The organism is Nisaea sp., assembly GCF_039990255.1.
In the GTDB taxonomy this organism is placed as follows: Bacteria; Pseudomonadota; Alphaproteobacteria; order Thalassobaculales; family Thalassobaculaceae; genus Nisaea.
The window spans coordinates 1,590,524-1,703,501 of record NZ_JBDXGG010000018.1 but is presented as its reverse complement, the minus strand read 5'-3'; the positions used below and the strand labels follow the sequence as shown (position 1 = coordinate 1,703,501).

Genomic DNA, 112,978 nt, shown 5'->3' with positions numbered 1-112,978 from the left:
AATATCCGAACGATCGCTGGGGGATAGGCTATTTCAAATACCGGCTTAGCGGGGTCCTGGCCGATGCCATCGCCGCGTCTCCGATCAATTATTTGATCGGTCCGGAACAGGGTGTGGAAGTCTTCTACAATCACGAATTCCTCCCCTGGCTGAATGTGACCGCCGACATCCAGCTCCTAGACGGATTTCCGATATCGAGCAGCAATTCCGTCTATGCCGGACTGAGAACAAAGATCAGCTTTTGACGAAGAGGACCGGCGTGTCTTTAAAACGCGTGCAGATTGAAGGCATCTGACACTGGACGAATGCCTCGGTCCCGTTTTTCAAGATATGAATAAGGCGCCCCGGCACGGACCAGCCGTGCCGGAGACGCCGTAACGTCAGAGCGCTGCGCCGACGTCGATGCGGTTTCCGTCCGGGTCCTCGAAGACGAAGGCCCGCAGACCGTAATCCTTGTCCTGCAGTCCCTTGATGATGCGCGTGCCTGCCTTCTGGCAGAGCGCGTGAAGCGCATCCACATCCTCGACCATCATGTGGGCGATATTGAAGGGCGCCGGTTTGTAGTTTGGCTGCAGGGTGAGGTGCAGTTCAGCCGCTCCCTGCTTCAGGATCATGAAGCCGACGGGCGTGCCGTTTTCGAACACCTTCTTGAAACCGAGCGTGTCGGCATAGAAACTTCGGGCTCTCTCCATGTCTTTCACGGGGAGAGTGGCGGCGATACGGCCGAACCGTATGCCGGACGTGGCATGGTCATCCATCATGGGACCTCAGTTTGGGAATTGCCGGCCATGGTGCGGACGGTGCCGGACCATGCCATTACTCCTGTCTGAAATTACCGGGACGGTGCCCGCCTGTGTTTTCAGGATGTCGACTGAAGAACGCTTTCGCAAGGTCTTCGTCAGGCACTTTCAAGGGGCATGCTCAGCACGAACTCTTCGGTGCCATCCTCCAGCACGTGAAAGCCGTGCTGCGGCCGGTCGAGGGCGAAACAATCCTCTTCGCTCAGCCCGAGATAGATCCCGCGCATGATCTTGTTCACCACGCCATGGGCGATGACGATGTGCGGCACATCGGCCGCGCGCAGTTCATCCAGAACCGGGATCAGCCGTTCGCGCACCATCTCCGTGCTTTCCCCGCCGGGATGCTGGTAGTGCCAGGGATTGGCTTGCCGGGCGACGGCATGCTCTGGGAAATCCCGGTCCAGAGCCGTCCAGCCGTGATAGCCGTCATGCTCGCCAAGGGTGATTTCCATCAGCCGTTCGTCGAACTGCACAGCCTCGTAAGGCAAGTCGGCCGTATCGCAGATTATGGCGGCGGTCTGCCTGGTGCGGCCGAGCGGGCTGGCGATGACGGGCAGGGCAGTCGCCCCGAGCAGCGCACCGAGCTTACGGCCATGGGCTTCGGCCTGCCGCACACCAGTCAGAGTGAGAGGGGAATCAAGTTGCCCTTGCAACCGTCCCTGCCGGTTCCACACCGTCTCCCCATGCCGGATCAGGTAGATCCTGCCCATCATCGCCCTCATGTTCTGTGTTCAATCTCGGCGGTTAACCGAGGCTAACCCGTGCCATCGGTTTTATGGGGTTGTGGGCATGGGGCAAAGAGCTAAAGTTTTCGCTGCCGTGTCCGGGAATGCGTTTTGGGACGGCCTGCTTTTCACTAACTGGATACGTCCCATGCTGATGCCCTCCGCGCCCGACTTCGGTCCGATGAACCCTCTCGTCGAAAATCTGGAGGAAACCGGCATCGTCGAGGTTGCCCAGCATGGCTGGGACCGGCAGGGCCTGATCCCGCTCTGGTTCGGCGAGGGTGACCTGCCGACACCTGCTTTCATCACCGACGCCGCCGCCGATGCAATGCGACGGGGTGAGACCTTCTACACCGACCAGCGCGGCATTCTCGATCTTCGCAAGGAGATCGCCGCCTATATGAACCGGACCTTCGACATCGCGCTCGACACCGACCGTGTCAGCCTGACAACCGGCGGCATGTCCTCTCTGGCCTTTGCCATGCAGATGATCCTGGAGCCGGGTGACGAGGTGCTGGTGATCGGCCCGATCTGGCCGAACATCTACTCTACGGTGGAGATCAATGGAGGCGTCAGCACCCATGTCTCGCTCGGCCTGCGTGACGATGACTGGCATCTCGACATGGATGAGCTGTTCGCGGCCGTCACCGACAAGACCAAGGCAATTTTCGTCAACTCGCCGGGCAACCCGACGGGCTGGATGATCGAGCAGGAGCAACAGCAGCAGATTCTCGATTTCGCCCGGGAGCGCGGCATCTGGATCATCGCCGACGAGGTTTATCACCAGCTTGTCTTCGATCGGGACGTGGCGCCGTCTTTCCTGCAGATCGCCGAAGATGACGACAGGCTCTTCGTCATCAACAGCTTCTCCAAGTCCTGGATGATGACCGGCTGGCGGCTTGGTTGGCTTACCCATCCGGCATCCCTCGGTCCGACCGTCGCCAAGCTGGTGCAGATCGTCACCTCCGGTGTACCGCAATTCCTGCATCGCGGCGCCATCGTGGCGATGCGCGACGGCGATCACGTGATCAAGGACCTGCGAGAGCGCAGCCTGAAGGGCCGGGACATCGTGTTCGACCGTCTCGACGCCTGGCCCCGGATAAGCTCCGCCCGGCCGAAAGCGGCCTTCTACGCCTTCTTCACGGTCGAGGGCATGACCGACTCGGTCGCCGCCTGCAAGGAGATCATCGACAAGTGCAATGTCGGTCTCGCACCAGGCAGCGCCTTCGGGCCGTCGGGCGAAGGCTATCTGCGGCTTTGCTATGCCTCCGCGCCGGAACGGCTGACGGCGGCGATGGATGCGCTGGAGGGCATGCTGGGTGGACCGAAAGCGTAAGGCTTTGCGCCCGATTCTCTCTCGGCTATAGTCTCTGTCGTTGGCATCAAGCCGAGGGCATCGCATATGGCACTGACACCGAGTGGACCAAGAAATGGCGGCGTAGGCGCTCCTAACGGGCGTGTCCGGCGCCCTGTGGTCCGCCGACCGGCTGCCGCGACTCCGGCCCGCGTTGCTCAGCAGCAGCCGCTACAGATTCCGAGCAGTGCGCCGACCCCGGGCTTCCGCCTGCGCACCGCGACCACGGATGCCGATATAGAGCGCCAGATCAAACGGCTGATGGCGCTTCTCGCGAATGACAATATTGATCCGGATGCCCCTGCTGGTTCTTACATCAATTTCCTGATCTGACGCGGTTTCCGGGACGGGAAGAGCGTATGCTCCGGATTGCCACGGCTCAGTCCCCGATCACGTCCGATCCGAAAAAGAATGTCGCCGGAATTTGTAGCCTGATTCTGGAAGCGGCGGCTTCCGGCGCCGATTGCATTCATTTTCCCGAAGCCGCTCTGTCCGGCTATGTGAAATCCGAGATCAAAAGCTGGTCCGATGTCGATTGGGAAGAATTGGAAGCTTCTCTGGATGAGGTTCGGGCATGCTGTGCCGAGACCGGTGTCTGGGCATTTGTCGGTTGCAATCATCGCCATCCGGAACTGAGGCGCCCTCTGAACAGCCTTCACATCATTGACGGTCAGGGCAGGGCCATCGCGCGGTACGACAAGCGGTACTGTTCCAATTCGGAAATCACGGACTGGTACGCGGCGGGAAACCAGCCTGTCACTGTCGATATCAAGGGAACCCGGTTGGGGTTTCTGATATGTATCGAGGTCCAGTTCCCCGAATTTTTCATGGAGTATGAGAGGCTTGGTGTGGATTGCGTCTGCCTTTCGTCCGGTCCTGGCTTGGAGATGTTCCGGATTCAGTGTCAGGGGCATGCGGCCGGTAATTGCTACTGGCTGAGTTATTCCGTTCCCGAAAACGGCAGGGCAGGAGAACCGTCCTGTTTCATTGGTCCTTATGGAAAGATTATTGCCCAGTGCGAGCATAACGCTGCCGGTCTGGTGATTAACGAGATCGATCCGTCGGATGCGAAATGGGACATTCCGGTGAACAAGGCGAGACCCTGGCGGCGCACGGCGCGCGTGGGCGAAATTTATCGTGAACAGAACACAAGTTGAAGGACTGATGGCGCCACATCTGGTCCCTGCCTTCAAGAGGTCCGGCTAGAGTCCTGAACGACTGGGGAGACCGGACTGCCAGTAACCCAGACTGCCAATAGCCAAGATTGCCAATAGCCAAGATTGGCCAGTATCATGGAGCTTCGGCTTGATGGGAGTAGGTCCTGATGCAGGCATTATGGGTGCGGATCTGGGAAACCATGTCTTTCTGACAAAGCCGCAAGAATCTTGTCCTTGTCGGAGATTAAGGCCCGCCCTTCATATGTTCCAGTCTGGTGCGGGGAGGTCGCACCATCTTTAAGGACGAGTAAGGGCAGCGACTGGTTCGTCTCCCCAACCAGTTCCACTAACGGGAGCCGGGGGTGAGGCCATGCAACCCTCTCGACATCAAGGTGCTTGGCCAGTTCAGGGAAAGAGGCCAATACCCCTTCCATGAGAGCACAATGCCAACAATAGAACGTCTGTCCGGGATAGGCCGGGTCTTGAAACCCAGAACGTACTAAAAACAATGTGTCGCGCTGCATTTCTTTGTCCATTCCAGCAATGGTTATCCTCGTTCACCTCATTCCGGCGGTGCACGTAGTTTGTTTCTTCAAATGCACCGCACCTTATCAGTGAATGAAGGTTTCGTGGCTCAAATGTCATTGCAATGCGGGATGCTTGCTTGAGGTTTTTTACAATTCTCTTCTCAGCAATAATCACACTTAAGATTACTGAAAATCTTGAGTTGGATCACGATTACGAATGGTGAGTTTTAATCGCGAATACAGATTGAAGAATTGAGGACACGTTGTCCTGTTGCGGCCCTCAAGGGGCTCGGTTAACTTCCACACCATGTTCAAGAAAATCCTGATCGCCAACCGTGGCGAAATCGCCTGTCGTGTGATGCGGACCGCAAAACGCATGGGCATCCAGACCGTCGCCGTCTATTCCGATGCCGATGCGGACGCCCTGCATGTCCGGACGGCCGACGAGGCGGTGCATATCGGCCCAGCAGCCTCTGCTGAATCGTACCTCGTGATTGACAAGATCATGGATGCGATCCGGCAGACCGGCGCCGAGGCGGTGCATCCTGGTTACGGTTTCCTTTCCGAGAACGCGGCTTTCGCGGAAGCACTCGAAAAGGAAGGCGTTGCCTTTATCGGCCCGGGCATAAAGGCCATCGGGGCCATGGGCGACAAGATCGAGTCGAAGAAGCTGGCGCATGCGGCGAACGTGAGCACGGTGCCGGGCTATCTCGGCATCCTTGCCGACGACACCGAAGCGGCCAAGGTCGCCCGTGAGATCGGCTATCCGGTGATGATCAAGGCTTCCGCCGGCGGTGGCGGCAAGGGCATGCGGGTTGCTTATAACGACGACGAGGTGGTGAGCGGTTTCCGCTCCGCCGTGAACGAGGCCCGCTCCAGCTTTGGTGACGAGCGTGTCTTCATCGAGAAGTTCGTCGAAGAACCGCGCCATATCGAGATCCAGGTGATCGCGGACAAGCACGGCAATGTTGTGCATCTGGGGGAGCGGGAATGCTCCATTCAGCGCCGCCATCAGAAGGTCATCGAAGAGGCGCCGAGCCCGTTCCTGGACGAGAAAACCCGGGCCGCTATGGGCGCCGAGGCCGTGGCTTTGGCACAAGCGGTGGATTATTCCTCCGCCGGGACTGTTGAGTTCATCGTTGATGCGGACCGGAATTTCTATTTCCTGGAGATGAATACCCGGCTCCAGGTGGAGCATCCGGTGACGGAACTGGTCACCGGCCTTGATCTGGTCGAGATCATGATCCGTTCGGCGGCGGGCGAGAAACTGCCCTTCACCCAGGACGACATCAAAATGACTGGCTGGGCCGTTGAGTCGCGGATCTATGCCGAGGACCCCTATCGCGGCTTCCTGCCCTCCACGGGCCGTCTGGTGCGCTATCAGCCACCGGTTGAGAGCGACACGGTGCGCGTCGATACCGGCGTCTATGAAGGTGCCGAGATTTCCATGTTCTACGATCCGATGGTGGCCAAGCTCTGCACCTACGGGGACACACGGATTGAGGCGGTGGACCGGATGGGTGAGGCGCTCGACCGGTTCCTGGTGCGCGGCATAGGACACAATGTCGATTTTCTCTCCGCCGTGATGGCGCATGAAAGGTTCCGCGAGGGACGGCTGTCGACCGGCTTTATCGCCGAGGAGTATCCGGATGGCTTCCACGGCGCGCCGGTGAGCGAAGAGATTGAGAACGCTATGCGTGCTGTCGCCGTGGCAGCGGAATCCGCCTATACGGAGCGTAACCGGATGATCTCCGGCCAGACCCCGGTCAGTGACCGCAATCTGCCTCAGGGTGCATGGATGGTCCGTCACGACGATGCGGCGGAAGGTGCGGACGCGCATGCGGTCGATGGCGGGTTCGACGTGACCATCGTCGGTATGACCTACGCGGTACACGGTGCGCTAAGGGCCGGAGAGCCGGTGTTCGGTGGTACGGTCAATGGCAAGCCGTTCCCGGTGCAGATGGAACGCAAGGGAATCGACTACATCACCTCCATCGCAGGCGCGCAGCGCCGTTATACGGTGATCAGCCGCAAGGCCTCGGAACTGCTGGACCGGATGCCGAAGAAAGAGGCGGCCGATCTCAGCAAGTTCCTGCTGTCGCCGATGCCGGGCCTGCTGGTCTCGCTTGCTGTGGGCGAGGGAGACGCGGTCAAGGCGGGCCAGGAATTGGCCGTGGTCGAGGCGATGAAGATGGAGAACGTACTGCGGGCCGAGAAGGACGGCACGGTGGCGAAAATCCACGCAGCCGCCGGGGGGAGTCTCACAGTCGATCAACAGATCATCGAGTTCGAATAAACGCATGCCTGCCGGACGGGTTTTGCAGGGTTTTTCCCTTGCAACTGCTCCGGAAACCCACTAATACACCGCCCCTGAGATAGCACCGTCGGTGCAATCGGTACCGACGAACTGAGGATAAGTGACATGGCAGTTCCCAAGAGGAAAACGACCCCGTCAAAGCGCGGCATGCGTCGTGCCCATGATCGGGTAAAGTCTGATGCGTACGTGGAAAGCGCGGATACCGGTGAGCTGCACCGCCCGCACCACATCGATCTGAAGACCGGCATGTATCGCGGCCGCCAGGTCCTGAAGGTCAAAGACGCCTTCTAGGATCGGCACGCATATGTGACGTGAAAAGGCCCCTTTTGGGGCCTTTTTCCATTTGGGGTATTTTACGGTGATCCTGCCGGTCCCAACCGGTTGCGGGACGTCTCGGTGACACCGTGGCCGGAGCTCATTTTCGAATTATAATAAAATTCTTTGTCCATATTTTTATTAAGTGCACGTATTAAGTGTTTATTGTTGCGCTTTATAGGGATGAGAATGTGTGTACTAATTTTTTGGTCGGGGATACCACGCCCGGATTCGTGAACGGTCGCTCTATGGAGTTCGCAAGCGATCTCAAGTCACGCCTGTATTTTCAGGCTGCGGGGCATCATTTCAGCGCGCAGGGTTTTGGGGACTATCAGTTCGAGTGGCAGGGGCAACACAATGTCGTTGGCATGAACACGCATGGGCTTCCGGTGCTAACGGACGGGATGAACGACAAGGGGCTTGCGACAGGTGACCTCTGGCTGCCGGGAAGCAAATATCAGAAGATCACGGACAAGAAAAAGGGCCTGTCGATAGACCGATTTGCGGCGTGGTTGCTCAGCAGTTTTGCAACGGTGGAAGAGGTTCGCAAAGCTATGAAGGACGGCGTGGTCGAGGTCGGCGCTCCCGTCTTTGTCCAGAATGTCCTGCCACTGCATTTTCCGGTTCATGACGCATCCGGCGATAGTATTGTGATCGAGTTCACCGGTGGAGACGCGCTGGTCTATGACAATCCTGTAGGGACGCTCACCAACCAGCCACCGTTTCCTTGGCAACTTGAGAATATCCGAAATTACGTCAACCTGACGCCCTGGAATATTGAGCCGATGAACATCAATGGCATGGAGTTTTCTCCGACCGGTCATGGGGCAGGTCTCCTAGGGTTGCCAAGCGATCCGACTCCGCCAAGCCGTTTCGTCAAGGCAGCACTCTCTGCACATTTCGCCGAGCCTTTCACGACGATGGATGAAGGCGTTACTCTTGCCTTCCATATTTTGAACTCGGTCGATATCCCGAAAGGTATGAACCGTTTTCATGATGCGAATACGGGCAAGACATGCTCAGACTACACGCAGTGGGTCGTTGTTAAGGATCTGGAGCGCAAGGGCTATTACGTGCGCGACTACGTATCGCCTCAGGTTTACTCGGTGGATCTTACTAAGATCGATTGGCAGGCGATGGACGGTAAGCAGATCGACATACCGACAGTGCCGATCAGTATAGATCTGGATGCAGGTCTGGACGGCGGACTTGTTGAGAATGCCTTCGAAGCGGAATCGCTGCGCGTTCTGGCACCGTCCGGCGATCCGGGTTGATCCACTTCGCGGTGAACAAGTTGGCCCTGGGTCGCCGAAAATTTTGTACTGGTGAACCCGGGGCCTTTTTCTGTTTTGGCGCCCGGGCTATCGTTCTCGCGATAATCAGGAAAAATTGGGGAGACAGAGGTGGCGGGACATGCGGCGGCGCTAAGGGCGCGTCTTGCGGAAGGTCGAATCCTGACGATTCCCGGCTGCTATGACGCAATGAGCGCGAAACTCGTTGAGCAGGCGGGATTCGATGCGGCCTATGTCAGTGGCTACGCGGTCAGCGCGACGCAGATCGGTTTGCCAGACGCGGGTTTACTCTCCTACAAAGAGATTCTGGATCAGGCCCGGGACATCGCTGGCACCGTCTCCATCCCGTTGATCGGCGATGCGGATACCGGATTCGGCAATCCGGTCAATGTCCGGCGCACGGTGAAGGGCTTCGCCGATTCCGGCATCGCCTGCATCATGCTGGAAGATCAGGTCTTTCCGAAGCGCTGCGGCTTCGCCAAGGGCGTTGAGGTGGTGCCTCGCACTGAGGCGCTGACGCGGCTGCAGGCGGCCCTCGACATGCGGGACGAGATTCGCGCGGAAGGCGGCGACGTGCTGATCCTCGCCCGGACGGACAGCCGGGTCGCCGAAGGGCTGGATGAAGCACTTTGGCGTTGCGAGGCCTTCGCCGACCGGGGCGCCGATATCGTCTATTTCGAGGGACCGCAGAGCCGAGGCGAGATGGAGGCTCTTTGTAGCCGCGTAAAGGTGCCTAAACTGCTCGCCCAGCTGGAGCGCGAAGGTCGCCCGCTGCTTAGCCCCAATGAGGCGGAGGCGATCGGCTATGAGTGCCTGCTGTTCGGTGTCACCCTGCTGAATGTCTCGATCCGCGCCATGCGCGATGCGCTCGCCCTTATGGCCCGGGGTAATCATCCGGGCCCGGACCGCCTGCTCAGCTTCGACGAGCTATACGAGACAGTGGGGTTCGACTGTTATTACGAGGAGGAAGAGCGCTATCGGAGCGAGTGAATGCTGAAACTCGTCATTCTGCCTGGAGGGCGGGAGCCTAACCGATCATAGAACTTTGAGTGCATTCAGCTCTGCATCCGCAAAGCCCAGTCTGCGGGCGGCGTCGAGAATGTCCGTCCAGGCGGCTTCCGAGAGCGGCAGGCCTTCAGCTTGCCGTTCCGCCATCACGCGGCGCTCGTTCTCGCCGGGTACCAGAACATCGTCGTGACCATCTGCCGTACGGGCGCTTTTCACGAAGGCGATGTAGGATTTGATCTCCTCCGCCATGCTGTCTCGGCCGTTGAACTTCTCGGTGTCGATATAGATGGATAGCATACCGTTGCAGAACTTCCGCCGTTCCGGCTCGTCAGGGCCTCCGGCACAACCTGAACCGGTGAGGGCGCCGGCCATCATTTCCATCATGAAGTTCAGACCAGAACCCTTGTGCGCGCCGAAAGCGGTAAGCGCGCCTGGGCCGTCATAGGGCATCGGTGCCTTGCCTTCGGTGACGTCGCCGTAAAGCGGACGGGGATCGCTCGTCAGGGACCCGTCCGCGTCGATCAGGGAACCTTCGGGCAGTGGTTTGCCGCCCCTGAGGGCAACCAGGGCTTTACCTTCAGCCACGGTGGATGTAGCGAAATCATGTATCACCGGTTCCTGCCCCGCAACGGGGATACCGATGCAGAAGGGCGAGGTGCCCATGCGACGCTCCCGCGCACCGAACGGGGCAACGAGGAGTGAGCCACGGACATTGACCATGTGCAGCGATGCCACACCGGCTGCCGCTGCCCGCTCGGCCCAATCGCCGATCCGGCCGAGATGGCCCGAATTGCGCAGCGCGGTCAGGGCGAGGCCATGCTGTTTCACTTTTTTCAGGCCGAGATCTACGGCCTGCTCACCAATTGACTGGCCGAAACCATAATTGCCGTCGAGGATCGCCATGACGTCGTTTTCCATGACAATCTCGACCGTCTGGCCAATCTTCTGCCGCCCGCTCTCGACCCATTCCAGATAGCGCGGCACCCGGATCACGCCGTGGCTGTCATGCCCCCGGAGATTGGCTCCGGTCAGCCGCTCCGCTATGCAGGCGGCCTCCGTTACGGAGCAGCCGGCACGCTCGAACATCGAGCGCACCAGCCGGATCATGACATCCGGGGCGACCCGGATCTCATTTTGCACGCCCATCAGGCACGCATGTCGCTCACGGCCGCGCTGACCGCAGAGGAGAGAAGCCGCACGTCGTTGGACAGTGTTACCAGGTCGAAACCCTTGGCCAGCATGTTCTTGGCGTAGCTGTTCTCGAGGCAATGGATGCCAGCCTTAATGTTGGCTGCCTTGGCGGCGGCGAGGATCTTGTCGATGGCTGCCACCATTTCCGGTTCTGTACGATCCAGCCCGGGTTTGTGTCCGTGCGAAATGGATAGGTCACTCGGGCCGATATAGAGACCTGTCAGACCCGGCGTCGCAGCGATCTCTGCCACGTTCGCCAATGCTTCTTCGGTTTCAATCATCGCCAGGGTGACGATCGTCTTGTTGGACTGGTTGTGATAGTCACTGCCATAAACGATCCCCGCGCGTGTCGGGCCGGAGGAACGATATCCGTCAGGCACGTAATTGCAGGCGCCAACGAATGCTTCCGCATCAGCACGGTTGTTCACCATCGGGCAAATGATGCCGAGGGCGCCAGCATCCAGCAGTTTCATGATGATGCCGGGCTCCAGCCACGGTGGGCGTGCCATAGGAGTTGCATCCGACGCGCTTATGGCCTGCAGCATTGTGAGCGCAGCCTGGTAATCGACCAGCCCGTGCTGCAGATCGATGGTGATGGAGTCGAAATCCTGCATCGACGTGATTTCGGCAGTGAAGGTGTTCGGAATAGAGAGCCAAGCATTGATCGCGCCGCGGCCGTCCTTCAGGCAGTCCTTCAATCGTGTTTTCATGGCCAGCCCTCCCTAGAGCACTTCTTTATTGATGACGGTATCCGGATTCGGCTTGCCGTCCAGCACGTTGAGAATATTTTCCGCCGTCTGGCTCGCCATGCGCAGGATCGACTGTTCGGTCACGCCGGCGCAGTGTGGGCTGACGATGATGTTGTCGAGCTGGAACAGTGGATGTTCCGGCTTTGGCGGCTCGCTGGCGAAGACGTCAATGCCGGCACTCGCGATGGCTCCGGAGGTGAGCGCGTCGTACAAAGCATCCTCGTCGACGAGACCGCCACGCGCAGTATTGACGAGGACCGCAGTCGGTTTCATGGCCTTAAGCTGCGCTTTGCCAATCATGTTCAGCGTGTCAGCGCTTTTCGGACAGTGCAGGGTGACAAAATCTGCGGCCGGCAGGGCCGCATCGAAGTTTTTCACCGGAGTGCAACCCGCCGCTTCGATAACGGCATCCTCGACATAAGGATCGTAGACGGAGACGTTCATGTCGAAGGCAAGTGCCCGTTTCGCGGTCCGGCTGCCAATCCGGCCGAAACCGGCGATCAGCAGAGACTTTTCAGCGATATCCTTTGCCCCCATCCCGAGCTTGATCCAGAAATCGCCGGTCCGGGTCGCATGGTCGAAGGCTACACTTTGCTTGGCCAGCGCCAGGATCATGAACATGGCATGTTCGGCAACTGAAACAGCATTGGATGTCGCGGCGACGCAAAGCGGAATGCCGCGTTCGGTGAGGCAGGCGACGTCGACGGAGTCATAGCCGACGCCATGACGGGAGACGACCTTCAGGTTCGGTGCTGCTTCAATAACTTTTCGCGGAATTTTCGTTGTCCTGACAGCGATCGCATCGGCGGCTCCGACGTGGGCAAGCAGCACTTCTTCGCTAGGCAGTTCAAGGACGGTGGTTTCGATATCGTCGCGGGCATCGAATTGGGACTGGCCGACATCGTGAATAGTATCGACCACAAGCACATGAAACTTGTTTTTCATTGTCACTCTCTTTTGGCTTCGGGCTAGAGGGTCAGTGGATTTCGGCGGAGCCGGCCATTGCGGCCTTCAGCTTGTTGATATCGAAATCCGGTGACTTGGCGGCATCGAGAATGACCTTCTCTTTCCGCTCCAGCAGGGCGATGGCATCCGGCAGCTTCTTGACGGCCTCGGCCGGCACCACCACGGCACCATGGCGATCTGCGTGAATGATATCGTCGTGATTGACCGCCATGCCGCCGACATTTACTGGCACGCCGAAATCTACCGGATGCACCCAGCCATGGCTCGGGCCGACTTTGCCGCCGAGGATCTGGAAGCCGGGCGCTGAGGCGTCGACATCGCGGAAAGATCCGTTGGTGACGCAGCCGAGACAGCCGAGACCCTTGTGGACATTGGTGTTCACTTCTCCCCAGAAAGCGCCGAAACCAGGCTCCGGGTCGAGATCCTGTAACACCACGATGCGGGGGAGCTCGCCGTCCGCGACATAGGTGTAATAGGCCGCGCGGATAGCTTTGGCATCGCCTTGAGGCGGCGTGACGGCGCGCATCGTGGCGGTGCGGGCATAGCCGCAGATCGGGGGCAGGGATGGATCAAGCGCGACCAGCGGCATGGTGGTGAAGCCAATGGTCCGGCGCTCTGGTGTGACGACCTCGAGGCCGTTGCAAATTGTGGGGGTATCCCACTCCGTCAGCTTGCGCAGATCGGATAAGGTAATTTCGGACATGTCCTCCCGTCCTATATAAGTTGTTTTTGATTAGGTATTTTCTTGCAGCTTAACGATGGCTCACGGGACAGTGTAGCGCCCTTTTGGAAACTATCGCTTCAAAGCGGGGACCGTATCGGATGAACGAACGCAAGCGCATTGGGCTGATTGCCCATGATGCCCGCAAGCCGGCGCTCAGAGCGTTTGTGCATGCTCACAGAGAACGGTTCGCCGGAAACGATCTCTATGCCACCGGGACGACAGGGAAGGTTATCGCCGAGGATACCGGGCTCAAGGTTCAGTGTCTGAAAAGCGGTCCGCTCGGCGGCGACCAGCAGATGGGGGCGCTGATCGCCGAAGGCGGGCTCGATATTCTGCTCTTCTTCACCGACCCGATGACATCCATGCCGCACGATGTGGATGTGAAGGCACTTCTTCGGCTTTGCACGCTCTACAACGTCGTTCTTGCCTGCAATCAGGCGAGCGCCGACTTCGTGCTCGGCAGCTCACTGTTCGACACTGCTTATGAAGCGGTTGAACCTGATAATGAAGGCTATCTGAACCGTGTTCTTCCCTGATGGGGATGGCTGTGCCTTTTCGGCACAATTTTGGCTGTTAGCCGCTTTTTGTGTGTCTGCGCTGCATCAGTTTCTTCTGGTCGATCGTCCGAAAAATCTAAGGCGAATTATGGAACTGTTAACCAGAACAGAATAGTAGACCTTTTTATTGATACTGTGATTTATCCGGGATTGATGGGAGTTTTTGCATCAGTTGGGCGTTGGCTGTGAATACTCGCGCGCAGCCAGAAATTTCGGGTTTGAGAGTTTCAGTTTTTCTTCGGCTATACCGGTCAGCAGCGCATGCACTGGACCGGTGAGGGAGGTGTCATAGAGGCCGTCTCGCAGTTCTCGGGCAAGGTCGCGCGACAGGGTGTCGAGCTTGGCTTCGGAGCCGTGTCCTGCCCTGTCAACATTGTCCTCGCCATAGAGCCCGGCGAAACCGTCGAGGATGCGCTGGGTGGCGTCGGGATTGGCATCCGCGTCGAACTCACGGATCGCCGTTGCAAGCGCGCTGGCGATCATGAGGCCGAGATATTTCCTGTCCCCGTCGAGTGCTGGCAAAACCTCTTCTTGGAAAGCGGCGAGGGCTGTTTCGATCAGGTTTTTCCTGCCGGGGGCTTCAAACATTGGCGCGGGTCCTTTCGATTTCAGCGATCTGTTGCAGAACGTCGAGCTCCATCTCGGCAGCTTTCCGACCGGTAAGTGCGAGTTCAATCGACCGTTCGGCTCCGGAATTGTGCCGCTCACCCTGAAGCAGAGCGATAGCGCCCCAGCGCACAGTGGCAAGGACTTCCCAATAGGGTACCAGAGACCAGTCCAGTTCCGAGCCAGCCTCTTCCTCATACCCTGCATAAAGGTCGTTGCGACTGCCGATGCCGCCTGCCTCGCGCTCGTCCGCGCCGAAGCGCCAGCAGCGTGCGCAAAACCAGCCAATATCTTCGAGTGGATCGCTCCATCCGGCGAATTCCCAATCCAGCACGCCTGTCAGCTTGCCGTCGGAAACCATGTAGTTCCCAGTGCGGAAATCTCGGTGGCAGAGCACGGCACGACTTGGCGCCGGTCGTTTCAGTTCCAGCCAGCGCAGGCCCCATTCCAAAGCTGGATAGGCTTTAGGTAGAGTATCGAGGAAGCCGTAAAGCTCGGAAATCCGCTGTGCCGCCGGATCACTCGGCACAGAGCCGAGGAAATCCAGATCCGAGCGGGGCGGTTGTATGCGGTGCAGTCGTGCCATCTCCCTGCCGATTTGCCCGGCAAGGCCGGTAGGGGACGACCCTAGGGCGGCATTGCGCGTGAGCGTGCGGGGATTGGCCGTACCGTCCGCCTTTTGCATGACATAGAAGGGTTTTCCGGTGATTGAGCCTGTCGGCTCAAGGGCGAGTGGCTCGGGGACAGTCATTCCGGCTTCGAATCCGACGGATAGCAGGCGGAACTCTTCCACCCGTCCATGGCTTTCATCCACCCCGGAAGCCGCGTCCGTGCGGAGCACGGCTTGTTCCAGCCCGTTGAGCCGTCCGCCTCGGACAACAAGATCCAGCAGCCAGTTCTCCTGTATGGCACCGCCGGAGAGTAGTTTGGCGCCGGTAATGTCTATTTCTTCAGCGCCCGTTTCAGATAGCAGCCATTCAGCCACGACGGCGCGCGTTTCTCCATCCATACCCAAGAATTACCCCAATTTGATGCGGCGTTCTGGCCCATTCTTACGGGAGATTAAGCAGAGCGTGGCTCCGCTTTGCAATGTCTGAATACGCCGAATGGCGCCGTACTGGCTGTTCCCGTGCGGGCACGGGTGAGATCGGCGGAAGAGGCTATGCGTAAGCAGCTGCGTCCGCTTATGCTGCCGACTCTTTCAACGCTATTGGAGCGAACAGGTTATGGATATCAAGCGCTATCGCACGGGCGAGCGGATGAGTCAGGTCGTGGTCCACGGCAACACGGTCTATACGGCGGGGCAAGTCGCCCAGAATGCGCCGGGCGCCAGCGTCGCCGATCAGACCAAGGATATCCTGGCGAACCTGGATGCCCTATTGGCCGAGGCAGGTACTGACAAGTCGAAGTTGTTGACCGCTACGATCTGGTTGAACTCGATGGACGATTTCGCCGAGATGAATGCAGTGTGGGACGGCTGGGTGGTTGCCGGTTCGACCCCGTGCCGGGCCTGTGTCGAGTCGCCGAAGCTTGCCAGCCCGAAATACACCGTCGAGATCATGGCGATCGCGGCGCTCTGATTTAGCTCGAGGCGCCGGCGTTTCTGGCCCAGTCCAGTTGCGCCGGCGTCTCAATGGTTCCCGGGCGTGCATTGCGGACCGCATCAACAGCGTCGTCCGGTGTTGAGCCGCAGGCCATAAGCAGGCGCGCGGCGATCATGCCACTGCGGCCGAAACCGGCCCGGCAATGGATCAGGATGCGACCGCCGGTTTTAAGGCGTTCCGCCAGAATGGTCTCAAGAGCGGACCAAGCCTTAGTGTCGGCGTCCGATGGAATATCGAAATCCTTGATCGGAAAATGCGTCCAGCTCAACGCATGTTGAAGGAATATATCCTGCATATGCGGCACGCCATGTTCGGAGAGTTCCTCCGCTGTTGCCAGCGAGAGGACGGCATCGATCCCCGACTTGACTATCCCGCCAACAGCTTCCTCATCCTTCGGCACAGGGCCGAGAAAGAGGGTTCCAGACGTTCCCGGAACCGGGATTTCTGTCGCACCATAATGTTCCATGGTGGGATGCTATCCGGTGAAATATGAAAAAGAGATAAACACGATATTCAATCGAACAATTCCCTGCTGACCGGCGACATCAAGGTTCTCGAGTTCGCTGTCTATGTGTTTAAGCGGTGTCATAGGTTTTGCGACAAATCTGTGTTCGGGGCGCAATTTACGAAGCGATATAGACGCCACCATTCACATGAATGGTCTCTGCCGTCAGGAAGGCGGCGCCGTCGCTACACAGGAAAGCAGCGACTTCGGCGACTTCTTTCGGCGTTCCCAGCCTTCCGAGTGGTGTCATATTCAGCATCTCGCCGCCGCGTTCCTGCATAAGTCCGCGCACCATCGGTGTGTCGATCAGGCCCGGTGAGATGGCATTGCAGCGAATATTTCGGCTGGCCACTTCCTGAGCGAGGGAGCGGGTGAGCGCGAGGACAGCGCCCTTCGCGGCGGAATACGGCGCATGGCCGAAGCTGCCCCGATGCCCCGCCATCGAAGCGATATTCACCACCGCGCCGCCATCCGGCATATGGGGCAGGCCGGCGCGCACGGTATGGAAAACGCCGTCGAGATTTACGGCGATGCCGCGCCGCCAGACCTCATCCGCCATACCGTCCACGGTGCCGTCCTCGTAGAGCCCGGCGCCAGTCACTACATAGTCGATCTTTTCGAACCGGTCCCGGCAGGCTTCGGCGGCGGCGGTGACCGCCTCCGGGTCGGACACATCCAGCGGATGGATCGCGAGGGAGGTGTTGTCACCGAGTTCGCCGGCGAGCACAGCGAGGCTGTCCGGATGCAGATCGGTCAGGAACAGATTGGCGCCGGAGGCTGCGAACAGCTTGGCAATGGCCGCTGGTATGCCGCCGCCAGCCCCGGTCAGGAACAGCGTTCGTCCGGTGAAATCGTAAGAAACTGTTTTAGCGGGCATAGCAGCCTGCCTCATGCCGTTTCCGGGTCGTCGAGCGCAATGATCGCGGTGCGCAGGCTATCGGGGATCGGCGCTTTCTCGCCTGTCTCGTTCACCACCATGACGAAGAGCTGGGTCGAGCTGTTGCAGCACCCGTCGGCGTCCCAGGTGGCATAGGTCATCACCAGGCTGGTGTTGCGCATGGAGACCACGCGGCCGGTCATGCAGATCGGCGTGTGATAGGCGATGCCGCGCAGGTAATCCGTCTCCAGATGTTTCATAACCGGGCCGGGGACGTCCATCGCGTGCCGGGGATGACCCAGCGCCTCGAAATAGAGGTTCCGCAGGCTCTCGTACCAGGTCAGGTAGGCGGTGTGGTTCACATGGGCGAAAGCATCGCAATCACGCCACTCGACCAGTTTTGGGATTGCGAAATGCCAGTCGTCGGAAATGTGAAACCGCTTTTTCAGATCGTCGGTGACGGCATAGCGTGCGAGATCGATATATTGCTCAAGCTCTGAGTGCATTCCGATTAGCGCTCCATAAAGGCGACGCGGATGCCGAGGAAGATCAGCAGCCCGCCGAACACCCGGTTGACAATCTTCTGGCTGCGCTCAAGCACATTTCTGACGATATTGGTATCGAGTGTGAGAACGAAGAACAACCAGAACAGGGCGCTGACCGACATCATGATCAGAACCAGCAGCAGGGTGGTCGCGGTCGAGGTCTGTGGCGTGATCACCATGGTGAAGACACCGAGATAGAAGAGTGTGCCCTTCGGATTGAGGATGTTGTTAAGGAAGCCCTGCAGGAACCAGCTCCTGCCGGCGTTCTTCTGCAGCCCGGCGTCCTCCGTTGAGAGAGCCATGTTCCTGGTGCGGAAGCTCATAACGCCAATATAGATCAGGTAGGCGGCACCGGCATATTTCAGAATGCTAAAGGCGAGGATGCTTTCGGAGATCAGCCAGCCGATCCCGATGGCGCAATAGGTGATGTGGACCATGTTCCCGGCCAGAACACCGAGTGAGGATTGCAGCCCGCCGATGCGTCCGCCGATGACGGTATTGCGCATCACGATCACCATGTCCGGTCCGGGACTGATCATGACGAGCAGTGTGATGCCGAGAATGACGAGGATTTGGTCGATCATGGCGTGCGCCTCCCACGTTGAAGAAAGAGCCTAACTGCGCCGGTGCGGCATGATCCAGCAGCTAATTCAGAAATTGTGTGAAGCCTAACCAGCCGCTTGCGAGGTCTACATCAGGGCGCTGGCATTCTCAGCAGCAATGGTGATGCCGATGACGATAGCGATCAGCCCGATGACGCCCTGGATAGCGAAATTACCGACCTTCAGGCTTTTGCTCGTCCAGTGCAGCGGCACGGCGATGATGGCGGAGAGAATGCCCATGCCGATCATGCTGCCGATGCCGAACAGAATGACATAGAGAATGGCATTGGATGGCGTGTCGAGGCCGACGGCCGTCATCATCAGGATCGAGCCCGAGCCAGCCAGGCCATGCACCATGCCGATGGAGATCGTGCTGAGCGGAAGGCCGCGCCGGTGGGCATGTTCGGCCGGACCGTGTTCCGTTTTCTCGCTTTCGGCAGTGACGAAATGGACGTGCGCCTTGCCGTCGGAGTGCCGATGGACGCGCCAGGCACCGCCTTCACGCCAAAGGCGCAGCAGGACACGGCCGCCGAGGATTACAAGCAAGATGCCGACGCCGAACTCGAAGATCGTGCTCCATTCTTCGCTGACGCTAAGGCCGAAGCCGATCATCAGCCCGGTGACTGCGCCGAGAATCAGCGAATGACCCAGCCCCCATGCAAGGCCATGGTTCACTGCACGGCGCACCGAAGTGCGCGAGGTGACCATGCTGGAAACGGCGGCGACATGGTCAGCTTCGAAGGCGTGCTGCATTCCGATCAGGAAGCCAAGCAGCAGAATTCCGGTCATACGATCCTCTTAACTCTAGTCATTTCGTCTCGCCATATGGGCAAGGCAAAGGCGCGGAGAAAATTAACGCTGATATTCAAATGGTCAGAAGATGCGGCAGCCATATTCCAGCGCGCCGTCGAGCAGGCTTTCGAAAAGGTGCGCTCCATAGGAGCGGTGCACATAGATATCAAATACCGGCTCGGCGCTACGGCAATCGATAAGGGCCGGTGCGTGAAAGACTCCGGTCATCCGGCTTGTATCGGTCAAAAATTCTGACGGGTGAATATCGATAGAACAGCCTTTTGCCAACAGCGTTCGGGCGTCGCGTCCGGACAATCGAAAGATTGCGCGCGCGTGGCTGAGGTCGGTGATCGCAACGCTATCTGGTATCGCTGAACGAAGACACGCGGCGAGATCGCGGTGTTCAGGCTCAATGACCAGCCACTTCCCGGTGCCGGTGCCAAGGAGGCGGGGCTGCCCGTTTCCGGCGCTCTGGTTCGGTGTGAGGGATGGAGCGGTGCCGGTGGCCGCATCCAGTGCTTCAGCCAACGCTGGAATTGCATCGACACGAGCTTCGACCTGCACCACGGAAAACGGGGTGTGCTCGGTCAGGTGAATACCCGGACCGTCAAAGCGATTGGTCCCGTGGTCGCCTGGTTCGAAAATTCCGGCGAGGGCCGAGCGGCGGGCGAGAATCAAATCGTCAGCCATGGAGCCTTGCTCCTTCCACGTCATAGACATTCGGACTTGTCACCTTCACCTGGACCGCTTCGCCCTTGAGCGGGAAGACCGCCCAGACAGTATCTCCGATCCTGTTTGGACCATCTTTCAACAGGCCGAGCGAAATCGGATGTCCGACATTCGGGCTGATCGGGGCAGTGGAGGAAACATGACCGAGCTTCGGCACCGGTGGCGGCGTTTTCGGGTCCTCCACCAGGATCGATCCGGCGCGGATCTTCGTCTTGCCGTCGACCGGCGTCAGTCCGACCAGCGTTGGGCGGTTGGGATCTTCCAAGCCTTCACGGGTCGACAAGGCATCGCCGATAAAGCGTTTCTTGGAACTCATCATCTTGCCGAAGCCAAGATCTGCGGCTGAGACGCGGCCGTCGATCTCGGCGACAGTTACATGGCCTTTTTCGATGCGCAGGATGTTCAGTGCTTCAAGACCATAGGGAACCAGTCCGTGAGACTCGCCAACAGCAAGGCACCGTTCCCACGCGGCTTCGCCGTACCCTGCTGGCACGGCAATCTCGTAGGCCAGTTCGCCCGAGAAGCTGATGCGGAAGATCCGGGCCGGGAAAGCGCCGAGTTTCGCCTCGCGTACGCCCATGAAGGGGAAGCCCTCGTGGGAGAGATCAACTTGCGGGAACAGATCCTGCAGAATGGAGCGGCTGTTCGGTCCGGCGATGGCCATGGCAGCCCATTCGTCGGAGACGGACGCAACCTTCACGTCGAGGTCTGGCCAATGGACCTGAAGATGCAGCTCCAGATGCTCCATCACCGGTCCGGCCTCTGCCGTGGTCGTCGTCATGTAATAGTGGTTCTCGCCGATCCGCGAGGTGGTGCCGTCATCGAGGGCGACGCCGTCCTCGCGCAGCATGACACCGTACCGCGCCTTGCCGACGGCCAGGGTCTTCCAGCCGTTGATATAGACCCGGTTCAGCAGTTCCGCTGCATCCGGACCCTGAATATCGATCTTGCCGAGGGTCGAGACATCCGAGATTCCGGCGGCGTTCCGCACTGCCAACGTTTCCCGCTCAATGGCCTTGAACATCGCTTCGCGGGAGTCGGGTTCATCCTTGCCGAGATAGTATTGCGGGCGCATCCAGAGTCCGGATTCCACCATCTGAGCGCCGTGCGCGAGATGCCATTCATGCATCGGTGTGCGCCGGACAGGGTTTTGACGCTGGCCGATTTCGCGACCCGCAAAAGCGCCGATGGCGACGGGCGTGTAAGGAGGCCGGAAGGTTGTGGTGCCAACTTCGGAAACATCAAGGCCGCGGGCTTCGGCAAGTACGCCATGGCCGTTGATGTTCGAGGTCTTGCCCTGATCGGTGCCCATGCCGAGCGTGGTGTAGCGCTTCAGATGCTCGACCGAGACATAGCCTTCGCTCTGGGCCAGTTTTACATCATCCGCCGTGACATCGTCCTGCAGGTCGACAAAGCGCCGTCCCTTGCGGCCCGGCAATGCCGGAACCTGCCAGAGTATCTTGAGAGGGCCGATTGCCTGCTCGTCGGTTGACGGGATATCCGCCGCAGCTCCCGCAGTAAAACCGAGTGCCTCGGCGGTCTCTTGACCTGCCGCATACCCGTCGGCAAGACAGTCCCCGATGCTGAACCGGCCGCGCGCGGCCCCGATGGACCGGTCGTTCATACGGGATGTGCCGGGCACGAAAGCGGCGATGGCCGGATCGTAGAGCGGCTTGCCGCTCTGATGGCTGTAGAGATGGACGTTCGGACTCCAGCCGCCGCCGGTCGCCAGCAGATCGCATGGAATGTAGCGGGTTTCCGGGGTGGCGCCGGATTGCAGGGTGCCTAGATCGGCTATATCCACACCGACAAGGCCGAGATAGCCATGGGTGCGGACCACAACAGCGCCGCTGACGACATCAATCCCCGAAGCGATAACGGCTTCTTTCAGCGGGCCTTGTCCGCCGGTGCGTGGGTCGATCACGCCGCGCACTTCGACGCCAGAATCTGCAAGGTCGAGGGCGGTGCGATATCCATCGTCATTGTTCGCGAAGACCACGGCATGTTTTCCGGGCCGTACGGCGAAGCGATTTGTGTATGTGCGTACGGCACCGGCAAGCATGATTCCTGGCCGGTCATTACCGTCAAACACCAGCGGCCGTTCGGTCGATCCGGTGGCCAGCAGTACCTTTTTGGCGTGGATGAGCCATCGGCGCTGGCGCACCTGGAAGGGACCAGGCATAGGCAGATGATCGGAGACCCGTTCCAGCACGGCAATGGTATCGCCATCGTAATAGCCGAAAGCCGTCGCCCGGCGGAGGAGGGTGACGTTCTCCATCTCCTCAAGTTCAGCGAGCGTGCGCGCGGCCCAATTCATAGCGGGCTTGCCGTCGATGGTCTCCCGCTCGCTGCGAAGGCGGCCGCCTGGCTTGTCGTTCTCGTCTATCAGGAAGACACGGGCGCCGCTCCGGCCTGCGGTCAGGGCTGCGGCAAGTCCAGCCGGACCGGCACCGACCACGACGATGTCCGCATGACCATGCATCTTGTCGTAGATGTCCGGATCGCTGACATGTTTGGCCTCGCCCATGCCGGCCGCTTTGCGGATGAAATGCTCATAGAAGTGCCAGCCTGGCATTCCCATGAAAGTCTTGTAATAGAAACCGGCGAACAGGAAACGCGAGGCAAGGTCATTCACGCCCATGACGTCGAGGGCGAGGGACGGCCAGCGGTTCTGGCTTTGGGCTTCCAGTCCGGCGAACAGTTCGATCTGGGTTGCGCGTGTGTTCGGCTCCTGCCGCCCTCCTGAGCGCAGGTTCACCAGTGCATTGGGTTCTTCCGGTCCCGCTGAATAGATGCCGCGCGGGCGGTGGTATTTGAAGCTGCGGCCCACCAGCCTGACGCCGTTCGCCAGAAGGGCCGAGGCAAGCGTGTCGCCTTCGTAGCCGGTGTAGGGCGTGCCGTCGAAGCTGAAGGTAAGCGGGCGGGTGCGTTCGATCTCTCCGCCTTCGGATTTCCGGAACGGCTGCTGTTCCTTGCCGCGCATCATGGCTTGGTCTCCGCTTCGGGCAGACGGGTTTCGTCGGCAGGCCGTCCGGTGCCGAGCACCTCGTGCGTCTGGGTATTACGCAATACCTTCACCACTTCCCGGCAGCCTAGGCTGTGATGCCAGAGTTCCAGATGCGGGCCGCGCGGGTTGTCACGCGTGTAAACGTAATCCACCCAGGCCGGGTCGTTCTTCTCGGCACCGTCCGGACGTTTTTTGGTGGCGTCGCCGATATAGGTGAATTCGTCGTGGGCGCGTTTGCCGCAATAGGGGCAGTCGATAAAGAGCATGGCCGGCGCCTCCTAATGGTGCCCCGGCACGGGGCCGGTCGCTTCTTCGTCAAGAACGTAACCACGTTCAAAGCGGTCAAGCTGGAGGGCGGCATTCAGCGGGTGCGGCGCGTCCTCTGCGATCGTATGTGCGAAGACCCAGCCGGAGCCCGGCGTCGCCTTGAAGCCGCCATAGCACCAGCCGCAATTTAGATAGAGATTGTCGATCGGCGATTTACCGATGATCGGGCTGCCATCCATGGACATGTCCATGATACCGCCCCAGTGCCGGAGAAGCCGGAGGCGTGAAAGCGATGGCACCATGGCGATGCCGCCGCGCATGACATGGTCGATGGTCTCCATGTTGCCGCGCTGGGCGTAGGAATTATACATGTCTAGATCGCCGCCGAAGACCAGACCGCCTTTGTCTGATTGGCTGAGATAGAAATGCCCGGCCCCGTAGGTCACGACATGGTCGATCAGCGGCTTCAGCGGCTCGGAGACGAAGGCCTGCAACACGTGGCTTTCGATCGGTAGTTTCAAACCGAGCTTGGACGCGAGGTGGCCGGTGTTGCCAGCGACGGCCAGGCCGATCTTGCCGCATCCGATGGTGCCGCGCGATGTCTCTACTGCCTCGATCCGGTTGCCGTTGCGCTTGAAGCCCGTGACTTCGCAATTCTGGATGATGTCCACGCCGAGCCGGTCCGCGCCTCGGGCAAGGCCCCAGGCTACAGCGTCATGCCGTGCCGTGCCGCCGCGCGGCTGCAACAACCCGCCATAGATCGGAAAGCGTGCTTCGTCGGAGTAATTGAGGTACGGTACCATGCGCTTGATCTGTTTCCGGTCGAGCAATTCGGCGTCGATGCCATTCAGACGCATGGAATTGCCCCGCCGCGCGAAACGATCCATCTGCCCGTCCGAGTGGGCAAGATTTAGGACGCCGCGCTGGCTGAACATAACGTTGAAGTTCAGCTCGTGGCTCAGGTTTTCCCAGAGTTTCAGTGATTTCTCATAGAAGTGCGCATTATCGTCGAGCATATAGTTGGAGCGCACGATGGTGGTGTTGCGTCCGGTGTTGCCGCCGCCGAGCCAGCCTTTTTCCAGTACGGCAACATTCCGGATGCCATGTACCTTTGCCAGATAGAATGCAGTCGCGAGTCCGTGCCCGCCACCGCCGACAATGACCACATCGTAGCTTGGCTTTGGCTCGGGATCTCGCCAGGCACGCTGCCAGTTCTTGTGCCCGGTGAGAGCGTTCTGGATGACACTGAAGACGGAATATTCGGCCATGAATCGGATAGCCTTGCCGGATCGTTAACAAAAGACCCGATATGCCTAGCACCGGCTGTGGCAAAACGAAAAGCAAGATTGCGACCTGCTGTCGCGTAATTACGCCATGGTGGCGTTCAGCTACATCCGCTCGACCCTTTCGGCCAGTTGCTCGGTGATGCCGGCGGAGATCCGCCCGGCCTCCGCCGCCATAGCTTCGATGAAAACCACGATGGGTTGACCCAGTCGGTCGATCAGTGAGTCCTGATCGGCCGCGTCCTGATCGACAAGCGCCTGTCGCAGCAATGTCGTGAACTCCTGGTTGACGTAGTCGACTCTGGACTCACTGCTTGCAAGCCAGCGGGCCGCAGTATGTCTGACGGACTGCAGGCTGTCGTCGGTGCGGATGAAGTCTTTGACCTGACGCCCACTCGGGTCCGGGCCGAGTCGGGAGATCATTTCGATGCTTATCCAGGCAAACCACCAGCGCCATGGGTCGGCCCGCATGACCCCGTCATCGTAAACAATCTGCAGAAAATGCAAGGTGGTAACCGGCGCTTCCGGTTTCAGCCGGACGATTTGCGGGGGCAAAGCCGTGAGCGCGAAAGACTGCAGGCGCTTGTCCACCGGGGCAGCCGTCTTGCGTTCCGGGTCCGGGCGAATACCGAGCTCCCGCATACGCGTTTCCGTATCCGTGATCTCGAACCAGTGCCGCAGGGCGAGTGCCACGCCCCGTACCTGATCAGCTTCCCATTGCGCCCGATCCATATCCCGATTCTACCTTGTTCACGATCTCTGTCGGCATGAATTCGTAACCTACTTAAGGTTATTGCGTTCGCTGGTCCGCAGGTTGCCGCCAATGGCGTCTGAGAGCGTTGCCCGCCTTGCTTTGGTGCAGCCTGACAGGTACTCTTATTGAGGGATATCAAAAGCAATCTTCAAGGCTACAAGCGTATGGAAACGCAAAGCTCTTCGCTTGCAAGCAGCATAACGGCCTGGATCAACCATTTTTTCCGCGAGCGCGAGGTGATCTTGCGGTCCGATTCACGGATCCGCTACTTCTCGCTCAGTACCCGATTGCAAGTCGGCATCGTTCTTGTTTGGGTCATGGCGGCGGGCTGGGTCGGCTTCGCATCGGTCGGCGTTTACATGCAGGACGACCTGTTGCGGGGCAAAGACGTTGCCATCCAGCGCAGCCAGGATTCCTACCGTCAACTGCTTGATCAGGTCTCAGACTATCAGCTCTCTGTGGTTGCCATTACCCGGGATCTGAAAGAGACGCAGGGCCAGTTGCAGCGACTTTTCGACCAGAATGAAGGCTTGCGCAGCAACCTGACATCAACTGAATCCAGACTTCGTTACACACAGGTCGAGCGCGACCGGATCAATGCGGGGCGCAAGGCTCTGAACGATCAGTTCAGCCTGCTTGGCCGCGAGTTGCGCCGGATGACAGGCAAGAATAACGGTCTTGAAACACACATCAGCAATCTGCGGACTCATCTCGAAACGCTCGAAGCTGAGAAAAACGAGATCGCGGCTGAGCGAGAGAAACTGGACGGACGCCTCTGGCGCCTGAACAACGAACTCGCTGAATCCGTGGCGCAAAGGGATCATCTTTCCGAAACCATCTCGCATCTCCGTTCGGATCTTCGAACGGTCATGCTTGAGAGAAGCTCTGTGACGTCGGAGAACGACTCGCTGCGGAGCCGGATCTCCTCGCTTGAGGCTCGGCTTACGGATGTCGACGATGAGCACAGGCTCCGGCTCGAAGCGATCTCCGAGCGGGCGCTTAACAACATCCATGCTGTTGAAGCCGTTTTGCGGAAAACCGGGCTCGATCTGGAGCGCATCGCGCCGATGCCGGAAGGCATGATCATGGGGCAGGGTGGACCTTTCATTCCCTACCACCCGGATCTCCAGACGGAACGTTCAGAGGCCGATAGCCTTGAGACCCAACTGGAGCTTCGGCTTTCCCGGTGGGAAAAACTCCGCGATGTCTATCTGTCCGTGCCGTTGATCGTGCCAATGAAAGACTATTATTTCACTAGCGGGTTTGGCCGGCGCAAGGACCCTATAAACAAGCGCTGGGCATTGCATGCCGGTCTGGACATGTCCGGGCCGCGCAAGCAGGAGATCATGGCGGCAGCACCTGGAAAAGTGATCCGTGCGCACCGCGAGGCCTTCTATGGACGGATCGTCGAAATCGACCACGGAAATAATATCACGACCCGGTACGCGCATTTAAGTAGTATCGCAGTGAAAGTGGGCCAGGATGTTGGCCTTGGTGAGGTGATCGGGCGCATGGGTAATTCAGGCCGGAGCACGGCGCCACACTTGCATTATGAAGTTCGCTTCAAGAATAAACCGATGAATCCGCGTAACTTTTTGAGGGCGGGACGATATGTTTCAAAAAAAGGATAGTCGCGGTCAGCAACAGGCGCCGCAGAAGCAGGCTGCGCCCTCGATTTTGAGCGCGGACCTTGTGGTCAACGGCAATCTCGTGAGCGACGGCGACATGCAGGTCGACGGAACTGTCGAGGGCGATATCACCAGCAAGAAGCTAACGATTAGCTCTACGGCTATTGTTCGCGGATCGATCGAGGCCGATGCCATTGTCATCGCTGGTGCGGTCACTGGGCAGGTCAAGGCCCGCCATGTAACGCTGAACAAGACGGCACGCGTTATTGCGGATGTTGTTCAGGAGAGGCTGACTATTGAGCCCGGTGCTTTCTTCGAAGGCAATTGCCGGCACTTCCCGGGCGAAAAGCCAGTGGAGAAGAAGGCGCTGGAGCGGATCGGAGCGAAGCCGGAACTGGCGTCCCCGAGCGTCGTTGGTGGGCCGAAACCGGCAGCCGCAACCGTTGCCGACGCCAAGGATAAAGAATCCCGCGCACTCGCGTGATGATTACGTTGTGTATCGTTTAGGTCGGGCGGCGGTTTCGCCGCCCGTTCCTTGAGAGCATCAATTACGAGCGCACCAGTGCTCGTGCGAGCATTTCAGAATCACAATTTCCACCCGAACAGACCACCGCGACATTCTTGCCCTGCATGTCGATCTTGCCGCTGAGAGCAGCGGCAAGTGCAACAGCGCCTCCGGGCTCCACCACGATCTTCAGATACCGGAATGCTGCAGCCATTGCGTCGAGCGCTTCATCGTCGCTGACTGCGAGACCGCCAGCCAGTAGCAGTTTGCAGAGGCTGAAGGTGATCTCCCCCGGCGTAGGAGTCACGATTGCATCGCAGATGGAGCGTGCAGCGGGATCGTTGCTCTCATGCTTCCCGCTGGCAAGAGAACGGGCCATGTCATCAAAATTCTCCGGTTCTGCGGAATAAACCGCGACGCCCGGCGCGACATTGTGGATCGCCAGAGCGGTCCCGGATACGAGGCCTCCGCCGCCGCAACAAACGATCACCGCGTCAAGTGCTGCTCCGGCTTCCGCCGCCTGCTTCGCAATCTCGAGGCCGATTGTTCCCTGACCGGCGATCACACCAGGATCGTCGTAAGGGCGCACCAGCGTTGCGCCGGTCTCGGCAGCGATTCGCTGGCCGATTTCTTCACGGTTCTCATTATATCGATCGTAGAGAATGACTTCGGCGCCGTAATCCTTTGTGTTCTGGATTTTCATTGCCGGTGCATCCTCCGGCATGATGATGCTTGCCTTGATGCCGAGCCGGCTTGCGGCATGGGCAACGCCCTGAGCGTGGTTGCCGGATGAATAGGCGAGCACGCCACGCACGCGGTCGGCCTCCGGGATCAGCGAAAGCCGGTTGAAGGCGCCGCGGTATTTGAAGGAGCCTGTGCGCTGCAGGCATTCCGGTTTCACCAAGAGGCGACCACCGAGCTTCTCATTCAGCAGGGGCGCTTCCAACAGGGGCGTGCGCACTGCTTCGCCCTTCAGGCGATTGGCAGCGGACTCGATATCGGCGAAAAGGGGGGCTGCGAGGTGCGTCGAAGCAAGCTCGTTCATCGGTTTACTCTCTCCTGTCGTAAGGACCGGTCCGCAAGACAGCACAGATGTCCGGACCGGTTCATGCTGACGATAAGAGTGCCCGGGCGCTGGTGCAACGCTGTGATTGTCTCCGTTTCAATCAGTGGGGCGGGTGTGTCAAAGTAAGGGCGGCAGCTCATCCAGGGTCCGGATTTCCGCATCCGGTTTCCCGGGAAGCCGCTCGGGAGCCTGGGAGAACCGGTTGATCCAGGCGACCTTGAAACCGAAGGCCGAGGCGGCGGTCGCATCCCAGGCGTTCGAGCTCTGGAACGAGATGTGATCCGCATGAATACCGAGCCGGTCGACGGCAAGTTGGTAGACCGATGGGTGGGGCTTGTAGATACCGACGTCCTCGACAGACAGGATGGCGTCCATCAAATCACCGACGCCGGATTTTTCGCAAACCCTTTCCAGCATATCAGGTGAGCCGTTCGAAAGGATCGCCGTCTTCAGGCCGCGGTCCCTGAGGTTTTGTAGAACACCAAGAACTTCCGGATAGGCGTCGAGGGTAAGATAGCTGTTGAGCAGGGCGTCACGCAAACCGGCGGGGCCAAGGTTTCCGAGAACGGATTCGAGAGAGAAATCGAGTGCGTCGCTGGTCACCTGCCAGAAATCCAAATGACGGTTTTGCAGCGCTCGGAGCCATGTGTACTGAAGCTGCTTTGCGCGCCAGATCTCCGATGTCTTGTCAGCTTGTTTGTCGGGATCCGGAAACTGGCTGCGGCATTGCGCGACGGCGGAATGAACATCGAACAGGGTGCCATAGGCATCGAAGACGCAGGCCTTTATGCCTGCGAAGGACGGATTTACCGACATTGAGTTTTACTCCCTTGTGAGCGCCGAAGCCTGATGGGCATCCAGCAGAACGCCGCAAGCCGTAACGCACCACACATCGCGCGGGGAGACTTTATCCCAGGAGATCACGGGACTGTGACGCCCCAGCCTTGCTCGATAGACGACCAGTCCTTCGAGAACACGCTGGACATAGTTCCTGGTTTCTCCGAACGGGATGCGCTCGATCCAGTCGATGACGTCCACCGCGTCGGTACGCGGGTCGCCGCGCTCCCGGATCCATCTGTTCACATTGCCGGGACCCGCATTATAGGCGGCTATCGCAAGTATGTAGTTGCCACCGAAACGGTCGATCAGGCCAGAGAGATAGGTGCTGCCGAGCTTGATATTGAAATATGGATCGGTAGTCAGCCGCTTCACCGAGTAGCGTTGCTTGACGGATTTTGAGACCTGCCGGGCCGTTGCCGGCATCAATTGCATCAGACCGCGCGCACCGGCTCGGCTCTTGGCTTTTGTATCGAACCCGCTTTCCTGACGGATAATGGCGAGCATCAGTGCTGGCTCCAGCGGGCCGTGTTCGGTGGCATAGCGGGTCGGATAGCCTGTCTGAGCCATTACGATACCCTTGCGGGCGGCGGTCCGTGCGGCCCTTACCGTGATATCTAGATAGCCAAGTTCTCGGGCAAGCTGCGCTACGAGGACAGCTTGTGTTCCGTTGTCGGCGAGGCGTGAGATGTGAGCAACGAAATCACGCGCCAGGTCGTCCTGGCCGGTACGCCCAAGGGCGACGGCAACTTGTGCCATGGTCGTTTGGCGAAAAGCTGTTCTTTCTTCTGATGTTGGCTGCGGTTCCCGTGGCAGTTGGAACCCATCTGCGTCGAGGCGGGCCTGAGCAAGCTGGCCGTAAAAGGTCGCGGGGTTCTTCGCGGCTCGCCTGTACCATTGGCGTGCCGCTTTCTTATGCTCGGCCGTCTCCGCGGCCCTTCCTGCCCAGTAACCGGCCCGTGCGAGGCTGATGGACGTACTAACGCCATCATAGAGCTTCTCGAATGCTTGCAGTGCCTCAACCGGCTTGGCCGCGAAGCGGAGAGCGATCCAGCCCGCATGCCATTCTGCTTCCGCGAAGCTCAGCCCGGTTTGCTGGATGTGTGCAGCAGAGAGCAGGTACGCATCCTCTTTGCGGTCATCATCCAGCGCATACCGGATTTGCCGGGAGCGTTCACGCCACCAGAGAGCCGGAAATTGCTGGTCTGCTTGAACAGACCAGAGGAGTTCCAGGGCATCTTCCTTCCGACCCTTACGGTGACGCCAACGCAGACGCTCGTATTGTAAGCCCGGATCGGATCGCAGGCCGTCGGGAACGCGATTGATTGCGCCATCAACGCCAGGGGATTGGGTGCGCAACTGCATTCTTGCAAGGGCCAGGTTTCTCTTGTCCTTGGCTACCAGTGGGAGGACTCGGCGGGCGGAGGAAATGGAGCCGCGCCAAAGCATCCGGTCGAGGCGGATCCAATGGTCGTCCGCGCTGAGCAACGATCTGTAGCGCTTCAGGAATGCCCGGTGGTCTGAGCGCCCAAATGGCGTTTCGTGCCAGTAGGCGCGCGTTTTCTCAGTCAGATCAGTGCGATCCGCGTCGTTCTCGAGTGTTTTTAGATACTTGAGGCGGCCAGCGGCGGTCTGTGGCGTGATCGCATTGAACCAGCTTTTTTGCGCAGAGAGCGGGAGATCGTCAGGCATCAAATACTCCGCCCGAGAGATCATCTTCCAGCGGTCGGGCCAACCCGGATGCGCCTTGAGGAAACTGGCAACCTCCTCAAATCCGGCGCCGCTTGCCGGATCGCGGAGCCGCATCCATGTCAGAACCTTTTCAAGCTCGGGCCGGGCCGGTTCGCGCGGGACGTCAGCGACGGCGCGCCATTTCCCTTTCGTGGCGAGCGTGAAGGCACGTCGATAAGCGGCTGAACTATTCTTTGGGATCAAAAGGTCCCGTGGCCTGACGAGAGGGAGGGGCGGGGTTGATATCGCGGGCCGCATTTCGGGAATGGGTATAGCGGCGCGGCCTGGATTTTCAGCCATGGCCCAAAGAGAGCCTATCAGGACGCCGACACCGGTCATGACCATGCATGAGGTCGATCCAAATCGGAACAGCATTCGCAGTGTCTATTCCCCCGCCGCTACAGGTTGCGCGCGGACTTTCCGACCGGGGAGTCCAGTATGGAGTCTGCGTGCCTATAAGTATGATAGCAGGAAACCTGCCTAACGCTAAGTCACCACTAGCTATGGAAAAGTGGGGCTGTGCCTCATTTTTCGGCAGACCGGCGCAAATACCCATGTATGGAACGCAAGTTCTTGTTCCTCCGCTTAGGTAAGCGTATGGTCCCCGTCTTTCGAAGAAACAGCCAAAAACGGCAGGAGACGAGACGTGGCCTACAATGCTGGAAATCCAATGTTCAAGGGATCCCTGGTAGCATTGATCACGCCGTTCAAAAACGGCGCGGTCGACGAGGCCGCGTTCCGAAAACTTGTTGATTGGCAGATTGAGCAGGGGACGAACGGTGTGATCCCGACGGGAACCACCGGCGAGTCCCCGACGCTGAGCCATCCTGAGCACAAGCAGGTTGTTGAAATGTGTGTCGATCAGGTTGCTGGCCGGATTCCGGTTATCGCTGGCACTGGCTCGAACTCAACCGAGGAAGCCATCGAGCTGACGCGGCACGCCAAGGAAGCCGGTGCTGATGCGGCATTGGTGGTCACACCGTATTATAACAAGCCGACGCAGGAAGGCCTTTACCGTCATTTCAAGGCGATCACCGATGCTGTTGATTTGCCGGTCGTGATTTACAATATCCCGCCGAGGAGCGTCATCGACATGACTGTCGAGACGATGAAGCGACTGGCAGAGCTGCCAAATATTGTTGGTGTGAAGGATGCGACTGCAAGCGGTACACGTCCTATGGAAACCCGCCTCGCGATTGGGGCGAATTTCACTCAACTGACCGGCGAAGACGGAACAGTTGTGCCATTTCTGTCCCAGGGCGGCCACGGTTGCATATCGGTGACGGCAAATGTCGCGCCGGGCCCGCTGTCGGAGCTTCACCGGGCGTGGGGTAAGGGCGATCTCGATACGGTCATGACCATTAATGATCGGTTGTCACCGCTGCATCAGGCCCTGTTCTGCGAAAGCAGCCCGGGTCCGGTTAAATACGCAGCAAGCCTGCTCGGGATCTGTGAGCCTGCCGCGCGTCTGCCGATCTGCGAGATCGCGGATAGCAGCAAACAAAAAGTGGAATCCGCTCTGCGGCATGCCGGTCTGCTGAACTGATCAGCGGGCCGGGCTTGTCCGGCGGTTGAAGGAAGTCTCCCATGGCGGGAAAGAAATCAGGCGACGGATTGATCGCCCAGAACCGTCGTGCGCGGCACGACTACTTTATTGAAGACACGGTTGAAGCTGGCATCGTTCTGGCTGGCTCCGAGGTGAAAAGCCTACGCGACGGCAAGGCCAGCATTGGCGAGTCCTATGCTGGCCAGGACGCTGGTGAACTCACTCTCTTCAATGTGCATATCCCGGAATACCCGGCGGCAGAGCCTTTCAACCATGAGCCGCGCCGGCCACGTCGTTTGCTTGTTCATCGGAAGGAGCGTGACCGTTTGCTTGGTTTAGTGCAGCGGGAAGGCGCAACGCTCATCCCGCTGCGGCTCTATTTCAACGATCGGGGCATTGCCAAGATCTCCATAGGGATAGCAACGGGAAAAAAGAAGATGGATAAGCGCCAGACCGAGAAAAAGCGGGATTGGCAGCGGGACAAGGCACGCCTGATGCGCGAGAAGAACTGACGCGTCAGGGCGCGCTCAGCAAACTCCGGATTGTATCGAACACATCCTCGAACATGGCTTCCGTCAGTTTGCCGGTATTCGTGTTATAGCGTGAGCAATGGTAGGAATTCACGAGAGTGAAACCGGCACCCGGCTGATGAACGGCATTATGCCCGAACTTGAAGCGGTTCTTCGGAATCCCGAGCCCTGACAATACCGCGCCATGGGCGAGGCCACCGAGCGCCAGAACAATCCGCCTAGGGCCAGCAAGCTCCATTTGAAGAAACGGCGCGCAGGCTTTTACTTCGGCGCCAATCGGTTTGTTCTCCGGCGGTACGCATCGAACGGCATTCGTGATACGGCAATTGACGAGTTTCAGATCGTCCTTGCCCTCACTGTCATATGTGCCCTCTGAGAAACCGAACCGGTCCAGCGTCTGGTAAAGCAGGTCGCCTGCATAATCGCCGGTAAATGGCCGGGCCGTGCGGTTTGCGCCGCGCAAACCCGGCGCAAGTCCAACGATGAGGAAGGATGCGTCCTTCGGCCCGAAGGAGGTCACCGGTCCATTATGCCAGTCCGGAAACTTCTCGCGACTGCCTTGGCGGAATTCCACGAGCCGAGGGCAAAGCGGGCAATCCCGGCCTGGCTCTTCCAGACTGGATATAGATAGAGTCACGAGGCCATCCCGACGACGCCTTAGTAATTCGGGCGACGTGGCGTTACCTGGGCCTCGTCGATATCGTCCTCATAATCGTCGTCATCAAGATCGTCGTCGGCACCGTCTTCATAATCGTCCTGTTGCTGACGCACCGGGCGCGCCTGATGGGCGCGTGCGATCTTTTCCTGGAAATCCTTGAGTTCAAGGAAATGATCGGCCTGGCGGCGCAGTTCGTCAGCGATCATGGGCGGTTGGGATTTGACGGTTGAGACAACGGTGACCCGAACCCCCCGCCGCTGGACAGCCTCGACCAGCCGGCGGAAATCGCCATCTCCGGAGAACAGCACAACATGGTCGAGATGTTCGGCCATTTCGAGGACATCGATAGCGAGCTCGATATCCATGTTGCCTTTGATTTTCCGGCGCCCGGAGGCATCTGTAAATTCTTTGGTCGGCTTGGTGACCATGGTATAGCCATTGTAATCAAGCCAGTCGACGAGCGGCCGGATTGGCGAGTATTCTTGATCTTCAATCAGAGCCGTATAGTAGAACGCACGAACGAGACGGCACTCGTCAGCAAAAACAGTCAGCAGTTTACGATAATCGATGTCAAACCCGAGCGAACGTGCAGCGGAATACAAATTGGCACCATCAATGAAGAGGCCAGTTTTTTCTTGAGGATAGAAATACATCAAATATTCCCTTAGTTTTTAATTTTTATCCCAGCCCAATCATTAGATCAGCAAGTTACCAATTGTACAAGTAATTCGCGGTTGTAGAATTGAATTCTTGACTGTCAATCAATTGTAGATCTTTTTCAAATCGAGTCGGATGTGTTGGGAATTCAAGGCAGTATTAATTTCTGTGTCGTTAAAGCATCGACGGAATGGTGTCCATGATTTATTTGGGGGTAGGGGCCAATCTCCCGAATGCCCAGTTTTCCTCGCCGCGTGAGACCCTGGAAGCTGCCGTGGCGGACCTCTGTAAACGTGGTGTCGTACCGGTCGCTGTCTCCGGTTGGTACGAGAGTGCGCCTGTTCCGGTATCCGACCAGCCTTGGTACGTGAATGCAGTCTACCGCGTTGAGACAGAATTTGATGCCGTTACACTGTTGGCAAACTTGCATGCCATAGAAGCGGAATATGGACGGGTTCGTGGACAGGTCAATGCTGCACGGGTCATAGATCTCGACCTTCTGGATTGTCGCGGAGAAGTTCGTGATGGCAGTGACGGGCTTGTTCTGCCGCATTCGCGAATGCATGAGCGCGCCTTTGTTCTCTATCCCTTGCGCGACCTTGCGCCGGGCTGGCGGCACCCGGTGAGTGGTGCCTCTATTGATCGTCTGATCGAGGCGCTTGACCCTGGTCAGACCATCCGGTTGGTGGGCTCTGTCAAGGAAGGGTGCAATTCCTGACCTATTTGACTTGCTCCGGAGAGAGCAAGCCAATATATATTTATCTTTCCGGTATCTTTTTGAACGGGACGGACACCCATGGCACGGGTCACGGTTGAAGACTGCATTTTGGAAATTCCTAACCGGTTCGATCTTGTCATGATCGCCGGTCAGCGCGCGCGGGACATTTCCGCTGGCGGACAGCTGACGATTGATCGTGACAATGACAAGAACCCGGTCGTCGCGCTGCGTGAAATCGCAGACAAGACCGTTGATCTCGGCAATCTTCAGGAAGCGCTGGTGCGCGGCTTGCAGCGGGTTGTCGAAGATGACGGTCCGGAAGAAGAGGATATGAGCGCGCTCGAAGCCGATGGCGGAGCCGCCGTTGAGGAAGCCGCGGACGCGTTGGGCATGCAGATCCAGTCTGCTAAGGAAGAAGGCGCGAGCGCCGGTTTCGAGGACATTGATGAAGAGGTCCTTGGACGCGAAGGCTAAGCCGAACAGGCCTTTCACTTGCCTGAAACGCAGGCCCGAACCGGGGCCTTTGTCGCTACCTGACGACGCCATATGTGCGGTCGCGCAGAGCGCGTTGGGGCATTCATGATACGGCAATATGAACTGGTCGAACGGGTCAAGAGTTACGATCCGGGCATGGACGAAGACGCGCTGAACCGCGCCTACGTCTATGCCATGAAGATGCATGGCTCGCAGAAACGAGCGTCGGGCGACCCCTACTTTTCCCACCCACTCGAAGTCGCCGGCATCCTGACCGACATGCGGCTCGACACCAACACCATCATCACCGCACTGCTGCACGATACTATTGAAGACACAGACGCGACGCCTGAGGACATCAAACGTCTCTTCGGCGAGGATATCCTGCGGCTGGTTGATGGCGTGACCAAGCTGACACGGATCGAGTTGCAATCCGACCGTACCAAGCAGGCGGAGAATTTCCGTAAGCTCGTCCTGGCGATGAGCGAGGATATCCGCGTTCTGCTAGTGAAACTGGCGGACCGGGTCCACAATATGCGCACCCTTCATTTCATCGAGTCGCCTGACAAACGTCGCCGCATCGCCGCGGAAACAATGGATATCTATGCGCCGCTAGCCGAGCGCATCGGGATCCAGGCGATGCGCGACGAGCTCGAAGATCTTGCGTTTGCTGAGTTGAATCCGGATGCGCGAACGTCGATCATGACGCGTCTTGATTATCTCTATGACGAGGGCAGCGACACCGTTGATCGGGTGATCGACGAGTTACGGGAAACTGCGGCGACCGTCGAAATCGTCCCGGAGATTTCAGGCCGGAGGAAATCGCCCTATTCGGTCTGGCTGAAGATGCAGCGCAAGGATGTTGGTTTCGAGCAGCTCTCCGACATCATGGCGTTCAGGCTCGTGGTCGAGAATGCGGGTGAATGTTACCAGTTGCTCGGTGCTCTGCACGGCAAGTACCCGGTGATTCCGGGCCGATTCAAAGACTATATCAGCACACCCAAGCCAAACGGTTATCAATCCCTCCATACCGGGATAATCGGCCCGCTTAAAAAGCGGATCGAAATTCAGATCCGAACGCGGGAGATGCACGAAGTCGCCGAGCTCGGCGTTGCCGCGCACTGGGTCTACAAAGAAGATCCGACATATAGCCGTGAAGGCAAGAAATACCGCTGGATCAGGGAGCTTCTGGAGATCCTAGAGCATGCCTCCGGGCCGGAGGAGTTCCTCGAGCACACCAAGCTCGAAATGTATCAGGACCAGGTCTTCTGCTTCACGCCGAAGGGAGATCTGATCTCTCTGCCGCGTGGGGCGACGCCGGTCGATTTCGCTTATGCGGTACATTCGGAGGTCGGCGACAGGTGTGTCGGTGCACGGATCAATGATCGTCTGATGCCGCTAACCACTGCTCTTAAGAATGGCGATCAGGTCGCGGTCTCGACGTCTAAAAACTCAACACCGTCTCCGACCTGGGAACAGTTCGTCGTTACCGGCAAGGCGAAGGCTCGGATTCGGCGCTTCGTACGCTTGCAGCGGCGCCAGCAGTTTGCCGATCTTGGCCGCGCAATCATGCAGAAGGCATTTCGTCAGGAAGCCCAGAAATACTCCGAGAAAATACTGGAAGGCATTGTCGGCAAGTTTCACGTTGAAACCGTCGAAGATTTGCTGGCCGGTGTTGGCGAGGGCGTGCTGAGTGATCGCGAGGTGTTGCACGTCGCGGTTCCGGAAACATTGCCGGCGCCGGACAAACAGAATGTCGTGCCAATCACCCGGGCGCGGGCAAAGGCCCGTAAAGGCAGTCCCGACGCGGTGCCTCTCAAAGGCCTGATTCCAGGCATGGCGGTGCATTATGCGCGTTGCTGCCATCCGCTTCCCGGAGAGCGTATTGTCGGTATCGTGACCACGGGCAAGGGCGTCACCATCCACACGATCGACTGCGATACGCTCGAGAATTTCCATTCAACGCCGGAACGTTGGCTCGATGTTTCCTGGGATCTGGACAGTGAAACCGACATGCATGTCGGCCGGCTGGATATCGTTCTGGCGAACGAGCCCGGTAGCCTCGGCGCCCTTTCGACCGTGATCGGCAAGAGCCGCGGCAACATAATCAACTTGAAGCTCGTCAATCGCTCGACCGACTTCTTCGAACTCTATATCGATGTCGAGGTGGCCGATGTTCGGCACCTGACAGAAATAATCGCAGCCTTGCGTGCTACACCGGTGATAAATTCAGTGGATCGGGCGCGCGGCTGAACCACATAAGTGAGAAGTGCTGATATCCCGGTGGCACGGGATTTCTAACGGTACAGTGAGCGTGAGCAGAGGAAAGGTTCGGCGTCCATGTTTAAACGCCGGCAGGCAGTGAGTACTGCCTCCAGGATTCGTCAATTTATCTGGCCGCGGATGGGGTTCGGCCGGCTGTGGCGCTATACGGGCCACCGGCTGGGACGCATGCCGGGGACGCCTTACAGCATCGCCGCGGGCTTTGCGTGCGGCGCCGCTGCATCCTTCACGCCGCTGATCGGTCTGCATTTCATTCTCGCAGGACTTTTCGCCTGGGGAATTCGGGCCAATATCCTGGCCTCGGCGATCGGCACGGCGATCGGCAATCCCTGGACGTTTCCCTTCATCTGGCTCTGGATTTTCAAGGTCGGCAGCTGGATTGTTGGCACTCCCGAAGGCGTGGAGCCGCCGAAATTGACCTTGGACTTTTTCCTTGGGATCATTTCCGGAGAGTCGTTAGGGCAAAGCGTCGATCTACTGTTCACAATGGTTGTGGGTAGCGTGCCGACAGCGATTGCCGTCTGGTTCCTTCTCTATTTGCCGCTGCTTGGCTTGATAGAGGGATATCGGAGACGACGGACGGAACGGCGGGACGACGCGGCGGCCCGGAAAAGCGCGGTCGCTGAAGGAATGTCTGTTGATGGCAGGGTTTCTGAGCAGGGAGCGGGAAGCCAATGAGTTATTTGCGGCTTGGCGTTAATATCGATCATGTGGCGACGATCCGGAACGCACGGGGCGGCGCCCATCCGGACCCGGTGCGGGCGGCCCGTCTTGCTGCGGAAGCCGGTGCGGATGGCATTACGGCACATTTGCGGGAAGACCGCCGCCATATTTCAGATGCCGATATCGAGCGACTGACACGTGAGATCGACCTGCCGCTGAACTTCGAGATGGCGGCGACCGACGAGATGCTCGATATCGCGCTCCGCCATAAACCGCACGCGGCCTGCATCGTTCCTGAAAAGCGCGAGGAAGTGACCACCGAAGGCGGCTTGGATGCTGCCGGTCTGCACAATCACCTGACCAGCTATTGCCGTGCGTTGAAAGATGCTGGCATCCGCGTGTCGCTCTTCATCGAAGCAGACAAGCGGCAAATTGATGCGGCAGTCGCGCTTGGAGCACCGGTCGTCGAGCTTCATACCGGTGCTTATTGCGAAGCGGAAGGCGAGCCGGCACGGACGGCCCATCTGGAACGTCTACGGGATGCCGCCCGATACGGCGCGGAGCGCGGTTTGGAAATGCATGCAGGCCATGGTCTGTCCTTCGATACGGTTGCACCGGTCGCTGAGATGCCCGAGTTCCACGAGCTCAATATCGGGCATTTCTTGATAGGTGAGGCGATCTTCAGTGGCCTCGACAGTTCCATCCGGCGCATGCGGTCCCTGATGGACAATGCCCGGGCCGGTGCAACGGGCCGGGTCGGGGCTTGAGAACACGCGCATGATCCTTGGCATCGGTAGTGACCTGGTCGATATCACCCGGATTGAGCGGTCAATCGACCGCTTCGGTGACCGTTTTCTGAGCCGCATCTTTACCGATGGAGAGCGTGCTCGCGCAGATATGAAAGCCAACCGGGCTGCCGTCTACGCGAAACGATTCGCGGCCAAAGAAGCTGTCTGGAAAGCCCTTGGAGAAGCAGATCGTCCGGGGATCCAGTGGCGAGAGCTTGAAGTCGTCAACGATGCCTCCGGAAAGCCTTCTTTCGAACTTAGTGGTATTGCCGCTGCTCGGTTGCTGGAGATCACGCCGGACGGTCTGGTCGCGCGCGTCGATCTGTCGCTGACGGACGAGCCGCCCATGGCGCAGGCTTTTGTCGTGATTTCCGCCGAAGCGCCGGGCTTGAGGGAGAACACGGGAGAATAGGCGTCGCTTGCCGTATTCCCGGGAATACGGCATACATCGCCTTGCCGTCCGCAATCGCGGACAGCTGATGACGGTGCTCCGTTGCCGGACCTGTTCTGACTATATTGCCACCGCGCCCCCTGGAGTATCATGCGGGAATTCATAAAGACGCTCGTCTACGCAATCCTGATTGCCGTTGGCTTCCGAACCGTCGCCTACGAGCCGTTCAATATCCCGTCTGGGTCGATGTTCCCGACCTTGCTCGTTGGTGATTATTTGTTCGTCTCGAAGCCGTCCTACGGCTTTAGCCGGCACTCTCTTCCGTTCTCCCCGCCGTTGTTCGAAGGTCGCATTCTGTTCACAGCGCCCGAGCGTGGAGATGTCGCTGTATTCAAGAAGCCGACGGATGAGTCGACGGACTATATCAAGCGGGTGATCGGCCTGCCGGGCGACCGGGTGCAGATGAAGCTGGGTCGGCTATATATCAACGGCGAGATGGTAGAGCGGCGGCGGATTGAGGATTATGTGATGACCGATCCGTATGGTCGGATGGCGTCCATTCCGCAGTTCATCGAGACCCTGCCGAACGGTGTTGAGCATAGGATCCTGGAAGCCATGGGCAACCGGGCGCAGCTCGATAACACCGAAGAATTCATGATCCCCCAAGATTCCTACTTCATGATGGGCGACAACCGCGACAATTCGCTCGACAGTCGCGACAGCTCTGTTGGTATGGTTCCGGTTGATAACTTTGTCGGACGTGCCGAAATTCTGTTCTTCTCGACGGATGGAACTTCACGTTGGTACGAGGTATGGAATTGGCCGTTTGCCACCAGATTCAGCAGGTTGTTCAAAGTCATTGAGTGACCAAGAGATGGAAAGCGATCTAGAAGAGCTAGAGGAAATTCTTGGCCACACTTTCGGCCATGCCGACGTTCTGCGACGGGCTGTAACGCACGCGAGCGCGGAGCCGCGCGCATGGAACGCTTATGAACGGTTGGAATTTCTTGGGGACAGGGTGTTGGCCCTGATCATGGCTGAGCATTTGCTGGACCGTTTCCCGCACGAGCGGGAAGGGGCGATTGCCAAACGGCATGTCGGACTTGTACGTCGTGAGGCCCTGTCTGAGATCGCCCGGCAGATCGGCCTCGGGCGCTTCCTGATTGTCTCCCGCGGGGAGACCGAAGCTGGTGTCAGAGAAAGCGAGACAATTCTTTCCGATGCTATGGAAGCAGTGATTGGGGCGCTCTACCTCGATGGTGGGCTGGAAGCTGCCCGGCGCTTCATTCTGCAGAGCTGGAACCCGCTCGTCGAAGCGGAGTTGCGGCCGCCGCAGGATGCGAAGACGACACTGCAGGAGTGGGTGCAGGCGCGCAAAATCCCGCTCCCGGCATATGAAACCATTGGCCGGGATGGTCCGGCTCATGCTCCGGAATTTACGATCAAGGTCTCGGTTCAGGGACATGGCGATACGACTGGTACTGGTAAATCGAAGCGCATCGCCGAGCAGGATGCCGCAGGCAAGATGATTGCGAAATTAAATGGCTGATACAGTGGAAAACGGAACGGACACTGGCACGCGGGCGGGTTTTGTTGCCGTCGTTGGTGCGCCGAATGCCGGTAAATCGACACTGGTAAACCGGTTGGTTGGCTACAAAGTCTCCATTGTCACCCGCAAGGTTCAGACCACGCGCACACGTATCCGCGGTGTTTGCATGCATGGTGATACACAGGTTGTGTTCGTCGACACGCCGGGCATTTTCGAGCCCAAGCACCGGCTCGATCGGGCCATGGTGCATGCTGCCTGGGAAGGAGCGGGCGACGCGGACCTCGTTGTTCTCATGGTGGATGCTTCCCGCAAGAAAGTCGATGAAGACACGCGCCGTATCATTGAGGGGCTGCAGAAGACCAAACGCAAAGTCATTCTGGTCCTGAACAAAATCGACGATACCGCCCGTGAAGCCCTACTGCCTTTCGCGGCGGAGCTCGCCGAAACCGGCATTGCCGAAGAGACCTTCATGATCTCTGCCGAGAATGGCGACGGTTGCGAGGATCTGCTGAAATATCTCGCGGGCAGGATGCCGCCGGGCCCCTATCTTTATCCGCCGGACGAGGTGACGGATTTGCCGTTGCGCCTGTTGGCTGCAGAGATCACCCGCGAAGAAGTGTTCAATCGCCTGCATCAGGAACTGCCTTATTCGGCGACTGTGGAAACCGAGAGCTGGGTCGAGAAAGAGGACGGCAGTGCGGTCGTCAATCAGGTGATCTTCGTACAGCGTGATGGGCAGAAAAAGATCGTGCTCGGTAAAGGTGGAGCGATGGTGAAATCCATTGGTGCTGCCGCCCGCCGCCAGATGCAGGAGATATTCGACAAGCGCATTCATCTCTTCGTGTTCGTGAAGGTGCGCGAAAACTGGATCGACGATCCGGAACGTTATCGTGACTGGGGCCTCGACCCGAACGCCTGATACTTTGGTTACGGCGTAAGGGTGTTTGTGGGGCTTTCTTAGGGAAGATTAAGGCTCAATGCGCTTAGGGAGACCCTTTGGATAGCCTTCGACACCAGATTTGGCGGCAGCTCGACATTGAAGCCCGCCCTGGTCACACGATGTCCTTCGTGAACAGGGCTCTGATCGTTGCGATTCTGATTTCCGTTCTGGCGGTTGTATTGGAAACGGAGCCGGAAGTCCGTTCCAAAGCGCCCATACTGTTCATCACTCTGGAGCAGTTTTTCGGATGGCTTTTCGTAACGGAATACCTGGCTCGGATTTGGTCTGCCGGCGAGCGTAAAGAGTATTCGGGGGTATTTGGGCGCCTCAAGTATGTTGTGACACCGGTTGCACTGATTGACCTGCTGGCGGTGACTCCGTTCCTGCTCGCTCCCTTCATTGATTCAATTGATGGAACGGCATTCTACGTTTTGCGTCTGATGCGGTTGTTCCGTGTGCTCACACTGGCGCGGACGGGGCCGTTTACCACGGCGGCGCGTCAGATCTGGCACGGCATTGTCGACAGACGGTACGAGCTGGCGTTCAGCAGCATGGTCGCAATTGCTATGATGATCGTCGCGGCGACCTTGCTGTATGTCGCTGAGCGGGACATTCAGCCGGAGGCGTTCGGCAGTATCCCGCGTGCCATGTGGTGGGCCATCGCGACGCTGACGACAGTTGGGTATGGAGATGTCTACCCGGCGACGACACTTGGTAAAATATTGGCGGGTCTTGTTGCGCTCTCCGGTATCGGGCTTGTGGCAATGCCCGCTGGTATTCTTGCCTCCGCGCTTTCAACGGCCTACCAGGAGCGTAAGGCGCGCCGGACGCGTGATGAGGCTGCAGCCGGTCCGGGGCCAGAAAGTGAAAGGCACCAAAGCGAAAGGCATCCGAGTGGATTGGACTGACGAAGGCATTATTCTGTCGGTCCGGCCGCATGGCGAAAGCGCTGCCATTGTCACGTTGATGACGGAGGCGCATGGGCGGCATGCCGGTTTGATGCGGGGCGGGGCTTCGGCCCGGCATAAGGGAATGCTGCAGCCCGGGAATTCGGTGCGCGCTATCTGGCAGGCGCGCTTGGCGGAGCAGCTCGGGAGTTATTCCCTGGAGTTGGATGAAAGCCATGCTGCGGACCTGTTCGACGATCCACTGAAGTTATCCGGTCTCGCGGCGGCCTGTGCCGTTGCTGATCGGGCTCTGCCTGAGCGCGAGCCGCACCCGGCGGTCCATGCCGGCCTGCAGGCCCTGATCCACGCTATGCGCAATGAAGAACTCGGCGATCTCTGGGTTGCTGTCTATGTCCGCTGGGAGCTCGGTGTACTGGCGGAACTAGGCTACGGGCTCGATCTTACGAGCTGCGCGGCGACGGGTACCAATGACGAACTGGCTTATGTCAGCCCGCGCACCGGTCGTGCTGTCTCCCTCTCGGCGGGTGAGCCCTATCGGGACAAAATGCTGGCTATGCCCGATTTCCTGATCGGCCGGGGTGACGGAGCGATGGCGGATCTGCTCAAGGGGCTGGATCTTACCGGGCATTTTCTGGAGAAGCATCTGTTCAACACGCAGGGTGAGCAGAGCCCGGCATCGCGGACGCGCTTCCGGGACCGGGTCGAGTCGTCTGTTGATCCCAAACTGATTGGTTGAAAATAACCGGTTTCGCGCCTTGAGCGCGTCAGTAGACTTGGAACAACAGGCGGGCTCGCATACAATATCTCGCGTCTAGATTCATGAAGGTCCACAAGATCCATGCTGCCTGACATTCGGGATACCAGCCTCGCCGAAGCGCTGAGCGAACGCTACCTCGCCTATGCCATGTCGACGATCATGTCCCGCTCTCTGCCGGATGTGCGAGACGGACTGAAGCCGGTGCACAGACGTCTGCTGTTCGCCATGCGCCAGCTCAGACTCTCTCCGGACGATGCCTTCAAGAAGTCCGCTCGTGTGGTCGGCGACGTCATGGGTAAGTTCCACCCGCACGGCGATTCGGCGATTTACGATGCGATGGTCCGTCTGGCGCAGGATTTCGCGGTCCGATATCCGCTGGTCGACGGGCAGGGTAATTTCGGTAATATCGACGGCGATAACGCAGCGGCCATGCGCTATACGGAAGCCCGTATGACCGCAGTTGCCGAGCTGCTGCTGCGCGGTATCGACGAAGACGCGGTCGATTTCCGCCAGACCTATGACGGCGAAGGCAGCGAGCCACTGGTCCTGCCGGCTGCTTTCCCGAACCTGCTGGCGAACGGATCGCAAGGTATCGCGGTCGGTATGGCGACCAATATCCCGCCACACAACGTGGAAGAGCTCTGCGACGCTCTGTTGCACCTGATCAAATATCCGGAAGCGCGGATCGAGACACTGGTCGACATGATTCCGGGGCCGGACTTTCCGACCGGTGGCATGCTGGTGGAAGATCGGGCAGCGGTAATCGAGGCGTATCGCACAGGACGCGGCAGCTTCCGGCTGCGGGCGAAATACGAGGTTGAGAAGCTCAAGAATGGCACGTATCAGATCGTCATCACCGAGATTCCCTACCAGGTTCAGAAATCCCGCCTGATCGAGCGTATGGCGGAGCTGATGCAGGCCCGTAAGTTGGCTTTGCTTGGGGACATTCTCGACGAATCTGCGGCGGACGTCCGGGTCGTGCTGGAGCCCAAGAACCGCAACGTCGATCCGGCTGTCCTAATGGAGAGCCTGTATAAATTCACCGATCTCGAGATCAAGTTCAGCCTGAACCTCAATGTGCTTGATGCGGACCAGACGCCGCGCGTTATGTCTCTTCCGGAGACCCTACGGGCTTTCCTCGATCACCGTCATGAGGTCCTGATTCGGCGCTCGAAGTTCCGTCTTGGCAAGATTGAGGACCGGCTGGAAGTACTCGCCGGCTATCTGATTGCCTTCCTCAATATCGACGAGGTGATCCGGATCATCCGCGAGGAGGACCACCCGAAAGAAGAGATGATCCGGCGCTTCGAGCTGACTGAGCGTCAGGCCGAAGCCATCCTCAATATGCGGCTGCGGAGCCTGCGCAAGCTGGAAGAGATCGAGCTCCGAAAGGAGTTTGAGGAACTGACAGCGGAGAAGCAGGAGATCGAGACGCTTCTTGGTGACGAAGGGCTGCGCTGGAAGGCAGTGGCGAGCGAGGTCGGCGAGATCCGCAGGACCTTCAGCAAGCAGACCGAGCTTGGCCGCCGCCGGACTGAAATTGGTGCCGCGCCGTCTGATGTCGAAGTGCCGATGGAAGCGATGGTCGAGCGCGAGCCGATTACGATCATCTGCTCCGAAAAAGGCTGGATCCGCGCGATGAAGGGCCATATCGCGGACGATGCAGAATTGAAATTCAAGGAAGGCGACGAAGGCAAGTTCCTGATCCGGGCCGAGACCACGGACAGGATATTGATCTTTGCCAGCGACGGTCGCTTCTTCACGATCATGGCGGATAAACTGCCCCGTGGACGAGGCCATGGAGAGCCGTTGCGCCTGATGATCGACCTAGATAATGACGAGGACATCGTTGATATTCTGCCGCACCGCAAGGGGCAGCGCCTGTTGCTTGCCTCCAGTGACGGTCGCGGCTTCATCGTGAATTCGGATGATCTCCTGGCCCAGAAGAAGGCGGGCAAACAGGTGCTCAACCCGGCTACAGGCGCGAAGGCGCAGATTTGTCTGCCGGTTGAGGGCGAGCTGATCGCGATTGTCGGCACGAACCGGAAACTGTTGGTCTTCGAGGCATCCGAAGTACCGGAAATGGCGCGCGGCAAGGGCGTGATCCTACAGCGCTACAAAGATGGAAGGCTCGGCGACGTGACCTTCCTGAAGACGGACGAGGGACTGAGCTGGGAGCAGACAGGCGGTCGGACGCGTACCGAGACGGACCTGACGACTTGGCGGGGCAAACGGGCCGGTGCTGGTAAGATGCCACCGAACGGTTTCCCCAGACCGGCGCGGTTTACCTAGTCGGAGGCTGAGGTTGCCTCGGGGGTGGCCTCGAGCCAGCCTTCTGGCGTCAGGAGCTCGTAAGGTCGATACTTGGTCTTGTAGGCCATCTTCCGGCAGTCCGGGATCCAGTAGCCGAGATAGACATAGTTGAGACCGCGCGCTTTCGTGCGCTCGATCAGGTCAAGCACCATATAGGTGCCGAAGCCGCGCGTGCCGTCCGTTGTATCGAAATAACTGTAGACGGCGGACAGGCCATCTTCCTGCTCGTCCACCAGCATGATCGCCACCAGCTCCTGGGCGGCATCGCGATATTCAATCAAATAGGTTTCAATTGGCGAGCGTTCGACCATTTCGGCGTAGTCTGCGAAATCCATCATGGCCATTTCGCCGTCACCATGTCGGCCTTGTTGATAGGCCTGGAACAGACGGTATTGCTCGCGCGTGGCAATTGCCTGTACTGGCCGCGCCGTCAAGTCTGCGTTGCGTTTGAGCAGCTTGCGGAAGGTTCTGGACCAGCGGAAATCGCCACAGCGCACGCGCACGGGGCTGCAGGCGTTGCAGCCGGGACAGGCTGGCCTGTAGGTCAGGTGCTGGGTGCGGCGGAACCCGGCCTTGGCGAGTGTATCGTGCGCCAGCTGTCCTCGGCGGCTCGAGATATCCGCAATCAGGCGGCGCTCAGTCTTGCCTGGAAGATAAGGGCAGGGCATAGGCAGCGTATGGAAAAACGCCAGCGGGCGGGCTCGAAGATTGTCAAACATGCGTCGGGGCTATCCTCCGGACCGCACTGGCGGCAGGGCCGAGCCGTTATCCGGCGCTATGATCGGCGGAAGTGTGGTCTCGAGCGGCTGCACCGCCGGTTCGCCTGACGCGACCGCATCGGCAGCCTGATCGCTGAAATCCTGCTTCAGCAGAACGATGCTGATCCGCCGGTTACTGGGCGAGGTCGGGTCGTTCGGCTCGATGGGATCGGTATCGGCTTTGCCGACGACCTGGGCAACGCGGCCTTGTGGAATCCCATTGGCAATAAGCGCGCGCCGACTGGAGAGGGCGCGGTCCGCGGAAAGCTCCCAATTCGTATAAGTCGCACCTTCCGGGAAGGGACGTGAATCCGTGTGGCCCGAGATTTTGATCTTGTTAGGAAGCTTGCTGATGATTTCGGACACTTTAGCCAGAAGCTTGCGTGTCTGCTCGAACATATCGGCGCTGCCGAGGGGGAACAGGGCGACTTTCTCCTGATCGAGCAACTGGATTCGCAATCCCTCCGGCGATTGATCGATCTGCAGGCTGTCCGCGATTTCCTTCAATTCCGGATCGTTAGAATCCTCGATCGCCTTGCGCAGCATTTTTTCCGCTGAGGCAAACTGGGCGGCTTCCCGTTCCTCAAGCAGTTTTTCTAGCTTCTCTGCGCTGATCAGGCCTTCGGCATCGTCGTCGCTGCCGAGACGGGATTCGATATTCTCTGGGTCGTCCGAATCGGCATCAAGGGACTCTGTGTTTTCCGCCTGCGGGCGAGCCACTTGTGGTGTGCTGATCATCGGCGGGGAGGATGCAGATTTCAGCGCGCCCGGCACGGTGATTGACGTCCCGCCGAGCACACCGCCGGAGCCGCTTCGTGTGGAGCGCGAGATGGCCGTCGGGTCGAAATAGTTGGAGATACCCATCTTCTGTTCCTCGGTGGTCGCGTTCAGCAACCAGAGGAGCAGGAAGAAGGCCATCATCGCGGTCACGAAGTCGGCATAGGCAACTTTCCAGGCGCCGCCATGGTGGCCGCCATGGCCACCCTTTTTGACCTTCTTGATAACTATGCTGGCGTGGTTGTCCAAGCTTTCTCGTTCCTGTTTGGCGCGCGGCTAAAGTGACCCTCGACCGCTTGTAGCATTCTGCATGCCAGATATCGGTCCGTACTAGACCGGAGGCAAGGCTGCGACTGCTTCCTCAACTTCGAAGAACGAGGGGCGGTCTTTGGACATCAGCGTCTTGCGAGCAAATTCCACCGAGACTGCCGGGGCGTAGCCCGACACATGAGCCAGAAGGCCAGCTTTGATGCAGCCAAGGTACTTGGCGTCGGCATTCAAAGTCGTACCCATTGTCGCCGCCAATGGACTCACGAAGCCGTAAGCGAGCAGAATCCCAAGGAAGGTTCCCACCAGAGCGCCACCGATAAGTTTACCGAGCACTTCCGGGGGTTCGGTGATCGATCCCATGGTTTTGATAATGCCCAGCACGGCCGCGACAATCCCGAGCGCAGGGAAGCCATCACCCATTGTCTGATAAGCGGCGGCAACCGATGCGTCCTCGGCATGGTGGGTCTCAAGCTCCTCGTCGAGGAGATCGGCCAACTCATGCGGGTTGTCGGTGCCGAGGGTCATCATCCGGAGATAGTCGCAGAGGAAATCAAGTGCATGGTGATCGGACGAAAATTTCGGGAAAGCCTGAAAGAGAGAACTGTCCTCCGGCCTTTCGATATGTGATTCGATCGCCAGCATACCTTTCGTCTTCGCGAGCTTGAAGATCGCGTACATCAGACTGAGGAGCTCTAGATAATCATCTTTGGAGTATTTGGGGCCTTTGAGGGCCGCGCCAAAACCTCTGCCAGCTTGGCCGAGAACGTGTTTGGGGTTCGCACAGATAAATGCCCCAACGCCAGCACCACCGATGATGACAAGCTCAAAAGGCTGCCACAATGGCCCGAGCTTGCCGCCCATGGCCATGTAGCCGCCAATCACGCAGACGATGACGACAACCCATCCGATAATCACCAGCATGTGACGCTCTCCACCCGGTAATGGTCCCAGAACGCATTTCAGGAAACATTCAAAGGGTAATATCTCTCAAATTTCGGTTATTTGTAAACAACAAGGGGTAAACAATTGATTTACCGACCGCTTTGCTCCATGTCAGCCAGTATGGTTTTAGCCGGTAACGGACCAGCCATCGGCAGTTTGCCGGCGAAATAAGGAGCTGCAGTCGTAATGTCAGTGAATTCAGATCAATTCCGCGATGTGATGGGCCGCTTCGCAACGGGGGTGACAGTGGTTACGACCGTCAATCAAGGGCGCCTCGACGGATTTACGGCCAGCTCCTTCTCCTCGGTGTCTCTCGATCCGCCGCTGGTGCTGGTCTGCATTGGCAAGGATGCGACCTGTCATGACGCGTTTTCCAATAGTGGTTGTTTTGCGATCAATATTCTGTCCGCTGAACAGGCCGGTCTGTCCGTACGCTTCAGCTCCGACGTCGGTGATCGTTTCGATAGTGTGGCGCACAAGCCTTGGGTGACTGGTGCACCCATTCTGGAAGGCGCTCTCGCGGCCATCGACTGCAAACTGCACGCGCTTTATGAGGGCGGCGATCACTCAATTCTCGTCGGGCGGGTTGAACGGCTCGACCCCATTCGCGAGGACGCCGAGCCGCTGATTTACTATCGCGGCGCCTATCGCTCGATTTCCTGAGCCCGGGCGTCCTCAGAGCCTCAGAGAGGCCGCCCTTCCATCGCCATGTTGCTCATGACGCTGGTCTTCAGACCGGCCGCGTCGAGAGCGGCTATGATTTCCAGCACGTGATCAGGGTTGCGGGTCTCTATCAGAACCTCAAGTTCGGCCTGCTTGATCGGCACGTCCTGGAACATGCGCTGGTGATGCACCTCCACGATATTCGCTCCCGACCGTCCGATCAGCCCGGCGACCCGGGCCAGTGTCCCCGGTTGATCCGTGATGTCGATGCGCAGGCGCGCCAGGCGGCCATGACGGGTCAGCCCGCGCAGCAACACAGTCGCCAGCATGCGCTGGTCGATATTGCCGCCACAGATCACGCTGGCGACCCGTTTCCCCGCAAATCGCTCCGGTGCCTTGATCATCGCGGCGATGCCGGCCGCGCCGGCGCCTTCTGCGACCAGGTTCTGGTGCTCGGCGCAGCCATTCACCGCACGCTCGATTTCGATCTCATTGACCAGAATGATGTCGTCGACCAGGGAACGGCAGATTTCCGTGGTCATCGCACCGGGAGCTTTCACCGCGATACCTTCTGCCAGGGTTTCGCCGCCGAAATGCGGGGGCTGGCCGTGCATTGCGGCATACATTGAGGGGAATTGCTCCGACTGAACGCCGATCACCTCTATGGCCGGATTGAATTTCTTGGCGGCGATCGCCATACCGGAAATCAGACCGCCTCCACCGATGGGCACAACCAGTGTGTCTAGCGCACCGGCATCCTGCATCAGTTCCAGCCCCGCCGTGCCTTGGCCGGCAATGATCCTTGGATCGTCGTAGGGATGGATCAGAACATATCCGTGCTCGGCGATCAGCTCCTCTACCTTTTCCCGGCTTTCGGCGAGCGTCGCGCCGAATTGAACGATCTGAGCGCCGTAATTACGGGTCTTTTCAACCTTGGTGAACGGTGTCGCCGCTGGCATGACAATGGTCGAGTGAATCCCGAGAGCGGTGGCGTGATAAGCTACGCCCTGCGCATGGTTGCCCGCCGACATGGCGATCACGCCGCGAGCGCGCTCTTCCGCATTCAGGCTGGAGAGCTTCACATAGGCGCCACGGGACTTGAACGACCCGGTGAGTTGCAGGTTTTCGAGTTTCAGGGTCAGGTCGATCCCGAGCGCCTGGCCGAGGGCCGGCGCTGGGATGGTCGGCGTTCGAAGAATTTTGCCGCTCAGTTGTTCCTGAGCCTTTTCAATATCTTCGAAAGTAACAGGCATGGTCATCTCGATGCTCCAGTAAGATCGGCTGGATTATTGCATACCGGTCTGGTCACCGGAGGGTGTTCAATTAACGCTGATTTGACTCCCAGCTCCTGCCGGAGCGTGATAGGAGTCGAGATCATACGGGGGAAGGCGATTGAACGCCGTTCTCGGAGAGAATTAAGGGACTCACCGGGAGCGCAGTGTTGTTGGAGGGACATCAAATGTCCTGCCTTGGCCGTATTGTCATGCCCGCCGTTTTTTGCCTCGCCATTGCGGGGAGCCCTGAGCTTTGTGCTGCCGACGAGTTCGATAAGCAGCAGAACTCTTGGTATTTTCTTGGCGCATCGACTGATCGTTTCGGCAATGAAGAGCAAAATCAACCGGGCTTCGCCAGCGAGCCGGAGCGCCGCAGCTTGGACGATTCACGGAGCGGCGAGCGCTATAAGTTTTCCCTCCGCTATACAGATCTGGGCGAGCCGACCGGTCAAGTCGGATTAGGTCGTGGTCCGGATCCTTACGGGACAGGCGACGTGCTGTCCATTTATCTCGATCATTCCTTTGATCTCGGAGAGGACTGGTTGCTTCGCCCGCATGTGGTTGCTGGCCTAGGACTGGCCTATGGCAACGGTCTCGACCGCCACGATGAGATGTCGCCAGCCTTCGAACTTGGCTTCGGCGCCACTTATGAGATTTCGGATAGTTGGGACTTCTTTACGGAGTACAGGGCGTTTTATACCCGTACGGCGCAGCCCAACCTGAGACCGGAAGGCGACGATTCCGGTTTCGCCCAGAATTTCACGCTCGGGGCACGGTTGCGTTTCTGATCCGAACTAGTTCGGCCGAAGCGTAAGAGTCCGCTCGGAAGACACTTCCGATGTGCTGATCCGGCGGTAACGGCCATTTGCCCAGGCCTCTGCCTGATCGTGGTAGAATTCCGAAAATGGATTGCCGGATTGTCCTAACGACAAGCTGAACAGAGAGGCGTCGAGATCAGAGAGATCGTAGACCGCCCGGATACCGGCCCCGTGGACATTATAGAAGCTGAAATCGGTCTCCGAAATCTGCACAGCCGGGCTTCCCCGGTTCACAGTGAAATCGCCCCCGTCGGTTGCGATTTGGGTATCGAGTAGTTTGTCGAGAAACGGCACACGAGACCAAAGCAGATGCCGGAATCGGGATTCGTGAGCCTTGCCCCAGCGCCAGTCTTCCGGGTTCTGCCCGAATTTGGCTGACAGGCGGGCAATGGCTTCCTGCAGGCTGTCCCGCACGGGCACCGTGCAGGGCTCGACAATGGTGGAGCGGATATCGTCGCACCATTCCTGGGCATCGGTCAGTACGGCATCGAACATGTGTGGATAGACGCGCTTATAGTCGCTGATCAGATATCCGAGCTCATCGCCGAAGATCTTGCGGTGCAAGAGCGCGGTCCAGAGGGTGTAGACCAGCGGCTCTAAGCGGTCTCGGCGCATCTCCCCGTTCCATTGCCGGAGCTTCTCGACCATATCCCGTTCTAGATCCGAAAGTGCTTCTGGATCGAGATGGCGTAGCAGCAGCTCCCGCGTGTGCTGCACGTCGGACGAAAAGTTATCCATCTGCAAATCGGTCTGCGCTTGTGCGGTGGCACCGGAGCCGAATTCCTGCAGCCGCTCATGGATTCGCTCTGTCCGAAATGGCGCAACGAATTCCCGGCTGAGGGAAAGAGCGGGATCTCGGCGTGCCACATGGTCGTTCGCCTGAACGACCATGTGGCTATCCGGATTGCGTATGAGGGGCAGGCGGTCGCTGTCGATCCACCCGATCCAGTCTCCGGAACCGGTTGCGCCGTCGGCGGGCATGAAGCCCTCTCCCGTTTTCCTTTCCGGCATTCTTCCGGCGAGGAGCAGGGCGATGGCGCCATCTTTGTCCGCCAGGGTGACATTCTGCGGCGGGCTGGAAAAGTCGCTCAATGCCTCTATCGCCTCATCGACGGAGCGTGCGCGGTTCAGCAGAAGAACACTCTCGACACTATTGTCGCCCGGTTTGAGTGACGTGGCACTCAGAGCGAGGACAGTCTTCTGGCCGCGTTGTCTGGCGTCGCTCCATATGTCGGAGAGCACCGGGCCGTTCCGTGTGGTTCGGAAGGTCTCGCTCACTTCCCGGTCGCCGATGCGGAATCGCTCTTCCCGGATCTCGAATGTCTGATTGCCATCCGGTGTAAGATATCGTGCCGGGTCGTTGGGATCGACATGCTCGATGAAGAGGTCCTGGGTATCGGCGAGTGGCGTCGTAAAACCCCAGGCGATGTGGTTGTTATGTCCGAGGATCAGGAAGGGGACACCGGGAACCGTCACGCCCGCGAGTGTGTCATCAGGCGTCTCGATCCGGGCGAGATACCAAAGATTGGGATTGGTGAGCCTCAGGTGAGGGTCGTTGGCGAGCAGGGGCTTTCCGCTTTCGGTTTTGCTGCCCGAAAGAGCCCATGCATTTGACGCGCCGCCTGCTGCAATCCGGGCGGGCAGGGCGGCTGCGAGCCGCGTTGCCGCGTCAATCTCCCCCGGAAAGAGGAGACCCTGCAGCAGAGGCGGCATGTCAGGTTTCCGGCTGTCCGGTGCCTGAAAGAGGAAGGCTATCTGGTCCGGGCCGAGGCCGGCTTCGATCATGCGGAGGCGGTTCAGCTCGGCAGGCCAGTTGCTGCCGAGCTGAACCGCCATGAGCTGTTGCCAGACCAGGCTGTCCGCCGGTTTCCAGGGCTCCGGTTCGTGGAAAAGGACAACGAATTCCGGCGGTAGGGCGCCGTCGCGGGTATTCAGGTAGGCATTGACACCGTCCGCGTATCGCTCCAACGCCAGTTTCAGGTCTGGCGATGCCCGCTGGTAGATTTCCTCCGCACGTCGATAAAGTCCGAGACCCCGGGTCAGGCGGTCGAAGGGGAGAACGCTGTCGCCTGCGGACGCTGAGAGAGTCCCGACAATTTCCGCCATCCGTCCGGCGCCGATCCGGCGCATGGACTCCATTTGCCAGAGTCGGTCCTGGGCATGGACATACCCGAGAGCGAAATAGGCATCGCCATCCGAGCCTGCCTGGATCATTGGTACACCGGCATCATTCCGGGCAACCGTCACGGGGGCTGTCAGCCCATCAACGAGGACGTCTCCCTCGATCTTGGGAGTTGACCCACTCAGCCAGACCAGCAGTCCGGCAAGGCCGAAATTCAGCCCCAGAAAGACAAAGAGAAGACCGAGGCCAAGACGTTTCCCCCATCCAAGCATCGGCCTTCTCCTGTTTGATTACGCTAAGACGCGTTTATCAGGTCTTGTTGAAGATGATGGTCTTCTTCTTTGTAAAATGCTCCAGCATGGCTTCCAGCGTGGCTTCCTTGCCGATGCCGGACTGCTTCACACCGCCATAGGAAAGACCCGGCTGCACGACGAGATTCTGGTTTACCTGCACAAAGCCGGCTTCCAGCTTCTCGGTGAAATTCAGCGCGGCTTTCAGGTCGTTGGTCCAGACCGTGGCGGCAAGGCCGTAGTCGCTGTCGTTGGCGGCAGCGAGCACTTCTTCTTCGTCGGTCCATTTGATGACACAGGTCACCGGGCCGAAGATCTCTTCGCGGGCCAGCTTGCTGTCGTTCGTCATGCCGAGGAAGACAACCGGCTGCACGAACAGGCCATCCTTGAACTTTTCGTCCGTCGGCATGGCCGAGCATTCGACGGCTTCCGCCCCGGCTTCGCCCTTGCCGTGATCGATATAGGACTTCACCTTCGCGAACTGCTCCGGAGAGATGATGGTGCCGATATCGGTCTTCTCATCGAGCGGATCGCCCATCACCATGGCGTCGACCTTCTCGCGCAGCTTGGCCACGAATGCGTCATGCACGTCGGCATGGACGAACATGCGGCTGGCGGCGGTGCAGCTCTGGCCCTGGCGGGTGAACCGCATGCCGGTGACAGCGCCTCCGATGGCCTTGTCGATGTCGGCGTCGTTCATGACGATCATCGGGCTCTTGCCGCCAAGCTCCAGGGTGACCGGGATCAGCTTGTCGGCGGCGGTCTTGTAAACGATCTTGCCGGTCTCGACGGAGCCGGTGAAGGTCACCTTGCCAACTTTCGGATGGGCGACCAGCGGGGCGCCGCATTCCGGGCCGTAACCGGACAGCATGTTGAAGCAGCCGGCAGGCAGAACGGAAGCCAGGATCTGGCAGACCCGAAGGACCGTCAGCGGGGCTTCCTCAGCGGATTTAACGACCACTGTGTTGCCGGCGACCAGTGCCGGGGCTATTTTCAGCGCCATCAGCAGCAACGGCACGTTCCAGGGAATGATCGCGCCAACCACACCGATCGGCTCGCGCACGGTGATGGTCAGCATGTCCGGGTGGTGCGGGACGGTCTCGCCCTTCAACTCTGATGCGAGACCTGCGTTGAACAGGAAGGCATCGGCCAGGATCGAGGCTTCGACGCGGCTTTCAGTCCGCAGGGCCTTGCCGGTTTCCAGCGCGATCAGGCGGCCCAGTTCCTCGACATGGTCCATCAGGACCTCGCCGCATTTATAGATCAGTGCGCCCCGGTCCCGGGCCCGCATTTTGCCCCATTCCTTCTGTGCCGTAGCTGCATCCTCGACCGCAAGATTAACGTCTGCTTCGTCGCCCTCGGCACCAAACCCGATCACGGTTCCGGTGGCCGGATCAATGACCTCGAAGCTTTTGCCTGAAGAAGCAGGAACAAGCTTGCCACCGATCAGGTGGCGGCCAGACAGAGCTTTAGCCAGCGCATAGGGGTCTGTGTTTGGGGTAAGGGATGGCTCACTCGAGAAATCGAGATCGTTGCGCATCAAATTCATAGTCCAAGCTCCTTGAGAATACGGTCGCGGTCCTGATCGAGGTTCGGTGAGGGAACGCGGGTTTTAGGATCGTCGAATGCAGTCAGTTTGATCGGGTTACCGACGACTTTCATCGCGCCAGTGACCGGATCGTCCACGTCCACGATCATGTTGCGGGCAGCGGCCTGCGGATGCTCCGCTGCCTGGCCGACATCGTTGATCGGCCCGTTCGGCACGCCTGCTTCATCCAGAATGCCGCCCCAATGGGCCGTTGTGTTGGTGCCCAGGATCGCCTCGATCTCGAGCTTCAGATAGGCCTGGTGCTGCGCCCGGAGATCGTTCGTGAGGAAACGGTCGTCGGTCTTCCAGCTTTCCTTGCCCAGGGCATCGGCCATCTTGTGGAACAGTCCGTCGTTCCCGGCTGCGATGATGATGTAACCGTCTTCGGTCTCGAAGGCTTCGAAAGGAGTGATCGAGGGGTGGCGGGCACCAAGCGGTCCCGGTGCCGTGCCGGTAACGAAATAGCGCATGATGGCGTTTTCCAGCAGGGCGAGCTGACAATCGTACATCGAGATGTCGACTTTCGTTGCCTCACCGGTCGAGGAGCGATGGAACAGCGCCGACATTGCGCCGATTGCGGCATAGAGACCTGAGCCGATATCGCCGATCGATGTGCCGATCCGGGTTGGCGGAGCGCCCTCATGGCCGGTGATGCTCATTATGCCGCCCATGCCCTGCACGACCATGTCATAGGCCGGCCGATACATGTCCGGGCCGGAATGGCCGAAGCCGGAGGCGGAGACATAGATCAGCTTCGGGAATTTCTCGTGCAGCCGCTCCCAGCCGAAGCCGAGCTTCTCCATGGTGCCGGGCCGGAAGTTCTCGACGATGATGTCGGCCTTCTCCAGCAGCTTGTCGAGGATCGCTTTGTCCCCGTTGTCCTTCAGATTCAGCGCAATGCTTTCCTTGCCCCGGTTGACGGACTGGAAATAGGCCGACTTGCCATTGATGAAAGGCCCGTAGTGCCGCGCGTCGTCGCCGGTCTCGGGTGTTTCCACCTTGATCACCCGGGCGCCGAGTTCCGCCATCATCATGGTGCAATAGGGCCCCGCGAGAATCCGCGAGAGATCGACCACGGTCACCCCGGAAAGAGGGCCTCCTGACGCTGCCATGCGCTGTGTCCTTTATTATTTCGTTACCTGTTCAGCGGGCGAATTTGTAAGGTATTGCAAAGGTCACGGCAAGCGGGGCTACGGCAAGAATGCTATCCCCAATAGCGACCGGTCGCGCCGACGATGATGGTCACCCAACCCAAGCCTAGATTGGTGGCGACGATCATTCGTATCCGGTTGAGCCTTGTTCCCGCCGTTGGGAAATCTTCCGCATCGACCGCACGGCGGAACTTGAGCCATTCGGCAAAATAGAGATGGCCGAACAGGCCCATCATGACGAATCCGGTCAGGTTCATGATGTGGATATGAATCCCGGCACCGGCGAAGCCGCCGAACTCCATGAAGATCATCCAGTAGCCGCTGCCCAGCAACAACACGATTTCGATGATCACATACCGGAAGAAGCGAGCGAAGACGGCACGCCAGAGGCGGAGCCGATCCGGCGCGTGCTCCAACGTACCCATGGAGGGGCGCAGGCAGGTATAGGCGAAGAACATGCCGCCGACCCAGATCACCGCGGAGACGATGTGGATGGCGAGGGCGATAATCATTGTGTAGGGCATAACTCTCTCCTGCTCTCTCTGACGGAGAGCCTTATGTCAGGGTGTTTCGCGCTGATAGAGGATGAAAGGCGTCTTGGTGGCGATCCGGTCATAGGCGGACCGGCCGCGATAATTGAATTCCTGGGTCAGCCAACGGACCATCGCCCAGCCTTTTTCCTGGGCCATTGCATCCATCGCTTCGAATAAGGCTTCGAAGACGCCTTGGCCGCGCGCCTCTGGATCGACGAACAGATCGTCGAGGAAGCCGCATTCGGCTCCAGAGAGTGGACGCGGCATGGCGCGGATATGGGCAAGACCGATGGCCTTGCCGTTAGCGTCCTCGGCGATCAGGCAGTTCAGCACATGGGCCGGATCGTTAAGCCAGCCCCAGAGTGTGCCCGCTATTTCATCTGTCATCTCGACTTTGTAGAAAGCTGCATAGCCGTCATAGAGGCGGCGCCAGTCTGCCTTATGCGGCTCCGCAACCGGAACCACGCGGGGTGTTTCGCGTTCCACTGTTTGGTCTCCCACTGAATTGGTCGCCGGACCTTATCAGTATGGCGAGCGCGGGCAAGTGGGCTGCGCACTTGACGCATCGCCGGTCGGTGGGAAACTGTCGGCGGAAACAGAAAGCCTCATGGGGCGAGACCGGGGACCAGACGAGACATGAGACCAGATCAGGGCAGTTTTCCCTTCACCGACGATCACGGCACCATCTGGCTTGCCTTCACGGACTGGGGCAACCGGAGGCTGTCGCGGACCATGATTTGCGCACACGGGCTGACCCGACAGGGGCGTGATTTCGACGCCCTTGCCCGTGTCGTCGGCAAGGATATCCGATGTATCGAGACGGATGTGGTCGGGCGCGGACGCAGCAACTGGCTGAACAATAAAGACGGCTACAATTTCGACACTTATCTACGCCACGCGGATGCGCTACTGGATTATCGCGGCTTGCAGGAGGTCGAGTGGCTCGGCACCTCAATGGGCGGCATTATCGGTATGCTGTTGGCGTCGCGGGAAGGTTCGCCGATCAAGCGGCTGATCCTGAACGACGTTGGACCATTCATTCCTAAGGCAGCGCTGGAGCGGATCGGAACCTATGTTGCCGATCCTCCTGTTTTCCAGAGTTTGAACGAGGCTGGGGACTATCTGCGCGAGACGCTGGCGGATTTCGGCGATCTTTCTGATGCGGACTGGTCCGAAATGACCCAGCACAGTGTCATCCGGGAGCCGGATGGCACGTACAAGATGCATTACGATCCGGCGATCGGGAGTGCGTTCGAAGGGCCGGTCAATGATGTCGATCTCTGGGCAGTCTATGACATGATCAAATGTCCGACCCTCGTGCTTCGGGGTGCTAATTCCGACTTGCTGCCTCGGCACGTCGCCGAGGAAATGACGGAGCGTGGCCCAAAGGCTGATTTGATTGAGTTCGAGGGTTGCGGCCATGCACCGGCGCTGATGGACGAGGTCCAGATCGGCGCCGTGCATGAGTGGCTCATGCAGTTCGAGCCGATCGAGGATGAGGAAGACACGGATTTAGCTGCCAACGAGCCTGTTAACGAAGCCGATGGGACGCCCAATGACGCTTCCTGACATTCCGTCCTATCCGCCCTTCCAACCGCGCTTCCCGTGGGTCGGCGGGCATCCGCAAACTCTCAGGAGTTTTTTGTTCGGAGGGCGTCCGGACATCCCGTCCGCACGATCCGAGCGGATCTCGTTTCCGTTGGAGGACGGCAGCGGAGACCGCTTGTCCGGCATGCTGGAGCATCCGCCAAAACCGATCCCGGGGGCGCCGCTTGTCGTCATCATTCATGGGCTCACCGGTTGCGAGGACAGTTTTCACGTGCGTGATGCAGCGCGTTATTTCGTCAGCTGCGGACTAACGGCCCTGCGGCTGAACCTGCGTGGTGCGGGACCAAGCCGTCCGGACTGCACGCAGACCTATCATGCGGGGCGTAGCGCGGATCTTGAGATGGTTCTGGATCAGCTGATGGCATTGGACGTGGCGGAAAAGTTCGTGCTGTTCGGCGTCTCGCTCGGCGGCAACATGATGCTGAAATATCTCGGGGAGAAAAGTCGCTCCCATGTTGCTGCTGCGATATCTGTCTCCGCACCAATCGATCTTGCGCGCACGTCGGAGCGGTTTATTCAGCCACGTAACCGGTTTTATCATTCCTGGTTGCTGAAAAACATGAAGCGCCAGGCGCAGGCGACACCGGGCCTTTCGGCGCGAGAGATTTCCGCCATCCGCCATTGCCGAACGACGGTGGAATATGACGAGCGGCATATTGCTGCCCGTAATGGTTTTGACGGTGCCCGGGACTATTATGCAAAATCCTCAGCTAAAGGATTCCTGCCAGGTATTCGTGTGCCGACATTGATCGTGCATGCGCTGAACGATCCCTGGATACCGGGCCAGATCTATCTGGACGTCGACTGGGCTGGAAACCCGGCCCTGACACCATTGCTGCCGTTAGATGGAGGTCACGTCGGGTTTCGCGACAACGATGGTAGCTGGCATTTTCGGATGGCGGAGAGATTTCTGGAAGAGCGTGGAGTTCTCTAAACAGATAGAGCCGCGTTAGCTCTTAACTGGACGATCGCGCCGCAGACCATCAACAAGACCAAGATTGACTTAATCAGCATGCGGTCTGGTTGGATGGCGGAGCGTTGAGATTGGCGCTGTTTTCATTCTGCAAATCGCGCGGAAAGCTGACTGTGACCCGGGTGCCGACACCCGGCTGGCTGTGTATGTCGAAATTGCCGTCGTGTAGTCTTGTCAGAGCTTCGGCAAGCGGCAAACCGAGCCCGGTACCCTGCGCGGCAAGCGATGCATTACGCTCTACCTGCTGGAAGGGCTTCAGCGCGACTTTGATTTCGTTCTCGGTCATGCCGACGCCGGTATCTCTGATGATGAAGGTCAGTCTGTCGTCGAATGTGTATTTGATCTCGCATGTAACCGAACCGCCATCGGGTGTAAACTTGATAGCGTTCGAGAGCAGATTGATCAGAATTTGGCGCACACGAATACGGTCGAGCATGGTCGGTTCCAACTCGGTCTCGGACTGTATCAGACTGATATCCATTTTTTTTCGTGATGCTAGATCGGTCATCAAGCGGATACATTCGCTCGCCAGAGCGACACCACTGGTTGGTGAAAGTATCAGTTTCTGCTGCCCGTTTTCAATCTTGGCCATATCCAAGATCTCGTTGACCAATTCTAGCAGATGCTTTCCGCTCATATTTATGTCGTCGGCATACTCCCTGTACTTCGCGGGCAGGTCGCCGAGATAGCCGCCTGAAATCAGATCCGAGAAACCGATGATCGCATTTAAAGGTGTCCGCAATTCGTGACTCATGTGAGTCAGAAATTCTGATTTTGCGTGACCAGCAGACTCGGCCTGGAAGCGTTGTTCGTTGGCTGTGTTAAGGGCTTTCTGGGTCAGCTTGACCTGCCGCCGCAACGAAAACTCCGTATCTTCCAGAGACCGTGCATACCTCCTTAAGGCACGCAGCGGAACGGACCTCAGGAACACGTAGAACAGGGCGGCAATACCGATGGTGAAGAAGCTGAAGGTCGCAATATCGAGGATGACTTTGTTCAGCGATACACTGATGGTGACGTAGGCAACTGTGCGCCCGCTTTCCATCACTGGTACCGTTGTCTTCAGCGTTGGTCGCAGTGTTTCTGGACCAGCCTGTGCCAGTATGTCTCCATTGATGTCCAGAAGTGTCTGGTGTGTCTCGTCGTCGGGTGTTTCGCGTTCAAGAAACTCCGGCAGACGGTGACCGGCATATTTCCATCGGGCGCCGTTTCTATAGGCATACCGCGCAACGGTGTTGGCCGAAATGGATGCTTTATACTCGGCGACTTCCTTGAGCTTTCGGTAATCCAAAAACGCAAAGACCAATAAAGGGACAAGCGCAATCACGATGGCTAGCACTATGGTCAGCTTTTCGATCAGTGCGATGAGCCGCATCGGATTTGAACTTACAGACATGAAAGGACCTTACTCAGATGGAGTCGCTCCCATTTTGATAATCATTTTTTGCCCTTCCGGCGTTACCATCTGCGCAGCTAATTTGCGTGCCAGAGGTGTCGGTTCTTTTGGCAATACTAGGCAGACCCGAAGAGAAAACGGGTAGCTCTGGTCCGCGACTGCGGCTGCGCTGGGCGCCACGCCGTCTATCGAAACCAGATTTAAATTGAGCTCCTCAGCCTTGATCTGCAGCAGAGTCATGATGGCGAGGGAGCCGGAAATGGTCCGCACAAGTCCGGCATTGATCTGATCGCTCGTTCCTATCGCGGTATCGGGGCGCTTGAAGGCTTTCTTGAATTGTTCTCCCAAGCCAGGAACTTTCGAGGCGAGATAAGGAATCTCAGATCCGCTGCGCGAGCGAAGAATGACTTTCAATTGTGTTCCGTCTTCCCAACTAGGGAGGGTGTCCCCGTAGATTGCGGGCAGATCGGCCAAGTTGAAATTGCCTGGGTTCTGATGTCTTGTTGCAAATACCAGCGGCGTGCGCATGCAGTGGGATTCTTGAAGCCCAATGGACTTTTCGGAATCTTTTAGTTTCCGTGCCGAGAACGAGGCTCCGATTACCCCATCGCGCAAGGCCTTCAGGCCGCCTCCAGAACCCATGCTGGGGAGAACGGTTATACTCTCTTCCGGAGAAACAGTGTGAACCTGGATTGCGAGTTTCTTGGCGATTCCGAGCGCGATGCCCGTGCCGCTTACCTCGATCATGTCAGCTTTGGCGCTTGTCCCTGACATCATGGAAGAAAATGTCAGCATTATTCCCGCAACTAGCAGGAGATTAGATTTACAGCGATGCATGTGTTCTTCGCCCGGCAGTTGGATGCAACCGCATGGCCGGAGTCCGCCCAAGCAGTCTTTTCCTGAACGTTATAGGAGCAAAATGGTTGACGGCTGATTAAGGGAGTAATCCTGTCGATCAAATAAACAGGTACAGCTCAGCCGGTTTTTAGTTTTTCGGCGATCTCAATCGCAAAATAGGTGAGAATTCCGTCGGCGCCGGCGCGTTTGAAGGCTAGCAGGCTTTCCACCATGGCCCGTTCCCGGTCAATCCAGCCATTCAGGCCGGCGGCCGAGATCATCGCGTACTCGCCGCTCACCTGATAGGCATAGGTCGGCATGGAAAAAGTGTCTTTCACCCGGCGTACGATGTCCAGATAGGGCATGCCTGGCTTTACCATGACCATGTCTGCGCCTTCTGCAATGTCGAGAGCGACTTCACGCAGGGCTTCGTCTGTATTAGCCGAGTCCATCTGATAGGTGGATTTGCTGGCCTTGCCGAGGGTGCCGGAAGAGCCGACGGCATCCCTGAAGGGGCCATAGAATGCCGAGGCGTATTTCGCCGAATAAGCCATGATCTGCACATTTTCGAAGCCGTGTGCATCCAACGCTTTGCGGATCGCGCCGATGCGCCCGTCCATCATGTCTGATGGTGCGACGATATCGCTGCCGGCGCGGGCCTGGGACAAAGCCTGACGGCACAGGATCTCGACGCTTTCGTCATTCAGGATACGGTCGTTTTCGAGCACACCGTCATGTCCGTGGCTCGTGTAGGGATCGAGTGCAACGTCGCACATCACGCCGATATCCGGCACCGAAGCCTTGATCGTGCGAACGGCCTCGCACACCAGATTGTCGTCCCGTTCCGAATAACTGCCGGTCTCGTCCTTCAGTTCAGGCTCGGTAAAGGGGAACAGGGCGACCGCCGGAATACCGAGATCGCGGGCCTTGCCTACAATTTCCGGTAGCCGGTCGACGGAATAACGGAACACGCCGGGCATCGAGTCGACTGGCTCTGCCAGACCATGGCCAACACGGACGAAAACAGGCCAGATCAGATCGTCGACCGACAGTCTGTTTTCCGCCACAAGCCGCCGTGACCAGTCGGTCTGCCGGTTCCGGCGCATTCGGATCGATGGATATCCCGGACCGGATTGCAGGGGTGTCTCGTTCGCTGACAGGCGCGGGGTGGATCCGTTCAGGGGCATTTTCTTCGGCCTTGTTCATTAACCAGCAGGCGTTTCTCTCGTAATGGATGGTAAAGCGGAGAGGGGCCAGTGAAAAGGCACCGGTTGTCGCACGCTTGTTAGTCTTTGTTCAGAGGCGGCGCGGAATTGGCGCAAGCATTGAACACTGGAAGGGCGCCGCCTATGATCCGCCGCCCGAACGCGTGCTGTCCAGAATACGCCCGGGCCATGGAGGATTTGTAGATGGATTTCCAGCTGAACGAGGAACAGCGCGCCATTCAGGATATGGCCCGCGCCTTTACGGCAGAGCATTTCACCCCGAACGCGGCGCGCTGGGACGAGGAAGAGATCTTTCCGGTCGAGGAGATACGCAAAGCGGCAGAACTGGGATTGGCTGGAATTTATGTCGGCGAGGAACATGGCGGCTCCAGCCTGACCCGGCTTGATGCGGCGATAGTTTTCGAGGAATTGTCTGCCGGGTGCCCGTCTACTGCTGCCTATATCTCCATCCACAACATGGTCTCATGGATGGTTGACCGATTCGGCTCGGCCGAGGTTCGGGCGCGGTTCTTGCCGAGGCTGACCAGCATGGAGTTGATGTCGAGCTATTGCCTGACCGAACCGGGAGCCGGCTCCGATGCAGCCTCGCTGAAAACGCGTGCGACGCCGCAAGGTAACAGCACATTCCGAATGACAGGGGTAAAAGCCTTCATTTCTGGTGGGCCAACCAGCGATCTTTACGCGGTCATGGCGCGCACCGGCGGCGATGGTGCGGGAGGTGTCTCCTGCCTGTTGGTGGAAGGCGGAACAGATGGGCTCTCCTTTGGCAAGAAGGAGCGCAAGATGGGCTGGCACAGCCAGCACACCTCGATGGTGAATTTTGAGGATTGCCCGGTGCCACGGGACAACCTCATCGGCAATGAGGGGGACGGCTTCAAGATCGCCATGGCTGGGCTTGACGGTGGCCGCGTCAATATCGCCGCTTGTTCCCTCGGCGGCGCCCGCGCGGCGCTCGAGGCGGCCTTGTCCTACGCGGCAGACCGGGCTCAGTTCGGCAAGAAGCTCAATGAATTTCAGGCCATCCAGTTCAAGCTCGCGGATATGGCGACGGAACTGGATGCAGCCAGGCTGATGGTGCATCGGGCGGCAGATAGTCTGGACCGGAAATCCCCGGATGCGACCAAGCACTGCGCCATGGCGAAACGTTTGGCGACAGACCTCTGTTCGCGGATCTGTAACGAGGCGCTGCAGGTTCACGGTGGATACGGTTATCTTGGTGACTTCCCGCTCGAACGGCTGGTCCGCGACCTGCGTGTTCACCAGATACTTGAAGGTACTAACGAAATCATGCGCGTGATCATCGCGCGCAAACTCCTTACGGAATGGAATCAATGACCGACGACGTTCGTTTTGAAGTACAAGGCGCAATTGGCTGCATCACCCTGGATCGCCAACGTGCCCTGAATTCACTGACGCTGGAAATGATTCGAGCGATGCAGGTCCAGCTCGATGCATGGGCAGAAGACCCGAATATCGGAGCTGTCCTGATCGAAGGTGCCGGTGAAAAATCCTTCTGTGCCGGTGGAGATGTCGTCAGCGTACGCCGCTCGCGCCTGGAAGAAGGCGAGACTGGTAAGCCTACCAAGCTGATGCTGGATTTCTTCGGCGAAGAATATCGCCTGAACAGGTCTATCGCCGACTATCCAAAGCCATATATCGCACTGCTTGACGGCGTCACAATGGGTGGCGGTGTTGGCATTTCGGTACATGGCAGCTTCCGCATTGCAACCGAACGGACACTCTTCGCCATGCCGGAAACCGGTATCGGCCTGTTCCCGGACGTTGGGGGCGGCTGGTTCCTGCCGCGGTGCCCGGGTGAACTCGGGACCTATCTTGCGCTCACCGGCGCGCCGGTGAAGGCGGCGGACTGTCTCTATATCGAGGCCGCAACGCATTTCGTACCCAGCGACAGGTTACAGGCGTTGCGGGCGGAGCTGCTGTCACTTGATCTCAAGCAAGATGCGGCCGGCCGCATCTCGGTTTTGCTGTCGGAGCACTCAGTTTCAGGTGGTGATGCCACATTGTCGGAGCATCGCTCTATAATTGACAGCGCATTTGCCCATGACCGGATCGAGGATATCCTCGGAGCTCTAAGAGCGGCCGGTGGGAGTTTCTGCGACGAGACTGCTGCGATGCTAGAACATCGCTCTCCGACCAGTCTCAAAGTGACGCTGGAGATGGTGCGCCGGGGCGCCCGCTGTGCCAGCCTTGCCGAAGATCTGGCGATGGAATTTACCATGGTTCAGAGCTTCATGATCGCCGGCGATTTTTTCGAGGGCGTGCGCGCGCTTCTGGTTGACAAGGATCGGGCGCCGAAATGGTCGCCACCGACCCTGGATGCGGTTACCCCTGAAGCGGTCGCAGCTTATTTCTCGCCTGCTGGCAAGATCGGGCTCTGACTGCAAAAAACAATAAGGACGAGGGAGCTAATACATGACGACCATCGCATTCATCGGTCTTGGGAACATGGGCCTGCCGATGGCCAAGAATTTGCTCGGTGCGGGCCACGCTGTGCGTGGCTTTGATCTCTCTGCGGAGAGCCTGGAAACACTTATGGCCGCTGGCGGCACAGCTGCGGCAAGCGCCGCAGAAGCCGTGAGCGGTGCTGAAGTTGTGGTCACCATGTTGCCGGCGGGAAAGCATGTCCGCGTCGTCTATGAGGAGAGCGTGTTCCCTAACGCTGCCGAGGGGACATTCTTCATTGATTGTTCAACCATCGACGTTGATACCTCTCGGGCTGTGGCGGCAGATGCGGCGGCCAAAGGCTTTCTCATGCTGGATGCGCCGGTTTCTGGCGGAACCGGCGGTGCTGAAGCCGGCACGCTGACCTTCATGGTCGGCGGCGACGATGCGGCGTTCGAGCGTGCCAGCCCGTTCCTCGATATCATGGGCGCGACGATTGTCCATGCGGGAGGCACAGGCAGTGGTCAGGCGGCGAAGATCTGCAACAACATGGTTCTCGGCATTTCGATGATCGCTGTATCTGAAGCGTTCGCCCTTGCTGACAAGCTCGGTCTTGATCGTCAGAAACTTTTCGATATCAGCTCGAAGTCTTCCGGACAGTGTTGGGCGATGACCAGTTATTGCCCTGTTCCGGGCCCGGTCCCGACCTCTCCAGCGAATCGGGAATACCTACCTGGCTTCAGCGCAGCCATGATGCTGAAGGATCTCGACCTCGCACAACAGGCGGCGGAATCTGCCAAAGCCATAACCCCGATGGGGAAAAAGGCCGCGGAATTCTACGGAAACTTCGTGTCAGAGGGGAATGGCAATCTTGATTTCTCCGCTGTCTTCAAGAAGCTTTGCGGCAATTAGGTTGCGTATTACGTCTTTTTGACGCTACAAGAAACTGAACTATTGTGTCGAATTCATACCTAATATTGGAGTTCGGAAGCTTATGTCGGGCGTGACGACACCGGACCATAATTCAGCGGACCCTTCCGCGATCAAAAACGAGTACCTCGAAGCGATCAAGCTGATCGAACGTCTTCATCGGCAGTTTCTTGAAGTCGTGAAGATGGAGCTTGACCGGAAGGGGATCGAAGACATCAACAACATCCAAGCCCTGATATTGTTCAATATCGGGGACGAGGAACTGACGGTTGGGGAGCTGACGAACCGGGGATACTATCTCGGCTCGAACGTATCCTACAATGTCCGCAAAATGGTTGAGAATGGCTATCTCGCTCAGGAGAGATCCGCACATGATCGCCGTTCGATCAGAGTGAAGCTCTCCGATAAGGGGTTGGAACTCTGCGGCTTTGTTACTGAAATGTTTGATCGCCATGCGGCCGCTCTTGGGGAAACCGGCGGGAGCCCCGAACGGTTGACCGAGTCGAGTACGGTTTACCGTGAGCTCGAGCGCTTCTGGATGGGACTTCTCAATTTTGGAATCAGAGGTGGTATGCCACCGAGCTGATGCCGGAGCAGTCCAGGCATTCCGGTAATGCCGGAAAAACCAATGAACACGCGGCCGGCTTTCCGGCCGCGTTTTCGTTTGGACAGCCGAAAGGCCTTTCCATAGAGTGTCGCGGCGCTTTACTGACCTGTTGAGCAGCCCGGTGGCTGTCAGGGACAAGACTTCCAGACCACAGAGGATTCCATGCGTCTTTCCGCTTACTTTCTGCCCACGCTGCGCGAAAATCCGAAGGAGGCGCAGATCGTCTCCCATCGCCTGATGCTGCGCGCGGGGATGATCCAGCAGTCCAGCGCCGGGATCTATTCCTGGCTTCCGCTTGGCTACAAGGTTTTGCGCAAGATCGAGCAAATCGTTCGTGAGGAACAGGACGCGGCTGGGGCGCAGGAAGTCCTAATGCCTACCATTCAATCGGCCGATCTCTGGCGCGAAAGCGGCCGGTACGACGATTATGGCAAGGAAATGCTGCGGATTGAGGACCGCCATGGGCGAGATATGCTCTACGGTCCCACCAACGAGGAACTGATAACCGATATTTTCCGGACGCATGTGCGCAGCTACAAGGCGCTGCCGCTCATGCTCTATCACATCCAGTGGAAGTTCCGGGACGAGGTGCGGCCACGGTTTGGCGTGATGCGCGGCCGTGAGTTCCTGATGAAGGACAATTACTCGTTCGACACGACCTATGAAGGAGCTGTCGACTCCTACAACAAGATGTTCGTCGCCTACTTGAAGACCTATGCCCGCATGGGGCTGAGTGCGATCCCCATGAAGGCCGATACGGGTCCGATCGGTGGCGATCTTTCCCACGAATTCATTGTCCTCGCCGATACCGGTGAGAGCGGCGTGTTCTACGATCAGGCTTGGGAGGATCAGGACTTCGCCAACATGACCGTGAATTATGCGGACATGGACGAGGTAAACAACATCGTCGAGCGCTATACGTCACTCTATGCAGCGACCGACGAGAAGCACGTTCCGGGCGAGGCGCCGGTGCCGGATGAAAACCTGAAAGAACGCCGGGGTATCGAGGTCGGCCAGATCTTCTATTTTGGTACCAAGTATTCGGAGCCTTTAGGGGCGACGGTTTCGGCGCCGGAAGGCGGAGATGTGCCGGTGCATATGGGCTCTTACGGCGTCGGGGTATCACGTCTTGTCGGTGCGATCATCGAGGCGAGCCATGACGACAAAGGCATCATCTGGCCCGAGCAGGTCGCTCCCTTCACAGTTGGCATCGCAAACCTTAAAACCGATGATGAGGGATGCACTGCGGTCTGTGAAGACCTATATGCCAAGCTATTGGCAGCCGGTATCGAGACATTGATCGACGATCGGGACGAGCGTCCCGGAGCGAAAATGGCAAATCTCGATCTTATTGGTGTGCCGTGGCAGATCCTTGTCGGACCGCGTGGGCTGAAGTCCGGTGTGGTTGAGGTGAAGAACCGCATGAGCGGTGACGTCGAGGAATTGACACCGGAAGCAGTTCTGAACAGGTTCGCTTCCTGATTGGGGTCCGGCTCTAAGGGGTTCTTAATGTTCGGCATATTCGAGCGCATGGTCGCCATGCGGTATCTGCGCTCCCGCCGCCAGGAAGGCTTTATCTCTGTTATCGCGGGATTCTCTCTGCTTGGTATTGGCCTTGGGGTGGCGACGCTAATCATCGTCATGTCGGTGATGAATGGCTTCCGGGCGGAACTGATCGGCCGCATCCTCGGGTTGAACGGCCATATGTCGGTTTACAGCAAGGGAGCGCCGATCCAGGGGTTCGACGATCTCGCGGTCAGGATTGGCGAAATTCCGGGTGTGCTGACGGTTACGCCGCAGCTTGAAGGCCAGGTCATGGCCATGGCCAACGGCATCGCGTCGGGCGCTTTGGTGCGTGGGCTACGCGCCAGTGCGCTGCTCAGCAGACAGATTGTGCCCGACAATATTGTTGCCGGCTCGATGGAGGAATTCAGCGGCAAGAGCGGTGTGATCATCGGAGCCCGGCTGGCCAGCCGTCTTCGGGTCGGGGTCGGGGACAAGATCACGCTGATTTCACCCAGCACGACGACAACTGTGATCGGTAGTGTGCCGAGGATGCGGGCTTTTACGGTCGCGGCGCTCTTCAATGTTGGCATGTATGAATACGACAACACTTTTATCTATATGCCGCTGAAAGCCGCGCAGACCTTTTTCAAGAGTGGCGATGCCGTCAATGCTGTCGAGGTGATGGTGAACGACCCGCAGGAGGTCGAAGTGACACGCGTGCCGCTCCGCAAGGTGATTGGCGCGGATAACTATTCGCGTGACTGGAAACAGCAGAATTCCAGCTTTTTCAATGCGCTGGAAGTTGAGCGGAACGTCATGTTTCTGATCCTGACACTGATTATCCTGGTCGCCGCCTTCAACATTATCTCTTCCATGATTATGTTGGTGAAAGACAAGGGGCGGGACATCGCCATTCTCCGGACCATGGGCGCGTCGAAGGGCATGGTGATGCGCATTTTCTTTATGTCCGGTGCCAGCATCGGTGTGATCGGAACGATAGGCGGAACCATCCTCGGACTGGTGTTCTGCGAGAACATCGAAACCATACGTCAAGCTTTGCAAAGCTTGACGGGAACCGAACTATTCTCTGCGGAAATCTACTTCCTGTCGAAGCTGCCGGCGGAAGTCGATGCGCTCGAGGTGATCACGGTGGTTTCCATGGCTCTGTTTCTCTCGTTCGCCGCGACCATCTATCCCGCCTGGCGGGCATCTCGTCTCGATCCGGTTGAGGCGCTTCGCTATGAGTGATGTTGGGCAGAACGGGCAAAAAATGTCCGATATCGAACGCATTGCGCGGGGTGGATCGATAAGCGACGCCGTTCTCGAATTGCGCGGTGTCTCCCGAAGCTTCAAGGAAGCAGGGGGAACGCTGACGGTTCTGCACGATATCGATCTCAGCCTCAAGGCCGGCGAAGTGACGGCGCTCGTCGGTCCGTCCGGTGCGGGTAAGTCGACATTGCTGCATATCGCCGGTTTACTGGAGCCGCCGAGTTCCGGCGACGTGATTTTCCAGGGCGAGTATTGCAGTCAGGCAAGTGAGGCAGAGCGCACGCGTATCCGGCGTGACGGTATAGGCTTCGTCTATCAGTTCCATCACTTGCTGCCTGAATTCTCGGCGCTTGAGAATGTGATGATGCCGCAGCTGATCACGGGCCTTACGAAGAGCGAAGCGCGCGAGCGAGCGCGGCAATTACTTGAACTGGTCGGTTTGGAAAATCGCGAAACCCACCGTCCCGCGAAACTGTCCGGCGGTGAGCAGCAGCGTGTCGCTATTGTTCGTTCCATCGCGAATGTACCGGCTGTGCTGCTGGCTGACGAGCCGACGGGGAATCTCGATCCACATACTGCAGACGAGGTCTTCAAGCAGCTCCGCCGGATCATATCGGCAACGGGAATCGCTGCCTTGATCGCTACGCACAACCTCGAGATCGCTCGCTCCATGGACCGGATCGTGGAATTGCGAGACGGCACGCTGAAATCAATTAAGTAAATAAAATCATTTATTTATGGATGGATGACAGGTGTTCGCCTGTTGTTCATGCTGACGCTCCCGCAGTGCTGTGAAACAATCTCGCACTTGCTGTTAAGAGGGCCGTATGTCTCACGCTGATTTTGTCCATCTCCGCGTTCATTCCGCCTATTCGCTCGCTGAAGGTGCGATCAAGGGCAAGGAGCTGGTTTCGCTGGCCACAAAGAATGCGATGCCAGCGGTAGCGATGACGGATAGCGGCAACCTGTTCGGGGCACTTGAATTCGCGGTGACTGCCTCAGGTGCTGGCGTGCAGCCTATCGTTGGTGGGCAGCTTGCCGTTCGCAGGCCTGACACCGAGCCGCGCAGCGGCCTGAAAGTCGTTGGCGGCACGGCGCACACGCCGAATCAGACCGATCAGATCGTGCTGATTGCTCAGACCGACGCCGGTTATCGAAATCTAATGGATCTTGTCAGCCGGTCCTTCACCATGACCGATCCGGGCGAGTCCCCCCAGATACCGTTTGAGGATCTCGAAGGTCGGAGCGACGGGTTGATTGTGCTGACCGGCGGTCCCGAGGGGAAAGTCGGGCGGTTGTTGCTGGATAATCGCGCGGAAGAGGCGGAAACAGCTCTGCTGGATCTGAAAGCGCTGTTTGGTGACCGGCTGTATGTCGAAATCCAGCGCCATTTCATCGATTCCGAGAGACGCACGGAAGCTGCTTTTCTCGATCTTGCCTACAAGCACGACATCCCGCTCGTAGCGACCAACGAGTGCATGTTCGCGACCGAAGCAATGTACGAGGCGCATGATGCGCTGCTCTGTATTGCCGGGCGTACCGTGATCGGCAATCCGAACCGCCGCCGTGCGACTCCGCACCACCGATTCAAGAGTGCCGAGGAGATGCGTGAGCTTTTCTCCGATCTGCCGGAGGCCGTTGATAACACGCTGGTCATTGCCCGGCGTTGCAGCTTCATGCCGGAAAAACTGGCGCCGATTCTACCGCCTTTCGAAACGGTCGGAGGCCGCAACGAGGCAGAGGAGCTGAAAGCACAGTCTGAAGCGGGCTTGAAGAAGCGGCTGGAAAACCACGTCTTTACTGAAGGCATGGACGAAGTTGCCCGCTCGGAAGCAGCCAAGCCTTACCATGAGCGGCTTGAGTTTGAGCTCGGCATCATCGAGCAGATGGGCTTTCCGGGCTACTTCCTGATCGTTGCTGATTTCATCCGATGGGCCAAGGACCGAACCATACCAGTCGGGCCGGGCCGTGGTTCAGGTGCCGGCTCGCTGGTGGCGTATTCGCTGGATATTACCGACCTTGATCCGTTGCGCTGGGGATTGCTGTTCGAACGTTTCCTTAATCCGGAACGTGTCTCGATGCCTGACTTCGATATCGATTTTTGTCAGGACCGCCGTGGCGAGGTTATCGATTATGTGCAGCAGCGTTATGGTCGGGACAAAGTCGCCCAGATCATCACCTTCGGTAAACTGCAGGCCCGCGCTGCCTTGCGCGATGTCGGACGTGTGCTGGAGATGCCGTATGGCCAGGTCGACAGGATCTGCAAACTGGTTCCGAACAACCCTGCGAACCCGGTAACCCTTGCCGAGGCGCTGGATGTCGAACCGGAACTCCGCCGTCAGCAGAAAGAGGACGAAGAGGTTGGCGAGCTGATCAGGATTAGCCTGCAGCTTGAAGGGTTGTACCGGAACGCGTCCACCCACGCCGCCGGTGTTGTGATCGGCGACCGGCCACTGCATGAGCTCGTTGCGCTCTATCAGGATCCGAACTCGGACATGCCGGCGACCCAGTTCAACATGAAATGGGTTGAGCAGGCCGGGCTGGTGAAGTTTGACTTCCTCGGTCTTAAAACCCTCTCGGTACTGCAAAATGCGGTAGACCTGCTTAAACGGAGAGATATTGATTTGGATCTCTCTACGGTCCCGCTTGATGATCGTCCGACCTACGAGATGCTGGGACGGGCGGAGTCGACCGGCGTGTTCCAGCTTGAAAGTACGGGCATGCGGGACGTGCTGCGCCGGATGAAGCCTGACCGTTTCGAGGATATTATCGCGCTCGTTGCCCTATATCGCCCGGGCCCGATGGCGAACATTCCGAAATACATCGCCTGCAAGCACGGTGAAGAAGAGCCGGATTACATGCACCCGGTGCTGGAGCCGGTGCTGAAGGAAACCTTCGGCATCATGATCTACCAGGAACAGGTGCAGCAGGCCGCCCAGCGGCTATCCGGTTACACGCTTGGCGGCGCCGACCTTCTGCGCCGTGCGATGGGTAAGAAGATCAAGGAAGAGATGGACGCCCAGCGCGAGACCTTCGTGAACGGCGCTGTCGAGCAGAAAGTTGCGGCTGAGAAAGCGTCTGAAATTTTCGACCAGATCGCTGCTTTCGCCGGTTACGGTTTCAACAAGAGCCACGCGGCCGCTTATGCGCTGGTCGCGTATCATACGGCCTATTTGAAGGCGAACTACCCGGTCGAGTTCCTGGCTGCGTCGATGACCTACGACATGAACAATACCGACAAGTTGAATGTCTTTCGGCAGGAGATCCAGCGCCTCGGTATCGAATTGCTCGGACCGGACATCAACAAATCCTTCGTCGATTTTGTGCCGGAGGTGGGGCCGGACGGTGCGCTTGCGATCCGCTATGCGCTGACAGCCATCAAGAATGTCGGTGAAGGCGCTATGGAAGCGCTGATCAAGGAGCGTACGGAGAACGGCGCCTACAAGTCGATCAACGAATTTGCCAGCCGTATTGATGGTTCCGTCGTCAACAAGCGGCTGATGGAAAATCTTGTCCGCGCCGGCGGGTTCGACTGTATGACGCTAAACCGGGGTCAGCTGTTCGAGAGTGTTGAGAAAATCATGCGGCACGCCAACGCGGCGGCGGCGGAACGCAGCTCCGATCAGGTCAGCATGTTCGGCGGCCCGTCAGGAGAAGCAGAGCCTGATATAGCGCTGGCAGACCGGCTCGACTGGCCGGCGATGGAGAGGTTGAAGGAAGAGTTCGACGCGATCGGTTTCTATCTCTCGGCGCACCCGCTCGATGCTTACGGCGCATCTCTGGAACGACTCGGCGTGGTCCGGTCGGACCAGATTGTCGCTACCGTAAAGGCAAAAGGTAATTCGGCCCGGATCGTCATTGCCGGTATCGTCGTCGGCTCCCGTGTCCGCACCTCGAGCCGGGGCAACCGCTATGCCTTCGTCCAGCTCACCGATCAGGCGGGCGTCACGGAAGTCACGGTCTTTTCCGAGGTTCTGGCAGTCAATCGCGACTTGCTGGAGGCAGGCCAGTCATTGCTGGTTAAAGCCGATGCAAAGATCGAGGACGAAGGCATCCGCCTTACCGTCTCCCGCATCGAGGCATTGGACAAGGCGGTTTCCGGTACGGCGGCGGGCCTCAAGATCTATCTGCGCGACAAGGACCCGATTCCGCATATCTGCGAGATGATCTCCAAGGAGAAGCCGGGACGCGGCAAGGTCAAACTGGTGGTCGACACGGATGACGAGGAGGTCGAAGTGGCGCTCGCCAGAACCTATACGATTTCCCCGAATTTCCGGGCGGCAATCAAATCTCTCCCAGGCATCGTTGATGCCCGGGATATCTGAACTGGAGCTACATCATGTTTGATGCGCTGGTTCAGAAAATATTTTTTCTGATGGGTGGCGTTGCGGTGACCTTTTGCGCCGGGTACGGGCTCTATTCGCTTTGGGAAGAAAACACTATGTCGGGGCGCTGTTTTTCGGCGGAACGCAGGATTGAGCAGCACAAATTCGGGATCGATCTACAGAATTTGATGAATCTTGCGGATCAGCAGGCCAACAGGAAGCGAACTGTTGAGCTGTGTTCCGTCGGGGATGGGGCTTGTTTTTCGGGATATGCGCATGATTTGCAGGCATTCTGCAATTCAGCGACCTCAGGCGGCGGCTGATCGTTTTTCATTCCCGTTACTCTTGCCTCGTCACACATCCGCGCCGGAGCGCATGTGTAATTTCTTCAGAAGTTCCGCGATCCGTTCGATCGTGACGCGTACTTCCGGGATAAATCGTTCCTCGTTATGCGTGACCAGCCATTGATCATGGGCAAGTTCGAGAATCGGCGCGGTCACGCGTACCAGATCGCTTTCCTGATCGCCAATGAAGGTCGGAAGCACGGCACGGCAGATACCGGTTTTTGCCATGTCGAGGGCATTCCGGGGGGCGGTAACCTCAATGCACTCAGCGTCTTCCACTGACTGATTCAGCCAGAGCGCCGATGGTGTGTTTCCAATGACCTTTGCCCAGGGCTTGACGTGCTTGCTTGCTGCATATCCGGCGAATTGAACCCGTCCTACCTTGCGGCATGCCAGTCCAATCTGCTCCGGCCGGCGATTTCGAATTCCGATCATGGCCTCGCGATGACCGATATCGAGGATATGCTCGTCCGAGATGAAGCGGAGTTGTGTTCGGTCGTTCCCATCCATTATGGCCGCTATGTCTTGCATCAGCGCCAGTGTCATCCAGGTTCCGGCCGATATCTTGACCAGCGTCTTTCGGTCTTTTTCCGCAGATGTCGCCAGAGGCGCTATTTTCGCCTCGACATCCTTGATCTGCTCCAGGAACAGCGTTCCGTCTTCGGTCAACTCGTAACCTCTCGCATGCCGTCGAAACAGCTCTCGCCCAAGCACGATTTCAAGATGAAGCATCCGTCGGCCCAGGGTCGGGGCGCTCTTTCCGGTGGCATGCGAGGCCGCTGCGAGACCGCCATGCTGCGCGACGGCAAGGAATAGCCGGAGATCGTCCCAATCAAATTTCATTTCATTCATGAAACGTAAGTTACATTACGTTCCATAGAAGATGCAAAATTCACATCGCATAGTGCGGTTCCCTGCATCGATAAAGGAACCAGACACATGGATTTAATCGGAACAGAGATTCCTCGGATGGGATTGGGGTGTTGGCCTATTGGCGGGCCATTCTATGCCGGTGATCAGGCGCTCGGATATTCAAACGTCGATACAGTCGAGTCGTTCCGGGTGATCGACGCGGCATGGGATGGGGGCATTAGGTTATTCGATACCGCGAACGTCTATGGCGCCGGGCATGCTGAATATCTGCTAGGGCAGGCGCTTGAGGGACGTGCGGATGCCATGATCTCCAGCAAGATCGGAATGAGTTTCGATGAACGGACAAAGCAAATCGGCGATGAGGAGACCGACCCAAGCGGGGTAATGCCGGCTATTGAGAACTCTCTACGTCGTCTGCGGCGAGATCGGATTGATGTTCTGTTCTTGCATTTGAACGATCTGCCGGTGAAAGCCGCCGAACCATTGTTTGAGGAAATGGACAAAGCCCGGGCACAAGGAAAAGTGCGCTCGTTCGGATGGAGCACGGATTTCCCGAAGAGTGTAGACGCAATGGCCGGGATAGACGGGTTTTCTGCCGTCCAGCATGTCATGAACGTATTTTTCGATGCGCCCTCTATGCGGAAAGCGGTGGAGCGTAACAGGCTGGTGGGGTTTGTGCGCTCGCCGCTCGCCATGGGCATTCTGACCGGTAAATATAAAGCCGATTTCAAGGTTCCGGCGGATGATATTCGCGCGATGAATTCAACCGTACGTGACTATTTTCAAGATGGCCGGCCCGGGGCGAAATATCTTGCGAGCCTTGCCGCGGTCCATGAGCTTTTGACCCAGGGAGGCCGAACTCTTGCGCAGGGAAGCCTCTGCTGGCTGATGGCAAAATCGGAGCTGCATATCCCGATCCCGGGCGCTCGCACCGTCGCTCAGGTCGAGGACAATATCGGGGCGCTCGAACACGGAGCGTTGCCGCATAACGTCATGGAGGAGATCGAAGCCTGGCTCGCGCGCGAGCCAGAAGGGGCGCCACGTTCCCGCTAGCTGAACCTGTTGGCACGAGGGCGTATAAAGAGATCTGGAGGGGTCGGCAGCGGAGCGATAATGGTCTAATCTCTGGGTCCTTCCTTCTTTTGATGCCTTCTTCAGGATCGAGTTCACATGAGCAAGAAACGTATCGCAATCTGTGGGTTCAATCTTGAATCCAATCGCTTCGCCCCGACCTGTTCCCGCACCGATTTCGAAGAAAACATGTGGTTTAAGGGAGCGGATATCGACCGCCAAGCGCGAGCAGAACATCCGTCGATCCATACTGGCATCTGCGGGTTCTACGACATCATGGACGAGAAATTCGGCGGTCACGCCGGATGGGAGCCGGTGCCGGCTCTGGTGATCGGCTCGTGCCCCGCCGGCCCGGTCGAGGAAGCGTTTTTCAACGAATTTCTGGCCGAGCTGAAAGCGGACCTGGAAGCCGGCGGCAAGGTGGACGGCGTCTACATCTGCGAGCATGGCGGCGCCTGCGCGACCCACACCCATGATCCGGACGGCGAGGTCTTCAAACTGGTGCGCGAGGTCGTCGGGCCGGACGTGCCGGTGATCGCGACGCTGGACCTGCACGCCAATGTTTCCGAGGAAATGATGGAAGCAACCGATCTGATGATCGGGTATATCACCAACCCGCATGTCGATATGTACGAGCGCGGCTGCGAGGCGGCCAAGGCCATGCTGGAGATGTTCGACGGTGTCGAGACCGCATCATATCGTGTCCGCTTGCCGCTTGTGGCGCCGTCCGTCACTCAGTTGACAGCCGAGGGCCATCCGTATGGCGATCTGATCCGGCTTGGTCAGACCAAGCTCGATGCCAGCGTGATGAACGTGACCTGCCTTTCAGGCTTCGCCTTCTGCGATACGCCCAAGAACGGCATGACAGTGATCGTGACGACCCGAGGCGACGCTGCGGACGCCAGGCGTGTAGCGACGGATTTGGCGGACGCAGCCTGGAATGACAGGGCCCGCTACGTACCGAAGATGAAATCTCTCGAAGACTCCACGGCGTTGGCCCTGGCTGTGAGTGTCGATGCTTCCCGCGAGCCGATCCTGTTCGCGGACCCGGCGGATAATCCCGGCGGCGGCGGGCGCGGTAACACGACCTATGTCCTGAAGGCATTCCTCGACGCCGGGGTGACCGGTTGCACCTTCGCGGTCTTCTACGACCCGGCGGCTGTCCGGAAGGCGAAAGTGGCTGGCGTTGGTACCTCGATCGACGTCACGTTGAACAGCGAGGAAGACAACAGCTTTTCCGACAAGCTCGACGTCACAGCAGAGGTGCTGCATCTCTCAGATGGTGTTTTTGTCGGCAATTACGGCATGGTCGAAGCAAAGACGGTGGACCTTGGAGACACGGCGGTGCTGAAGGTCGGCGGTATCAAGATTGTCTGCATCACCAAGAGAACCCAGTGCCTGTCGCCGGATTATCTGACCGCGTTCGGGATTGATGCGGCGGCCGAGCGCTGCATTGTGGTCAAGTCGCGCGGGCATTTCCGGGCGGGCTACGCCCATATGTTCCCGCCGGAGCGAGTTGTGGAAGTGGACGTGCCCGGATTGACCTCTCCGAACCTCGCCAATTTCGACTGGAAATATGTTCAGCGGCCGTTTTTCCCTATCGATGGGGAAGCCGCCACTTGGGACAGGAGCCAAGCGTGAGCAGAGAAACCTGGAATGCCGTCGACGACTATTTCACTGCCGAACTGGTGCCTGAAAATGCGGATTTTCAGAAAGCGCTGGATGCGAGCGATGCCTCAAACCTGCCGGCCATCAGTGTGTCGGCCAATCAGGGCAAATTCCTGCACCTCATCGCCCGGATGATCGGTGCGAAGAAGGTGCTCGAAATCGGCACGCTTGGCGGATACAGCACGCTCTGGTTCGCCAGCGCACTTCCAGCGGACGGCAGGGTGGTGACACTGGAATTCGAGCCGCTGCATGCCGAGGTCGCGCGCGCCAATTTTCGGGACGCCGGTTATCAGGACATGATCGAGGTGCGTGTTGGCGCTGCGCTAGACAACCTTCCCGACGTCGACGCGGATGGTGTCGGCCCGTTCGATCTCGCATTCATCGATGCGGACAAGCAGAACAACCCCGGTTACTTCGAATGGGCCATGAAGCTGGTTCGTCCGGGCGGCGTGATTATGGTGGATAACGTTGTGCGCGGGGGACAGGTGCTGGAAGCCGGAACTTCGGATCTGGATGTTCAGGGCGTTCGTAAGGTGATCGGGATGATCAAAAACGATGCTCGCGTGGATGCGACGGCACTTCAGGTGGTCGGCTCGAAAGGCTATGACGGGCTGGCTGTCTGTCTCGTGAAACCGTGATCCGGACGGGCTTGCGGTCTGACTGGACATTGGCCAGCATGGCCTTTGAATTCTGAAAGGGAGGAGCGGCGATGGAACGGGATTTTACCGCGCGCGGCCATCACGACATGGGCGGACTGCCTGCTGGCGATATCGATCGGGAAGAGCATGACTACGCGCTTTGGGAAAAGCGGGTCGATGCCCTGATGATGATTTGCGTTAACCGTTTGAAGCTGATGACGGTGGATCAGCTGCGCAAGGGCATCGAGGCCCTGCCACCAGGTGCCTATGACGACATGACCTATTACGAGCGCTGGATTTCCTCGGTCACCAACACTCTGCTGGAGCGTGGCGTGTTCACCGCAGACGAGCTGGGCGCCAAGATCGAGGAGGTTCGGGCGCGCTATCCAGACGGAGTGATGCCGGAAGGTAGCGCCGGAGGAGGGTGTTGATGACGCGCTTTGTTGTTGGCGATCGTGTTCGGGTGCACAAACAGTTCCCGCCGACCCCGCCAAGTCACATCCGCACGCCATATTATGTGCGCGGGCATGCCGGCATTGTGGAACGAATCTGTGGTGCTTTCCGCAATCCGGAGGAACTTGCTTTCGGACGTGATGGTGTGCCTGAAATACCGCTTTACCGGGTACGCTTCCGCCAGAAGGATATCTGGTCGGATTATGATGGGCATGAGGACGACAAAATCGATATCGAGATCTTCGAGTTCTGGCTCGACCAGGCTGAGGGATCTGAAGGAGAGACGGCATGAGCACAGGGCATGACGATCAGGGCCACGGGCATCATCACCACGATCATGACCATGACCATGACCATATGCATCCCTATGATCCGGAGCATCACCATCCGCACCGGGCGGATCAGGACGATAGCATGACCTATTATCGCCTGATGGAAGAGGCGGTGCGCGAGCTCATGATCGACAAGGGGTTGGTTACTGCGGATGACATCCGCGCCGAGATTGAGGCGATGGATTCCCGCAGTCCAGCGAACGGAGCGCTTGTTGTCGCCCGGGCCTGGACAGATCCGGACTTTAAGACACGTTTGATCGAAAGCCCGAAGGAAGCCATCGCAGAGGTCGGGCACGATATAGGTCCGATGAAACTGATCGTGCTGGAGAACACACCGGACGTACATAACGTCGTCGTCTGCACGCTTTGCTCCTGCTATCCGCGCTGGATCCTAGGTATTCCGCCGGATTGGTACAAAAGTCGCTCCTACCGTTCCCGTGTCGTGCGGGAGCCGCGTGCCGTGCTCCGTGAATTCGGCACGGAGATCGCGGATAACCGTGCGGTGCGGGTCCACGACAGCACGGCCGACATGCGCTACATGGTCCTGCCGATGCGGCCCGAGGGCATGGACGGCATGAGCGAGGAAGCGCTTGCCGCCCTTGTCCACCGGGATTCGATGATCGGGGTGACGGAAGTCACCGCCTAACACATCAGGGATCTGTCAGGCGTTGCCCATGCGGTAGAAATAGACGCCTGACAGCAGAACGCCGAAAGCGATGACCGCGATCCGCAGATAGCGCTCGTTCACGTATTTTGCGCAGCGGCCGCCCATATAGCCGCCGATTGTGCTGCCGACCATCATCGCAGCGGCTTCCGGCCATGCGATCAGGCCTCCTATGCCGAAAACTCCGATACTCAGAATGGTGAAGCTTGCCGCGAGCAGGTTCTTCAGGCTGTTCGCCATATGGAATGTCGCAAAGCCCATGATTTGCACCATGGCGAGCAGGATGATGCCGAGACCGGCTCCGAAATAGCCTCCGTAGATGGAGAAGGCGAAAAGCGCGATACGGGCCAGGGTCTGGCTTGCATGATCGCCGAAATGCCGGATCGCACGCGCGCGGAGCAGATCGCCGAATGCGAACAGTCCGGTGGCGAACAGAATCAGAAACGGGATGAGAGCGTCGAACAGTTTCGGGTCGGACACCGTCAGAAGGAGTGATCCGCAAATAGCCCCAAGACCCGAGCACGCCATCAAGGGCCAGACCCGGTGCCCGATCTCTCTCAGCTCTTGGCGATAAGCGGGCAGGGCGCTGAGGTTGGACGGCAGCATCGCAAGATAGTTGGTCGCGTTGGCCACGAGTGACGGCAGTCCCACCGCCATGAGGGCGGGGAAGGTGAACAATGTGGCGCCGCCGGCCATCGCGTTCCACACGCCTCCGACGAGGCCGATAGAAAACAGAAGAAGGATTGTTTCGAGGGGCATGTGCTTAGGGCGCTCCGGTGGAAGTGAGTGACGTTGAGAGGGCACCATAGAGACGTGCAGGTATTCGAAAAAATGAATTGAAACAATCAATGAAATCGTAAAAAACGAACGCTATGGCGTTGAACAATGATTTACTGCGCACTTTTATCGTGATCGCGGAATGCGGAAATCTGACCCAGGCTGCATCCCGGCTGAACCGGACGCAGTCGGCGGTCAGCGTACAATTGCGCAAGCTGGAGGAGGCCCTCCGGGTCACGCTGTTCGAGCGTGGTGCACGGGGCATGCGTCTCAGCCCGGCGGGAGAGCAACTGTTACCGGCGGCCCGGCGTACTCTCGTTGAATTCGAGCGGACGGCCCGGTTGTTCGAGACGCCGCTGTCCGGCCGGTTGAGGATCGGCATTCCGGACGATTATGACGATACTGTCTTTGAAGTGGCCCTGGCTGATTTCAGCAACCGCAATCCGGGAGTCGAGATCGTTGTTGAATCGGGATGTACTTCGGCTTTTGCGGTTGCTGTGGAAGGCGGGCGTCTCGATGTCGCAATATGTTCGGCACCTGAGTCCGTTCCGGGGGAGCCCCTTTTATCCGAGCCCACGGTCTGGGTGGCGGGGGATCGCATGGTTCTGAGCCAAAGCGAGGACGTACCAATTGCTCTGCTTGATCGCGGGTGCCCTTGGTGCCGTCTGCCGACGGAGGCGTTGAAGCGTGCGGGACGCGGCTGGCGGGTTGCCTATACGAGCCAGAGTTTCTCCAGTCTGCGATCCGCAATCCGCGCCGGACTTGCGGTTGGTGTTCTGCCCCTGCGGTGTGTGGAGCCGGGAATGCGGATTCTTTCATCCGCAGAAGGTTTTCCGGAACTGCCTGCATCCAATCGCGCGATCCTGGTCGGCGGGGCAGCCCGGTCGGACCTCGCCGGAGCGATGGCGGAAGCGATAAGGAGGGCTGTTCGGGGCCGGAGTTAATCGCCAGCGTAACATTTACCTGTGTCTTGCCCCTTGCATTTAGCCTTCGCAGGCATTAGAAACCGCCGCATTCATCACGCACACGGGTGTGCGCGGTGTCGGGGAGACATCCTGGCGCAGCGCTCCGGTGTCCGGGCAGGTGCCCGGGCAAAACCCGTGGAGGCATAACCGGAGAAAGACGGAAAGATGAGCGTTCCTACGTTTACAATGCGCCAGCTGCTTGAAGCTGGTGTCCATTTCGGCCACCACACGCGCCGCTGGAACCCGAAGATGGAAGAGTACATCTTTGGCGTTCGCAACAATGTTCACATTCTCGACCTGCAGCAGACGGTTCCGCTTCTGTATCGCGCTCTGTCCGCGATCCGCGACGTCACCGCGTCCGGTGGCCGTGTGCTCATGGTCGGCACCAAGCGTCAGGCTGCTGACGTGATTGCTGAGACCGCTTCCAAGACCGGTCAGTACTACGTCAACCATCGCTGGCTCGGCGGCATGCTGACCAACTGGAAGACCATTTCCAACTCGATCCGCCGCTTGAAAGAGCTGGAAGAGCGTTTCGAGCAGGGAATGCAGGGTCTGACCAAGAAAGAGCAGCTCAATCTGTCCCGCGAGCGCGAGAAGCTTGATCGCTCCCTCGGCGGCATCAAGGAAATGGGTGGCCTTCCGGACATCATGTTCGTGATCGACACCAACAAGGAACAGCTTGCCATTCAGGAAGCCAACACGCTGGGTATTCCGGTCGTGGCCATCCTGGACAGCAACAGCGACCCGAAGGGTATCAGCTACCCGATCCCGGGTAACGACGATGCCATGCGCGCCGTTTCGCTTTATTGCGAGCTGGTCGGCAACACGGTTCTCGCTGGTCTGCAGGAAGAAATGATGGCTTCCGGCACGGATGTTGGCGAGTCGGAAGAAGCCCCGGTCGAGCCTGTTGTTGAGGCCGCCGCCGAAGCTGTTGCTGAAGCTCCGGCGGAAGCCGCTGCTGAGCCGGCTGCTACTACGGAAACCGCAAGCGCCTAATCGCTCCGGTTTGCTATATTGATCGTGACAGCGGCGGCACGCACAGGCGGAGCCGCCGCCGTTACGAGATGGGTTCGAAAAGTTACGATTGTTTGACAGGCCCGCCGGCTCCGACAGGAGTCAGGACGGCATGAGCAACGAAAAGAGGAAGACGATGGCTGTCACCGCTGCGATGGTTAAGGAACTGCGCGAGAAGTCCGGCGCGGGCATGATGGATTGCAAAAAGGCGCTTGGCGAAACCGACGGCAATATCGAAGCCGCGATCGACTGGCTGCGGACCAAAGGTCTTGCCGCTGCCGCCAAGAAGTCCGGCCGAGTGGCCGCCGAAGGTCTGGTTGCGGTTGCGACCGAAGGCACCAAGGGCGCTCTGATCGAGGTCAACGCGGAAACCGATTTCGTTGCTCGCAACGCCGATTTCCAGGGTTTCGCATCAACGCTTGCTGGCCTCGTTCTTTCCAATGGCGACGATGTCGACGCTCTGAAGGGCATTGCCTATCCGGAAACCGGCCGCACCGTCGAAGAGCAGCTGACCCACAACATCGCCACCATCGGCGAGAACATGAGCATCCGCCGCGCCGCGACGATCTCTGTCTCCAATGGCGTTGTTGTTCCCTACGTTCATAACGCGGTCGTGCCGGGCCTCGGCAAGATCGGCGTGCTGATCGCGTTGGAATCGTCTGCTGACGCTGGCAAGCTTTCCGAGCTTGGCAAGCAACTCGCCATGCATGTCGCCGCAACGTCCCCGCAGAGCCTCTCCGTCGACGATCTCGATCCGGAGCTGGTCGATCGTGAGCGTGCCGTTCTTGTGGATCAGGCGAAAGCCTCCGGTAAGACGGAAGAGATCGCCCAGAAGATGGTCGAGGGCCGGATCCGCAAGTATTATCAGGAAGTCGTTCTGCTTGAGCAGACCTTTGTGATCGACAACGAGAACAAGGTCTCCAAAGTCATCGAGAATGCCGCGAAGGAACTCGGTACCGAAGTGAAACTGGTCGGCTTCCGTCATTTCGTGCTTGGCGAAGGCATCGAAAAAGAAGAAGAAGACTTTGCCGCCGAAGTCGCAGCCACTCTGGGCAGCTAATCGGCAGGTTGGGGCCTGAAATTATACGGGGGAGAGCAAAATGACGGCGATCGAACAAGGTCAGGAGCCGCCGGCTCCCAAGTATAAACGGGTTCTGATGAAGATTTCGGGTGAAGCCCTGATGGGCGAACGGGCCTATGGCCTTGACCCGGATATGGTCTCCCAGGTCGCGAACGAGATTAAATCCGTTTGGGACCTGGGCGGCGAAGTCTGCGTCGTCATTGGCGGCGGCAACATCTTCCGCGGCGTCTCGGCTGCAGCCAAGGGGATGGAGCGAGCCACCGCCGACTATATGGGCATGCTGGCGACGGTGATGAATGCGCTTGCCATGCAGAGCGCCCTTGAGGGAATCGGTGTTCAGTGTCGGGTGCTCTCTGCACTTCCGATTTCCGCCGTGGCGGAGCCCTATATCCGCCGCCGTGCGGTTCGCCACATGGAAAAACGCCGCGTGGTCATTTTCGCTGCCGGTACTGGCAATCCATTCTTCACGACCGACACTGCTGCCGCGCTGCGGGCCTCCGAGATGGGGTGCGATGCGATGCTAAAGGCGACGAAGGTCGATGGCGTCTATGATGCCGATCCTGCTATCGCCAAGGACGCAGTGCGCTATGATCAGCTGACCTACATGGACGTTCTGTCGAAGGACCTCCGGGTGATGGATGCCTCGGCGATTTCGCTCGCGCGAGAGAACGGTATTCCGATCCTTGTCTTCTCGATAGAGAATGTGGGAGCCTTTGCGGATGTCATCCGCGGACGCGGTACCTTCACAATTATAAACGAGAAGGCTGAATAAAATGTCTGAAGGACCCGATCTCGACGATCTGAAGCGCCGTATGGATGGCGCAATTTCCTCTCTGGAAAAGGAATTTCAGGGTCTCCGGACCGGCCGGGCATCGGTTAATCTGCTTGAGCCAATCATGGTTGATGCCTATGGCTCCAAGATGCCGATCAATCAGGTCGGTACTGTCGGCGTGCCGGAGCCGCGCATGCTGACTGTCCAGGTCTGGGACAAGAGCATGACCAAGGCGGTTGAGAAGGCGATTCGAGAATCCGATCTCGGCCTTAACCCGCAGGTCGACGGTCAGCTGATGCGCATTCCGCTTCCGGACCTTTCCGAAGAACGCCGCGCTGAACTTGCAAAAGTTGCCGCGAAATATGCCGAATCAGCGCGTATTGCGGTCCGCAACGTCCGCCGCGACGGTATGGATAGCCTTAAAAAAGCCGAAAAAGACGGTGACCTTTCCCAGGACGAACGCCACCTCTACGAAGAGGAAGTACAGGAGATGACGGACAAGTGTGTCTCCCGCATCGATGAGGCGCTCGGATCCAAGGAAAAGGAGATAATGCAGGTCTGACCGATGGGTGAATCTGACGCACAACATCAACCAAAACACCCGCGTCATATCGCCATCATCATGGATGGCAATGGCCGTTGGGCGAACGCACGAGGACTGCCGCGTACGGTTGGACATCAGCGTGGTGCGGAAGCGGTGCGGCGTACCGTCGAGGCCTCGATCAATCAGGGGATCGGCTATCTGACGCTATTCGGGTTTTCTTCGGAGAACTGGAAACGGCCGAAAATGGAAATCCTTGATCTGATGGGATTGCTGCGCCGTTATCTGAAAAGCGAAATCGTCGAGCTGCACGAGAAGGGCGTCTGCTTTCGGGTTATTGGAGAACGGTCGAGGCTTGATAACGATATCGTCACTCTGATCGAACAGGCTGAGCGCATGACGGAAGGTAATGACCGTCTGGTGCTGACGATAGCCCTGAGCTATGGCGGCCGTGACGAGATCGCCGGTACGGCGCGCCGACTGGCACAACGGGTCGCCGAAGGGACGCTGAAACCTGACCAGATAAACGAGCAGATGTTCGGCGAAGCGCTGGAAACGGTCGGTATCCCCGATCCTGATCTGCTGATCCGCACAAGTGGGGAGAAGCGTATTTCCAATTTTATGCTCTGGCAGTGCGCGTATTCGGAATATGTTTTCCTGCCGACGCTTTGGCCGGATTTCGGCAAGGATCAGCTTAGTGAAGCCATAGACGAATTCTGTCAACGGGACCGGCGCTTCGGCGCGGCCGTTGGCTGACCCGGGGATGCCGGGCCAAACTAATGACCCGGCGCCGGGCGACGTTGGCTCCGGAACGAAGCAGGCAACCGCATCCGACGGACGCTCTCGTGAACTTGTCCTGAGGGTCGTCTCCTCGCTCGTGATCCTGCCTCCCATCATCGTGCTGTTCTGGCTTGGGGAACTCTACTTCCTTGCCCTTGTCGCGCTTCTCGCAGCCGCTATGGCTTGGGAATGGTGCACTCTGGTCTCACCGGATAGCTCATCGACGATCCGGCGTCTCGCGGGGCTGACTGCTGCCGTGCTTGTAGGAGTGGCAGCCTTTAGCTTCCAGCAACCGGAAGTCTTGTTGCTGCTTGGCGTCTTGCCGCTTGTATATGCAGCTACGGTCCGAATATTGACCGGAGTGTGGATATTGAAGTTACTGCCGGGCCTGCTCGTCGCTTTTTGCCCGGCATTCGCTATCTACTGGATCAGGGAGATGCCCGATCTCGGGCTTGAAACTGCCTTGTGGCTGGCATTGTCGGTTGTTGTCACCGATGTGGCGGCCTACGCTGCCGGCCGAACCATCGGCGGGCTGAAAATCTGGCCGCGGGTTAGTCCTAACAAGACTTGGGCTGGGCTTATCGGCGGGATGGCCGGAAGTGGGTGCTTCGGCGCTCTGCTGGCGCTGTATATTGGGCAGGCGCCTTGGTTGGTTGTTATTGCGGGGGCGGTGATCGCCATCATCGCTCAGGCGGGCGACTTTGCCGAATCAGCCTTGAAACGGTATTTCGATGTAAAGGACTCCGGACGTCTGATACCTGGGCACGGCGGTATCCTTGACCGGGTAGATGGTCAGGTCACCGTTCTGCCTTTGGCGGCAGCGCTGATGCTTCTTTCTGGAAAGAGCATCCTGCTCTGGACATGGCCCTGAGGCGACATGCTTAGAGCGACTGAAAAAATGCAGGACCAGCACCGCAAATCGGTTTCTGTTCTCGGTGCCACTGGCTCCGTAGGCAGCAGTACTGCAGATTTACTTCTGGCAAATCCGGACCGTTTCTCCGTTGTGGCACTTTCGGGTGGTCGCAATGTCGAGCGTTTGGCGGAACTCGCGCATGCGCTGAAACCGGAATTCGTCGCGATTGCCAATCCGGATGGTTATGCCGCTCTGAAAAGCGCCTTGTCCGGAACCACGATAGAGGTCGCCGCTGGGGACGCCGCTGTTTGTGAGGCGGCTGCCCGCTCGTCAGATTGGGTTATGGCCGCCATCGTCGGATGTGCCGGCCTGTTGCCGACGCTGACAGCGGTTCGGCGGGGTGCGACGGTCGCTTTGGCGAACAAGGAATGCCTGGTTTCCGCCGGCGATATCATGATGAGAGAAGTTGAGGCTGCGGGCGCGACTTTGTTGCCGGTCGATTCCGAGCACAACGCGATCTTTCAGGTGTTCGAACAGCACCGGCGAAAATCTATCGACAAGGTTGTCTTGACGGCATCCGGCGGCCCGTTCCGCGATGATACTTTGGCGGCTATGGACCTCAAGACGCCCGAGGAAGCCGTGGCGCACCCGCAATGGAGCATGGGAGCGAAGATCTCGGTCGATTCCGCGACCATGATGAACAAAGGCCTTGAGGTCATAGAGGCTGCGCATCTGTTCAATCTGGACGTGGATCGTATCGATGTTCTGGTTCATCCGCAGTCGATCATTCACAGCATGGTTGCCTACACGGATGGATCGGTGTTGGCTCAACTCGGTGTGCCGGACATGCGAACGCCGATCTCCTACGCGCTGGCTTGGCCTGAGCGAATGGAGACCTCTGTTCGGAAACTCGACCTTAGCGAGATCGCCAACCTGAGTTTCTTCGCGCCTGATATGGAGCGTTTCCCAGCATTGGCGCTCGCGCGTGACGCTCTACGCAGTGGTGGGGCGCAGCCAGCTATTCTGAATGCGGCCAATGAAATTGCCGTGGAAGCCTTTTTGGATAAACGCCTATCTTTCACGGGAATCGCGGAACTTGTCGGGGATGCCTTGCAGGCCGTAAACGTGGGCGTGCTGCAGACGATCGATGACGTGATTGCCCTTGATCAGGACGTTCGTGAGCAAGCGCGAGCGCTGATCTCAGATGCTTGCCGGACGTCGGCAAAAAGGCTGGTACCCAAGAGTGCCATTGAGATTGAGGCTAAGCGTCTCTAAATAGAAACAATCGTAACAATTCGTTTTGAGGATCGCCGTCGCTATGGAATTTCTGACTGGTTTCGCTGGAAGCCTGATCCCATTTTTGCTGATCCTCACAGTTCTGGTTTTCGTCCATGAACTGGGACACTACTGGGTCGCGCGCCGAGCCGGTGTGCGGGTTGAGGTATTCTCGGTCGGGTTCGGGCCGGAGCTGTTCGGTTGGAACGACAAGCACGACACTCGCTGGAAGGTCTCGGCCATTCCGCTGGGCGGGTACGTGAAGATGTATGGCGACGCGGATCCCGCGAGCGCCACCTCCGAAGGTCTGGAAGAGATGACGCCGGACCAGAAGGCGGTCTCGTTTCATTACAAGAGTGTAAAGCAGCGCATTGCCATCGTCGCAGCCGGCCCGGCCGCGAACTTTATTTTCGCGATTGTCGTTCTCGCCGGTTTGTTCATGGTCGTGGGGCAGCGTTATGCGCCGGCGACGATCGACGAGGTCATGCCGGAAAGCGCTGCCGCTGCTGCCGGACTTGAGGCTGGCGACCGGGTGCTGGAGATCGCGGGCACCGAGGTAACCCGTTTCGGTGATCTGCAGATCGTCGTGCGCGAAAACCCTGGCACGGCGTTGCCGATGATTGTGCGCCGCGGCGATGCGGACCTTAACTTGACGATCACACCGAAAGAGATCGTCACGGAGGACCGGTTTGGTAACACATTGAGGTTCGGTCAGCTCGGCGTGCGCAGCAATAACGTGGCCATGATCAAGCATGGCCCTCTGGATGCGCTCTGGAGTGCGACTGTCGAGACATACAGCATGACGGCTCAGACATTGCGAGCCGTTGGTCAGATGATCACGGGCTCCAGGGGCACCGAAGAGCTTGGCGGGCCGATCAAGATCGCGCAGATGTCCGGCGAAGTTGCGAAGCAGGGCTGGGACACGACGTTCTGGTTCATGGCGGTGCTTTCCGTCAATCTCGGCTTGATAAATCTGTTCCCGATTCCGGTGCTCGATGGCGGTCATCTTGTGTTCTATGCGCTGGAGGCGATTCGGGGGCGGCCGCTGAACGAGCGATTCAGGGAATATGCGTCCGTGGCCGGCTTGTCTCTGGTTATTGCGCTGATGGTGTTCGTCACCTGGAATGACATTGTCAGCATTTCATTCGTACAGAAAATTGGCGAGATTTTCGGCTGACCGCGGTCATGCTCGGTACAGTGCTCCGTAAGTTTTCGAATTATCAACGGTATCACTGGTTTAATGCGTGTTCCAACCGGTCTATAGTCCGGCACCGGACGTACCTTCACAGGGTTTGATAAGTGTTTGCGGAGTTTGATGTGTCGGCACGACTGACGCTTGCCCGTTTTTTTGTGGCCGTAGCCGTTCTCACGGCCGGAGTTTTTGGGGCTCCGTATCTGCCGGGCGGCATGTCGCCTGCGGCGGCGCAGACCATGCAGATCGACGAGATTGAGGTGGTTGGAACCCAGCGCGTGGATCCCGAAACGGTACGCTCCTACATGACGGTGAAGGTCGGTGATACCGTCGATGCCGTCATGCTGGACCGATCTCTGAAAGCACTTTTCGGGACGGGTCTTTTCGCGGATGTCAGCATTCGGCCTGCCGGTCGCCGTATCACGGTTACAGTGGTTGAGAATCCGGTGATCAACCGGATTGCCTTCGAGGGCAATAAGCGGATCAAGGACGATGAGCTGGGGCGCGAGGTTGAGCTGCAGCCGCGCCGTGTGTTCACCCGGACCCGTGTGCAGCAGGATGTTCAGCGCATTCTCGATGTCTATCGTTTGAGCGGTCGATTTGCCGCCACGGTTGAGCCGAAAGTTATTCAGCTCGAACAGAATCGCGTCGATCTGGTGTTTGAGATCGATGAGGGACCACTGACCCGGATCCGGTCAATCTCCTTTATCGGCAACAAGGAATTCAGCGATTCCGACCTGCGCGATATCATTCTGACAAAGGAGTATGCCTTCTGGCGTATCCTGACGACGACGGATACCTACGATCCGGACCGCCTCAGCTTCGATCGTGAGCTACTCCGCCGGCATTATCTGAGCGAAGGTTACGCGGACTTTAAGGTCGTCAACGCTGTTGCAGAACTGACGCCGGACCATAAGGATTTCGCTGTCACCTTCACGATGGAAGAAGGCAACCAATACAGCTTTGGCGAAATGGACTTCGACATCCGCCTGAAAAATGTCGAGGAAGAGGCGTTGATTCCGCTGGTCGAGCTTGTGCCTGGCGACACCTACAATGCTGATGACGTTGACGATGCGGTCGATAGAATTGTTGATTATCTGGGGACGCTCGGCTTCGCTTTCGTCGATATTCGCCCGCAACCGCATCAGGATGTTGAAGGCCGGACCGTCGGCATCACGTTCTTTGTCGGTGAAGGCCCCAAGGTCTTCGTCGAGCGGATCGATATCGAAGGCAATGTGAGGACGCTTGATCGGGTTATCCGGCGCGAATTCCAGCTCGCTGAGGGTGACGCCTTCAACACGTCGAAAATGCGCCGGTCTAGCCGGCGGATCAGAAACCTTGGTTTCTTCAAGGCCGTGGACGTGAAAAACCGCGAAGGCTCGCAGCCGGACCGGGCGGTTATTACTGCTACCGTCGAGGAACAGTCGACCGGGGAAATCTCCTTCGGGGTTGGCTTCTCTACGGTGGACAGTGTGATCGGCGATATCGGGATCCGCGAGCGTAATCTGCTAGGACGGGGGCAGGACCTTCGCCTTAAGTTCTCCGGTTCAGTCAACCGTCAGCAGTTCGACCTGGGCTTCACCGAGCCGTACTTCCTTGATAGGGACGTGGCGGCGGGCTTCGATCTGTTCAGGATCGTCCGGGATGAAACTGATGAGAGTTCCTTCAAGGAGGAGAGTAGCGGTTTCCGTCTGCGTGCTGGCTATGATCTTGACGAGGATCTCCGCCACTCTGTGAATTACCTGTTTAAAACAACTGAGATCCGGGATGTCGAAGACGACGCGTCCCGTTTTGTGAAAGACCAGGAAGGCTCGCAAACGGTTTCCCAGGTCGGCCACACCCTTTCTATTGATACCCGGGATAACCGCTCCGATCCGACGGAAGGCTATTTCGCGAGTGTTTCTAACGATCTCGCTGGTCTTGGCGGCACGGTGGCGCATTTCCGGACGACCCTGAAAGGGTCCTATTACATTCCTCTGATAGACGATTATGTACTTGGTCTGATTGGCGAAGGTGGGCACATCGTCGGCCTCGGTGAAGATGTCGGCATTGCCGAGCGGTTTTTTGTTGGCGGTAACAATTTCCGCGGCTTTGCCCGGAATGGTATCGGCCCGCGCGACAGCACCAGCGATGACGCACTTGGTGGCAACACGTATTATGTCGGTACCGCCGAAGTCGGCTTCCCCCTTGGGTTGCCTGGTGATCTCGGAATCAAAGGATTTGTTTTCAGCGATGTAGGGTCGCTTTTCGGGATTGATGAAAGCGGCTCGGAAATAATAGACAGCACGAGTTTGCGTGCATCCGTTGGAACGGGAGTGTCCTGGGCCACGGCTTTTGGATTGATCCGCGTCGACGTGGCGCAAGCAATATTAAAGGACGATGCTGATGATACTGAAATCTTTAGGTTCAGTTTCGGAACGCGCTTCTAGGACATTCGCGGGGGTTGTTCTTGCCGTTTCCCTGACGGTCGCAGTCGCGGTCTCCCCGGCGATCGCGATCGACAAAATCGAGCCGGTCGGTGTCGCGGTCGTCGATGCGCAGCTCATCATGCGTCAGTCGGATGCTGCGAAGGATATCCGCGAACAAGTGGAAACGCGCCGTAAGGCATACGAAAAAGACTTCCAGCAGCGTGAATCAGCTGTGCGGGAGACGGAGAAAGCCCTGGCTCAACAGCAGGCTATTCTCGCCAATGAGATTTTCCAGGCGCGTGTCCGGGAGCATCAGCAGAATATTGCGGCCCTACAGCGTGATGGACAGGAGATGAAACGTCAGTTGGACCAGGCCTATGGCCGGGCCAATGGCAATGTCCGCAAGATCATGATCGAGCTCGTTGCCGAAGTTGCTGGCGAGGTCGGTGTCGGGTTGGTTCTGTTCAAGAACCAGATTTTTCTCGGCGATCGCAAGATCGATATTACCGAGGAAATCATGAAGCGGCTTAACGCGAAGTTGCCTAAGGTCGAGGTGACCTTTGTCGAAAAACAAAACTGAAAACGATTGACGCCGCACGATGCCGGACCAGAGATTCTTCAAAAAATCAGGAACATATTCGGCAGCAGAGCTTGCTGAACGTGTGGGCGGAGAACTGCTTAACTGCCAAGATCCGGATATGGTGATCGCAGATGTTGCTTCAGTCGAAGAGGCAAGGAACAGTGATATCTGTTTCATTGAAAACCGGCGGTATGTCGCTGCTCTTGCGTCTTCCAAGGCGGCTATTTGTTTATTGCCCCGCAATATCGCCGATCGTGCGCCGGCCGGTCTCACTCTGATCGTCAGCGACCGACCGCGCCGGGCATTCGCCAAAATTGCAGCCTTTTTCTATCCGGAAGAGCGCTCAGCGTCAGGTATTGCCTCCGGGGCGACTGTAGATCCTACGGCGACCCTTGGCGAAGGGTGTTCGATTGGCCCGGGAGCCGTGATTTCGGCAGGCGCGGTGCTCGGAGACGGGGTTTCGGTCGGGGCAAATGCCGTTGTCGGTGAGAGTGTCGAAGTAGGAACTGGGACCATTGTCGGAGAAAACGCGTCGCTTTCCCACTGTCTTATCGGAGCGCGGGCGGTGATCTATCCAGGCGCCCGGATAGGTGCCAGCGGCTTCGGCTTCGAAGTGGACGAAGCTGGCGTTATTAAGATGCCTCAGCTTGGCCGGGCGATTATCGAAGACGATGTCGAAATCGGCGCTAACAGCTGCGTTGATCGCGGCAGTGGGCCGGATACAGTTATTGGCCGCGGGACCATGATTGATAATCTGGTTCAGATCGGCCACAACGTTCAGGTTGGAAAAGGCTGTATAATTTGCGGCCAGGCCGGTATCGCCGGTAGCGCGAAAATCGGGAACTATGTGGTGATCGCGGGACAGGTCGGAGTGGCCGGTCATATCGAACTCGGCGATGGTGTGCAGGTCGCAGCGCAGTCCGGGGTTTCGGGCACGACTGCGCCGGGCGAGAAGATCGGCGGATCGCCTGCCGTACCGATAAGAGAATTCCGCCGCCAGGTGGCTGTTATCAAGTCCTTGGGGCGACGCAACAAAGATCTGGAGAACTGATGGGCGCCGCAGATATAGAAGTCGGAACGGCTGTCGAGACTGATATCGACGTGAACCGGGTAATGGAACTCATCCCGCACCGGTATCCGTTTCTCATGGTCGACAAGATCGAAGAAATTGAGCTTGGCGTAAAAGCGGTCGGGGTCAAGAACGTCTCGATCAATGAGAATTTCTTCCAGGGTCACTTCCCGACCCGTCCGGTTTTCCCGGGCGTTCTGATCATTGAGTCAATGGCGCAGACCGCCGGCTGCCTGGTGGTTGCCACGCTGGGCAAGGAAGCGGAAGGCAAGCTGGTTTATTTCATGACCATCGACGACGCCCGTTTCCGGAAGCCCGTGGTACCTGGCGACCAGATCAAGATCCATGTCGAGAAATCTCGAAACCGGGGTCCGGTCTGGAAATTCACCGGTGTCGCGAAAGTCGATGATGTGCTGGTCGCCGAAGCGACTTTCTCCGCGATGATCGTGGACAGCTAGAGGATGACATCGCAAGAGCTGAGCATCCATCCGACCGCGATTGTCGATCCCGCTGCAGAGATTGGATCCGGAGTACAGATCGGTCCTTATTGCATCATAGGTCCGAACATCGTTCTTGGCGACGGATGCCGTCTCCATGCCCATGTGGTTCTGGAGGGCCGGACCCGCATCGGTGCGGAGACGGAGATTTTTCCGTTCTCGTCGATCGGGCAGATCCCTCAGGACTTAAAATATGGCGGGGAGCCGTCCGAGCTGGTGATTGGCGCGCGGAATGTGATCCGCGAGCACGTCACCATGAATATCGGCACCGAAGGCGGTGGCATGATAACCAAGGTCGGTGACAGTTGTCTTTTCATGGCAGGCTCTCACGTGGCACATGATTGTGTTGTCGGTGATAATGTCATTCTGGCAAACAACGCCACCATCGCTGGGCATGTGACAGTTGGTGATTTCGCGATTCTCGGAGGGCTTAGCGCCGCGCGCCAATTCGTGCGTATCGGCAAGCACGCCATGATTGGTGGCCTTACCGGCGTCGAGAATGATGTAATCCCGTTCGGAACCGTGATGGGGGACCGGGCGCGATTGTCTGGGCTCAATCTGATTGGCCTGAAGCGCCGGGGATTCACGCAGGAACAGATCGCTGAACTGCGCAAGGCTTACCGGTTGCTGTTCGCTGACGAAGGCACGTTCCTTGAACGTGTGGATTCCGTAGCTCGCGAATTCAGCGACAATGAGGTTGTTACGGATATTGTCGGTTTCATCCGTGCGACGAGCAGCCGTGGTGCAATCTGCCAGCCTGGCAGGACCTGAGGTCCAGATATGCCGAAGCTCGGAATTCTCGCCGGCAGAGGGGTGTTGCCCCGCCGTATAGCTGAGCGGCGCCTTAGCGATGGTGACGGTGTTTTTCTGATCGCTTTCGAGGGGCAGACAGATCAGGAAACCGTTGAGGGTCTAGACCATGCATGGGTTCGGCTCGGGGCTACCAGCGGCACACTGAAGCATCTGAAAGACGCCTCGGTTGAAGAAGTGGTAATGGCCGGGCCGATGCGCAGACCGGCCTTCTCGGACATGTCTCTCGATATGCGGTCGGCAAAGATGCTGGCCAAGGCCGGTCGTAAGGCCTTTGGTGACGACGGTTTGCTCTCCGTCATTATCGAAGAACTTGAAAGCGACGGTTTCAGAGTGGTCGGGATTGACGATGTGCTTGGCGGATATCTGATGCCGGCAGGGGCGATCACGGAGGGGGCGCCCGACGCGAGCGCAGAGTTTGACATCGCGCGCGGCAAGGCCGTTCTTGAAGCGTTAAGCCCGGCGGATGTCGGGCAGGCGGTTGTAGTCCAGGAAGGGCTGGTGCTGGCTGTGGAAGCCGTCGAGGGAACTGACGCGATGATTGCCCGGTCCGCGGGACTGAAGAGAGACAGCGCTGAGGGACCGATCCTGATCAAAATGCGCAAGCGCGGACAGGAGCGCCGGGCGGACCTTCCGACAATCGGACCGGATACGGTGCGGGGTGCTGCCGCTGCTGGATTTCGTGGAATAGCGGTTGAGGCGGGGGCAACAATCCTCGTCGACCGAACGGCCGCCGTTGATGCCGCGAACGGAGCCGGACTGTTTCTTGTGGGGGTCGATGGACTCCGGGAGTTAGACCAGTGACAAAGGCTACAGAGCGTACGCCGCTGGTCTATATCGTAGCCGGTGAAGCATCTGGCGATGTGCTCGCGGCCGGCCTGATGAAATCCCTCAAGAAGATGACTGGAGGTCGGGTGCGTTTCGCCGGTGTCGGCGGAGACCGGATGACTGCGGAAGGTCTGACCAGCCTTTTCCCGATGTCGGAAATGGCTGTGATGGGGGTATTCGAAGTGCTTCCGCATATCCCGAATTTGCTCCGGCGCATCGGGCAAACCGTGGATAATATCGTGGAGCTGCAGCCGGATGTCTTACTGACGGTTGATTCCAAGGCGTTCAACTTGCGTGTTCAGAAGCGGCTCTATGCGCGTCGCGCTGCTGGTCAGATCGCCTCGTTTCCTTTGGTGCATATGGTGGCGCCGACCGTTTGGGCCTGGCGGCCCGGCCGTGCCAAGACTATCTCGAAGTTCCTCGACGAGCTTCTCGTTCTGTTTCCATTCGAGCCGTCCTATTTCCAAGAGCATGGGCTCAAGACCACATTCGTTGGCCATCCCGCATCGGAGCAGCCGATTGGCGATGACGCCCGTCTGCGCGCGCGAACGAGAATCCCGCCGAAGGCGCCGGTTCTCGGCGTGTTTCCTGGGAGCCGTCGCGGCGAAGTGCGCCGGTTGCTCCCAAGCTTCGGCGAAACTGTGCGACGGCTTGCGCCGCGTTATAAGGATTTGAGGGTTCTGATACCGACTGTGTCCGGTGTTGCCGACATGATTCGCGACGGGGTTGAGGATTGGCCGGTGCAACCGGTCATCCTTGAAGATGCCGACGACAAGTATGATGCGTTTGCTGCCATGAATGCGGCGTTGGCAGCCTCTGGTACCGTGACGCTTGAGTTGGCGCTTGCTGGCGTCCCGACTGTTGTTGGTTACAAGGTTAATCCGCTTTCCGTGCCGATTGGGCGGATGCTTGTCAACATGGATGCCGTGGTCCTGGCGAACTGGATCTTGAAGCGGCCGGTCCAGCCCTTCTTCATGCAGCACAATTGCACACCCGATTCTCTGACTGTGGCGGTTGCGCGGATGTTTGATGATACTCGAGCCCGTGCCGACTGCTCCCGGGCTGCTGATGAATTACGCGCAGTTCTCGGAACCGGTGAGATTGCTCCTTCGGATCAAGCGGCACTCGCAGTGGCGAAGGCGGCCAAATTGGAATTGGTTGACTGAACCGTTCCGAGAATTGAATTCATCCACGAAAATAAGCAACCCTTCTCCCGCTTAGGTCTGTTTTGCGTTAGAAGGAAGACTCATCATGTCTCGAATCGCATATCTTTTTGTCTTCCTGATTTCTTTTTCGGCTGACGATTCTGAGGTTGTGCCGCTGCTTTGGCAGGACCATCAACGAATCTACAGGCTGGCTGGAGCCGATATGGTGGGGGGAGCGCGTCCTCTCGTGGTCCATATTCACGGTTTCAGAAAGCGGGACCAAGCGATCGCTGATCGTGGATCTCTGGAAAGAGTCGGGTGGTCCGCGCTAGAGCAGCATGCTTTGGGCCAAGAGTTCTTGGTAGCCAGCCCAGCAGCACTCTGGGGGCAGTGGAATTTAGCGCCAGGTCTGAGGAATACGACTCTTCCGGACGGACGATCGGTTGATGACGCAGGTTTCATCTTTGCCGTTGTTCGGGAGCTGATCCAAACCAGGCGTGCCGATCCTGCGCGGATTTACCTGACAGGGATCTCGGACGGGGCGATCATGTCTTATGGGCTGCTTTGCCATCCAGACTCGCCCTTTGCGGCCGCTGTTCCGGTGATCGGAACAATGACGGAGCGCGATCGGGACGCTTGCCGCGCCCTCTATCCGGCTCCGTTGATGGTGATTGCCGGAACCAACGATAGGGTTTTGCCTTGGGATGGTTGGATTTTCCGGGTCGGACGGGAGATATCTGTGCCTGAGACGCTGGATTTTTGGCGCCGGATTCATAGCTGTACCGGGCAGGAGGCAGAAATGCTTGAAGACCTGGACCCAGATGACGGGAGCCGTGTCCGGGAGATCAACTGGACCGGCTGCATTGCGCCTCGCACCGTCAGGTTGCTGCGTGTCGAAGGAGGAGGGCACGCCGTGCCCAGGGCCTTGAGGGACGGAGAAACCCGGCGTAAGGGGCGTAATAGCGATATTGATGCTGCGGAAGTGGCTGTGAACTTTCTCGCGCGTTTTAAACGACCAACCGAATAGTGTTCTTGAGGTCTTCAGGCTGGAATGAAAAACGGCGGCACCAAAGTGCCGCCGTTTGTACTTTTGCTTCTCGTCAAGTTTGGGAGCTTAGCGTTTGCCAAGTTCGACAAACGGACGTTCGGTCGGACCCGTGTAAAGCTGGCGCGGTCGGCCAATTTTTGCCTGCGGATCCTCGATGCTTTCCTTCCACTGCGCGACCCAGCCCGTGGTCCGGGCAACGGCGAACAGGACGGTGAACATGGAGGTGGGGAAGCCCATCGCTTTCAGCACGATGCCGGAATAGAAGTCGACGTTCGGGAACAGCTTGCGATCGACGAAATAGGGATCTTCCAGCGCGATCTTCTCGAGCTCCATCGCCAGTTCCAGCAGCGGATCGTCGACACCGAGGATTTCAAGCACCTCGTGGCAGCTCTCCTGCATGACCTTCGCACGGGGATCGTAGTTTTTGTAGACCCGGTGACCGAAGCCCATCAGACGGAACGGATCGTCCTTGTCCTTCGCCTTTGCGATGTACTCCTTGATATTGTCCTTATGGCCAATCTCGTTGAGCATCGTCAGCACGGCTTCGTTCGCGCCGCCATGTGCCGGACCCCAGAGCGAGGCGATACCAGCCGCGATGCAGGCGAACGGGTTGGCACCGGAAGAGCCGGCGAGGCGGACGGTCGATGTGGACGCGTTCTGCTCATGATCGGCATGCAGGATGAACAGGCGGTCCATTGCCTTGGCCAGGACCGGGTTCATCTCGTATTCCTCGGCCGGGACCGAGAACATCATGTGCAGGAAGTTTTCGGCATAACCGAGGTTGTTTTTCGGATAATTGAACGGCTGACCGATGGAGTATTTGTACGCCATGGCTGCCAGGGTCGGCATCTTCGCGATCAGACGGAAGGACGCCACCATGCGGGCGTGCTCGTCATTGATGTCTGTGGAATCGTGATAGAAAGCGGACAGGGCGCCGACCACACCGCAAAGGATGGCCATCGGGTGCGCATCCCGACGGAAGCCGCGATAGAAGTTGCTGAGCTGCTCGTGCACCATCGTGTGATAGGTCACGTCATGATCGAACTTGCTCTTCTGTTCCTTGTTCGGCAGTTCGCCGTTCAGCAGCAGATGGGCAACCTCGAGAAAGGAGCAGTTGGCAGCGAGATCTTCGATCCGAAAGCCGCGATGCAGCAGAATGCCCTTGTCACCATCGATATAGGTCAGGCCGGACTCGCAAGAGCCAGTTGACGTGAAGCCGGGGTCATAGGTGAAATGATCCGTCTGGGCGTAAAACTTCCGGACATCGACCACATTCGGGCCGACCGATGCGTGCAGGACTGGAAGGTCGTAGCTGGTGCCGGTCTGGTTATCGGTGAGTGTAAAGCTGCCGGTGTTTGATTCAGTCATCCTGAGCTTCCCTTAGTTCTTGTTGGGCGGCTGCCCCGCATTCCCCTGGGGCTAATTGGGGCAACGTGCCGCTTAATCGCGGCGGATATTAGTCTTTATTGTGCAGTGCCGCAAACTGCCTTGAGCCGTGCCAGGGTTTCCGCGCGTTCGAGAACGGCGGCAACCTCGAAAATACCCGGCGAAACGGTTGATCCCGAAAGCGCTGCGCGCAGCGGTTGGGCAAGTTTCCCGAGCTTGATATCGGCTTTTTCGGCGATTGTTCGGACGGCCTGCTCGATGGCTTCCTCGGTCCAATCCGGCATCGCTTCAAGATCGGCGATGAGGGCGGTGAGGTGGCTGAGAGCTTCTTCCGTGAGGAGATTTTGGGCCTTTTCCGTGAAATTCAAGGGCACAGATGCAGCGTAGAACGCAGCACTATCGGTCAGTTCAACTATGGTTTTGGCGCGCTGCTTAAGACCGCCCATGCCTTTGAGAATCCGGCTGCGGCCTTGCTCATCAACGTTGCCGAGACCGGCGACCACGAGTTCTGTCAGCCTTTCATCATCGGCTTCGCGGATATAATGGCCATTCAGATTTTCCAGTTTGGCAAGATCGAAACGGGACGGAGAGCGACCGACAGCTTCCAGCGTGAACCATTCAATGGCTTGCGCGGAGGAGATGATCTCATCGTCGCCATGCCCCCAGCCGAGGCGGAGCAGATAATTGTTTACGGTTTCCGGCAGATAGCCCATCTCCCGGTACGCATCCACGCCGAGCGCGCCGTGACGCTTTGACAGTTTGCCGCCGTCAGCACCGTGAATCAGCGGGATATGGCCGAATTCCGGAACGTCCCATTCCATCGCGCGGTAAAGCGCGGACTGGCGGAAGGCGTTGTTCAGGTGGTCGTCGCCGCGCAGAACATGGGTGATGCCCATATCATGGTCGTCGACGACCACGGACAGCATGTAGGTCGGGGTGCCGTCGCCACGCAGCAGCACGAAATCGTCTAGCTGCTCGTTTTGCACAGTGACTTCGCCCTGAATATGGTCGGCCAGCGTCGTCTCGCCTTCTAGCGGGGCCTTGAGGCGGACAACCGGGGCGACGCCCGAAGGTGCTTCCGACGGATCGCGATCGCGCCACATCCCGTTGTACCGCATCGGTTTTCCGGCAGCCTTCGCCTCTTCGCGCATGCTCTGGAGTTCTTCCGGGGTGCAGTAGCAGTAATAGGCCCGGCCCTTGGCGACCAGTTCCTTTGCCACTTCCGCATGGCGCTCCAGTTGGGCTGATTGATAGACCGGCTCTTCGTCGCCAAGCAGGCCCAGCCACGCGAGACCGTCAAAGATCGCCTGCACCGCTTCGGGTGTGGAGCGTGCCTTGTCTGTGTCCTCGATCCGGACAAGATATTTTCCGCCCGTGTGCCGCGCATAGAGCCAGTTATAGAGCGCGGTCCTTGCGCCACCGATATGCAGGAAACCGGTTGGCGACGGGGCAAAACGCGTGACAACGGACATGGAGCTGTTTCTCGTGATTTTGTTTGGCAAAAAGTCAGCCCCGGCAATCTCCGCCTGCGGGCGCCGGGCTATGTAGCACATTGACCGTTGCAGTGCGAGATTGGACAGTGGTGAGAGCTGTGCTGCGTCGCGGGCTTGTGGGAGTTGGTGACTGGTTGGCGGATGCCCTGGCGGAAAACCGCCCGCGTGCCGGGCTCTGGCTGCCCGTTGCGTTTGGCGCCGGTATTTTTAGCTACTTCGAATTGCTCACTGAGCCGCCCCTCTGGACTGGGCCGTTGGTGCTTGCCTCCCTTGTGCTGACTGTGGCGGCTGTAAGGCGCTCAATGCTTTGTGTGTTTTGCCTGATGCCGTTACTTGCCGCTGCTGCCGGTTTCTCTGCAGCGCAGTTCAGGACCTGGCAGGTTGCCGCGCCGGTCCTGAAACGGGAAACAGCGGCTTCTCTTTCCGGGATTGTGGAGGATGTGCGGGTCACATCACGGGGAGAGCGATTGATCGTACGCGTTGAGCGCCTTGGCCGAGTCGGGCCGGAAAACCAGCCTGGCCGTGTGAGGCTGCTTTTACTGAAACGGGACAGGGCGCCCTCGGTGGGATCGCGAGTCACAGTATTCGGGCGTTTCAAACCGCCGCCTCCGCCGGTTGCTCCTTATGCCTACGATTTTCAGAGGGTGCTTTATTTTGGCGGGATCGGCGCCGTCGGTTTTGCCCTCGGGCCGGTGGCTGCTGAGGCAGCCGGGGATATACCCCTGTCAGGCGGCCTCTCGGTGCTTCGCAGTGACTTTTCGGAGCGGATCAGATCCCGTCTCCCAGGAGACACCGGTGCGCTTGCCGCCGCGCTTCTTGTCGGGGACCGGGACTGGATCTCCGAAAGTGCAACAGAGGCGATGCGGGATGCGGGGATTGCGCATCTGCTCGCCATCTCCGGGTTGCATATGGGGCTGGTCGCGGGGTGCGTGTTCTTCTTTATACGATTGATGCTGAGCCTCCATCCCGGGATCGCATTGCGCTGGCCAACAAGAAGAATGGCGGCAACTGGCGCAATACTGTTCGCGACAGTTTATCTGCTGTTGTCCGGAGCGTCCGTGCCAACGCAGCGCGCCTATGTCATGACGTTGGTCGTGCTGATCGGTGTTCTAATCGGCCGCCGTGCGATTTCGATTCGCCTGATCGCGTCCGCGGCTGCGATCATCATGGTGGTGCGTCCCGAATATGTCTTGGGTGCCAGCTTTCAATTATCCTTTGCCGCAGTGATATGCCTCGTCGCCGTCTACGAGACTGGTACGTGGAACAAGTATCCGGCTGATGGCCGCCGGTTTGGCCGTTTTGCGAGGCATGTTGGGCTGCTTGCCCTGAGTTCTTTCGTGGCCTCAAGCGCTACATTGCCGTTGGCGCTCTATCATTTCCAGAAAGCCGCGCTTTACGGAGTTGCGACCAACATGCTCGCTGTTCCGGCTGCGAGCCTCTGGATTATGCCTTTCGGTGCGGCGGCGTTGATCCTTATGCCATTCGGATTGGAGGGGCTGGCGCTGGTGCCGATGGGTTGGGGTATAGATGGTGTGCTCCATCTTGCCAGGATCGTGCAGGGTTGGCCGTATGCAACACATGCTGTCGCTGCGGCTCCAGGGTGGGTCATTGGCGTCACGGCGTGCTCTGGGCTTTGGTTGTGTCTGTTACATGGCCAAATACGGTTTTGTGCGGTTCCGGTTCTTGTTGTGTGCTTGGGCGTTCTTGTCACCTCTCCGTGGGTTCCGCCAACGCTGGTCATAGCGGACCGGGCCAAGATGGTAGGTGTGTTTTCAGGGTCGGGGATAGTCTCGACCTCGAGGCATTCGGGGTTTGCTGTCGATGTCTGGCGCCGCCGCGCAGGAGTGGAAGCGCAAGAAGGCGGGCCGAAGTCGCTTCTTCGGTTCCACTGCGACAGTCTGGGCTGCGCGATGGACGCGCCATCGATCGGCTTTGTTGCTTGGTCGTCAGATGCGCAGTCTCTTGCAGAAGATTGCCTGCGTGCGGACATTCTTGTGACTCGGGTCCGAGTGCCGGATACCTGCTCTATGCCGCGGTTGATCCTTGGGCCGAAGCAAATCAGGGCGGGAGGCTCTATTGCGATCTGGCTGGATAAACCCGTGCCGAAAGTAGTATACTCAAGGAAAATACAGGGATTCAGGCCCTGGTCTGGTGCGGCGATGCATGGTCGAAATTAAACAAATTGAAATTTCCTACGAAAAAAGAGATAACTTTATACAAATTAATTAATCCTGTCTCTCGGACCGCGATTTAAAGAAAGGTGAAGAGCTGGTGTCGGACACTTTGAAAAAGCGAGCCCTGAACATTCTTGCTGACTCGGTATCCGATGTTGTTGGCACGAAGAACCTTGCCTATATCGCAATCAAGAAAGCTTCTGACGAAGAAGGCAATGATGCACGCCAGGAGTGGGCGACCTCGGTGTTCGATCAGATTCCGCTGACCAACCGGCGAGAGATCAAGAGCGTCGCGATCAACAAGGCACAAGAAGAGCGTCGTCACGTACTTTCGGTGCGTGCGCGCAGCAAGCCGAAGGCAGACGTGAAGATTGCCGATCTCGGTGTGATCTGGGGCTCGAACGCCGGTTAGCCGCCAGGCCTAATATTTCCGCATTAATCCGACGAGACTGCCCTGGATCTTGACCTGATCCGGGCCGAATATACGTGTTTCATAATTCGGGTTGGCTGGTTCCAGCGCAATGGCATGGCCGCGTCGGCGCAGGCGTTTCAACGTCACTTCGTGCTCATCGACAAGGGCGACGACGATACTGCCGTTATCGGCTGTATCTCCGCGTTTGATGATCACTGTATCGCCGTCGAGAATACCGGCATCGACCATGGAATCGCCGGAAACTTCAAGCGCGTAATGATCTCCCGCCCGGATCAAGGAGCCCGGAATGCCAATGCGCGCACTATTGTCGCGCAGGGCTTCGATCGGCGTGCCGGCGGCAATCCGTCCCAACATGGGAAGATCGATCATTTCCTCATCTGAATGCGCTGCCTCCTCCGGCACGGGAGGGGCCGTTTCCTCCACGTTTCGCGAGGCGCGGGTGAAATTACCAGGGATGACATTCGGGGTGAAACCGCGGCTGGCCGGACGATCCAGTGCCGCTGGATGTGTTTCGGCTGCCTGTGCCGCCACCGATACCGTCGCACTTGAATCGGGGGTGCGCAAAATCTCAAGCGCCCGCGCCCGGTGCGGCAGGCGCCGGATGAAACCGCGTTCCTCCAAGGCTGTGATCAACCGGTGAATACCTGATTTGGATTTGAGCTCGAGTGCATCCTTCATTTCATCGAAGGAGGGGGAGACGCCGTCCTCTTCCAGCCGTTTCTGGATGAACAGCAAAAGTTGGTGCTGCTTTTTGGTGAGCATCGGAGACTCCCGTACTGGTTCCGTTAAGAACAAAAGATAAACATTTAAATGTTCTACTTTGGTTCTTGTCAGGCGTCAAGCCTTTGATCGAGCGGGGAGATCAGATTGAAACAGTACCGATACCGAGGGGAAGAACATCGACTTTGGCACCGGCGGGAAGAGCCGGTCCATGCGGCGGGCGGATCAGCAGACAGTTTGCATCAGCCAGCAGGGCGAGCATGGAGCTGTCTTGGCGTTCGAAAATCTCGACCACCGCCTCGCCACTTTCATCCAGATGATAGGTCGCGCGCAGATAGTCCTGGCGCCGGTCGTTTTCCTTGAGCGGCATGGCAAGGCGCGCCTTCAAAGTACGGTTGTCCGGTTCGGTTCGGCCGAGCATTGCGGAGATGGCCGGGCGCAGGAATACAGTGCCGCAGACGATAGTTGAAACCGGGTTGCCTGGCAGGCCAAGCAGCGGGGTTTCGCCGATATGGCCGAAGATCAGCGGTTTGCCAGGCCGCATGGCGATCTTCCAGAAATCAAGCTCAAGACCGCCCGGGCCGAACGTGTCGCTGCCGAGTGCGTGACGGACAAGATCGTGCTCGCCGACTGAAGCCCCCCCAGTTGTGATCAGGATGTCGGCTCCCTTGGCGCCGCGTACCATGGCCTGCAGGCCATCAATCGTATCCGGTGCAATGCCCAGGATGGTCGGCTCTCCGCCGCAAGCCCGGACCAGCGCGGCGAGTGCATAACTGTTGGAGCTGACGATCTTGTTAGGCCCGGTAGGATCTCCCGGCCGGATGATTTCGTCGCCTGTCGGCAGAATGGCGACGCGCGGCTTACGGCGTACCTCGATCCAGGGCACGTTCATGGCGGCGGCCATGCCGATATCCCGTGCGGTCAATACCCGTCCGGCCTTGATTCGGATATCGCCCTCACGGAAATCGAGCCCGGCCGGGCGCACATAGGCGCCAGTTATGGTCGCTTGGGTAACATCGAGAGTGGCTCCATCTTTTTCCGCGCTGGCGTTCACGTCTTCCTGAATGACGATGGTGTCGGCGCCATCAGGCACCGCGCCGCCTGTAAAAATGCGAACCGCCTCGCCGGGACCGACTGTACCCTCGAAGACATGGCCGGCGGGCGCGGTGCCGATCCGTCTCAGTTTTGCACTCTTTTCGGCCACGTCCGCGCCGCGCACGGCATAACCGTCCATTGCCGAGACGGCTTCCGGAGGCTGTGTGCGACGTGCCGCGATATCGACTGCTGCGGTGCGGCCGTGTGCGTCCGTCAGCGGGACTTCCTCGGCAGGCATTACGGGCATCGTGGAGAGGATACGGCTCAGCGCTTCCTCGACCGGCAACAGGTCATTCGCCATGCCAGTCTCCGGATTTGCCGCCTGCTTTATGAATTAGACGTATATTATTGAGCTTCATGCCCCGGTCGACGGCCTTACACATGTCATAGACGGTGAGGGCCGCAATACTGACAGCGGTCAGTGCTTCCATCTCGACACCGGTGCGGCCCTTCAGCTTGCAGGTGGCCTCTATCTCGACTGTGTTGCTGTCGGTATCGCAGGTCAGCTCGACCTTGACGGAAGTGAGGGCGAGTGGATGGCAGAGCGGAATCAGGTCCGGGGTCTTCTTTGCCCCCATGATGCCGGCGAGGCGCGCGACGGAAAGGACATCGCCTTTCTTTACGCCGCCATCGACGATCAGTTTCATGGTCGCCGGGGCCATTGTCACGGTGCTGGCCGCTGTAGCGATCCGTTCAGTGATTTCCTTGTCGCCGACATCGACCATGGCGGCATTGCCGCGCTCGTCGAAATGGGTCAGTTCGCTCATCTTTTCTTCCGTATGCCTTTAAGGAGACGGGTGCTTAGGCGACGGCCGGCACAGGATCGTTCAGAAGCATTGCGGTGGCTCGCCGCACATCCTCCTGCCGCATCAGGCTTTCACCGACGAGGAAGCACCGGGCGCCGACAGCAGCCATGCGGGCCAGGTCAGCCGGCTCATAGAGACCGCTCTCTGATATCAGGAGCCGGTCCGCCGGAACCCTTGCGGCCAGTTCTTCGGTCGTCGCGATATCTGTCACCATGGTCTTGAGATTGCGGTTGTTGATACCGATAAGGGGCGATTTCAGCTTCAATGCCCGGTCCAGTTCCGTCCCGTCATGCACTTCGATCAGCACATCCATACCGAGCTCTGTCGCCAGAGCTTCAAGGTCTGCCGCCTGTTCGTCTTCGAGGGCAGCCATGATCAACAAAATGCAATCCGCACCGAGTGCGCGCGATTCCCAGATCTGGTAAGGGTCGAGCATGAAGTCCTTACGCAGGACAGGCAGCGTCACAGTGTTCCGGGCAGCGATAAGATAATCGTCATGCCCCTGAAAGTACGGCATATCGGTCAGGACCGAGAGGCAGGTCGCACCGCCGCCCGCATAAGCCTCAGCGAGGCGCGGCGGGTCGAAATCGGCGCGGATCAGGCCCTTGCTGGGCGATGCCTTCTTGACCTCAGCGATCAGGCCGTAGCCGACCCTGGAAGCCCGTCCCAAGGCCGCTCCAAATCCCCGCGGCGCTGAAGCTTCTTCAGCACGGGTTTTCAGCTTTGCCTCTGGCCTGGCCACCTTGCAGGCGGCGATATGATCGCGCTTGTCCGCACAGATCTTGGCGAGGATATCAGTCATTGGATGCCGCCTCGTTTAGGGAATTGGTCACCTTGATGAGCGCGTCGAGTTTCGCCAGCGCCTTGCCGTTGTCGATCGTCTCCGCCGCTAGAGCGGCACCGTCTTTCAGGTTGGATACTCTTTCCGAGACCATCAGAGCGGCGGCAGTATTGAACAGCACCACGTCGCGATAGGGGCCCGTCTGGCCTTCCAGCAGTGCGCGAAGAGCGTTCGCGTTCTCTTCCGGAGCCCCGCCTTTAAGATCTTCCGGTCTTGCCAGCGGCAGGCCCGCATCCTCCGGTGAAATCTCAAAGGAACGGACCTTGCCGTCTTCCAGTGCGGAGACGTAGGTCGGACCGGTCGTGGTAATTTCATCCAGACCATCTGAGCCATGCACCACCCAAGCCCGTTCGGAGCCGAGTTTGCCCAGCACCTGCGCCACTGGCTCAACCCATTCGCGCGCAAAGACGCCCACGAGTTGACGCTTTACGAAGGCGGGATTTGAAAGCGGGCCAAGCAGGTTGAAGATGGTCCGGGTGCCGAGCTCGACCCGGGTGCCGCCGACATGGCGCATGGAGGAATGATGACGCGGCGCCATCAGAAAGCAGATACCGGTCTCATCGATGGCCTTCTGCACCAGGCTCATGTCGCACTCGTTATTGATGCCGAGCGCGCTCAAAACGTCGGCTGCTCCAGTCCGAGAGGAGAGGGCGCGATTTCCATGTTTGGCCACAGGTTGTCCCGTACCGGCCAGCACGAAGGCGCTGGCGGAGGAGATGTTGTAGGTTTTCGCCCCATCTCCGCCGGTGCCTACATTGTCCATGGCATTGGCAGGCGCACTGACGCGGAGTGCTTTCGCCCGCATGGCCTTGGCGGCGCCGGTGATTTCCTCGACGGTTTCGCCGCGGACCCGGAGCGCCATTAGAAAACCGCCCATCTGCGCAGGGGTGGCGTTGCCCGACATGATGATATCGAAGGCGGTCTCGGCCTGCTCTTCCGACATCGGGGCTCCGGTCGCCACGTGCGCGATCAGCGACTTCATGTCCTGGATGTCGCCACTCATGCTCCGGTTTTCCGCAATTCTGATTCAAGCTGCTCAAGCGGTTTCAGTGGCTCGGCATTCACACCGGAAATCCGCAGGAAGTTCTGCAGGAGTTTGTGTCCGTGCTCCGAGGCGATGCTTTCGGGATGAAACTGGGCGCCGTGGATCGGCAAGTCTCGATGCTGCAGCCCCATGATCATGCCGTCTTCCGTCTCGGCGGTGATTTCGAGACAATCCGGCAGAGTCTCCCGGTCGACGACAAGCGAGTGATAGCGTGTTGCATTGAACGGGCTTGGCAGTCCCTCGAAAACACCTTTATTCGTATGCGTCACCGGACTGATTTTGCCATGCATCGGAACCGGTCCACGGGTGATGTTGCCGCCGAAGGCCTGTCCGATAGATTGCAGCCCGAGGCAAACACCGAACACGGGAACTGTTCCGGCGGCGCGCTCGATAAGTTCAAGACAGATGCCTGCGCTGTCCGGATCGCGCGGACCCGGCGATAGCACAATGCCCTGCGGGTTCTGTGCCATCACCTCATCGGTGCTGATCTGATCGTTGCGGTGTACAACAACTTCCACGCCCAATGACCCCAGGAAGTGCCAAAGATTGTAGGTAAAGCTATCGTAGTTGTCGATAAGTATGAACATTTTCAGAGTTTTATCGAAATGTGTTGAAGTAAGATCGGAGGCTCTTCTAGTGTTTATAGCAAGCCTCCGCGCGAGCGAATAGAGACTGCCCCGGCACGCGTGGCTTGGCAAACCCTTTTGGGACCGGTTTATGGCGCGGAAACGCAAAGACAAAAACGGTATCAACAGATTGGTTCTCACGGTTGGCGGCGGGGCCTTCGTGTTGGCTGTCTTCGGTGTCGGTCTTTGGGCCGGCATGCAGTTCGGGGCTGAGCAAGCCACCAAAGGGGTAGCCATTGATGTAGCAGTTGATGAGGAGCAGGGTGCTGCATTGGCGCGGAAGACACCGGAATTTCCGATCCCCGAACCCGTCGGACCCAAGCCGCTCGATCAGGTTGCACTTGATCGGCTGATAGCCAAAGTCGCTGAACCTGCGCCGGAAAAAGCCGCGAGCCCTGTGCCCGTGATCATTCCTCCCTTAGCGGACCCGACCCCTGTTAAGAAACCCGCCTGGATACGGAATGCAATTGCCTACAAGGCAGAGGCCGGTAAGCCGATGATCGCTCTGGTGATCGACGATATCGGGATTGACCGTCGGCGTTCAGACGCCGTGGTTGCACTTCCTGCGCCTTTGACGCTGTCTTATTTGACCTACGCGCATGATCTGGAAAGACAAACCGCGGCGGCGCGAGCCCGTGGGCACGAATTGATGGTGCACGTGCCGATGCAGCCGAAGAGCGCGGATGCCGATCCCGGCCCAAAAGCGCTCCGGGTCAGAGACAATCCGGTGGAGCTCGCCGAAAAACTCGAATGGGGCCTCTCCCGCTTCAGCGGCTACGTCGGCGTCAATAATCACATGGGTAGTCGTTTCACCACTGACATGACCGGCATGCAGGTCGTAATGGCTGCACTTGGTCGTCGGGGGCTGTTTTTTCTCGATTCGGTGACCGCACCGGACAGCGCCGGGGTCAGTACGGCGCGCGCGGCCGGGGTGCCGGTGCTGACCCGCGATGTCTTTCTCGATAATGAAGACACACCCGAGGAGGTCCGGTATCGTCTGGAGCAGGCAGAGAAGATTGCCCGTCGGACAGGTGCGGCCATTGCCATCGGGCATCCGCACGATGCGACGATCACGGTGCTCCGGGACTGGATTCCGGATGCAGTCTCCCGCGGTATTGCAATCGTCCCGGTTTCCACTCTTGTCCGAAGACGCTATCCGGCGCTATGGGAACAGGCGGGACGTTCTTGATTCACCGACAAAGGGGCTAATCATGGTCGATTGGACATTCGAGGGCTTTGAAAGCCTCTCTTGCGCTGATCTCTATGATATTTTGAGGCAGCGTCAGGATGTTTTCGTCCTCGAGCAGAAATGCTTCTATCCGGATATCGACGGCAAAGATCACCTGGCCTTTCATTTGATCGGGCGCGCCCAGGACGGAACATTCCTCGCCTATCTGCGGATTCTCGGCCCGGGTGACTATTACGACGAGCCGGCCCTGGGACGTGTTCTGGTAACGCCTGAAGCTCGCGGTAGGGGGCTTGCCCGGAAGCTTATGGAAGAGGGTCATGCTCGTGCACTGGAGCTGTACGGTCGCGGTCCCGTCAGGCTGAATGCGCAGTCATACCTCAAGGACTTTTATCTGAGCGTAGGCTACGAGATTATCCGCGGTCCCTATGACGAGGACGGCATCCCGCATTATGAGATGCTGAAAGCGGCCTGATGATTCTCCAGCAATGGGAATTGGATCTGTCGCAGATAGCCTCAGGTAGCGCAGACCGCTGTTGCGGTATCTAGAAGTCTCGGTGAATTAGATCCTTAGAGTGCGATGGCTGCCCCGTCCCGGCGCGAATCCGCAGCACCGGAGAGGGCGCCACTCTTCGGATCGCGGCGTATCGCGTGCATACCGCCACACTCCATTGAGAACGGTTTTAGCGAACCAACCTGATGGCCGCGCCTTTTCAACTCCTCGATCACCGGCTCTTCCACGCGCGCTTCGATATTGACCTTGGCGCCGTCCCAAAGACGGGCGCGGGGAGCGTCGATGGCGGCCTGAAGATCGAGGCCAAAATCGAGGTGATGGACCATGGCCTGCGCCTGAGTTTGCAGAATACCGTAGCTTCCGGGCGTGCCGAGCGCGAGCACTGCCTCGCCGTCTTTGAGTGAGATTGAGGGGGCGAGGCACATCCCGAAACGTTCCCCGCCGATAAGGCGGTTCGGGGAGTCCGGGTGAAGGTCGCCCCAGTTCATGAAGTTGTTCATGGTCACGCCTGTTCCCGGAATAACGACACCTGAGCCGAACATGGAGCCGAGGCTTTGGGTCAGGCAAACAGCATTGCCGTCGCGATCAATGGCAGAGAAGGATGTCGTATGCTCGCGCAGCTCCACGCTCCCGGGCAGAGGGCCGTCACCGAACTGCTCAGTGCGTCCGGTAATCGGTGCCGGGGCGAGCAGCCGTGCGCGTAGCGGCTCGATATAGCTTTCGCTGAGGAGTTCGGCGACCCGTGCCGGGCTACATTTGTTGTTACGGATGCGGACTTCCGCCGCCAGACGGACGGCGCGGAAAACCATGTCCAGGTGATCTGCTGAAAGATGGCCCATGGCACCAATATCGATACCGTCGAGCAGTTTCATGGTCAGCAGGAATTGAAAGGATTCGGCCGGTGGCGGCGGCACGTGAATGTCGAGCCCGCGATAGGTCGTGACTACCGGCTCTTCCCAAACTGGTGCGACAGCGGCGAGGTCGTCCTCTGTCATGCAGCCACCGAGCGAATGCAGATGTGCGGCCATCTTTCGCCCGAGTGGGCCGCCATAGAGATAGGAAGGCCCCTCTGAGGCAATCTCTTCAAGGGTCTCCGCCAGATCGGGCTGCTTCAGGACGGCATTGAGAGTGGCGTTGTCGGTCGGGTCGATATAGGTCGAGAGCCATTCCGGCTGCATGTTTCTTGGACGGCTGACCCGCACCATTTCGACAAAGAATGGCGAGACAGGGATACCTTGCCACGCATGCTTGATCGCTGGCGTGAGGAGGGTGCTCAAGGGAAGTGTGCCGAGCTCGGAGGCAAGCGTGCACCAGCCGGCGAGATTGCCCGGCGTTCCACTCGCGTTCGCGCCGTCCCGAATGTCAAGACTGTCCAGTTTGCTAGCATCGAACGCTGCCGGCACCGGCGGGTGGAAATCGAGAACGCGAACTTTCCGGTCTTCGGCCCTGAACACTGTTGCGCATCCGAGCCCGGCAAGGCCTGACATGAAGGGCTCGGCCACATTGAGAACCGCAGCGGTCGCTACGATGGCATCAAACGCGTTGCCACCAGCCTCCAGCATCTTCGCTCCAGCCGCCGAGGCCAGCGGATGAGCGGAAGAAACCATTCCACCAACCGCGCGCACAGTCGGACGGCCGTGTGAATAGACGGCGACACCCATCGATTTCCCTCCAATGAAGAGACGCAGGCGGGACACCTGCATCCATTGCGAGCCGCAGAACACGACCGAAGTCAGGATGCGGCTGACGAACGCGATGATCAACCGAAGATGTGATCTTACGGCCGGCCGGTTGGTCATTGCCGAGTGCAGATAGTGCTCCAGAGATTGCCTGGCGTGGCTCTGTCACGAACAGGATCCAGTATACGAGATGCTTCGAGGGGCCTAAGGCGCCCTCAGGAAAATCATGTTTTTCGAGACGGACGGTCGTAAGAGACGGATGACTGTTTTTGGCTTCGTTCTAACTCTATCGGCGTCGTATTTGCAGCTTGGACGTGCCGACAGCTTTGACTGCGCGTTCAGCACTTAACTACATCTTTCCACAGTCGCAGAAACCAGAAAGACCATTCGTTAGGGGCTTTCGCTTGCTTGCAGGTGAGTAATTTGATACTCAAATACAATCAATAATAGATATTATTGATAACCTTAATCCAAATAATTGTTATCTTATCACACGAAGATTGGAAAACATGATGCTCGAATTGAAAAGGTACGCTGGGGCGTTCGCTCTAGCTCTCATCGCGTGTTTCGTCGTTACGGCAGAGGCGAAGGCTGCCTGTACAGTCAAAAGTGGGCAAACCGTTTCAAATAAGGAGAAAGCGTGGCCGGGAAACGCTGTCCATGAAGCGCTCAGGAATGCATATGCCGATGGTCGCTGTGAAATCACCAAGGGAATGCATCCTGGTGGGACGCCCTGCGTTCGGGGAAAAAGCGACAACCACATCACAGTGGCTCAATATACGGCTAACGGGTACCTCAGCCATACTTTCCACGTGTTCGGATATAAAGTCATGGTGGATGG

Annotated in this window: 113 protein-coding genes (1 of these 113 only partly in view); 66 read left to right on the top strand and 47 right to left on the bottom strand. The window is 58.4% G+C overall.

What is annotated here, in order from left to right:
- Window positions 1-245, top strand: the final stretch of a protein-coding gene (locus ABJ076_RS18420) for a carbohydrate porin (RefSeq protein WP_348191791.1). Its footprint begins 1,033 nt before the window's first position; 245 of the gene's 1,278 nt are visible here — the last part of the coding sequence; its start codon lies beyond the left edge, outside the window; its stop codon occupies window positions 243-245.
- Window positions 246-380: 135 nt separating this feature from the next.
- Here the strand turns inward: ABJ076_RS18420 and ABJ076_RS18415 are convergent, their stop codons facing one another.
- Both ABJ076_RS18415 and ABJ076_RS18410 read right to left on the bottom strand, forming a co-directional pair.
- Window positions 381-761: a glyoxalase superfamily protein gene (locus ABJ076_RS18415; protein WP_348191794.1), complete on the bottom strand. Its 381-nt coding sequence runs from the start codon at window positions 759-761 to the stop codon at window positions 381-383.
- 137 nt (window positions 762-898) lie between these two features.
- Window positions 899-1,510: a histidine phosphatase family protein gene (locus tag ABJ076_RS18410; protein ID WP_348199715.1), complete on the bottom strand. Its 612-nt coding sequence runs from the start codon at window positions 1,508-1,510 to the stop codon at window positions 899-901.
- A 163-nt stretch (window positions 1,511-1,673) separates the two neighbouring features.
- On the opposite strand from ABJ076_RS18410, the gene ABJ076_RS18405 reads away from it, so the two are divergent.
- The 3 genes from ABJ076_RS18405 to ABJ076_RS18395 all read left to right on the top strand — a co-directional run bounded on the left by ABJ076_RS18405 (window position 1,674) and on the right by ABJ076_RS18395 (window position 4,036).
- Window positions 1,674-2,861 carry a pyridoxal phosphate-dependent aminotransferase gene (locus ABJ076_RS18405; protein WP_348191798.1) on the top strand — a complete coding sequence of 396 codons (1,188 nt, stop codon included), beginning with the start codon at window positions 1,674-1,676 and terminating at the stop codon, window positions 2,859-2,861.
- A 66-nt stretch (window positions 2,862-2,927) separates the two neighbouring features.
- Window positions 2,928-3,212 carry a hypothetical protein gene (locus ABJ076_RS18400; protein WP_348191801.1) on the top strand — a complete coding sequence of 95 codons (285 nt, stop codon included), beginning with the start codon at window positions 2,928-2,930 and terminating at the stop codon, window positions 3,210-3,212.
- A 26-nt stretch (window positions 3,213-3,238) separates the two neighbouring features.
- Window positions 3,239-4,036, top strand: coding sequence for a carbon-nitrogen hydrolase family protein (locus ABJ076_RS18395; RefSeq protein WP_348191804.1), 798 nt, complete (start codon window positions 3,239-3,241; stop codon window positions 4,034-4,036).
- Window positions 4,037-4,212: 176 nt separating this feature from the next.
- On the opposite strand, the gene ABJ076_RS18390 is transcribed toward ABJ076_RS18395, so the two are convergent.
- Window positions 4,213-4,560 (bottom strand): DUF3088 domain-containing protein, encoded by a 348-nt coding sequence (locus tag ABJ076_RS18390; RefSeq protein WP_348202627.1) that lies wholly within the window; start codon window positions 4,558-4,560, stop codon window positions 4,213-4,215.
- 310 nt (window positions 4,561-4,870) lie between these two features.
- Between ABJ076_RS18390 and ABJ076_RS18385 the strand changes: the two genes are divergently transcribed.
- From ABJ076_RS18385 to ABJ076_RS18370, 4 genes are all read left to right on the top strand, one after another.
- On the top strand, window positions 4,871-6,859 hold the full coding sequence (locus ABJ076_RS18385; protein WP_348202623.1) for an acetyl/propionyl/methylcrotonyl-CoA carboxylase subunit alpha: 1,989 nt from the start codon (window positions 4,871-4,873) through the stop codon (window positions 6,857-6,859).
- Window positions 6,860-6,985: 126 nt separating this feature from the next.
- Window positions 6,986-7,171: a 50S ribosomal protein L32 gene (gene rpmF / locus ABJ076_RS18380; protein WP_193170346.1), complete on the top strand. Its 186-nt coding sequence runs from the start codon at window positions 6,986-6,988 to the stop codon at window positions 7,169-7,171.
- A 215-nt stretch (window positions 7,172-7,386) separates the two neighbouring features.
- Window positions 7,387-8,469, top strand: coding sequence for a linear amide C-N hydrolase (locus ABJ076_RS18375; protein ID WP_348188143.1), 1,083 nt, complete (start codon window positions 7,387-7,389; stop codon window positions 8,467-8,469).
- Between the two features lie 129 nt (window positions 8,470-8,598).
- Complete coding sequence (locus tag ABJ076_RS18370) at window positions 8,599-9,477, top strand: isocitrate lyase/PEP mutase family protein (RefSeq protein WP_348188141.1); 879 nt, start codon at window positions 8,599-8,601, stop codon at window positions 9,475-9,477.
- A gap of 45 nt (window positions 9,478-9,522) precedes the next feature.
- On the opposite strand, the gene ABJ076_RS18365 is transcribed toward ABJ076_RS18370, so the two are convergent.
- The 4 genes from ABJ076_RS18365 to ABJ076_RS18350 are packed head-to-tail and all read right to left on the bottom strand — an operon-like array spanning window position 9,523 to window position 13,104.
- The gene (locus ABJ076_RS18365; protein WP_348188138.1) at window positions 9,523-10,641 is read right to left on the bottom strand and encodes a malate/lactate/ureidoglycolate dehydrogenase; all 1,119 of its coding nucleotides are present in this window, start codon (window positions 10,639-10,641) and stop codon (window positions 9,523-9,525) included.
- On the bottom strand, window positions 10,641-11,396 hold the full coding sequence (locus ABJ076_RS18360; protein WP_348188136.1) for an aldolase/citrate lyase family protein: 756 nt from the start codon (window positions 11,394-11,396) through the stop codon (window positions 10,641-10,643). The genes ABJ076_RS18365 and ABJ076_RS18360 overlap by 1 nt, the downstream gene beginning before the upstream one ends.
- A 12-nt stretch (window positions 11,397-11,408) precedes the next feature.
- A complete protein-coding gene (locus ABJ076_RS18355) occupies window positions 11,409-12,380 on the bottom strand; it encodes a hydroxyacid dehydrogenase (protein WP_348188133.1) in 972 nt (323 codons plus the stop codon).
- Between the two features lie 31 nt (window positions 12,381-12,411).
- Entirely contained in the window at window positions 12,412-13,104 is a 693-nt protein-coding gene (locus ABJ076_RS18350) for an RraA family protein (protein WP_348188131.1), read from the bottom strand.
- A gap of 119 nt (window positions 13,105-13,223) precedes the next feature.
- Between ABJ076_RS18350 and ABJ076_RS18345 the strand changes: the two genes are divergently transcribed.
- Window positions 13,224-13,661, top strand: coding sequence for a methylglyoxal synthase (locus ABJ076_RS18345; RefSeq protein ID WP_348188128.1), 438 nt, complete (start codon window positions 13,224-13,226; stop codon window positions 13,659-13,661).
- A gap of 189 nt (window positions 13,662-13,850) precedes the next feature.
- Here the strand turns inward: ABJ076_RS18345 and ABJ076_RS18340 are convergent, their stop codons facing one another.
- Entirely contained in the window at window positions 13,851-14,270 is a 420-nt protein-coding gene (locus tag ABJ076_RS18340) for a DUF6285 domain-containing protein (protein ID WP_348188125.1), read from the bottom strand.
- Window positions 14,263-15,297: a phosphotransferase family protein gene (locus ABJ076_RS18335; protein ID WP_348188123.1), complete on the bottom strand. Its 1,035-nt coding sequence runs from the start codon at window positions 15,295-15,297 to the stop codon at window positions 14,263-14,265. The genes ABJ076_RS18340 and ABJ076_RS18335 overlap by 8 nt, the downstream gene beginning before the upstream one ends.
- Window positions 15,298-15,514: 217 nt before the next feature.
- Between ABJ076_RS18335 and ABJ076_RS18330 the strand changes: the two genes are divergently transcribed.
- The gene (locus ABJ076_RS18330; protein WP_323795905.1) at window positions 15,515-15,868 is read left to right on the top strand and encodes a RidA family protein; all 354 of its coding nucleotides are present in this window, start codon (window positions 15,515-15,517) and stop codon (window positions 15,866-15,868) included.
- Window position 15,869: 1 nt separating this feature from the next.
- Here ABJ076_RS18330 and ABJ076_RS18325 read toward each other — a convergent pair whose 3' ends face one another.
- From ABJ076_RS18325 to ABJ076_RS18280, 10 genes are all read right to left on the bottom strand, one after another.
- Complete coding sequence (locus ABJ076_RS18325; RefSeq protein ID WP_348188119.1) at window positions 15,870-16,358, bottom strand: dual specificity protein phosphatase family protein; 489 nt, start codon at window positions 16,356-16,358, stop codon at window positions 15,870-15,872.
- 157 nt (window positions 16,359-16,515) lie between these two features.
- Window positions 16,516-17,274 carry an SDR family NAD(P)-dependent oxidoreductase gene (locus ABJ076_RS18320; RefSeq protein WP_348188116.1) on the bottom strand — a complete coding sequence of 253 codons (759 nt, stop codon included), beginning with the start codon at window positions 17,272-17,274 and terminating at the stop codon, window positions 16,516-16,518.
- Between the two features lie 11 nt (window positions 17,275-17,285).
- Window positions 17,286-17,780: a thioesterase family protein gene (locus ABJ076_RS18315; protein ID WP_348188113.1), complete on the bottom strand. Its 495-nt coding sequence runs from the start codon at window positions 17,778-17,780 to the stop codon at window positions 17,286-17,288.
- Between the two features lie 5 nt (window positions 17,781-17,785).
- The gene (locus tag ABJ076_RS18310) at window positions 17,786-18,403 is read right to left on the bottom strand and encodes a LysE family translocator (protein WP_348188111.1); all 618 of its coding nucleotides are present in this window, start codon (window positions 18,401-18,403) and stop codon (window positions 17,786-17,788) included.
- 105 nt (window positions 18,404-18,508) lie between these two features.
- The gene (locus tag ABJ076_RS18305) at window positions 18,509-19,210 is read right to left on the bottom strand and encodes a hypothetical protein (protein WP_348188108.1); all 702 of its coding nucleotides are present in this window, start codon (window positions 19,208-19,210) and stop codon (window positions 18,509-18,511) included.
- Window positions 19,211-19,294: 84 nt separating this feature from the next.
- Window positions 19,295-19,903 carry a sarcosine oxidase subunit gamma family protein gene (locus ABJ076_RS18300; RefSeq protein ID WP_348188106.1) on the bottom strand — a complete coding sequence of 203 codons (609 nt, stop codon included), beginning with the start codon at window positions 19,901-19,903 and terminating at the stop codon, window positions 19,295-19,297.
- The gene (locus ABJ076_RS18295; RefSeq protein ID WP_348188104.1) at window positions 19,896-22,928 is read right to left on the bottom strand and encodes a sarcosine oxidase subunit alpha family protein; all 3,033 of its coding nucleotides are present in this window, start codon (window positions 22,926-22,928) and stop codon (window positions 19,896-19,898) included. Before ABJ076_RS18295 ends, ABJ076_RS18300 begins: the two co-directional genes overlap by 8 nt.
- On the bottom strand, window positions 22,925-23,215 hold the full coding sequence (locus ABJ076_RS18290; RefSeq protein ID WP_348188102.1) for a sarcosine oxidase subunit delta: 291 nt from the start codon (window positions 23,213-23,215) through the stop codon (window positions 22,925-22,927). Before ABJ076_RS18290 ends, ABJ076_RS18295 begins: the two co-directional genes overlap by 4 nt.
- A 12-nt stretch (window positions 23,216-23,227) precedes the next feature.
- A complete protein-coding gene (locus tag ABJ076_RS18285; protein ID WP_348188099.1) occupies window positions 23,228-24,484 on the bottom strand; it encodes a sarcosine oxidase subunit beta family protein in 1,257 nt (418 codons plus the stop codon).
- 120 nt (window positions 24,485-24,604) lie between these two features.
- Window positions 24,605-25,231, bottom strand: a complete 627-nt coding sequence (locus tag ABJ076_RS18280) for a hypothetical protein (RefSeq protein ID WP_348188097.1) — start codon at window positions 25,229-25,231, stop codon at window positions 24,605-24,607.
- Window positions 25,232-25,417: 186 nt separating this feature from the next.
- Here ABJ076_RS18280 and ABJ076_RS18275 point away from each other — a divergent pair, with 186 nt between their 5' ends.
- Together ABJ076_RS18275 and ABJ076_RS18270 are read left to right on the top strand one after the other, a co-directional pair.
- A complete protein-coding gene (locus ABJ076_RS18275; protein WP_348188095.1) occupies window positions 25,418-26,884 on the top strand; it encodes a peptidoglycan DD-metalloendopeptidase family protein in 1,467 nt (488 codons plus the stop codon).
- Window positions 26,865-27,365, top strand: coding sequence for a polymer-forming cytoskeletal protein (locus ABJ076_RS18270; RefSeq protein ID WP_348188093.1), 501 nt, complete (start codon window positions 26,865-26,867; stop codon window positions 27,363-27,365). Before ABJ076_RS18275 ends, ABJ076_RS18270 begins: the two co-directional genes overlap by 20 nt.
- A gap of 64 nt (window positions 27,366-27,429) precedes the next feature.
- On the opposite strand, the gene ABJ076_RS18265 is transcribed toward ABJ076_RS18270, so the two are convergent.
- From ABJ076_RS18265 to ABJ076_RS18255, 3 genes are all read right to left on the bottom strand, one after another.
- Window positions 27,430-28,431, bottom strand: a complete 1,002-nt coding sequence (locus ABJ076_RS18265; RefSeq protein ID WP_348188090.1) for a threonine/serine dehydratase — start codon at window positions 28,429-28,431, stop codon at window positions 27,430-27,432.
- A gap of 138 nt (window positions 28,432-28,569) precedes the next feature.
- A complete protein-coding gene (locus tag ABJ076_RS18260) occupies window positions 28,570-29,268 on the bottom strand; it encodes a haloacid dehalogenase type II (protein ID WP_348188087.1) in 699 nt (232 codons plus the stop codon).
- A 6-nt stretch (window positions 29,269-29,274) separates the two neighbouring features.
- Window positions 29,275-31,365, bottom strand: a complete 2,091-nt coding sequence (locus ABJ076_RS18255) for a lytic transglycosylase domain-containing protein (protein ID WP_348202621.1) — start codon at window positions 31,363-31,365, stop codon at window positions 29,275-29,277.
- Between the two features lie 325 nt (window positions 31,366-31,690).
- On the opposite strand from ABJ076_RS18255, the gene dapA reads away from it, so the two are divergent.
- A complete protein-coding gene (dapA, locus tag ABJ076_RS18250; RefSeq protein ID WP_348188082.1) occupies window positions 31,691-32,566 on the top strand; it encodes a 4-hydroxy-tetrahydrodipicolinate synthase in 876 nt (291 codons plus the stop codon).
- Window positions 32,567-32,607: 41 nt separating this feature from the next.
- The gene (gene smpB / locus ABJ076_RS18245) at window positions 32,608-33,078 is read left to right on the top strand and encodes an SsrA-binding protein SmpB (protein WP_348188080.1); all 471 of its coding nucleotides are present in this window, start codon (window positions 32,608-32,610) and stop codon (window positions 33,076-33,078) included.
- Between the two features lie 4 nt (window positions 33,079-33,082).
- Here smpB and ABJ076_RS18240 read toward each other — a convergent pair whose 3' ends face one another.
- Both ABJ076_RS18240 and ABJ076_RS18235 read right to left on the bottom strand, forming a co-directional pair.
- Window positions 33,083-33,733 carry a uracil-DNA glycosylase gene (locus ABJ076_RS18240; RefSeq protein WP_348188077.1) on the bottom strand — a complete coding sequence of 217 codons (651 nt, stop codon included), beginning with the start codon at window positions 33,731-33,733 and terminating at the stop codon, window positions 33,083-33,085.
- Window positions 33,734-33,753: 20 nt separating this feature from the next.
- Window positions 33,754-34,407 carry an NYN domain-containing protein gene (locus ABJ076_RS18235; protein WP_348188073.1) on the bottom strand — a complete coding sequence of 218 codons (654 nt, stop codon included), beginning with the start codon at window positions 34,405-34,407 and terminating at the stop codon, window positions 33,754-33,756.
- Window positions 34,408-34,610: 203 nt separating this feature from the next.
- On the opposite strand from ABJ076_RS18235, the gene folK reads away from it, so the two are divergent.
- The 12 genes from folK (at window position 34,611) to parC (ending at window position 46,174) form a co-directional block, all read left to right on the top strand.
- Window positions 34,611-35,129: a 2-amino-4-hydroxy-6-hydroxymethyldihydropteridine diphosphokinase gene (gene folK / locus ABJ076_RS18230; RefSeq protein WP_348188070.1), complete on the top strand. Its 519-nt coding sequence runs from the start codon at window positions 34,611-34,613 to the stop codon at window positions 35,127-35,129.
- Between the two features lie 78 nt (window positions 35,130-35,207).
- Window positions 35,208-35,603, top strand: coding sequence for a DNA-directed RNA polymerase subunit omega (rpoZ, locus tag ABJ076_RS18225; RefSeq protein WP_348188067.1), 396 nt, complete (start codon window positions 35,208-35,210; stop codon window positions 35,601-35,603).
- 105 nt (window positions 35,604-35,708) lie between these two features.
- On the top strand, window positions 35,709-37,856 hold the full coding sequence (locus tag ABJ076_RS18220; RefSeq protein ID WP_348188064.1) for a bifunctional (p)ppGpp synthetase/guanosine-3',5'-bis(diphosphate) 3'-pyrophosphohydrolase: 2,148 nt from the start codon (window positions 35,709-35,711) through the stop codon (window positions 37,854-37,856).
- A gap of 87 nt (window positions 37,857-37,943) precedes the next feature.
- The gene (locus tag ABJ076_RS18215) at window positions 37,944-38,564 is read left to right on the top strand and encodes a DUF2062 domain-containing protein (RefSeq protein WP_348188062.1); all 621 of its coding nucleotides are present in this window, start codon (window positions 37,944-37,946) and stop codon (window positions 38,562-38,564) included.
- Window positions 38,561-39,316 (top strand): pyridoxine 5'-phosphate synthase, encoded by a 756-nt coding sequence (locus tag ABJ076_RS18210; protein WP_348188060.1) that lies wholly within the window; start codon window positions 38,561-38,563, stop codon window positions 39,314-39,316. The genes ABJ076_RS18215 and ABJ076_RS18210 overlap by 4 nt, the downstream gene beginning before the upstream one ends.
- A gap of 10 nt (window positions 39,317-39,326) precedes the next feature.
- On the top strand, window positions 39,327-39,749 hold the full coding sequence (gene acpS, locus ABJ076_RS18205; protein ID WP_348188058.1) for a holo-ACP synthase: 423 nt from the start codon (window positions 39,327-39,329) through the stop codon (window positions 39,747-39,749).
- A gap of 129 nt (window positions 39,750-39,878) precedes the next feature.
- Window positions 39,879-40,595 (top strand): signal peptidase I, encoded by a 717-nt coding sequence (lepB, locus tag ABJ076_RS18200; protein ID WP_348188055.1) that lies wholly within the window; start codon window positions 39,879-39,881, stop codon window positions 40,593-40,595.
- 7 nt (window positions 40,596-40,602) lie between these two features.
- Window positions 40,603-41,277: a ribonuclease III gene (gene rnc / locus ABJ076_RS18195; RefSeq protein WP_348188052.1), complete on the top strand. Its 675-nt coding sequence runs from the start codon at window positions 40,603-40,605 to the stop codon at window positions 41,275-41,277.
- Entirely contained in the window at window positions 41,270-42,196 is a 927-nt protein-coding gene (gene era / locus ABJ076_RS18190; protein ID WP_348188050.1) for a GTPase Era, read from the top strand. Before rnc ends, era begins: the two co-directional genes overlap by 8 nt.
- Before the next feature lie 77 nt (window positions 42,197-42,273).
- Complete coding sequence (locus ABJ076_RS18185; RefSeq protein ID WP_348188047.1) at window positions 42,274-43,125, top strand: ion transporter; 852 nt, start codon at window positions 42,274-42,276, stop codon at window positions 43,123-43,125.
- Window positions 43,082-43,861, top strand: a complete 780-nt coding sequence (gene recO / locus ABJ076_RS18180; protein WP_348188044.1) for a DNA repair protein RecO — start codon at window positions 43,082-43,084, stop codon at window positions 43,859-43,861. Before ABJ076_RS18185 ends, recO begins: the two co-directional genes overlap by 44 nt.
- A 102-nt stretch (window positions 43,862-43,963) precedes the next feature.
- Window positions 43,964-46,174 carry a DNA topoisomerase IV subunit A gene (gene parC, locus ABJ076_RS18175; RefSeq protein ID WP_348188041.1) on the top strand — a complete coding sequence of 737 codons (2,211 nt, stop codon included), beginning with the start codon at window positions 43,964-43,966 and terminating at the stop codon, window positions 46,172-46,174.
- Here parC and ABJ076_RS18170 read toward each other — a convergent pair.
- The 3 genes from ABJ076_RS18170 to motA all read right to left on the bottom strand — a co-directional run bounded on the left by ABJ076_RS18170 (window position 46,171) and on the right by motA (window position 48,921).
- On the bottom strand, window positions 46,171-46,914 hold the full coding sequence (locus tag ABJ076_RS18170; protein ID WP_348188038.1) for an arginyltransferase: 744 nt from the start codon (window positions 46,912-46,914) through the stop codon (window positions 46,171-46,173). The two genes, parC and ABJ076_RS18170, sit on opposite strands and share 4 nt — an antisense overlap.
- Before the next feature lie 9 nt (window positions 46,915-46,923).
- Complete coding sequence (locus tag ABJ076_RS18165) at window positions 46,924-47,979, bottom strand: flagellar motor protein MotB (RefSeq protein ID WP_348188036.1); 1,056 nt, start codon at window positions 47,977-47,979, stop codon at window positions 46,924-46,926.
- Window positions 47,980-48,060: 81 nt separating this feature from the next.
- Complete coding sequence (gene motA / locus ABJ076_RS18160) at window positions 48,061-48,921, bottom strand: flagellar motor stator protein MotA (protein WP_348188034.1); 861 nt, start codon at window positions 48,919-48,921, stop codon at window positions 48,061-48,063.
- Between the two features lie 207 nt (window positions 48,922-49,128).
- Here motA and ABJ076_RS18155 point away from each other — a divergent pair, with 207 nt between their 5' ends.
- Window positions 49,129-49,605: a flavin reductase family protein gene (locus ABJ076_RS18155; protein WP_348188032.1), complete on the top strand. Its 477-nt coding sequence runs from the start codon at window positions 49,129-49,131 to the stop codon at window positions 49,603-49,605.
- Window positions 49,606-49,625: 20 nt separating this feature from the next.
- On the opposite strand, the gene ABJ076_RS18150 is transcribed toward ABJ076_RS18155, so the two are convergent.
- On the bottom strand, window positions 49,626-50,858 hold the full coding sequence (locus ABJ076_RS18150) for a threonine ammonia-lyase (protein ID WP_348188148.1): 1,233 nt from the start codon (window positions 50,856-50,858) through the stop codon (window positions 49,626-49,628).
- 206 nt (window positions 50,859-51,064) lie between these two features.
- Between ABJ076_RS18150 and ABJ076_RS18145 the strand changes: the two genes are divergently transcribed.
- Complete coding sequence (locus tag ABJ076_RS18145; RefSeq protein WP_348188029.1) at window positions 51,065-51,667, top strand: hypothetical protein; 603 nt, start codon at window positions 51,065-51,067, stop codon at window positions 51,665-51,667.
- A 6-nt stretch (window positions 51,668-51,673) separates the two neighbouring features.
- On the opposite strand, the gene ABJ076_RS18140 is transcribed toward ABJ076_RS18145, so the two are convergent.
- From ABJ076_RS18140 to ABJ076_RS18120, 5 genes are all read right to left on the bottom strand, one after another.
- On the bottom strand, window positions 51,674-54,091 hold the full coding sequence (locus tag ABJ076_RS18140) for a penicillin acylase family protein (protein WP_348188026.1): 2,418 nt from the start codon (window positions 54,089-54,091) through the stop codon (window positions 51,674-51,676).
- Between the two features lie 37 nt (window positions 54,092-54,128).
- Window positions 54,129-55,658 carry an aldehyde dehydrogenase family protein gene (locus ABJ076_RS18135; RefSeq protein WP_348202620.1) on the bottom strand — a complete coding sequence of 510 codons (1,530 nt, stop codon included), beginning with the start codon at window positions 55,656-55,658 and terminating at the stop codon, window positions 54,129-54,131.
- Window positions 55,655-56,809, bottom strand: a complete 1,155-nt coding sequence (locus ABJ076_RS18130; RefSeq protein WP_348189569.1) for a CaiB/BaiF CoA-transferase family protein — start codon at window positions 56,807-56,809, stop codon at window positions 55,655-55,657. Before ABJ076_RS18130 ends, ABJ076_RS18135 begins: the two co-directional genes overlap by 4 nt.
- A 92-nt stretch (window positions 56,810-56,901) precedes the next feature.
- A complete protein-coding gene (locus tag ABJ076_RS18125) occupies window positions 56,902-57,372 on the bottom strand; it encodes a CopD family protein (protein ID WP_348189571.1) in 471 nt (156 codons plus the stop codon).
- Window positions 57,373-57,408: 36 nt separating this feature from the next.
- Window positions 57,409-57,867 carry a GNAT family N-acetyltransferase gene (locus ABJ076_RS18120; protein ID WP_348189573.1) on the bottom strand — a complete coding sequence of 153 codons (459 nt, stop codon included), beginning with the start codon at window positions 57,865-57,867 and terminating at the stop codon, window positions 57,409-57,411.
- 150 nt (window positions 57,868-58,017) lie between these two features.
- Here ABJ076_RS18120 and ABJ076_RS18115 point away from each other — a divergent pair, with 150 nt between their 5' ends.
- Window positions 58,018-58,950, top strand: a complete 933-nt coding sequence (locus ABJ076_RS18115; protein WP_348189575.1) for an alpha/beta hydrolase — start codon at window positions 58,018-58,020, stop codon at window positions 58,948-58,950.
- On the top strand, window positions 58,937-59,923 hold the full coding sequence (locus tag ABJ076_RS18110) for an alpha/beta fold hydrolase (protein WP_348189577.1): 987 nt from the start codon (window positions 58,937-58,939) through the stop codon (window positions 59,921-59,923). Before ABJ076_RS18115 ends, ABJ076_RS18110 begins: the two co-directional genes overlap by 14 nt.
- Before the next feature lie 73 nt (window positions 59,924-59,996).
- On the opposite strand, the gene ABJ076_RS18105 is transcribed toward ABJ076_RS18110, so the two are convergent.
- From ABJ076_RS18105 to hemB, 3 genes are all read right to left on the bottom strand, one after another.
- Window positions 59,997-61,358, bottom strand: coding sequence for a HAMP domain-containing sensor histidine kinase (locus ABJ076_RS18105; RefSeq protein ID WP_348189579.1), 1,362 nt, complete (start codon window positions 61,356-61,358; stop codon window positions 59,997-59,999).
- A 9-nt stretch (window positions 61,359-61,367) separates the two neighbouring features.
- Window positions 61,368-62,153 (bottom strand): substrate-binding domain-containing protein, encoded by a 786-nt coding sequence (locus ABJ076_RS18100; protein WP_348189581.1) that lies wholly within the window; start codon window positions 62,151-62,153, stop codon window positions 61,368-61,370.
- Between the two features lie 179 nt (window positions 62,154-62,332).
- Entirely contained in the window at window positions 62,333-63,301 is a 969-nt protein-coding gene (hemB, locus tag ABJ076_RS18095) for a porphobilinogen synthase (protein WP_348189608.1), read from the bottom strand.
- A gap of 303 nt (window positions 63,302-63,604) precedes the next feature.
- On the opposite strand from hemB, the gene ABJ076_RS18090 reads away from it, so the two are divergent.
- The 9 genes from ABJ076_RS18090 to ABJ076_RS18050 all read left to right on the top strand — a co-directional run bounded on the left by ABJ076_RS18090 (window position 63,605) and on the right by ABJ076_RS18050 (window position 74,784).
- Window positions 63,605-64,756, top strand: coding sequence for an acyl-CoA dehydrogenase family protein (locus tag ABJ076_RS18090; protein WP_348189583.1), 1,152 nt, complete (start codon window positions 63,605-63,607; stop codon window positions 64,754-64,756).
- Entirely contained in the window at window positions 64,753-65,820 is a 1,068-nt protein-coding gene (locus tag ABJ076_RS18085) for an enoyl-CoA hydratase/isomerase family protein (RefSeq protein WP_348189584.1), read from the top strand. Before ABJ076_RS18090 ends, ABJ076_RS18085 begins: the two co-directional genes overlap by 4 nt.
- A gap of 34 nt (window positions 65,821-65,854) precedes the next feature.
- Window positions 65,855-66,736, top strand: a complete 882-nt coding sequence (gene mmsB, locus ABJ076_RS18080) for a 3-hydroxyisobutyrate dehydrogenase (RefSeq protein WP_348189586.1) — start codon at window positions 65,855-65,857, stop codon at window positions 66,734-66,736.
- Between the two features lie 82 nt (window positions 66,737-66,818).
- A complete protein-coding gene (locus ABJ076_RS18075) occupies window positions 66,819-67,340 on the top strand; it encodes a winged helix DNA-binding protein (RefSeq protein WP_348189588.1) in 522 nt (173 codons plus the stop codon).
- Window positions 67,341-67,523: 183 nt separating this feature from the next.
- A complete protein-coding gene (gene proS, locus ABJ076_RS18070; RefSeq protein ID WP_348189590.1) occupies window positions 67,524-68,843 on the top strand; it encodes a proline--tRNA ligase in 1,320 nt (439 codons plus the stop codon).
- Window positions 68,844-68,870: 27 nt separating this feature from the next.
- Window positions 68,871-70,115, top strand: a complete 1,245-nt coding sequence (locus ABJ076_RS18065; protein WP_348189592.1) for a lipoprotein-releasing ABC transporter permease subunit — start codon at window positions 68,871-68,873, stop codon at window positions 70,113-70,115.
- On the top strand, window positions 70,108-70,857 hold the full coding sequence (locus ABJ076_RS18060) for an ABC transporter ATP-binding protein (protein WP_348189594.1): 750 nt from the start codon (window positions 70,108-70,110) through the stop codon (window positions 70,855-70,857). The genes ABJ076_RS18065 and ABJ076_RS18060 overlap by 8 nt, the downstream gene beginning before the upstream one ends.
- Window positions 70,858-70,963: 106 nt before the next feature.
- A complete protein-coding gene (dnaE, locus tag ABJ076_RS18055) occupies window positions 70,964-74,461 on the top strand; it encodes a DNA polymerase III subunit alpha (protein WP_348189596.1) in 3,498 nt (1,165 codons plus the stop codon).
- Between the two features lie 14 nt (window positions 74,462-74,475).
- Complete coding sequence (locus tag ABJ076_RS18050) at window positions 74,476-74,784, top strand: hypothetical protein (protein WP_348189598.1); 309 nt, start codon at window positions 74,476-74,478, stop codon at window positions 74,782-74,784.
- Between the two features lie 30 nt (window positions 74,785-74,814).
- Here the strand turns inward: ABJ076_RS18050 and ABJ076_RS18045 are convergent, their stop codons facing one another.
- Window positions 74,815-75,648 (bottom strand): LysR family transcriptional regulator, encoded by an 834-nt coding sequence (locus tag ABJ076_RS18045; protein WP_348189600.1) that lies wholly within the window; start codon window positions 75,646-75,648, stop codon window positions 74,815-74,817.
- Between the two features lie 96 nt (window positions 75,649-75,744).
- Here ABJ076_RS18045 and ABJ076_RS18040 point away from each other — a divergent pair, with 96 nt between their 5' ends.
- The 6 genes from ABJ076_RS18040 to ABJ076_RS18015 all read left to right on the top strand — a co-directional run bounded on the left by ABJ076_RS18040 (window position 75,745) and on the right by ABJ076_RS18015 (window position 80,486).
- Entirely contained in the window at window positions 75,745-76,731 is a 987-nt protein-coding gene (locus ABJ076_RS18040; RefSeq protein ID WP_348189602.1) for an aldo/keto reductase, read from the top strand.
- 117 nt (window positions 76,732-76,848) lie between these two features.
- Window positions 76,849-78,390, top strand: a complete 1,542-nt coding sequence (locus tag ABJ076_RS18035; RefSeq protein ID WP_348202619.1) for a M81 family metallopeptidase — start codon at window positions 76,849-76,851, stop codon at window positions 78,388-78,390.
- On the top strand, window positions 78,387-79,055 hold the full coding sequence (locus tag ABJ076_RS18030) for an O-methyltransferase (protein ID WP_348185997.1): 669 nt from the start codon (window positions 78,387-78,389) through the stop codon (window positions 79,053-79,055). The genes ABJ076_RS18035 and ABJ076_RS18030 overlap by 4 nt, the downstream gene beginning before the upstream one ends.
- Before the next feature lie 71 nt (window positions 79,056-79,126).
- A complete protein-coding gene (locus ABJ076_RS18025; RefSeq protein WP_348185999.1) occupies window positions 79,127-79,486 on the top strand; it encodes a nitrile hydratase in 360 nt (119 codons plus the stop codon).
- On the top strand, window positions 79,486-79,800 hold the full coding sequence (locus ABJ076_RS18020) for an SH3-like domain-containing protein (protein WP_348186003.1): 315 nt from the start codon (window positions 79,486-79,488) through the stop codon (window positions 79,798-79,800). The genes ABJ076_RS18025 and ABJ076_RS18020 overlap by 1 nt, the downstream gene beginning before the upstream one ends.
- Window positions 79,797-80,486, top strand: a complete 690-nt coding sequence (locus ABJ076_RS18015) for a nitrile hydratase subunit alpha (protein WP_348186006.1) — start codon at window positions 79,797-79,799, stop codon at window positions 80,484-80,486. The genes ABJ076_RS18020 and ABJ076_RS18015 overlap by 4 nt, the downstream gene beginning before the upstream one ends.
- A 15-nt stretch (window positions 80,487-80,501) precedes the next feature.
- Here ABJ076_RS18015 and ABJ076_RS18010 read toward each other — a convergent pair whose 3' ends face one another.
- On the bottom strand, window positions 80,502-81,263 hold the full coding sequence (locus tag ABJ076_RS18010) for a sulfite exporter TauE/SafE family protein (protein ID WP_348186008.1): 762 nt from the start codon (window positions 81,261-81,263) through the stop codon (window positions 80,502-80,504).
- A 113-nt stretch (window positions 81,264-81,376) separates the two neighbouring features.
- Between ABJ076_RS18010 and ABJ076_RS18005 the strand changes: the two genes are divergently transcribed.
- The 17 genes from ABJ076_RS18005 (at window position 81,377) to ABJ076_RS17925 (ending at window position 98,118) form a co-directional block, all read left to right on the top strand.
- The gene (locus tag ABJ076_RS18005) at window positions 81,377-82,225 is read left to right on the top strand and encodes a LysR substrate-binding domain-containing protein (RefSeq protein ID WP_348186011.1); all 849 of its coding nucleotides are present in this window, start codon (window positions 81,377-81,379) and stop codon (window positions 82,223-82,225) included.
- A gap of 186 nt (window positions 82,226-82,411) precedes the next feature.
- Window positions 82,412-83,242: a 30S ribosomal protein S2 gene (rpsB, locus tag ABJ076_RS18000; RefSeq protein WP_348186014.1), complete on the top strand. Its 831-nt coding sequence runs from the start codon at window positions 82,412-82,414 to the stop codon at window positions 83,240-83,242.
- A gap of 154 nt (window positions 83,243-83,396) precedes the next feature.
- The gene (gene tsf, locus ABJ076_RS17995; RefSeq protein WP_348186076.1) at window positions 83,397-84,320 is read left to right on the top strand and encodes a translation elongation factor Ts; all 924 of its coding nucleotides are present in this window, start codon (window positions 83,397-83,399) and stop codon (window positions 84,318-84,320) included.
- A gap of 40 nt (window positions 84,321-84,360) precedes the next feature.
- Window positions 84,361-85,113 carry a UMP kinase gene (pyrH, locus tag ABJ076_RS17990; RefSeq protein ID WP_348186017.1) on the top strand — a complete coding sequence of 251 codons (753 nt, stop codon included), beginning with the start codon at window positions 84,361-84,363 and terminating at the stop codon, window positions 85,111-85,113.
- A 1-nt stretch (window position 85,114) separates the two neighbouring features.
- Window positions 85,115-85,675 (top strand): ribosome recycling factor, encoded by a 561-nt coding sequence (gene frr / locus ABJ076_RS17985; RefSeq protein ID WP_348186020.1) that lies wholly within the window; start codon window positions 85,115-85,117, stop codon window positions 85,673-85,675.
- A gap of 3 nt (window positions 85,676-85,678) precedes the next feature.
- A complete protein-coding gene (locus tag ABJ076_RS17980) occupies window positions 85,679-86,410 on the top strand; it encodes an isoprenyl transferase (RefSeq protein ID WP_348186022.1) in 732 nt (243 codons plus the stop codon).
- A gap of 7 nt (window positions 86,411-86,417) precedes the next feature.
- Window positions 86,418-87,305 carry a phosphatidate cytidylyltransferase gene (locus ABJ076_RS17975; protein ID WP_348186025.1) on the top strand — a complete coding sequence of 296 codons (888 nt, stop codon included), beginning with the start codon at window positions 86,418-86,420 and terminating at the stop codon, window positions 87,303-87,305.
- 6 nt (window positions 87,306-87,311) lie between these two features.
- Window positions 87,312-88,562 (top strand): 1-deoxy-D-xylulose-5-phosphate reductoisomerase, encoded by a 1,251-nt coding sequence (gene dxr / locus ABJ076_RS17970; protein ID WP_348186028.1) that lies wholly within the window; start codon window positions 87,312-87,314, stop codon window positions 88,560-88,562.
- Between the two features lie 43 nt (window positions 88,563-88,605).
- Window positions 88,606-89,739 (top strand): RIP metalloprotease RseP, encoded by a 1,134-nt coding sequence (gene rseP / locus ABJ076_RS17965; protein WP_348186031.1) that lies wholly within the window; start codon window positions 88,606-88,608, stop codon window positions 89,737-89,739.
- A 140-nt stretch (window positions 89,740-89,879) separates the two neighbouring features.
- Complete coding sequence (gene bamA / locus ABJ076_RS17960; protein ID WP_348186034.1) at window positions 89,880-92,183, top strand: outer membrane protein assembly factor BamA; 2,304 nt, start codon at window positions 89,880-89,882, stop codon at window positions 92,181-92,183.
- Window positions 92,140-92,742, top strand: coding sequence for an OmpH family outer membrane protein (locus tag ABJ076_RS17955; RefSeq protein ID WP_348186036.1), 603 nt, complete (start codon window positions 92,140-92,142; stop codon window positions 92,740-92,742). Before bamA ends, ABJ076_RS17955 begins: the two co-directional genes overlap by 44 nt.
- A 19-nt stretch (window positions 92,743-92,761) precedes the next feature.
- Entirely contained in the window at window positions 92,762-93,793 is a 1,032-nt protein-coding gene (lpxD, locus tag ABJ076_RS17950) for a UDP-3-O-(3-hydroxymyristoyl)glucosamine N-acyltransferase (protein WP_348186038.1), read from the top strand.
- The gene (fabZ, locus tag ABJ076_RS17945; protein ID WP_348186040.1) at window positions 93,793-94,269 is read left to right on the top strand and encodes a 3-hydroxyacyl-ACP dehydratase FabZ; all 477 of its coding nucleotides are present in this window, start codon (window positions 93,793-93,795) and stop codon (window positions 94,267-94,269) included. The genes lpxD and fabZ overlap by 1 nt, the downstream gene beginning before the upstream one ends.
- 3 nt (window positions 94,270-94,272) lie before the next feature.
- Entirely contained in the window at window positions 94,273-95,079 is an 807-nt protein-coding gene (gene lpxA / locus ABJ076_RS17940; RefSeq protein WP_348186042.1) for an acyl-ACP--UDP-N-acetylglucosamine O-acyltransferase, read from the top strand.
- A 9-nt stretch (window positions 95,080-95,088) separates the two neighbouring features.
- Entirely contained in the window at window positions 95,089-95,922 is an 834-nt protein-coding gene (gene lpxI, locus ABJ076_RS17935) for a UDP-2,3-diacylglucosamine diphosphatase LpxI (RefSeq protein ID WP_348186044.1), read from the top strand.
- Window positions 95,919-97,112, top strand: coding sequence for a lipid-A-disaccharide synthase (lpxB, locus tag ABJ076_RS17930; protein ID WP_348186046.1), 1,194 nt, complete (start codon window positions 95,919-95,921; stop codon window positions 97,110-97,112). Before lpxI ends, lpxB begins: the two co-directional genes overlap by 4 nt.
- 85 nt (window positions 97,113-97,197) lie before the next feature.
- Entirely contained in the window at window positions 97,198-98,118 is a 921-nt protein-coding gene (locus ABJ076_RS17925; protein ID WP_348186048.1) for a hypothetical protein, read from the top strand.
- An 87-nt stretch (window positions 98,119-98,205) separates the two neighbouring features.
- On the opposite strand, the gene ABJ076_RS17920 is transcribed toward ABJ076_RS17925, so the two are convergent.
- Both ABJ076_RS17920 and gltX read right to left on the bottom strand, forming a co-directional pair.
- Entirely contained in the window at window positions 98,206-99,507 is a 1,302-nt protein-coding gene (locus tag ABJ076_RS17920; RefSeq protein WP_348186050.1) for a citrate synthase, read from the bottom strand.
- Between the two features lie 95 nt (window positions 99,508-99,602).
- Window positions 99,603-100,997, bottom strand: a complete 1,395-nt coding sequence (gene gltX / locus ABJ076_RS17915; RefSeq protein WP_348186052.1) for a glutamate--tRNA ligase — start codon at window positions 100,995-100,997, stop codon at window positions 99,603-99,605.
- A gap of 107 nt (window positions 100,998-101,104) precedes the next feature.
- On the opposite strand from gltX, the gene ABJ076_RS17910 reads away from it, so the two are divergent.
- Window positions 101,105-103,195, top strand: coding sequence for a ComEC/Rec2 family competence protein (locus ABJ076_RS17910; protein WP_348186054.1), 2,091 nt, complete (start codon window positions 101,105-101,107; stop codon window positions 103,193-103,195).
- A gap of 94 nt (window positions 103,196-103,289) precedes the next feature.
- Window positions 103,290-103,604: a hypothetical protein gene (locus tag ABJ076_RS17905; RefSeq protein ID WP_348186056.1), complete on the top strand. Its 315-nt coding sequence runs from the start codon at window positions 103,290-103,292 to the stop codon at window positions 103,602-103,604.
- Window positions 103,605-103,613: 9 nt separating this feature from the next.
- Here the strand turns inward: ABJ076_RS17905 and lexA are convergent, their stop codons facing one another.
- The 6 genes from lexA to ABJ076_RS17875 form a co-directional block, all read right to left on the bottom strand.
- The gene (gene lexA / locus ABJ076_RS17900; protein WP_348186058.1) at window positions 103,614-104,387 is read right to left on the bottom strand and encodes a transcriptional repressor LexA; all 774 of its coding nucleotides are present in this window, start codon (window positions 104,385-104,387) and stop codon (window positions 103,614-103,616) included.
- 100 nt (window positions 104,388-104,487) lie between these two features.
- Window positions 104,488-105,741 (bottom strand): gephyrin-like molybdotransferase Glp, encoded by a 1,254-nt coding sequence (gene glp, locus ABJ076_RS17895; RefSeq protein ID WP_348186060.1) that lies wholly within the window; start codon window positions 105,739-105,741, stop codon window positions 104,488-104,490.
- A complete protein-coding gene (moaC, locus tag ABJ076_RS17890; protein WP_348186062.1) occupies window positions 105,731-106,207 on the bottom strand; it encodes a cyclic pyranopterin monophosphate synthase MoaC in 477 nt (158 codons plus the stop codon). Before moaC ends, glp begins: the two co-directional genes overlap by 11 nt.
- Before the next feature lie 34 nt (window positions 106,208-106,241).
- Window positions 106,242-107,048: an indole-3-glycerol phosphate synthase TrpC gene (trpC, locus tag ABJ076_RS17885; protein ID WP_348186064.1), complete on the bottom strand. Its 807-nt coding sequence runs from the start codon at window positions 107,046-107,048 to the stop codon at window positions 106,242-106,244.
- Window positions 107,041-108,090, bottom strand: coding sequence for an anthranilate phosphoribosyltransferase (gene trpD, locus ABJ076_RS17880; RefSeq protein ID WP_348186066.1), 1,050 nt, complete (start codon window positions 108,088-108,090; stop codon window positions 107,041-107,043). The genes trpC and trpD overlap by 8 nt, the downstream gene beginning before the upstream one ends.
- Window positions 108,087-108,719 (bottom strand): aminodeoxychorismate/anthranilate synthase component II, encoded by a 633-nt coding sequence (locus tag ABJ076_RS17875; protein ID WP_348186068.1) that lies wholly within the window; start codon window positions 108,717-108,719, stop codon window positions 108,087-108,089. Before ABJ076_RS17875 ends, trpD begins: the two co-directional genes overlap by 4 nt.
- 130 nt (window positions 108,720-108,849) lie before the next feature.
- On the opposite strand from ABJ076_RS17875, the gene ABJ076_RS17870 reads away from it, so the two are divergent.
- Together ABJ076_RS17870 and ABJ076_RS17865 are read left to right on the top strand one after the other, a co-directional pair.
- Entirely contained in the window at window positions 108,850-109,947 is a 1,098-nt protein-coding gene (locus ABJ076_RS17870) for a divergent polysaccharide deacetylase family protein (protein WP_348186070.1), read from the top strand.
- Window positions 109,948-109,969: 22 nt separating this feature from the next.
- The gene (locus tag ABJ076_RS17865; protein WP_348186072.1) at window positions 109,970-110,419 is read left to right on the top strand and encodes a GNAT family N-acetyltransferase; all 450 of its coding nucleotides are present in this window, start codon (window positions 109,970-109,972) and stop codon (window positions 110,417-110,419) included.
- A 95-nt stretch (window positions 110,420-110,514) separates the two neighbouring features.
- Here ABJ076_RS17865 and ABJ076_RS17860 read toward each other — a convergent pair whose 3' ends face one another.
- Window positions 110,515-112,221: a gamma-glutamyltransferase family protein gene (locus ABJ076_RS17860; protein ID WP_348186074.1), complete on the bottom strand. Its 1,707-nt coding sequence runs from the start codon at window positions 112,219-112,221 to the stop codon at window positions 110,515-110,517.
- Between the last annotated feature and the right edge of the window lie 757 nt (window positions 112,222-112,978).

Coding starts and splice junctions, on each gene's coding strand:
- ABJ076_RS18415 (WP_348191794.1), bottom strand. CDS start 761: ATGATGGATGACCATGCCACGTCCGGCATACGGTTCGGCCGTATCGCC.
- ABJ076_RS18410 (WP_348199715.1), bottom strand. CDS start 1,510: ATGGGCAGGATCTACCTGATCCGGCATGGGGAGACGGTGTGGAACCGG.
- ABJ076_RS18405 (WP_348191798.1), top strand. CDS start 1,674: ATGCTGATGCCCTCCGCGCCCGACTTCGGTCCGATGAACCCTCTCGTC.
- ABJ076_RS18400 (WP_348191801.1), top strand. CDS start 2,928: ATGGCACTGACACCGAGTGGACCAAGAAATGGCGGCGTAGGCGCTCCT.
- ABJ076_RS18395 (WP_348191804.1), top strand. CDS start 3,239: ATGCTCCGGATTGCCACGGCTCAGTCCCCGATCACGTCCGATCCGAAA.
- ABJ076_RS18390 (WP_348202627.1), bottom strand. CDS start 4,560: ATGCAGCGCGACACATTGTTTTTAGTACGTTCTGGGTTTCAAGACCCG.
- ABJ076_RS18385 (WP_348202623.1), top strand. CDS start 4,871: ATGTTCAAGAAAATCCTGATCGCCAACCGTGGCGAAATCGCCTGTCGT.
- rpmF (WP_193170346.1), top strand. CDS start 6,986: ATGGCAGTTCCCAAGAGGAAAACGACCCCGTCAAAGCGCGGCATGCGT.
- ABJ076_RS18365 (WP_348188138.1), bottom strand. CDS start 10,641: ATGGGCGTGCAAAATGAGATCCGGGTCGCCCCGGATGTCATGATCCGG.
- ABJ076_RS18360 (WP_348188136.1), bottom strand. CDS start 11,396: ATGAAAACACGATTGAAGGACTGCCTGAAGGACGGCCGCGGCGCGATC.
- ABJ076_RS18355 (WP_348188133.1), bottom strand. CDS start 12,380: ATGAAAAACAAGTTTCATGTGCTTGTGGTCGATACTATTCACGATGTC.
- ABJ076_RS18350 (WP_348188131.1), bottom strand. CDS start 13,104: ATGTCCGAAATTACCTTATCCGATCTGCGCAAGCTGACGGAGTGGGAT.
- ABJ076_RS18345 (WP_348188128.1), top strand. CDS start 13,224: ATGAACGAACGCAAGCGCATTGGGCTGATTGCCCATGATGCCCGCAAG.
- ABJ076_RS18340 (WP_348188125.1), bottom strand. CDS start 14,270: ATGTTTGAAGCCCCCGGCAGGAAAAACCTGATCGAAACAGCCCTCGCC.
- ABJ076_RS18335 (WP_348188123.1), bottom strand. CDS start 15,297: ATGGATGGAGAAACGCGCGCCGTCGTGGCTGAATGGCTGCTATCTGAA.
- ABJ076_RS18330 (WP_323795905.1), top strand. CDS start 15,515: ATGGATATCAAGCGCTATCGCACGGGCGAGCGGATGAGTCAGGTCGTG.
- ABJ076_RS18325 (WP_348188119.1), bottom strand. CDS start 16,358: ATGGAACATTATGGTGCGACAGAAATCCCGGTTCCGGGAACGTCTGGA.
- ABJ076_RS18320 (WP_348188116.1), bottom strand. CDS start 17,274: ATGCCCGCTAAAACAGTTTCTTACGATTTCACCGGACGAACGCTGTTC.
- ABJ076_RS18315 (WP_348188113.1), bottom strand. CDS start 17,780: ATGCACTCAGAGCTTGAGCAATATATCGATCTCGCACGCTATGCCGTC.
- ABJ076_RS18310 (WP_348188111.1), bottom strand. CDS start 18,403: ATGATCGACCAAATCCTCGTCATTCTCGGCATCACACTGCTCGTCATG.
- ABJ076_RS18305 (WP_348188108.1), bottom strand. CDS start 19,210: ATGACCGGAATTCTGCTGCTTGGCTTCCTGATCGGAATGCAGCACGCC.
- ABJ076_RS18300 (WP_348188106.1), bottom strand. CDS start 19,903: ATGGCTGACGATTTGATTCTCGCCCGCCGCTCGGCCCTCGCCGGAATT.
- ABJ076_RS18295 (WP_348188104.1), bottom strand. CDS start 22,928: ATGATGCGCGGCAAGGAACAGCAGCCGTTCCGGAAATCCGAAGGCGGA.
- ABJ076_RS18290 (WP_348188102.1), bottom strand. CDS start 23,215: ATGCTCTTTATCGACTGCCCCTATTGCGGCAAACGCGCCCACGACGAA.
- ABJ076_RS18285 (WP_348188099.1), bottom strand. CDS start 24,484: ATGGCCGAATATTCCGTCTTCAGTGTCATCCAGAACGCTCTCACCGGG.
- ABJ076_RS18280 (WP_348188097.1), bottom strand. CDS start 25,231: ATGGATCGGGCGCAATGGGAAGCTGATCAGGTACGGGGCGTGGCACTC.
- ABJ076_RS18275 (WP_348188095.1), top strand. CDS start 25,418: ATGGAAACGCAAAGCTCTTCGCTTGCAAGCAGCATAACGGCCTGGATC.
- ABJ076_RS18270 (WP_348188093.1), top strand. CDS start 26,865: ATGTTTCAAAAAAAGGATAGTCGCGGTCAGCAACAGGCGCCGCAGAAG.
- ABJ076_RS18265 (WP_348188090.1), bottom strand. CDS start 28,431: ATGAACGAGCTTGCTTCGACGCACCTCGCAGCCCCCCTTTTCGCCGAT.
- ABJ076_RS18260 (WP_348188087.1), bottom strand. CDS start 29,268: ATGTCGGTAAATCCGTCCTTCGCAGGCATAAAGGCCTGCGTCTTCGAT.
- ABJ076_RS18255 (WP_348202621.1), bottom strand. CDS start 31,365: ATGGTCATGACCGGTGTCGGCGTCCTGATAGGCTCTCTTTGGGCCATG.
- dapA (WP_348188082.1), top strand. CDS start 31,691: ATGTTCAAGGGATCCCTGGTAGCATTGATCACGCCGTTCAAAAACGGC.
- smpB (WP_348188080.1), top strand. CDS start 32,608: ATGGCGGGAAAGAAATCAGGCGACGGATTGATCGCCCAGAACCGTCGT.
- ABJ076_RS18235 (WP_348188073.1), bottom strand. CDS start 34,407: ATGTATTTCTATCCTCAAGAAAAAACTGGCCTCTTCATTGATGGTGCC.
- folK (WP_348188070.1), top strand. CDS start 34,611: ATGATTTATTTGGGGGTAGGGGCCAATCTCCCGAATGCCCAGTTTTCC.
- rpoZ (WP_348188067.1), top strand. CDS start 35,208: ATGGCACGGGTCACGGTTGAAGACTGCATTTTGGAAATTCCTAACCGG.
- ABJ076_RS18220 (WP_348188064.1), top strand. CDS start 35,709: ATGATACGGCAATATGAACTGGTCGAACGGGTCAAGAGTTACGATCCG.
- ABJ076_RS18215 (WP_348188062.1), top strand. CDS start 37,944: ATGTTTAAACGCCGGCAGGCAGTGAGTACTGCCTCCAGGATTCGTCAA.
- ABJ076_RS18210 (WP_348188060.1), top strand. CDS start 38,561: ATGAGTTATTTGCGGCTTGGCGTTAATATCGATCATGTGGCGACGATC.
- acpS (WP_348188058.1), top strand. CDS start 39,327: ATGATCCTTGGCATCGGTAGTGACCTGGTCGATATCACCCGGATTGAG.
- lepB (WP_348188055.1), top strand. CDS start 39,879: ATGCGGGAATTCATAAAGACGCTCGTCTACGCAATCCTGATTGCCGTT.
- rnc (WP_348188052.1), top strand. CDS start 40,603: ATGGAAAGCGATCTAGAAGAGCTAGAGGAAATTCTTGGCCACACTTTC.
- era (WP_348188050.1), top strand. CDS start 41,270: ATGGCTGATACAGTGGAAAACGGAACGGACACTGGCACGCGGGCGGGT.
- parC (WP_348188041.1), top strand. CDS start 43,964: ATGCTGCCTGACATTCGGGATACCAGCCTCGCCGAAGCGCTGAGCGAA.
- ABJ076_RS18170 (WP_348188038.1), bottom strand. CDS start 46,914: ATGTTTGACAATCTTCGAGCCCGCCCGCTGGCGTTTTTCCATACGCTG.
- motA (WP_348188034.1), bottom strand. CDS start 48,921: ATGCTGGTGATTATCGGATGGGTTGTCGTCATCGTCTGCGTGATTGGC.
- ABJ076_RS18155 (WP_348188032.1), top strand. CDS start 49,129: ATGTCAGTGAATTCAGATCAATTCCGCGATGTGATGGGCCGCTTCGCA.
- ABJ076_RS18150 (WP_348188148.1), bottom strand. CDS start 50,858: ATGCCTGTTACTTTCGAAGATATTGAAAAGGCTCAGGAACAACTGAGC.
- ABJ076_RS18145 (WP_348188029.1), top strand. CDS start 51,065: ATGTCCTGCCTTGGCCGTATTGTCATGCCCGCCGTTTTTTGCCTCGCC.
- ABJ076_RS18140 (WP_348188026.1), bottom strand. CDS start 54,091: ATGCTTGGATGGGGGAAACGTCTTGGCCTCGGTCTTCTCTTTGTCTTT.
- ABJ076_RS18135 (WP_348202620.1), bottom strand. CDS start 55,658: ATGAATTTGATGCGCAACGATCTCGATTTCTCGAGTGAGCCATCCCTT.
- ABJ076_RS18130 (WP_348189569.1), bottom strand. CDS start 56,809: ATGGCAGCGTCAGGAGGCCCTCTTTCCGGGGTGACCGTGGTCGATCTC.
- ABJ076_RS18125 (WP_348189571.1), bottom strand. CDS start 57,372: ATGCCCTACACAATGATTATCGCCCTCGCCATCCACATCGTCTCCGCG.
- ABJ076_RS18115 (WP_348189575.1), top strand. CDS start 58,018: ATGAGACCAGATCAGGGCAGTTTTCCCTTCACCGACGATCACGGCACC.
- ABJ076_RS18110 (WP_348189577.1), top strand. CDS start 58,937: ATGACGCTTCCTGACATTCCGTCCTATCCGCCCTTCCAACCGCGCTTC.
- ABJ076_RS18105 (WP_348189579.1), bottom strand. CDS start 61,358: ATGTCTGTAAGTTCAAATCCGATGCGGCTCATCGCACTGATCGAAAAG.
- ABJ076_RS18100 (WP_348189581.1), bottom strand. CDS start 62,153: ATGCTGACATTTTCTTCCATGATGTCAGGGACAAGCGCCAAAGCTGAC.
- hemB (WP_348189608.1), bottom strand. CDS start 63,301: ATGCGCCGGAACCGGCAGACCGACTGGTCACGGCGGCTTGTGGCGGAA.
- ABJ076_RS18090 (WP_348189583.1), top strand. CDS start 63,605: ATGGATTTCCAGCTGAACGAGGAACAGCGCGCCATTCAGGATATGGCC.
- ABJ076_RS18085 (WP_348189584.1), top strand. CDS start 64,753: ATGACCGACGACGTTCGTTTTGAAGTACAAGGCGCAATTGGCTGCATC.
- mmsB (WP_348189586.1), top strand. CDS start 65,855: ATGACGACCATCGCATTCATCGGTCTTGGGAACATGGGCCTGCCGATG.
- ABJ076_RS18075 (WP_348189588.1), top strand. CDS start 66,819: ATGTCGGGCGTGACGACACCGGACCATAATTCAGCGGACCCTTCCGCG.
- proS (WP_348189590.1), top strand. CDS start 67,524: ATGCGTCTTTCCGCTTACTTTCTGCCCACGCTGCGCGAAAATCCGAAG.
- ABJ076_RS18065 (WP_348189592.1), top strand. CDS start 68,871: ATGTTCGGCATATTCGAGCGCATGGTCGCCATGCGGTATCTGCGCTCC.
- ABJ076_RS18060 (WP_348189594.1), top strand. CDS start 70,108: ATGAGTGATGTTGGGCAGAACGGGCAAAAAATGTCCGATATCGAACGC.
- dnaE (WP_348189596.1), top strand. CDS start 70,964: ATGTCTCACGCTGATTTTGTCCATCTCCGCGTTCATTCCGCCTATTCG.
- ABJ076_RS18050 (WP_348189598.1), top strand. CDS start 74,476: ATGTTTGATGCGCTGGTTCAGAAAATATTTTTTCTGATGGGTGGCGTT.
- ABJ076_RS18045 (WP_348189600.1), bottom strand. CDS start 75,648: ATGAAATTTGATTGGGACGATCTCCGGCTATTCCTTGCCGTCGCGCAG.
- ABJ076_RS18040 (WP_348189602.1), top strand. CDS start 75,745: ATGGATTTAATCGGAACAGAGATTCCTCGGATGGGATTGGGGTGTTGG.
- ABJ076_RS18035 (WP_348202619.1), top strand. CDS start 76,849: ATGAGCAAGAAACGTATCGCAATCTGTGGGTTCAATCTTGAATCCAAT.
- ABJ076_RS18025 (WP_348185999.1), top strand. CDS start 79,127: ATGGAACGGGATTTTACCGCGCGCGGCCATCACGACATGGGCGGACTG.
- ABJ076_RS18020 (WP_348186003.1), top strand. CDS start 79,486: ATGACGCGCTTTGTTGTTGGCGATCGTGTTCGGGTGCACAAACAGTTC.
- ABJ076_RS18015 (WP_348186006.1), top strand. CDS start 79,797: ATGAGCACAGGGCATGACGATCAGGGCCACGGGCATCATCACCACGAT.
- ABJ076_RS18010 (WP_348186008.1), bottom strand. CDS start 81,263: ATGCCCCTCGAAACAATCCTTCTTCTGTTTTCTATCGGCCTCGTCGGA.
- ABJ076_RS18005 (WP_348186011.1), top strand. CDS start 81,377: ATGGCGTTGAACAATGATTTACTGCGCACTTTTATCGTGATCGCGGAA.
- rpsB (WP_348186014.1), top strand. CDS start 82,412: ATGAGCGTTCCTACGTTTACAATGCGCCAGCTGCTTGAAGCTGGTGTC.
- tsf (WP_348186076.1), top strand. CDS start 83,397: ATGGCTGTCACCGCTGCGATGGTTAAGGAACTGCGCGAGAAGTCCGGC.
- pyrH (WP_348186017.1), top strand. CDS start 84,361: ATGACGGCGATCGAACAAGGTCAGGAGCCGCCGGCTCCCAAGTATAAA.
- frr (WP_348186020.1), top strand. CDS start 85,115: ATGTCTGAAGGACCCGATCTCGACGATCTGAAGCGCCGTATGGATGGC.
- ABJ076_RS17980 (WP_348186022.1), top strand. CDS start 85,679: ATGGGTGAATCTGACGCACAACATCAACCAAAACACCCGCGTCATATC.
- ABJ076_RS17975 (WP_348186025.1), top strand. CDS start 86,418: ATGCCGGGCCAAACTAATGACCCGGCGCCGGGCGACGTTGGCTCCGGA.
- dxr (WP_348186028.1), top strand. CDS start 87,312: ATGCTTAGAGCGACTGAAAAAATGCAGGACCAGCACCGCAAATCGGTT.
- rseP (WP_348186031.1), top strand. CDS start 88,606: ATGGAATTTCTGACTGGTTTCGCTGGAAGCCTGATCCCATTTTTGCTG.
- ABJ076_RS17955 (WP_348186036.1), top strand. CDS start 92,140: ATGATACTGAAATCTTTAGGTTCAGTTTCGGAACGCGCTTCTAGGACA.
- lpxD (WP_348186038.1), top strand. CDS start 92,762: ATGCCGGACCAGAGATTCTTCAAAAAATCAGGAACATATTCGGCAGCA.
- fabZ (WP_348186040.1), top strand. CDS start 93,793: ATGGGCGCCGCAGATATAGAAGTCGGAACGGCTGTCGAGACTGATATC.
- lpxA (WP_348186042.1), top strand. CDS start 94,273: ATGACATCGCAAGAGCTGAGCATCCATCCGACCGCGATTGTCGATCCC.
- lpxI (WP_348186044.1), top strand. CDS start 95,089: ATGCCGAAGCTCGGAATTCTCGCCGGCAGAGGGGTGTTGCCCCGCCGT.
- ABJ076_RS17925 (WP_348186048.1), top strand. CDS start 97,198: ATGTCTCGAATCGCATATCTTTTTGTCTTCCTGATTTCTTTTTCGGCT.
- ABJ076_RS17920 (WP_348186050.1), bottom strand. CDS start 99,507: ATGACTGAATCAAACACCGGCAGCTTTACACTCACCGATAACCAGACC.
- gltX (WP_348186052.1), bottom strand. CDS start 100,997: ATGTCCGTTGTCACGCGTTTTGCCCCGTCGCCAACCGGTTTCCTGCAT.
- lexA (WP_348186058.1), bottom strand. CDS start 104,387: ATGCTCACCAAAAAGCAGCACCAACTTTTGCTGTTCATCCAGAAACGG.
- glp (WP_348186060.1), bottom strand. CDS start 105,741: ATGGCGAATGACCTGTTGCCGGTCGAGGAAGCGCTGAGCCGTATCCTC.
- moaC (WP_348186062.1), bottom strand. CDS start 106,207: ATGAGCGAACTGACCCATTTCGACGAGCGCGGCAATGCCGCCATGGTC.
- trpC (WP_348186064.1), bottom strand. CDS start 107,048: ATGACTGATATCCTCGCCAAGATCTGTGCGGACAAGCGCGATCATATC.
- trpD (WP_348186066.1), bottom strand. CDS start 108,090: ATGAGTGGCGACATCCAGGACATGAAGTCGCTGATCGCGCACGTGGCG.
- ABJ076_RS17875 (WP_348186068.1), bottom strand. CDS start 108,719: ATGTTCATACTTATCGACAACTACGATAGCTTTACCTACAATCTTTGG.
- ABJ076_RS17870 (WP_348186070.1), top strand. CDS start 108,850: ATGGCGCGGAAACGCAAAGACAAAAACGGTATCAACAGATTGGTTCTC.
- ABJ076_RS17865 (WP_348186072.1), top strand. CDS start 109,970: ATGGTCGATTGGACATTCGAGGGCTTTGAAAGCCTCTCTTGCGCTGAT.